Annotated in this window: 109 protein-coding genes and 2 tRNA genes (2 of these 111 cut by a window edge); 47 read left to right on the top strand and 64 right to left on the bottom strand. The window is 50.5% G+C overall.

Annotated features, from left to right (window positions below):
• The 13 genes from O59_RS16645 to O59_RS21145 form a co-directional block, all read right to left on the bottom strand.
• Nucleotides 1–1,230, bottom strand: partial view of a TonB-dependent hemoglobin/transferrin/lactoferrin family receptor gene (locus tag O59_RS16645; RefSeq protein WP_050977099.1) — the 5' portion only. The gene continues 1,104 nt to the left of window position 1, outside the view; the window shows 1,230 of its 2,334 coding nt (coding positions 1–1,230); its start codon is at nucleotides 1,228–1,230; its stop codon lies off the left edge, out of view.
• A 168-nt stretch (nucleotides 1,231–1,398) separates the two neighbouring features.
• Complete coding sequence (locus O59_RS16640) at nucleotides 1,399–1,923, bottom strand: EF-hand domain-containing protein (protein WP_007644694.1); 525 nt, start codon at nucleotides 1,921–1,923, stop codon at nucleotides 1,399–1,401.
• A gap of 37 nt (nucleotides 1,924–1,960) precedes the next feature.
• Nucleotides 1,961–2,779, bottom strand: coding sequence for a DUF4198 domain-containing protein (locus O59_RS16635; protein ID WP_007644693.1), 819 nt, complete (start codon nucleotides 2,777–2,779; stop codon nucleotides 1,961–1,963).
• Nucleotides 2,780–2,909: 130 nt separating this feature from the next.
• Complete coding sequence (locus O59_RS16630; RefSeq protein ID WP_007644692.1) at nucleotides 2,910–3,635, bottom strand: hypothetical protein; 726 nt, start codon at nucleotides 3,633–3,635, stop codon at nucleotides 2,910–2,912.
• Nucleotides 3,628–4,443 carry an FTR1 family protein gene (locus O59_RS16625; protein ID WP_007644691.1) on the bottom strand — a complete coding sequence of 272 codons (816 nt, stop codon included), beginning with the start codon at nucleotides 4,441–4,443 and terminating at the stop codon, nucleotides 3,628–3,630. The genes O59_RS16630 and O59_RS16625 overlap by 8 nt, the downstream gene beginning before the upstream one ends.
• Before the next feature lies 1 nt (nucleotide 4,444).
• On the bottom strand, nucleotides 4,445–4,756 hold the full coding sequence (locus tag O59_RS16620; protein WP_007644690.1) for a cupredoxin domain-containing protein: 312 nt from the start codon (nucleotides 4,754–4,756) through the stop codon (nucleotides 4,445–4,447).
• Nucleotides 4,757–4,901: 145 nt separating this feature from the next.
• Complete coding sequence (locus O59_RS16615) at nucleotides 4,902–6,314, bottom strand: HAMP domain-containing sensor histidine kinase (RefSeq protein ID WP_007644689.1); 1,413 nt, start codon at nucleotides 6,312–6,314, stop codon at nucleotides 4,902–4,904.
• The gene (locus O59_RS16610) at nucleotides 6,311–6,970 is read right to left on the bottom strand and encodes a response regulator (protein WP_007644688.1); all 660 of its coding nucleotides are present in this window, start codon (nucleotides 6,968–6,970) and stop codon (nucleotides 6,311–6,313) included. Before O59_RS16610 ends, O59_RS16615 begins: the two co-directional genes overlap by 4 nt.
• A gap of 37 nt (nucleotides 6,971–7,007) precedes the next feature.
• The gene (locus O59_RS16605; RefSeq protein ID WP_198284821.1) at nucleotides 7,008–7,679 is read right to left on the bottom strand and encodes a tetratricopeptide repeat protein; all 672 of its coding nucleotides are present in this window, start codon (nucleotides 7,677–7,679) and stop codon (nucleotides 7,008–7,010) included.
• 10 nt (nucleotides 7,680–7,689) lie between these two features.
• Nucleotides 7,690–8,556, bottom strand: a complete 867-nt coding sequence (locus O59_RS16600) for an SDR family oxidoreductase (RefSeq protein WP_007644686.1) — start codon at nucleotides 8,554–8,556, stop codon at nucleotides 7,690–7,692.
• 15 nt (nucleotides 8,557–8,571) lie between these two features.
• Nucleotides 8,572–9,243, bottom strand: coding sequence for a TenA family transcriptional regulator (locus tag O59_RS16595; RefSeq protein ID WP_007644685.1), 672 nt, complete (start codon nucleotides 9,241–9,243; stop codon nucleotides 8,572–8,574).
• The gene (locus tag O59_RS16590; RefSeq protein WP_007644684.1) at nucleotides 9,230–10,813 is read right to left on the bottom strand and encodes an AMP-binding protein; all 1,584 of its coding nucleotides are present in this window, start codon (nucleotides 10,811–10,813) and stop codon (nucleotides 9,230–9,232) included. The genes O59_RS16595 and O59_RS16590 overlap by 14 nt, the downstream gene beginning before the upstream one ends.
• Nucleotides 10,803–11,591 carry a thermostable hemolysin gene (locus O59_RS21145; protein WP_007644683.1) on the bottom strand — a complete coding sequence of 263 codons (789 nt, stop codon included), beginning with the start codon at nucleotides 11,589–11,591 and terminating at the stop codon, nucleotides 10,803–10,805. Before O59_RS21145 ends, O59_RS16590 begins: the two co-directional genes overlap by 11 nt.
• Nucleotides 11,592–11,776: 185 nt before the next feature.
• On the opposite strand from O59_RS21145, the gene O59_RS16580 reads away from it, so the two are divergent.
• The gene (locus O59_RS16580; protein WP_007644682.1) at nucleotides 11,777–12,121 is read left to right on the top strand and encodes a zinc ribbon domain-containing protein YjdM; all 345 of its coding nucleotides are present in this window, start codon (nucleotides 11,777–11,779) and stop codon (nucleotides 12,119–12,121) included.
• Between the two features lie 263 nt (nucleotides 12,122–12,384).
• Nucleotides 12,385–13,212 carry a hypothetical protein gene (locus O59_RS16575; protein WP_007644680.1) on the top strand — a complete coding sequence of 276 codons (828 nt, stop codon included), beginning with the start codon at nucleotides 12,385–12,387 and terminating at the stop codon, nucleotides 13,210–13,212.
• Nucleotides 13,213–13,299: 87 nt separating this feature from the next.
• Here the strand turns inward: O59_RS16575 and O59_RS16570 are convergent, their stop codons facing one another.
• From O59_RS16570 to mrcB, 8 genes are all read right to left on the bottom strand, one after another.
• Nucleotides 13,300–14,889, bottom strand: coding sequence for an ABC-F family ATPase (locus tag O59_RS16570; RefSeq protein WP_007644679.1), 1,590 nt, complete (start codon nucleotides 14,887–14,889; stop codon nucleotides 13,300–13,302).
• A 173-nt stretch (nucleotides 14,890–15,062) separates the two neighbouring features.
• The gene (locus O59_RS16565; RefSeq protein WP_007644678.1) at nucleotides 15,063–15,488 is read right to left on the bottom strand and encodes a hypothetical protein; all 426 of its coding nucleotides are present in this window, start codon (nucleotides 15,486–15,488) and stop codon (nucleotides 15,063–15,065) included.
• 12 nt (nucleotides 15,489–15,500) lie between these two features.
• Nucleotides 15,501–16,679, bottom strand: coding sequence for a porin (locus tag O59_RS16560; RefSeq protein ID WP_007644677.1), 1,179 nt, complete (start codon nucleotides 16,677–16,679; stop codon nucleotides 15,501–15,503).
• A 61-nt stretch (nucleotides 16,680–16,740) separates the two neighbouring features.
• On the bottom strand, nucleotides 16,741–18,351 hold the full coding sequence (locus O59_RS16555; RefSeq protein ID WP_007644676.1) for a methyl-accepting chemotaxis protein: 1,611 nt from the start codon (nucleotides 18,349–18,351) through the stop codon (nucleotides 16,741–16,743).
• A 196-nt stretch (nucleotides 18,352–18,547) separates the two neighbouring features.
• Nucleotides 18,548–18,907 carry a hypothetical protein gene (locus tag O59_RS16550; RefSeq protein ID WP_007644674.1) on the bottom strand — a complete coding sequence of 120 codons (360 nt, stop codon included), beginning with the start codon at nucleotides 18,905–18,907 and terminating at the stop codon, nucleotides 18,548–18,550.
• 17 nt (nucleotides 18,908–18,924) lie between these two features.
• A complete protein-coding gene (locus O59_RS16545) occupies nucleotides 18,925–19,473 on the bottom strand; it encodes an RNA polymerase sigma factor (protein WP_007644673.1) in 549 nt (182 codons plus the stop codon).
• Between the two features lie 6 nt (nucleotides 19,474–19,479).
• The gene (locus O59_RS16540; RefSeq protein WP_040393207.1) at nucleotides 19,480–20,241 is read right to left on the bottom strand and encodes a DUF6249 domain-containing protein; all 762 of its coding nucleotides are present in this window, start codon (nucleotides 20,239–20,241) and stop codon (nucleotides 19,480–19,482) included.
• 194 nt (nucleotides 20,242–20,435) lie between these two features.
• Nucleotides 20,436–22,784 (bottom strand): penicillin-binding protein 1B, encoded by a 2,349-nt coding sequence (gene mrcB / locus O59_RS16535; protein WP_007644669.1) that lies wholly within the window; start codon nucleotides 22,782–22,784, stop codon nucleotides 20,436–20,438.
• A gap of 227 nt (nucleotides 22,785–23,011) precedes the next feature.
• Between mrcB and O59_RS16530 the strand changes: the two genes are divergently transcribed.
• Nucleotides 23,012–24,013 carry an adenosine kinase gene (locus O59_RS16530; protein WP_007644667.1) on the top strand — a complete coding sequence of 334 codons (1,002 nt, stop codon included), beginning with the start codon at nucleotides 23,012–23,014 and terminating at the stop codon, nucleotides 24,011–24,013.
• A gap of 52 nt (nucleotides 24,014–24,065) precedes the next feature.
• Here O59_RS16530 and O59_RS21530 read toward each other — a convergent pair whose 3' ends face one another.
• The 8 genes from O59_RS21530 to hemA form a co-directional block, all read right to left on the bottom strand.
• Nucleotides 24,066–24,242, bottom strand: a complete 177-nt coding sequence (locus O59_RS21530; protein WP_007644662.1) for a PLDc N-terminal domain-containing protein — start codon at nucleotides 24,240–24,242, stop codon at nucleotides 24,066–24,068.
• Between the two features lie 46 nt (nucleotides 24,243–24,288).
• On the bottom strand, nucleotides 24,289–24,699 hold the full coding sequence (locus tag O59_RS16525) for a DUF1294 domain-containing protein (protein WP_007644656.1): 411 nt from the start codon (nucleotides 24,697–24,699) through the stop codon (nucleotides 24,289–24,291).
• 85 nt (nucleotides 24,700–24,784) lie between these two features.
• Nucleotides 24,785–25,345: a TIGR00645 family protein gene (locus O59_RS16520; RefSeq protein ID WP_007644655.1), complete on the bottom strand. Its 561-nt coding sequence runs from the start codon at nucleotides 25,343–25,345 to the stop codon at nucleotides 24,785–24,787.
• Nucleotides 25,346–25,461: 116 nt separating this feature from the next.
• Nucleotides 25,462–26,214, bottom strand: coding sequence for a molybdopterin-synthase adenylyltransferase MoeB (locus O59_RS16515; RefSeq protein WP_007644654.1), 753 nt, complete (start codon nucleotides 26,212–26,214; stop codon nucleotides 25,462–25,464).
• Nucleotides 26,215–26,217: 3 nt separating this feature from the next.
• On the bottom strand, nucleotides 26,218–27,075 hold the full coding sequence (prmC, locus tag O59_RS16510; RefSeq protein ID WP_007644653.1) for a peptide chain release factor N(5)-glutamine methyltransferase: 858 nt from the start codon (nucleotides 27,073–27,075) through the stop codon (nucleotides 26,218–26,220).
• A gap of 7 nt (nucleotides 27,076–27,082) precedes the next feature.
• Nucleotides 27,083–27,418 carry an antibiotic biosynthesis monooxygenase gene (locus O59_RS16505; RefSeq protein ID WP_040393250.1) on the bottom strand — a complete coding sequence of 112 codons (336 nt, stop codon included), beginning with the start codon at nucleotides 27,416–27,418 and terminating at the stop codon, nucleotides 27,083–27,085.
• Between the two features lie 5 nt (nucleotides 27,419–27,423).
• Nucleotides 27,424–28,506, bottom strand: coding sequence for a peptide chain release factor 1 (gene prfA, locus O59_RS16500; RefSeq protein WP_007644649.1), 1,083 nt, complete (start codon nucleotides 28,504–28,506; stop codon nucleotides 27,424–27,426).
• Nucleotides 28,506–29,831: a glutamyl-tRNA reductase gene (hemA, locus tag O59_RS16495; protein WP_007644647.1), complete on the bottom strand. Its 1,326-nt coding sequence runs from the start codon at nucleotides 29,829–29,831 to the stop codon at nucleotides 28,506–28,508. Before hemA ends, prfA begins: the two co-directional genes overlap by 1 nt.
• Before the next feature lie 153 nt (nucleotides 29,832–29,984).
• Between hemA and O59_RS16490 the strand changes: the two genes are divergently transcribed.
• From O59_RS16490 to O59_RS16430, 13 genes are all read left to right on the top strand, one after another.
• Nucleotides 29,985–30,521 carry a hypothetical protein gene (locus O59_RS16490; protein ID WP_007644645.1) on the top strand — a complete coding sequence of 179 codons (537 nt, stop codon included), beginning with the start codon at nucleotides 29,985–29,987 and terminating at the stop codon, nucleotides 30,519–30,521.
• Nucleotides 30,522–30,657: 136 nt separating this feature from the next.
• A complete protein-coding gene (locus O59_RS16485; RefSeq protein ID WP_007644643.1) occupies nucleotides 30,658–32,397 on the top strand; it encodes a tetratricopeptide repeat protein in 1,740 nt (579 codons plus the stop codon).
• Nucleotides 32,394–32,999: a lipoprotein insertase outer membrane protein LolB gene (gene lolB, locus O59_RS16480; RefSeq protein ID WP_007644642.1), complete on the top strand. Its 606-nt coding sequence runs from the start codon at nucleotides 32,394–32,396 to the stop codon at nucleotides 32,997–32,999. Before O59_RS16485 ends, lolB begins: the two co-directional genes overlap by 4 nt.
• Nucleotides 33,000–33,029: 30 nt before the next feature.
• The gene (gene ispE, locus O59_RS16475; protein ID WP_007644641.1) at nucleotides 33,030–33,875 is read left to right on the top strand and encodes a 4-(cytidine 5'-diphospho)-2-C-methyl-D-erythritol kinase; all 846 of its coding nucleotides are present in this window, start codon (nucleotides 33,030–33,032) and stop codon (nucleotides 33,873–33,875) included.
• Between the two features lie 11 nt (nucleotides 33,876–33,886).
• Nucleotides 33,887–33,961: transfer RNA gene (locus tag O59_RS16470), tRNA-Gln, on the top strand.
• A gap of 199 nt (nucleotides 33,962–34,160) precedes the next feature.
• Nucleotides 34,161–35,102 (top strand): ribose-phosphate pyrophosphokinase, encoded by a 942-nt coding sequence (locus O59_RS16465; protein ID WP_191966477.1) that lies wholly within the window; start codon nucleotides 34,161–34,163, stop codon nucleotides 35,100–35,102.
• Between the two features lie 111 nt (nucleotides 35,103–35,213).
• Complete coding sequence (locus O59_RS16460) at nucleotides 35,214–35,822, top strand: 50S ribosomal protein L25/general stress protein Ctc (RefSeq protein WP_007644639.1); 609 nt, start codon at nucleotides 35,214–35,216, stop codon at nucleotides 35,820–35,822.
• A gap of 135 nt (nucleotides 35,823–35,957) precedes the next feature.
• On the top strand, nucleotides 35,958–36,566 hold the full coding sequence (gene pth / locus O59_RS16455; RefSeq protein ID WP_007644638.1) for an aminoacyl-tRNA hydrolase: 609 nt from the start codon (nucleotides 35,958–35,960) through the stop codon (nucleotides 36,564–36,566).
• A gap of 99 nt (nucleotides 36,567–36,665) precedes the next feature.
• Complete coding sequence (gene ychF, locus O59_RS16450; protein ID WP_007644634.1) at nucleotides 36,666–37,757, top strand: redox-regulated ATPase YchF; 1,092 nt, start codon at nucleotides 36,666–36,668, stop codon at nucleotides 37,755–37,757.
• 195 nt (nucleotides 37,758–37,952) lie between these two features.
• The gene (locus O59_RS16445; RefSeq protein WP_007644632.1) at nucleotides 37,953–39,101 is read left to right on the top strand and encodes a GGDEF domain-containing protein; all 1,149 of its coding nucleotides are present in this window, start codon (nucleotides 37,953–37,955) and stop codon (nucleotides 39,099–39,101) included.
• 282 nt (nucleotides 39,102–39,383) lie between these two features.
• Nucleotides 39,384–39,725, top strand: a complete 342-nt coding sequence (locus O59_RS16440; RefSeq protein ID WP_007644627.1) for a type II toxin-antitoxin system RelE/ParE family toxin — start codon at nucleotides 39,384–39,386, stop codon at nucleotides 39,723–39,725.
• Nucleotides 39,718–40,005 (top strand): NadS family protein, encoded by a 288-nt coding sequence (gene nadS, locus O59_RS16435; protein WP_007644626.1) that lies wholly within the window; start codon nucleotides 39,718–39,720, stop codon nucleotides 40,003–40,005. The genes O59_RS16440 and nadS overlap by 8 nt, the downstream gene beginning before the upstream one ends.
• A gap of 21 nt (nucleotides 40,006–40,026) precedes the next feature.
• Entirely contained in the window at nucleotides 40,027–40,245 is a 219-nt protein-coding gene (locus O59_RS16430) for a PspC domain-containing protein (RefSeq protein ID WP_007644625.1), read from the top strand.
• An 82-nt stretch (nucleotides 40,246–40,327) separates the two neighbouring features.
• Here the strand turns inward: O59_RS16430 and orn are convergent, their stop codons facing one another.
• Complete coding sequence (gene orn / locus O59_RS16425) at nucleotides 40,328–40,873, bottom strand: oligoribonuclease (protein WP_040393243.1); 546 nt, start codon at nucleotides 40,871–40,873, stop codon at nucleotides 40,328–40,330.
• Nucleotides 40,874–40,973: 100 nt separating this feature from the next.
• Between orn and rsgA the strand changes: the two genes are divergently transcribed.
• From rsgA to O59_RS16405, 4 genes are all read left to right on the top strand, one after another.
• Nucleotides 40,974–41,993 carry a small ribosomal subunit biogenesis GTPase RsgA gene (gene rsgA, locus O59_RS16420; protein ID WP_007644623.1) on the top strand — a complete coding sequence of 340 codons (1,020 nt, stop codon included), beginning with the start codon at nucleotides 40,974–40,976 and terminating at the stop codon, nucleotides 41,991–41,993.
• A gap of 40 nt (nucleotides 41,994–42,033) precedes the next feature.
• Nucleotides 42,034–42,858, top strand: coding sequence for a sulfurtransferase (locus O59_RS16415; RefSeq protein WP_007644622.1), 825 nt, complete (start codon nucleotides 42,034–42,036; stop codon nucleotides 42,856–42,858).
• A gap of 177 nt (nucleotides 42,859–43,035) precedes the next feature.
• Entirely contained in the window at nucleotides 43,036–44,574 is a 1,539-nt protein-coding gene (locus tag O59_RS16410) for a response regulator (RefSeq protein WP_007644621.1), read from the top strand.
• 16 nt (nucleotides 44,575–44,590) lie between these two features.
• On the top strand, nucleotides 44,591–45,955 hold the full coding sequence (locus O59_RS16405) for a GAF domain-containing sensor histidine kinase (RefSeq protein ID WP_007644620.1): 1,365 nt from the start codon (nucleotides 44,591–44,593) through the stop codon (nucleotides 45,953–45,955).
• Nucleotides 45,956–45,960: 5 nt separating this feature from the next.
• On the opposite strand, the gene O59_RS16400 is transcribed toward O59_RS16405, so the two are convergent.
• Nucleotides 45,961–47,442, bottom strand: coding sequence for an FAD-binding oxidoreductase (locus O59_RS16400; protein WP_157152614.1), 1,482 nt, complete (start codon nucleotides 47,440–47,442; stop codon nucleotides 45,961–45,963).
• A gap of 207 nt (nucleotides 47,443–47,649) precedes the next feature.
• On the opposite strand from O59_RS16400, the gene O59_RS16395 reads away from it, so the two are divergent.
• From O59_RS16395 to O59_RS16375, 5 genes are read left to right on the top strand one after another with little or no spacing between them, the layout of a single operon-like run.
• A complete protein-coding gene (locus tag O59_RS16395) occupies nucleotides 47,650–48,849 on the top strand; it encodes a DnaT-like ssDNA-binding domain-containing protein (RefSeq protein WP_007644618.1) in 1,200 nt (399 codons plus the stop codon).
• Entirely contained in the window at nucleotides 48,761–49,438 is a 678-nt protein-coding gene (locus O59_RS16390) for a replication protein P (protein ID WP_050977096.1), read from the top strand. Before O59_RS16395 ends, O59_RS16390 begins: the two co-directional genes overlap by 89 nt.
• Nucleotides 49,439–49,473: 35 nt before the next feature.
• Nucleotides 49,474–50,274 (top strand): glucosaminidase domain-containing protein, encoded by an 801-nt coding sequence (locus tag O59_RS16385; protein WP_007644615.1) that lies wholly within the window; start codon nucleotides 49,474–49,476, stop codon nucleotides 50,272–50,274.
• Nucleotides 50,275–50,324: 50 nt separating this feature from the next.
• Nucleotides 50,325–50,897, top strand: a complete 573-nt coding sequence (locus tag O59_RS16380; protein ID WP_007644613.1) for an outer membrane beta-barrel protein — start codon at nucleotides 50,325–50,327, stop codon at nucleotides 50,895–50,897.
• On the top strand, nucleotides 50,887–52,179 hold the full coding sequence (locus O59_RS16375) for a hypothetical protein (protein WP_040393202.1): 1,293 nt from the start codon (nucleotides 50,887–50,889) through the stop codon (nucleotides 52,177–52,179). Before O59_RS16380 ends, O59_RS16375 begins: the two co-directional genes overlap by 11 nt.
• An 83-nt stretch (nucleotides 52,180–52,262) precedes the next feature.
• Here O59_RS16375 and O59_RS16370 read toward each other — a convergent pair whose 3' ends face one another.
• The 5 genes from O59_RS16370 to O59_RS16350 form a co-directional block, all read right to left on the bottom strand.
• Nucleotides 52,263–55,253 (bottom strand): hypothetical protein, encoded by a 2,991-nt coding sequence (locus O59_RS16370; protein ID WP_007644608.1) that lies wholly within the window; start codon nucleotides 55,251–55,253, stop codon nucleotides 52,263–52,265.
• Nucleotides 55,254–55,311: 58 nt separating this feature from the next.
• Entirely contained in the window at nucleotides 55,312–56,382 is a 1,071-nt protein-coding gene (locus O59_RS16365) for a polysaccharide deacetylase family protein (RefSeq protein ID WP_007644602.1), read from the bottom strand.
• A 13-nt stretch (nucleotides 56,383–56,395) separates the two neighbouring features.
• On the bottom strand, nucleotides 56,396–56,668 hold the full coding sequence (locus tag O59_RS16360) for a PilZ domain-containing protein (RefSeq protein WP_007644601.1): 273 nt from the start codon (nucleotides 56,666–56,668) through the stop codon (nucleotides 56,396–56,398).
• A 76-nt stretch (nucleotides 56,669–56,744) separates the two neighbouring features.
• Nucleotides 56,745–59,003, bottom strand: a complete 2,259-nt coding sequence (gene parC, locus O59_RS16355) for a DNA topoisomerase IV subunit A (RefSeq protein WP_007644600.1) — start codon at nucleotides 59,001–59,003, stop codon at nucleotides 56,745–56,747.
• 48 nt (nucleotides 59,004–59,051) lie between these two features.
• A complete protein-coding gene (locus O59_RS16350; protein ID WP_007644599.1) occupies nucleotides 59,052–59,555 on the bottom strand; it encodes an LEA type 2 family protein in 504 nt (167 codons plus the stop codon).
• 312 nt (nucleotides 59,556–59,867) lie between these two features.
• Here O59_RS16350 and O59_RS16345 point away from each other — a divergent pair, with 312 nt between their 5' ends.
• Nucleotides 59,868–60,239 carry a hypothetical protein gene (locus O59_RS16345; protein ID WP_007644597.1) on the top strand — a complete coding sequence of 124 codons (372 nt, stop codon included), beginning with the start codon at nucleotides 59,868–59,870 and terminating at the stop codon, nucleotides 60,237–60,239.
• A 22-nt stretch (nucleotides 60,240–60,261) separates the two neighbouring features.
• On the opposite strand, the gene O59_RS16340 is transcribed toward O59_RS16345, so the two are convergent.
• From O59_RS16340 to O59_RS16330, 3 genes are read right to left on the bottom strand one after another with little or no spacing between them, the layout of a single operon-like run.
• On the bottom strand, nucleotides 60,262–60,657 hold the full coding sequence (locus O59_RS16340; protein WP_007644596.1) for a DUF2750 domain-containing protein: 396 nt from the start codon (nucleotides 60,655–60,657) through the stop codon (nucleotides 60,262–60,264).
• A 19-nt stretch (nucleotides 60,658–60,676) separates the two neighbouring features.
• Nucleotides 60,677–61,432, bottom strand: coding sequence for a M48 family metallopeptidase (locus tag O59_RS16335; protein WP_007644595.1), 756 nt, complete (start codon nucleotides 61,430–61,432; stop codon nucleotides 60,677–60,679).
• A gap of 9 nt (nucleotides 61,433–61,441) precedes the next feature.
• Nucleotides 61,442–62,089 carry an MBL fold metallo-hydrolase gene (locus tag O59_RS16330; RefSeq protein ID WP_007644594.1) on the bottom strand — a complete coding sequence of 216 codons (648 nt, stop codon included), beginning with the start codon at nucleotides 62,087–62,089 and terminating at the stop codon, nucleotides 61,442–61,444.
• Nucleotides 62,090–62,293: 204 nt separating this feature from the next.
• Between O59_RS16330 and asd the strand changes: the two genes are divergently transcribed.
• On the top strand, nucleotides 62,294–63,148 hold the full coding sequence (gene asd / locus O59_RS16325; protein ID WP_007644593.1) for an archaetidylserine decarboxylase: 855 nt from the start codon (nucleotides 62,294–62,296) through the stop codon (nucleotides 63,146–63,148).
• Nucleotides 63,149–63,164: 16 nt separating this feature from the next.
• Here the strand turns inward: asd and yegD are convergent, their stop codons facing one another.
• Genes yegD through O59_RS16310 form a run of 3 tightly spaced genes read right to left on the bottom strand, consistent with a single transcriptional unit; the run spans nucleotide 63,165 to nucleotide 66,968 of the window.
• Entirely contained in the window at nucleotides 63,165–64,532 is a 1,368-nt protein-coding gene (gene yegD / locus O59_RS16320) for a molecular chaperone (protein WP_007644592.1), read from the bottom strand.
• Complete coding sequence (locus O59_RS16315; RefSeq protein WP_007644590.1) at nucleotides 64,532–66,022, bottom strand: carboxypeptidase M32; 1,491 nt, start codon at nucleotides 66,020–66,022, stop codon at nucleotides 64,532–64,534. The genes yegD and O59_RS16315 overlap by 1 nt, the downstream gene beginning before the upstream one ends.
• 46 nt (nucleotides 66,023–66,068) lie before the next feature.
• Nucleotides 66,069–66,968 (bottom strand): LysR family transcriptional regulator, encoded by a 900-nt coding sequence (locus O59_RS16310; RefSeq protein WP_040393200.1) that lies wholly within the window; start codon nucleotides 66,966–66,968, stop codon nucleotides 66,069–66,071.
• 114 nt (nucleotides 66,969–67,082) lie between these two features.
• Between O59_RS16310 and O59_RS16305 the strand changes: the two genes are divergently transcribed.
• Nucleotides 67,083–67,622, top strand: a complete 540-nt coding sequence (locus tag O59_RS16305) for a carboxymuconolactone decarboxylase family protein (RefSeq protein ID WP_007644583.1) — start codon at nucleotides 67,083–67,085, stop codon at nucleotides 67,620–67,622.
• A 54-nt stretch (nucleotides 67,623–67,676) separates the two neighbouring features.
• Nucleotides 67,677–68,300 carry a pyridoxamine 5'-phosphate oxidase family protein gene (locus O59_RS16300; protein ID WP_007644581.1) on the top strand — a complete coding sequence of 208 codons (624 nt, stop codon included), beginning with the start codon at nucleotides 67,677–67,679 and terminating at the stop codon, nucleotides 68,298–68,300.
• A gap of 31 nt (nucleotides 68,301–68,331) precedes the next feature.
• On the opposite strand, the gene O59_RS16295 is transcribed toward O59_RS16300, so the two are convergent.
• Both O59_RS16295 and aroA read right to left on the bottom strand, forming a co-directional pair.
• Complete coding sequence (locus tag O59_RS16295; protein ID WP_040393199.1) at nucleotides 68,332–68,763, bottom strand: thioesterase family protein; 432 nt, start codon at nucleotides 68,761–68,763, stop codon at nucleotides 68,332–68,334.
• Between the two features lie 11 nt (nucleotides 68,764–68,774).
• Nucleotides 68,775–70,061, bottom strand: coding sequence for a 3-phosphoshikimate 1-carboxyvinyltransferase (aroA, locus tag O59_RS16290; protein WP_007644578.1), 1,287 nt, complete (start codon nucleotides 70,059–70,061; stop codon nucleotides 68,775–68,777).
• A gap of 158 nt (nucleotides 70,062–70,219) precedes the next feature.
• Between aroA and O59_RS16285 the strand changes: the two genes are divergently transcribed.
• A tRNA-Met gene (locus O59_RS16285) sits at nucleotides 70,220–70,296 on the top strand.
• Nucleotides 70,297–70,397: 101 nt separating this feature from the next.
• Here the strand turns inward: O59_RS16285 and O59_RS16280 are convergent.
• Together O59_RS16280 and nudK are read right to left on the bottom strand one after the other, a co-directional pair.
• The gene (locus O59_RS16280) at nucleotides 70,398–70,742 is read right to left on the bottom strand and encodes a YajD family HNH nuclease (RefSeq protein ID WP_007644577.1); all 345 of its coding nucleotides are present in this window, start codon (nucleotides 70,740–70,742) and stop codon (nucleotides 70,398–70,400) included.
• Nucleotides 70,743–70,762: 20 nt separating this feature from the next.
• Nucleotides 70,763–71,344 (bottom strand): GDP-mannose pyrophosphatase NudK, encoded by a 582-nt coding sequence (gene nudK / locus O59_RS16275; RefSeq protein ID WP_007644576.1) that lies wholly within the window; start codon nucleotides 71,342–71,344, stop codon nucleotides 70,763–70,765.
• A 76-nt stretch (nucleotides 71,345–71,420) separates the two neighbouring features.
• Between nudK and O59_RS16270 the strand changes: the two genes are divergently transcribed.
• From O59_RS16270 to O59_RS16260, 3 genes are all read left to right on the top strand, one after another.
• Complete coding sequence (locus O59_RS16270) at nucleotides 71,421–71,999, top strand: hypothetical protein (protein WP_007644575.1); 579 nt, start codon at nucleotides 71,421–71,423, stop codon at nucleotides 71,997–71,999.
• A gap of 261 nt (nucleotides 72,000–72,260) precedes the next feature.
• Nucleotides 72,261–72,767 carry a thioesterase family protein gene (locus O59_RS16265; protein WP_007644574.1) on the top strand — a complete coding sequence of 169 codons (507 nt, stop codon included), beginning with the start codon at nucleotides 72,261–72,263 and terminating at the stop codon, nucleotides 72,765–72,767.
• A 269-nt stretch (nucleotides 72,768–73,036) separates the two neighbouring features.
• Complete coding sequence (locus O59_RS16260; RefSeq protein ID WP_007644573.1) at nucleotides 73,037–74,020, top strand: response regulator; 984 nt, start codon at nucleotides 73,037–73,039, stop codon at nucleotides 74,018–74,020.
• A gap of 23 nt (nucleotides 74,021–74,043) precedes the next feature.
• Here O59_RS16260 and O59_RS16255 read toward each other — a convergent pair whose 3' ends face one another.
• The 5 genes from O59_RS16255 to O59_RS16235 all read right to left on the bottom strand — a co-directional run bounded on the left by O59_RS16255 (nucleotide 74,044) and on the right by O59_RS16235 (nucleotide 81,271).
• The gene (locus O59_RS16255; RefSeq protein WP_007644572.1) at nucleotides 74,044–75,417 is read right to left on the bottom strand and encodes a sensor histidine kinase; all 1,374 of its coding nucleotides are present in this window, start codon (nucleotides 75,415–75,417) and stop codon (nucleotides 74,044–74,046) included.
• Between the two features lie 126 nt (nucleotides 75,418–75,543).
• A complete protein-coding gene (locus O59_RS16250; protein WP_007644571.1) occupies nucleotides 75,544–77,781 on the bottom strand; it encodes a S8 family serine peptidase in 2,238 nt (745 codons plus the stop codon).
• A 210-nt stretch (nucleotides 77,782–77,991) separates the two neighbouring features.
• Complete coding sequence (locus O59_RS16245) at nucleotides 77,992–78,330, bottom strand: hypothetical protein (protein WP_007644570.1); 339 nt, start codon at nucleotides 78,328–78,330, stop codon at nucleotides 77,992–77,994.
• A 258-nt stretch (nucleotides 78,331–78,588) separates the two neighbouring features.
• Nucleotides 78,589–79,026 (bottom strand): hypothetical protein, encoded by a 438-nt coding sequence (locus tag O59_RS16240; protein ID WP_157152613.1) that lies wholly within the window; start codon nucleotides 79,024–79,026, stop codon nucleotides 78,589–78,591.
• 28 nt (nucleotides 79,027–79,054) lie between these two features.
• A complete protein-coding gene (locus tag O59_RS16235; RefSeq protein ID WP_040393198.1) occupies nucleotides 79,055–81,271 on the bottom strand; it encodes a tetratricopeptide repeat protein in 2,217 nt (738 codons plus the stop codon).
• A 146-nt stretch (nucleotides 81,272–81,417) separates the two neighbouring features.
• Between O59_RS16235 and O59_RS16230 the strand changes: the two genes are divergently transcribed.
• Nucleotides 81,418–82,056 (top strand): Crp/Fnr family transcriptional regulator, encoded by a 639-nt coding sequence (locus O59_RS16230; protein ID WP_007644567.1) that lies wholly within the window; start codon nucleotides 81,418–81,420, stop codon nucleotides 82,054–82,056.
• Between the two features lie 87 nt (nucleotides 82,057–82,143).
• Here O59_RS16230 and trxC read toward each other — a convergent pair whose 3' ends face one another.
• The 4 genes from trxC to O59_RS16210 form a co-directional block, all read right to left on the bottom strand.
• Nucleotides 82,144–82,584: a thioredoxin TrxC gene (trxC, locus tag O59_RS16225; protein WP_040393197.1), complete on the bottom strand. Its 441-nt coding sequence runs from the start codon at nucleotides 82,582–82,584 to the stop codon at nucleotides 82,144–82,146.
• 211 nt (nucleotides 82,585–82,795) lie between these two features.
• Complete coding sequence (locus tag O59_RS16220; RefSeq protein ID WP_007644563.1) at nucleotides 82,796–84,247, bottom strand: efflux transporter outer membrane subunit; 1,452 nt, start codon at nucleotides 84,245–84,247, stop codon at nucleotides 82,796–82,798.
• Nucleotides 84,244–87,465 (bottom strand): efflux RND transporter permease subunit, encoded by a 3,222-nt coding sequence (locus tag O59_RS16215; RefSeq protein WP_081489725.1) that lies wholly within the window; start codon nucleotides 87,463–87,465, stop codon nucleotides 84,244–84,246. Before O59_RS16215 ends, O59_RS16220 begins: the two co-directional genes overlap by 4 nt.
• A gap of 168 nt (nucleotides 87,466–87,633) precedes the next feature.
• Nucleotides 87,634–88,803, bottom strand: coding sequence for an efflux RND transporter periplasmic adaptor subunit (locus O59_RS16210; protein WP_007644561.1), 1,170 nt, complete (start codon nucleotides 88,801–88,803; stop codon nucleotides 87,634–87,636).
• A 328-nt stretch (nucleotides 88,804–89,131) separates the two neighbouring features.
• On the opposite strand from O59_RS16210, the gene O59_RS16205 reads away from it, so the two are divergent.
• The gene (locus O59_RS16205; protein WP_007644559.1) at nucleotides 89,132–89,779 is read left to right on the top strand and encodes a TetR/AcrR family transcriptional regulator; all 648 of its coding nucleotides are present in this window, start codon (nucleotides 89,132–89,134) and stop codon (nucleotides 89,777–89,779) included.
• Between the two features lie 83 nt (nucleotides 89,780–89,862).
• On the opposite strand, the gene O59_RS16200 is transcribed toward O59_RS16205, so the two are convergent.
• Nucleotides 89,863–90,360 carry a peptidylprolyl isomerase gene (locus O59_RS16200; RefSeq protein WP_007644558.1) on the bottom strand — a complete coding sequence of 166 codons (498 nt, stop codon included), beginning with the start codon at nucleotides 90,358–90,360 and terminating at the stop codon, nucleotides 89,863–89,865.
• Nucleotides 90,361–90,512: 152 nt separating this feature from the next.
• Here O59_RS16200 and O59_RS16195 point away from each other — a divergent pair, with 152 nt between their 5' ends.
• The 5 genes from O59_RS16195 (at nucleotide 90,513) to O59_RS16175 (ending at nucleotide 95,790) form a co-directional block, all read left to right on the top strand.
• Nucleotides 90,513–91,271 carry a 4'-phosphopantetheinyl transferase superfamily protein gene (locus tag O59_RS16195; RefSeq protein ID WP_050977094.1) on the top strand — a complete coding sequence of 253 codons (759 nt, stop codon included), beginning with the start codon at nucleotides 90,513–90,515 and terminating at the stop codon, nucleotides 91,269–91,271.
• A gap of 65 nt (nucleotides 91,272–91,336) precedes the next feature.
• On the top strand, nucleotides 91,337–92,299 hold the full coding sequence (locus O59_RS16190; RefSeq protein WP_007644555.1) for a polyprenyl synthetase family protein: 963 nt from the start codon (nucleotides 91,337–91,339) through the stop codon (nucleotides 92,297–92,299).
• Nucleotides 92,300–92,465: 166 nt separating this feature from the next.
• A complete protein-coding gene (fabA, locus tag O59_RS16185; RefSeq protein WP_007644553.1) occupies nucleotides 92,466–92,990 on the top strand; it encodes a 3-hydroxyacyl-[acyl-carrier-protein] dehydratase FabA in 525 nt (174 codons plus the stop codon).
• Nucleotides 92,991–93,158: 168 nt separating this feature from the next.
• Nucleotides 93,159–94,370, top strand: a complete 1,212-nt coding sequence (fabB, locus tag O59_RS16180) for a beta-ketoacyl-ACP synthase I (protein ID WP_007644551.1) — start codon at nucleotides 93,159–93,161, stop codon at nucleotides 94,368–94,370.
• Between the two features lie 331 nt (nucleotides 94,371–94,701).
• The gene (locus O59_RS16175) at nucleotides 94,702–95,790 is read left to right on the top strand and encodes an acyltransferase (protein ID WP_007644546.1); all 1,089 of its coding nucleotides are present in this window, start codon (nucleotides 94,702–94,704) and stop codon (nucleotides 95,788–95,790) included.
• 25 nt (nucleotides 95,791–95,815) lie between these two features.
• On the opposite strand, the gene O59_RS16170 is transcribed toward O59_RS16175, so the two are convergent.
• On the bottom strand, nucleotides 95,816–96,784 hold the full coding sequence (locus O59_RS16170; RefSeq protein WP_007644545.1) for a sugar nucleotide-binding protein: 969 nt from the start codon (nucleotides 96,782–96,784) through the stop codon (nucleotides 95,816–95,818).
• Between the two features lie 46 nt (nucleotides 96,785–96,830).
• Here O59_RS16170 and O59_RS16165 point away from each other — a divergent pair, with 46 nt between their 5' ends.
• The 7 genes from O59_RS16165 to tatC are packed head-to-tail and all read left to right on the top strand — an operon-like array spanning nucleotide 96,831 to nucleotide 101,297.
• Nucleotides 96,831–98,102, top strand: a complete 1,272-nt coding sequence (locus O59_RS16165) for an FAD-dependent oxidoreductase (protein ID WP_007644544.1) — start codon at nucleotides 96,831–96,833, stop codon at nucleotides 98,100–98,102.
• A 48-nt stretch (nucleotides 98,103–98,150) separates the two neighbouring features.
• A complete protein-coding gene (locus O59_RS16160; RefSeq protein ID WP_007644543.1) occupies nucleotides 98,151–99,014 on the top strand; it encodes an aldo/keto reductase in 864 nt (287 codons plus the stop codon).
• A 3-nt stretch (nucleotides 99,015–99,017) separates the two neighbouring features.
• Complete coding sequence (gene hisI / locus O59_RS16155) at nucleotides 99,018–99,398, top strand: phosphoribosyl-AMP cyclohydrolase (protein WP_040393196.1); 381 nt, start codon at nucleotides 99,018–99,020, stop codon at nucleotides 99,396–99,398.
• A 30-nt stretch (nucleotides 99,399–99,428) separates the two neighbouring features.
• Nucleotides 99,429–99,767, top strand: coding sequence for a phosphoribosyl-ATP diphosphatase (locus O59_RS16150; RefSeq protein WP_007644541.1), 339 nt, complete (start codon nucleotides 99,429–99,431; stop codon nucleotides 99,765–99,767).
• A gap of 29 nt (nucleotides 99,768–99,796) precedes the next feature.
• Nucleotides 99,797–100,048 (top strand): twin-arginine translocase TatA/TatE family subunit, encoded by a 252-nt coding sequence (gene tatA / locus O59_RS16145; RefSeq protein WP_007644540.1) that lies wholly within the window; start codon nucleotides 99,797–99,799, stop codon nucleotides 100,046–100,048.
• A 2-nt stretch (nucleotides 100,049–100,050) separates the two neighbouring features.
• The gene (gene tatB / locus O59_RS16140) at nucleotides 100,051–100,536 is read left to right on the top strand and encodes a Sec-independent protein translocase protein TatB (RefSeq protein ID WP_007644539.1); all 486 of its coding nucleotides are present in this window, start codon (nucleotides 100,051–100,053) and stop codon (nucleotides 100,534–100,536) included.
• Complete coding sequence (gene tatC, locus O59_RS16135) at nucleotides 100,533–101,297, top strand: twin-arginine translocase subunit TatC (RefSeq protein ID WP_007644538.1); 765 nt, start codon at nucleotides 100,533–100,535, stop codon at nucleotides 101,295–101,297. Before tatB ends, tatC begins: the two co-directional genes overlap by 4 nt.
• Before the next feature lie 76 nt (nucleotides 101,298–101,373).
• Here the strand turns inward: tatC and O59_RS16130 are convergent, their stop codons facing one another.
• From O59_RS16130 to O59_RS16100, 7 genes are all read right to left on the bottom strand, one after another.
• Complete coding sequence (locus O59_RS16130) at nucleotides 101,374–101,586, bottom strand: DUF2061 domain-containing protein (protein WP_007644537.1); 213 nt, start codon at nucleotides 101,584–101,586, stop codon at nucleotides 101,374–101,376.
• A 140-nt stretch (nucleotides 101,587–101,726) separates the two neighbouring features.
• Complete coding sequence (locus O59_RS16125) at nucleotides 101,727–102,185, bottom strand: CYTH domain-containing protein (protein ID WP_040393192.1); 459 nt, start codon at nucleotides 102,183–102,185, stop codon at nucleotides 101,727–101,729.
• 370 nt (nucleotides 102,186–102,555) lie between these two features.
• On the bottom strand, nucleotides 102,556–105,549 hold the full coding sequence (locus tag O59_RS16120) for a TonB-dependent receptor (protein ID WP_007644535.1): 2,994 nt from the start codon (nucleotides 105,547–105,549) through the stop codon (nucleotides 102,556–102,558).
• A gap of 80 nt (nucleotides 105,550–105,629) precedes the next feature.
• Nucleotides 105,630–110,120, bottom strand: a complete 4,491-nt coding sequence (locus tag O59_RS16115; protein WP_081489724.1) for an alpha-1,6-glucosidase domain-containing protein — start codon at nucleotides 110,118–110,120, stop codon at nucleotides 105,630–105,632.
• A 390-nt stretch (nucleotides 110,121–110,510) separates the two neighbouring features.
• Nucleotides 110,511–112,430, bottom strand: coding sequence for a glycoside hydrolase family 13 protein (locus tag O59_RS16110; protein ID WP_232283103.1), 1,920 nt, complete (start codon nucleotides 112,428–112,430; stop codon nucleotides 110,511–110,513).
• Between the two features lie 127 nt (nucleotides 112,431–112,557).
• Nucleotides 112,558–114,072, bottom strand: a complete 1,515-nt coding sequence (locus O59_RS16105; RefSeq protein WP_040393188.1) for a tryptophan halogenase family protein — start codon at nucleotides 114,070–114,072, stop codon at nucleotides 112,558–112,560.
• 22 nt (nucleotides 114,073–114,094) lie between these two features.
• Nucleotides 114,095–115,343, bottom strand: the 3' portion of a protein-coding gene (locus O59_RS16100; protein ID WP_050977093.1) for an alpha-amylase family protein. Its footprint extends 662 nt past the window's final position; the window shows 1,249 of its 1,911 coding nt (coding positions 663–1,911); its start codon lies beyond the right edge, outside the window; the stop codon is at nucleotides 114,095–114,097.

Below are 115,343 nucleotides of genomic sequence, written 5' to 3'. Positions count from 1 at the left end.
TGAAGCCGTATTACTGGTGCCGATATAACGGGTATCGATGGAGGCATAATTCACATCGCGCACTTCTGCACCCAGGCCGTAGATTAATTCCTGTTCCAGTGCAGTGCCGGCGATATTTTTACTGAATTTAAACCGCGTGGTGTGAGCATCCTGCTCGTAGTAACGATCCTCCGAGCGATAACAGGGCGATACCCCTTGTGGGCAGGTAGTGGAATTAAACAGCATCAAGGTATAACCACTGTTGTAGCTGTTTTGATAATCGTAATTCCAATCAAACACATCAAACCAACGGGACTCGGTAAGCCATTGGTAATTCACGCCGATGCGATCGCGCTCGTTGTCGTCATCCGTAGTGCGCGTTAAATAACTCGCATCCACACGCGATAAATTATTGAGCTGTGAATTCGCACGATAGTGTTCAGCAACCATTCCTAACCGATGGGATGGGCTGGCATAAAAATACAATTTGACTAACGCGTTGGTGGATTCTGCATCGAGCGGGTCGGCAATTTCGCGCGCGCCACCGGTAATATTTTCAGCCTTGCCTTGCACTTCCAGTTCATGACTTTGACGCTGGGTGAGCACCAGTAAACTTTCCCAGGCACCGGTGCGATTGGCGAGTGTTGCGCTCAGTAACGCTTCATCAGAATCACTGGCATAGCCGGTTTTCAGGCTGAGAAAAGTGTCGTCGCCCTGCGCTGCCAAATAATCTGCCGGGTCTTTGGTGATAAACATAACCGCGCCCGACAAACCACCACTGCCGGCAGCGATTGAATCCGCACCCTTAATAATTTCTACCGATTTCAGTGCGTCTATATCCAACCCGCCGCGTGTGGAGCGAAAAAAATCGTAAGCTTGATAGCTTACCGGATCGAGGGTTTCACCCATGGACAAACCATCTACAGTCATGGCAACGCGATCGCCATCCAAACCGCGAATATTAAAACCATTAGCACCAAATCGACCTATGTCGCTCACACTCACGCCGGGAATATAGCGCACCAAATCATCCAGATCGGTCACTTGCTGATTGTCCAACGCCTCGCGGTTTACTAACTGACTGGATGGATGCGCTGATTCTTGCTCCGCTTGCGCCGTGACCACTACTTTGCCCAATTTCTTTTTTTGTGCGCCGGCCTGCACCGAATCGGCAGCTAACACCTGAGCAGATGCAAACGCGGCGCACGCCATAAATGCAGCGAGTAAATTACGGGGAAACAACTTTTTCATTTTGTCCTCATTAACCAATACAACATCGTTTTTTATATGCCGAAGCGCTTATGGCAATTCGGCACGCATATTTTTTTGGCTAACAAGGCACACTCTTTTATGAGTTTTTGATTTTTCTTTTTTTGGAGGTAAAAATTTTCAGGTGATCAGTGTTAAGTGAAAAATTATTTACGGTGTGGGCAATGGATCTTGCTCGTTGATGACACCATCCTTATTTAAATCCCAGCCGGCGAACATCCGTGTTCCTGAGACAGCAAATTCCTTCACCGTAAGATCTCCATCCTTGTCCTTATCCAACACCCCAAACCGCACATGGGCTTGTTTGAGTTGTTTGGTTCTATGCTCTTTTTGTTCCTCAGTCATACGCGCGACAAACTCCTGCACATACTCGACTTCATCAATGCGCTGATCCTGATTGCTATCCATAGCACGTAAATGTGCCGCGCGCGCCTGATCAAATTCGGCACGAGTTAAAACGCCGTCGCCGTTTTGATCGTAATCCTTGATAAAACTCTGGCGATGCCCGGCACTCGCGCCGTGACTGCGCTGATGCGGGGTAGCACTGTGCGCTTTTTTAGCTGCTGCCTTAAGTTCCGGGTTAGATTCTGATGTAGATTCTGGTTTAGGCGCCGATTGGCAGGCGGTTAATAGCAACAATGCCAGTGGCAGTACAAAATATTTTTTAGCCATCATAAAAATTTTCTCGTCATCAATATAAATGTTGGAAAAATTACAGCGCCGGTTGCACGGCAAAACTCAGGGTGTAGATGTAACCGTAATTAGGCGCCTCAGCTCCCTTGGGTGCGGGTGCACTTTTGCGCAGGTGCAGCAAATAAATACCGGCGTTATTGAGTTCAACACTGGCCTTGCCGCTGTGATCTGTAGTGGCGGTGTGTGCAGCTTGTTGCTGTTGAGCGGAATCCTGCGCGCTAAAAATACTGACAGGCTGATTCACCAGCGGTTTGCCATCCAGCAATACCGAAAATTCAAACGTCTCACCCGCATATAAATCATTGGGGTGAGTGATGGGTACCAACTCCAAACCTTTGTTATAGGGTTTCAGCGCGCTAGTGTCCGGAGCTTTTAAAGTCACATAGGTTTCCGCGAGGGTGACAGATTGATAGTGATCGAGCAGCTTGTGCCCTTTGGGCAAAACTTCTTTGGGGTCGCGGGTGTGTTTGCGTTCACCATTGAGTTCATACATGCGAAATACCGCCCCCAAACGTGTGCCGGTGGTGAAGCGGTAGGTGCCCTCCTCCTGCGCTTGATATTCCAGCACACTGCGACTGGTAAATTGCTCCACCCGCGCCGGAGCCACCCAAACACCAGCGGGTGTTAGCACCTGAAAATTGCCTTTATCAAAGGCGACATCGGAATGGAAAAAGGTTTCAGCAAACCCCGCATCCAGGCTGATCCAACCCTTGTACGCAGGTTCAAAGGCGGTGGGGGCGATGAACGGTGTGTGGGCATATACCGCCGAACAAAAACCGAGAACGAACATAAAAGAAAGGGAAAACGCGAGCAGGGTAAAACCTGATAAAGCTTTCATCGATGGCTCCTGTAAGACCCAGCTGCTGCCAGGGACAATGAATTAGGGAGCCAATCATACGCAAAGATGAGAACCATTATCAATACAAATGATAATAATTCTTGTTTGATAAGTTAAATCAACCGGGATACTAGAACTCGAACTCAAGCCCAAAGCGCAGGCTGGTGTCCGGTGTTTCTGCATCCAGACCAAACATCAGGCCCAGCTCCCAGCGCAGCTGCTTGCGACCACCCAATTTCTGGATGCCCATTAGCGCCGGACCGGCGGCCCAATCCTGATCATCCAGGTAAATTTCCACGGCGGGTTCCAGTGCGGCGGAATAGCGATAACGAAATTGGGCACGCAGTGCGGTTTCCGCTTCCTCTTCGATATCTGCGCCATATTCGTATTCGACTATAGCGTTGGCCGTGGCCACCCAGCGGCTGCCCAATTCTTTAGCCCAAAGTAAACCCACCGCCAGTTCGCGGCGATCAATATCCCGCGCACCACCCGCCTCCACCAAAAGCCCCCAATCCGCCCAGTACTCGCCCTGCTCGGTGATTTGCCATTTTAATTCCGCTTCATAACCGCGAATTTCTTCACCGTCGTGGCCGATGGATTCGCTGAGCAAATAAACTTCGGTAAAAATTTTATCGTTCCACGCATAACCCACGCCCACGCGATTTAACAAAATATTCTCGCCGCCCAGGTCGCGCAGGGTCGCGCCGTACTCCAGCTCGCGTTCGCCCTGTTCAACGTAGGGCTGGTAAACACGGGTGATATCGGCATAAACAGGTGCGATAAAAAAAAGCGCCGCACAGACAGCACTACCCAGCAGGGAATGTTTAATCCTTTTTTTAATAATTGTTTTAATCATGGTTTTGATCTCGCTTGCGCCATACACCACCCACCACTGCCTGCACTACCAAAAACAATCCTGCCAATAAAATCGGGGCAATCGCGGCGCCATAAAAAATAATTTGAATCGGTGTGGGCTGAGCGTCGTAACCCAGCAGTGCATACAACAGCTCCCCCAACCAACTTTGTTCGGCCACAATAAAACTGCTGTCCCACAGTGGCTCCGCTGAATCCAGCAAACCAATTTGCAATAATTGCTTGGCAATTTGCATGGATAAACCACCAGCCAATAAGGTAGCAATGACTAAAAAGGTGGGCAGAAAAAATTGGCGACGCATAAACACTAACAGGTAATAGGTGATAGCACCCAAACTCAAACCAATTCCCGTACCGATGATCGCGCCGATTAACGCGGAGGTGAGTGCATCGGGCTTATGGGTAAAACTGGATAAATAAATCCAGACTTCAGAGCCTTCACGCATTAGCGAACAACTCACAATAATCACAAATAATAGCGACAGGCTTAAGCGCTGCAACGTTGCTTGTTTGTACAACTGCGGCATCAACATTAGCGCAAGCAAAATAAAACTGAGTGCTACCACAGCATATAAACCGGCGTTAAGTATTTCCTGCCCAGTACCCTCCAGCGCGTCGGCAATCGCATAGGCATTGTGTGCAAGAAACCATGAACCCAGCACACCTATCAGCAACGCCCACAAACTCCACACCAGCCGCAATTCATATTGCCGACTGAGTGCGAGCAACAGGCTGAACATCAGCGCCGCCTCTAAAACTTCGCGCAATACTAACAACACGGCATCGACCATATTACTGCTCCACCCGAATCACACCCTGCGCGGTTTTGGGATTGAACTCACCAAAAAAAGGATAATCACCCGGCTTGAGCGGGCCGATAAAAATCGTCGCTTTGGCACCACCCATAATCACTTTTTCACGATTGAGTTCGTAACTTTCAAACTCTTCGGGTGTTGGATCCTGATTGATGACCAGTAATTTAATTTTGGTATTGGCGGGCACCACCAATTGCGAGGGATAAAATAAATGGCCGCGAATCTCAATCGTGAAGGTCGGCACTTCTGCCTGCAAAAAACTGCTTAGCAATAACAGTATAAAGCCCATCGAGAAGACTAAAAATTTAGACACGCGCTGAAAAATATACTTCCCGTCATACCCGCGAACGCGGGTATCCATAACAATCAAAGTCGTGGATTCCTGCTTTCGCAGGAATGACGAATGGGCTAAAACTTTTTTAACTAAACGCTTCTTAGTTATTTTTTTCATTGTGATTATCTCTACTAGCGCCATGCTCAATTTTTTTAATCGTTACCGGTGCAGAAATTGCCGCAAAGGTCACTATGGCTAACAGGCCCTGATCAAAACGCGATTGAGTGAGCGCAATCTGTGCATTATGCAACTCCACCACCTGCTGCACAATTGACAAGCCCAAACCGCAACCGGGCGTTTGTGAATTGTGGCGATCCCCACCCACCCGATAAAAACGATCAAATACCCGCGCCTGTTGTGCAGCAGGAATACCGGGGCCGTTATCCATCACCTCCAACACCACATCCTTGCCGCGCAGCCAACTGTTCACCACGATCAATCCGCCCACCGGGGTGTATTTAATGGCATTGCCAAGTAAATTATTGAGCAGTGATGCCAGTGCTGCACGATCGCCCAGCACCCAGCATTCATCGCCATTAAATTCAATCTGGTGATTTTTTTGCGCGAGCGCTGCACTGCAATCCACCACCGTTTGTTTTGCCAACAAAGTTAAATTCACCGGCTCAAAGCGCCCCATAAAATGATCTGGCGCAGTGCGGTTGAGCAGTAATATTTGCTCGACCAGATAACTCATGCGCTCAATACCCAACTGTAATTTCACCACCGATTCCGGTGCGGGATGCAATTCCCTGGCTAAATTTTCGCAGTGAATTTTGAGTGCGGCGAGCGGTGTACGTAATTCATGGGCTGCATCGCCAGAGAAACGTTTTTCACGCGCAAAGGAAGCATCCAGGCGGCGCAACAATTCATTGGCCGATTGTGCCAGCTGTAATAATTCTACCGGCATATCGCGCTGTTCAAGCGGATGTAAATCTGTCGCTTCGCGCTGACGCAATTCCCGCGCGAGCTTGGCAACGGGGCGCAACCCCACACCGGCCACCCACCAAATAATTAACGCAATTAATGGCAGCGCCAACACCATGGGGTAAACCGCTTGCAAAATCATGGATTCTGCCAGGCGATAACGCTGATCATCGCGTTCGGCCACAATGTACCAACTTTGTTTGTCGCTACTGGCGGTGACTAATAAATGCCAGCGGTAATTATTAAAATTAAAATAGCGAAAGCCCTCCTCCAGCGATACCAGAACTGTATCTGGCATGGCAGCCGAGCGCGCCAATAATGTTCCATTATTACTGACCCATTGAAATTCCAATGAGGACTCAACATCGCTGGCACGCGCCGGAAATTCAATGACGCCATCTGTACTGCGCGCTACCGCATGCAATGGCAAGGCATAATTTAATAAATCTACCTGTTGTAATAAACGTTGATTAAATAAACGTTCCGCTTCATCCATACTGCCGAGATAACCGCGTACCGCCGCCGCAAAATTTGCCAGTGTCACTATCGCCACCAACACAATGACCAAAAAACGGCGAATGGATTTCACGGCTTGGGCACCATGTAACCAATACCGCGAATGGTGCGAATAAAATCGGCAGGTAATTTTTTACGCAAATTATGAATGTGCACTTCAATCGCGTTACTCGCCACTTCATCGCCCCAGGAATACAATTTTGCTTCCAATCCCTCGCGGGTTTGAATTACACCGGCGCTTTCCATCAGCGCTTTTAACAGCATGTATTCGCGGCGCGATAAACTGAGCGGCACCCCATCCACACTCGCTTCATGCTGCGCAGTATTAACCGCGACAGAGGCAATGGTAATCACAGAGGAAGAGGCTGTGCCCAAACGCCGCTCCAGTACCCGCAAACGTGCGAGCAATTCATCGAGCGCAAAGGGTTTAGTGAGGTAATCGTCGGCGCCGGAATCCAGCCCTGCAACTTTGTCGGTGGTGGTATCGCGCGCGGTGAGAATTAATACCTGGGTGTGCAATTTCTTTTGTCGCACCCGTTTTAATACCTCCAGCCCGTCCATATCGGGTAGGCCCAAATCCAGCAGCAAAATATCCGGCGGCTCAGCAACTACCTGGGTGCACGCCGCTTTGCCATTGTCCAACCAATTAACGGCAAAGCCAGCGCGTTTTAATGCACTGACAATGCCGTCGGCGAGCAAACTGTCATCCTCTACCAGCAATATTTGCATTCAGCATTCCGTTAACGTAATTCGGTGGGGAACCCGATCATAAATGTTTTTTAGCCTTTGCCATGGCCGCTGTAATTTCACCTTTGCGCCCGGCATCGGCAGATTCGCGACCGGGGCGCGGCGCGGCTTGCAGTGCTTTTTCAAACGCTGCAATTGCCTGTTGATATTGTTTCTCTTCCAACAGGTAATCGCCGTAAAAGTAATTTGAGTCTATGCCATCCGGATTATAGCTCAAGCCTTTCAGCAGCATTTCTTTGGCTTTTTTACTATCGCCAAAACCCACCGGCCAACCGGGCACTTGATAGTAGAGTGAACCAAGGCTGGTATAGGCGGAACCCTGCATGGCATCCGGCTGCAATTTAATGGCCTGTTCAAATAATTTTTTAGCCTGCTTGACTTGATCCAGCGCGCCCAAACCGCCTTTTGCTCCAGCGTAGGTGGAGCGAATAATGCCTTCCCATATCAAATAAGGCGCCGATTTATTGGCGGCGGTTAATTGTTGTGCCTCACTCACCAGTGCGGCAAAGGCTTTTTCTTGCTGCGCCTCGGGGGTGGAATATTTGATCTCGGCCCAGCGGGTTTGCAATTGTTGTATATCACCGGCTTCATCGGCATAAGTGTTCATTGCCAAACCACTCATGGTTAAAAATGCCATGAATCCCAGCGTGACGCTTTTCAAGATTGTGTTGTGTATAAAATGAGTTTTCATAATCGCACCTTTAGGATAAACGGGTTGAAGTAGTTGCATTAGATTCTGCAGGAGGAGCAGATGATGCCTCCGATGCAGATGAGGATTGTGCATAACGGCGAATAACCGGTAATTGTTTGCGCAGCGCACCATCAATAAGGCGCGGAAAAATACTGTTGATACGCAAAAATAATCGCTCCGGCCAACCAATATTGCGATCGCGCATTCGTGTTGAAGACAACATTTTTTCCACCACCGAAGCAACCAATTCAGGTTCATCTTGCGCATTGCCCAACTCGCCATTCAGCGCACACACTGCTGCATTGTTAATGGTGGTATTAGTCGCGCGCGGAGCGAGGTAAGCCACTTGCACTGCACCATCGCTCAACTCGCGCCGCAGCGCTTCACTAAAACCACGCAATGCAAATTTACTTGCACAATAAACCGCAAAACCAGGGTAGCCCAGACCACCAAAACTGGAACCTATGGTGAGAATACGCCCACTGTGCTTGTGCAAAAACGGCAGCACCAAACGCGTCACTAAAATAGTGGCAGTGACATTGGTATTAATAACAGCTTCAATTTGCTCCGGCTCGTTGTTGGGCAAAAGCCCAAACAAACTAATGCCCGCACAATTAATTAAGATATCTACCGGCTGTGGCAAAGCAATTAATGCAGTGCGAATACTTTCCCGCCCGGCATGGGTTGCAATATCTGCCACCAGCGTAAAACCTTTATTCTTTTGTAAGTCTAATTCCCTCGCTAAAGCATTGAGTGTGGGCGCCGAGCGGCCAACTAAAATTAGTATCGCCCCTTGATGGGAGAGACGACGCGCAATAGCCTGACCAATGCCACCCGTAGCACCGGTGAGCAACACAATTTTTCCGCGCATAGTCATAATCTGCACTCCCCATTAGGCGGCTTGCGCCAACGGTTTTTGCTCAATAGAGCGAAAAATATTGCCGTATAGAGTGAAAAACATTTTTGCGGCGTGGACTATATCGTCCCTATCTTTTTGCTCAGTCAAGCCATTCATTAACTTTTCAAAAAACACCATGTGCTCCAAATCCAAACTGCCGTGTGAGCGCAAATACGAAAACGCTTTATTCGGCAAGCCCAAGTGTTGCTGGATAATATCCGCCGCTTGCGTCGCCAAATTAATACTGGTGCCTTCCAACACCAGCACCATGCCAAAAAATGCCATGGGGTTATTGCGCATTACCGTGTCGTAGGCGTAGGCCACCATTAATTCAGTGGCTGCCTTGGGGCAACCATGGCGCACCGTATCTTTATCCACACCGCAGGCAGCAAGGTCATTTAAAATCCATTCCTGATGCCCCAATTCTTCTTCAATATATTCAGCAATCGCTTCACGATAATTTTCTTTTTCAGCAGGCAAGCGACTACCCACCGCCATCAATAAAGGCACTGTATGCTTCACGTGATGGTAAGCCTCGGTCAGGAAGGCGATATATTCCTGCAGGCTAAATTGCCCCAAACCAATACAGCGCTGGATAATGGGCGCACTCAATAAATAATTACGCTCAACCGCCGTTTCTGCTTGTAACCGATCAAAAAAGTTCATGGATTGCTCCTGCAGTAGTGCTGCTTGTAGAGGGGTAAGAGGTAGAGAGCTGAGAGGAAGAAAGCTCAGAGGCAGTGGAATAAACCGTATCAATCAGTTCGGCATAAACAGCCTGAATCGCCGTGCGACGCAAACGTCCGTTGTCGGTTAACAGCTGATTAACGGGAGTAAAAGCTTCGCGAGCAATAATGAATTTTTTCACCTGTGCATAATCAGGTAAGGTTTGATTAATGCGCGCGATCTCGGCGAACAATTGATCGGTAGAGCTGGTAGGTGTAGGCATAATAATCGCGCTGCAAAATGGTTGGGCATCACCCACCACCATCACTTGTGTAATCGCAGGGCTCAGAGTCAGCTCAGCTTCAATCCACTCGGGAGAAATATTGCGCCCGAAACTGCTGATCAAACAATTTTTTTCGCGCCCGGTGATAAATAAAAATCCATCACTGTCGAGATAACCTAAATCACCAGTATTAACCCATTCATTATTTTCATGCTGGCTATTGAGATAACCACTAAACCCATTGCCACGAGTAAAAATTACACCGTTTTCAATACGCACTTGCACATGGCTGAGCGGTTTCCCCACACTGCCAATTTTATTTTCCAGCGGAGAATTTAAACTTACCACCGACGCACATTCAGAGAGGCCGTAACCTTCATACACCGGAATACTGCGAGCGCGCGCCTGGGCAATTAAACTCGCCGAGGTTTTTGCGCCGCCCACCGCCACAAAGTGTAGCGAGTCTGGCAAGCTAAAACCCTGTAGGCTGGCAGCAACCAAACCCTGCAGGATTTGCGGTAACAAAATCAAACTACTGGGCTCATATTCGTGGAGTTTTTGCAGCAGTGTTGGCAGCGATAGCTGTGAGCTGCCCGTAAGCCCTAGCTGCACACCGGGCACCGCAATAATTCGCTTACCCAAATACAGTGGCACATACACACCGGCAATATTTTCTAACAAGGTGCTAAGCGGTAATAAATTCAAATGACAATTTAATTTTTTATCTGCATCGGGCGCTGCATAAATACGCTCTGCCAAGGCAAGGGTGACATTCTCCAATGCGGCAGTTGAAAGACATACACCTTTGGGTGAGCCGGTAGTACCAGAGGTAAAGGTAATTTTGGCAATATCTGCAATGGCAGTGGTGCTATATCCATTTTTCAGAGAATGTTGGGAGGCCAAACTATCGAGAAAGATATTGGCGAGTGGTGAATGTCTTCTGTCGTTCACTTCAGCTACCGGTGTTATATCACCACACACCAGCAAGCCGGATAATTGCGCATCGGTTATTACATGCTGCAGTTGTGTCGCCGAAAAAAAGCGCGGTAGCGGCACCAGGGTGATATTCGCTTGCCAGGCGGCAAGGTCAGCCACAATCCACTCAATGGAATTTTCGCCCCACAAACCGGCGCGACCAATATTTTGCGCGACCAACCAATCTGCCAACTGATTAATTTGCGTCGCTAGCTGCGCATAAGTCAGTTGAACATTGTGGCCGGTTAAGGCAATTTTTTCTGGAGTGGCGCCAGCATAATGATAAATCGCGGCGAGAATTTTATTCATCATTCTGCTCCAGTGAAGTGCTCAGCTCGATTGAACTTTTCGTCGCACAACTTTCATTTGCTAATAGAAACTGTGTGCAAAGTTTTTCAATCGGACGACTGATGGCGGCAACGGTCGCGCGGTACATCGGGTTTTTGCGCGCGGCCATCATCGCCGGGCGATTATCACCAAACATCACTTGCGGCTGATTATTGTAGTAAGTGCCCCAACTGGCGCCACCATCGGGCAACACACTCGGATCCGCATCGGCCAATACCATGGGCGAATAGCGCAAACGCGCGAGTAGCGCTTTTACTTCGCGGGTGCCGGTAAACAATACATAGTGATAACCCAAACGCTCCAGTACCTCACCAATCACAATAAACAGCAACAAACTGCTGCCCTTCCAGGTGGAAACCAGGTTGCCAACCTCCACGATTTGCTCGCGCGCTACCGGCACGCCGAGTTTATGGCTAATCACCTGCTCGATAGGCGCCGCCAAATACTGCTCCGCAAACAACTTGCCATTGCTTGCCGGTGCCAAGCCCACCGCCGCCGAATATTCACCACCACAACGCAGGCTGATGAGATTGGGCAGGAAGTGAGTAACCTCGGCGCCATGTACTGCCGAAAAACGCGCATGAATATAAGCCTCCACCGCTGCACGCTCAGGCGAAGCAAGGGTTTGTATACCAAAGCGGGGAATTCTGATTTGCGGCAAGCGCGGCATATGCCACTGACTGGTGCTGTGTTCAACCAAGCTATCGCTATTTATTGGCAGACCAAGAGTCATGTCTTTCATTACTGCACCCTGAAGGTTGGAAACCGGAAGTTCTTAGGGTGCAGACTAGGGAAGGAAACTTAAGGGAAAATTAAGAAAATCCAATTTGGATCAAATCGAATAATGGGGCGGCACTGCGCTGCAGGTTATAATCCGCGCCCTGTTAAATTCTATTTCTGTTAGCGATCACCCAACGAGACCCATTTATGAGCCAGCTCCCCCCCTGCCCCAAATGCAATTCCGAATACACCTATGAGGATGGCGGCCTGTTAATTTGCCCGGAGTGCGCGCACGAGTGGTCGAAAGAGGCGGTAGCAGCGGGCGTAGCTGAAGAAACCTTGATCGTGCGCGATGCCAATGGCAATCAACTGCACGATGGCGATTACGTGACCGTCATTAAGGATTTGAAAATCAAAGGGTCGTCGTCGGTGGTAAAAGTCGGCACCAAGGTAAAAATTAATCGCCTGGTGGAGGGTGATCACGACATCGACTGCAAAATCGACGGCATTGGCGCAATGATGTTGAAATCGGCCTTCGTAAAAAAGGCGTAGGCGTGAAGAAAGCCTAACCACTGGAAAAATGAAGATAAATAAAGCCCGCGTATGTTGCGGGCTTACTTGCACGCGCGGCGGTACGCTTTTTTGAAATACCCTGCTTTAGTCCAATCACAAAAAATCCCACAACTTCACTGAATACACATTTTGATCTTGGAGTAGTTGTCTTTATTTGATAGTTTTCCGCTCGCACCGGGTTACTAACGCAGCACGGGCATTCACATTCTGGATACACAAATTTGATAAAGGACAACTACCCAATGAAAGCACTTGGTTTTTCTCTTGGAGCACTTTTACTGTCGGCGGCGAGCCTCTCCCAGGCAGTGACTTTAAAATACGAACTGACCGACATCCACTCAGGCAATGGCAGTATTCAATTCCCCAATATGAACTTCAATAATGCCACTTCGGCCATTATTACCGTGGAAAAAAACATGGGCCAACCACCGGAGGTAACTCGGGTTGACCTGCGTTTTGCCAACCTCAAAGGAATTTCAGCAACCCAGTTTTCAACGGGGGAATGGGGTCGCTTTGAAGCTTATGTGCCCAATGCCTGGGTGTACCGCGAAGTCAAACTGCAGCTTGAGCCTACCCCATTCGAACCAAACAACCCCATGCACATTTCCGGTTTTGTCTCCGACAAGTCTTCTTTTATCGGCACACCAATGCAGGATGAGTGGAGCAACCATTTGTTTATGGTTCACGGCACCCTGACTGACATTACCCCCAATAAAATAGCCGACACAGTGACTACCAAGGTTAATGGTAAAAATCTAACCCTAACCTTAAAAAGCCGTTTGGGTGTTGCACCGCAAAATTCTGCCCCGGCTTTTGCTCCGGAAGGATTTATCCTGGATATCAACTGGTATGGAAAAGGTCAAAAAACCGTGTATTTACCTGCACCGACCTATGGCCCGGACCGCGATTTTTTCACCGCGATTAGCCTGAATATTCTCGGAACTGAAAATACTGATCCTAGTAGCTGGATGCTGGAGATCGGCTTTCAGGATCCCCACGGAGGGCAAATGGTGGCACCTTCTGCAAACCTGATGGACGTGTTGAATCAGGCTTATCCACCCCAGCCTTAATCGCTTTTCAAACCGTTTATAAGAACCAAAAAAATCCCGCATCCAGTGATGAATGCGGGATTTTTTTATGGCTGAGCTGAAGGGCGTTTACATTGTGTAAATGCCCTGACTGCGCAGGTAATCCTCGTAGTTGCCGTGGAAATCGATCAGGCCGCTCGGTTGCATATCGATAATACGGGTCGCAAGTGAGGATACAAATTCGCGGTCATGGCTGACAAAAATCAGGGTGCCGGGGTAGTTTTCCAGTGCGAGGTTTAATGCCTCGATGGATTCCATATCCAGGTGGTTGGTGGGTTCGTCCATCAACAAGACGTTGGGGTTCACCAGGCTGAGCTTGCCAAACAGCATGCGGCCTTTTTCACCACCGGATAATACTTTGACGTTTTTCTTCACGTCGTCGTTGGAGAACAACATGCGGCCGAGTGCGCCGCGCACTAATTGCTCGTCACCTTTGGTCCACTGCTTCATCCAGTCGAACAGGTTGGTGTCGTAAGAAAAATCGGCGGCGTGATCCTGTGCAAAATAACCAATCTCGGCTTGTTCAGCCCACTTCACCGTGCCCGCGTCGGGTTGTAAATCGCCATACAAACAGCGCAGCAAGGTGGTTTTACCGGCGCCGTTGGGGCCGATAATCGCGATGCGCTCACCGGCTTCCACTTGCAAACTCAAATCGGTAAACAGCGGGCGGTCGTAAGCTTTGCTCACCGCTTCCAAGGTCACCGCCTGACGGTGCAACTTTTTGTTTTGGGTAAATTTGATGTAGGGGCTGACCCGGCTGGAGGGTTTGATGTCGTCCAACTGGATCTTGTCGATTTGTTTGGCGCGCGAGGTGGCCTGTTTGGCTTTTGAGGCGTTGGCCGAGAAGCGGCTCACAAAGGTTTGCAGCTCGGCTATTTGTGCTTTTTTCTTGGCGTTTTCGTTCAACAACTTTTCGCGCGCCTGGGTGGACGCCATCATGTAGTCGTCGTAGTTACCGGGGTATACCCGCAGCTCGCCGTAGTCTAAGTCCGCCATGTGGGTGCACACCGAGTTCAAAAAGTGACGGTCGTGCGAAATGATAATAATGGTGCTATTGCGCTGGGTGAGCATGCCTTCCAACCAGCGAATGGTATTGATATCGAGGTTGTTGGTCGGCTCATCGAGCAAGAGCACATCGGGATCAGCAAACAATGCTTGCGCCAATAACACCCGCAGTTTCCAGCCTGGTGCCACCGCGCTCATGGGGCCAAAATGTTGTTCGATAGGAATATCCAGGCCGAGCAGCAATTCACCGGCGCGGGACTCGGCTGTGTAACCGTCCATTTCGGCAAAAGCCACCTCCAATTCCGCCACGCGCATGCCGTCGTCTTCACTCATTTCCGGCAGGGCGTAAATGCGGTCACGTTCAGCTTTTACCGCCCAGAGTTCGGTGTGGCCCATGATCACCGTATCCACCACCGAGAATTCCTCATAGGCGAATTGATCCTGTTTCAATTTACCCAAACGCACGTTGGGTTCCAGCATCACTTGACCACCGGAGGGGTCCAAGTCGCCACCCAAAATTTTCATAAAGGTGGATTTACCGCAGCCATTGGCGCCGATCAGGCCATAGCGGTTGCTGTTGTTAAATTTGACCGAAACATTTTCAAAAAGCGGTTTGGCACCAAATTGCATGGTGATATTGGCGGTGGAGATCAAGGTAATTTCTCTGCGACTGTGCGACTAAATAGGAGTAACTAGGGATAAGTGGGTAAAAAAGGCGCGCATTTTAGCCTAGTTGGGACAGCAACAGGGATTTAGTGACGAAATTAGTGGATAAAAAAAGCCCGCAGGTTGCGGGCTCTGTAGCGGGAATAGTTGAATTGAGGCGTTTAGGGCACTTTGAACACCACTTTTACTGAGGCATCCACCACGCTGGCATCCACATAACCAATCATGTTGGTATTGGCGGCTACCAAGGCTTTTACCCCGGCATCATCACCACCGTCTTTGGGCGGAGTGCCCTTGCCGGTAAATACCAACTGCGACCAATAGGCTTTGTATTGACTGGCATTTTTTTTACAGACCGTCTCATTGAATTTTTCCCGCACCGCTGAACCTTCGTTCTGGTTAATGGGCACGGCTTGCGCACCACCGGGAAAACTTTTGGTTTTACCCAGAAACAGGCGGGCAATCTCATCTTCCGACATGCTGGCAATAGCTGATGAGGGGTGAACGATAACCGCGACTTCTGCCACACAAAGTGCAGGCAGTGACAAGGCCGCAACCGCGATAAGAGAACCTAACCATTTTTTCATGTTGATCGCCCCCTAGAATACGGTTTGCACAGCAACGGAATAGACTTTTTGGTCGCCACGCACCTTATCGTCTACATCGTCAATCTGTAATTTAAGTGCAACACCCGAGGCGATATCCCAACGAGTTCCCAATGAAATTACATCGCGCTCATCCGCTTGCGCAGCGGCAATCGCATTGAGTGTGCCAATCAATTGTGCCGTTTGTTGTGCAACAGGAATTCCCTCCACTAAATTCACCGCTTCGTCTTTGGATTGTGCGGCCGTTACATGGAATAACCAGTCGCCCGTGCGCACTCCCACCATCACATACTCGCGAATGTTTTTGGCGAGCATGGAATTTTCCGGCTCAAACTCCACATGCTCTGCTGCTGCCACAAAACGCCCGGTGTCGATAGTGAAACCAATTTGCGCAAAGGTGGCCTTTTCCTCCTCCACTAATATGCGCGGGCCGACAAAACTGAAGGACGCAGGAATGCTGCCGATAAACTGCCCCAAGGTTAAGCCAGGCATCAGGGCCGCACCGGTCACATCCACACTTAAATCCGCTTCGTGGTACGCCGCGCGCAAATTCCACCAATCTTTACCCAACGTTGCCGCGATCCCCATTTGATTGCGGGTTTGGGCATCGCTGGTTACACCATCAAAATTAAATTCGTCATCAAAACTGCCAAAATACACTTGCACGCTGGTATCAAAAATTCCCAGTGTTTGGGTGGCATAGAGGTCGATGCCATCCACATTATTGAACGGTAAGTAATACACTTCTTGCGGCGGTGTTATCCACCCATAGCTGTAACCTACGTCAAGAAAATCGGAGTAAATATAAAATGGGGTGCGCAACCGGCCGGCGCGGAGTTTAATACTGTCGGTTGCCTGCCAAGTTAAATAGGCCCACTCCGCATTCACTTCGTAGCTGTCATTTTTGCGCGCGATTAATTGCGCTGTGGCTGACACTTTTTCATTGACTTGCCCCGTAACTTGCAACCCCAGCAAGCTGCGATCGAAGGTGAGGTCTTCCTCGTAGCGACCGTAATTGCCGCCAGAGTCAAAGTCGTCATCGACCATACCGCCGCCCACGGATAAAAAGCCGGAAAAATTAAGTTCCGCCGCCTGACTGAAAGGCACTGCCGCTGCGAATAATATGGCGAGCGCGAGTGTATTTTTTTTACGAGCCGAGCTGTGTTTTCTCATTGATTGTCCACTCCTGATGTTAAGCACTTCCTGTGCCCCGGTTCCTTGAAAAACTAATCGGTTAAACGCGAAATTGACTGGCAACCTTATGCAGTTCATGGCTGATGTGATCTATATCGCGGCTCACTTCATCCAGCTCATTAGTGCTGGTAGTGACCAGTTGGGTATTGTGATAAATACCATTCACATGCTCGGAAACCTGCGCAAAGGTAACTGTTTGCTCCTGAGTCGCGGCGGCAATTTTTTCGTTGATGCTGCTGATAATGTCCACATTATTTAAAATAGAATTCAACACTTCCCCCGAGGCAGTGGTTGCCTCCACACCGCGATTAGCGCGCACCACACTGCCCTGCATGGCAGTCACTGCACTGGCCGATACTGCACGCAGCTCGCCAATCACTTTATGAATTTCTTCGGTCGCCTGGCGTGTGCGCACCGCCAGCCCGCGCACTTCATCGGCCACTACCGCAAAGCCGCGCCCGTGCTCGCCAGCGCGCGCCGCTTCAATCGCCGCATTGAGTGCGAGCAAATTGGTTTGATCGGCAACGTTTTGAATCGTATTTAATAATTTCCCCACATCAGCCGAAAACTCTTCAAAGCGATTCACCACATTTGCTGCACTGCGCACCTCCTCTGCCAAGGTGCTAATAGTCGCCACGTTGGTCGCCAGGGTTTCTTTGCCGCGCGCTGCCGCCGAGCTGGCATCCTGCGCTTGCGCTGACGCATTGCCTGCAAACTCGGCAATTTCATTGACGGTTTGTAAGAGATCGTCAATCGAGGAGCGCATCGCCGCAATCGCGCCAGCCTGATCATTAATGCGCACTAAATTTTGGCTGCTGGAATTGGTGAGCCGCGAAGCGACTTGCGCGAGCGCACCCACATCGTTACTGACATTGCCAAATGCACCGTGTAGCTTTTCTACAAATGCATTGAAATATTTCACCAAATACAAAATTTCATCGTGCCCGGCGTAATGGATACGCTTGGTTAAATCGCCCTCGCCTGATGACATTTCTTTTAACGACACGGTCACTTCATTGATGCTGGACGTGATTGAACGGCTGATAAACAAACTGATAATTACCAACGCAATCACCGCGCAAATTGCAATCAGCAGTGCGATATGCGCAGCGTTTTGTGAAGCGGAAACTGTTTCGCTAATGGATTCATTGAAGCGTTTGGCCGTTTCACTTTTCATGGTGGCCAGTGAGTCGCGCAGCTTTTGCAAACGCTCGGCGTTGGCGGCGGCCTCCACACCTACTTTTTCAAAATCCACGGTGTTATTGATAAAACTTTGTGCGATACGTGTTGCGGTGGTGTACCAGGCTTCCAATTGCGCATCAATCCCCTTCACCTGCGCGGAAAGGTCACTGCTAAGGCTGGATAATTGCGCAAGATTTTTACGGATTTCTTCATAGTGCGCCGCAGTTTCTTGCAACACCTGCGCATCACCGGTGGTTACCGAACTATTAATTTGTTGTTCCATCAGCAACAGCGAACCGAGATTAATAGTGGTTAATTCAAGTGTGGGATAAATACGTTGTTCTACATCCGCCAAACGGCTGCTATTGGCGCGCTCAACCCACATGGAATAAACCTGACTAACAACAAACCCAAGCAGCGCGATACTGACTAAGAGCATCAGCTTTTTGGCAATGGTCAAGCGAAGCATCGGTGCTACCTCAGAACACAGTAATTGCTTTTGGGTATAGCAGCAGCCCAGACAATGCGCAAAAAAACGCCGCCACATATCGGGAAGGGAGCCAAACTAATTTATTTTTTAGTGTGTTTAATGCTTTAAAAAAAATGCCTAATCACTAATGGCGATTAGGCATTTTTAAAATCAGATATATACACAGGCATTAAATTCAGGCGTCGCTATTCAACAACCAGGCGACAGGTGCAACTACCAGCGCGATAAATACCGCCAGCGCAAGCGTGATAAGGCTGCTCACATCCAACAATAAAAACCAGGCGTAAACCGGCTGAACCAAGTCGCGCCAGGGAAGATGGCGGAGCACCAGAAACGCAATCAAGGCAACAGGCAACGCGATAATGGTTTTTTCCAACCAGGGGTTAAGTGTTTTCTGCACGGGCAGCGCCGCCATTAACTGCGCAGTAAAACCATTGTCGTCAATATAATCGGCGCGCAATTGCTGACGCAGAAAATCATCAAAACGATCCGCCTGCAGGCTATTGCTATTTATCATGTCATTGTCATTCATCATCAACCTCACGTGGCTGGTTAGTGCGGCAGCGCATCCTGCCAGGATGCCAGCAGGGTTTGCAGTTTGGTTTTGCCGCGCGCTATGTGGGTTTTTACCGTACCGAGTGGAACACCCATGATACTCGCCGCCTCCTCGTGGGAAAAGCCGTCTTCGTAACAGAGGCGCAGTGCCAATTGCTGCCCGGCGCTCAAGGTTTGCATGGCTGCCTCCACGTCTCTTTGGGCATGAAACTGTTTAACACTGCACTGTTCTGCTTCGATCTCTTCGTTCCCGTCGAGTTCACACCATTCAATTTTTTTGGCGCGCCAGCGGTTGGCCGCGATATTAAAGGCGATGCGATACAGCCAAGTGGAGAACTTGGCTTCCGCGCGGAACGCACCGAGCGCAGCATAGGCCTTCATAAAGGTCTCTTGCGCCAAGTCATCGGCGAGGTGGGTATCGCCGTTGCACAAGCGCCGCGCCCAAATACGCAGTGCCGACTGGTAGCGCAGGACCAGCTGCGCAAAGGCATGCTGGTCCCGGCGGCTTACCACCCGCGCAATTAATTCCTGATCGGAAAGGGACATTGCCGCTTAGTCCTGCTGCTCAACCTGTGGTGCAAGCGGCTGCCCGGCTTTGGGCTGGTTGAGGTACCAAATCAGCACTTGGGATATGCCCAGCGCAATCCAGATAAAACCAATTGCGCCTATATCAATACCGGCGAGGATAGTCAGGAAAATCGCCCAGCCAGCACCGAGGCAAATATTGCGGATGCCCTTGCTGCGATTGCTATTGTCGTCGGCACCCTTAGGTTCGTCGCCGCGCAGCAACTCCACCGGAATATCGCGCCCGGCGGCGAGCAACTTGTCGATATTGGAATTGATGCTCTGCTGACGCACCGCTCTGGCGCGATAACGCTGCACAATCAATAAGGCGACCAGGAAAATCGGCCCGCCGAAAATAAAAATCACCGCCAGAATCGGGATCAACATTGCCAGCTCAAACGCGCCTTTGTAATTTGCTTCGTCATCATGACCTTCACCAAAGGCATGTTTGAGGCCCATTTCAAATTCGCGCTCCCAATCGCCGTGACGATGGTGATCTGGAGGTTCGTGAGCAGGAGATGCAATCGGCGCAGGTGCGGCGATGGGGGCAGGTTGTGCATCTGGCGCACCGGCGCTTGAGGCAGGTGCAATTGCATCTGCGGCACCAGTGTCGGCCGATTCAATCGGCACCGGGGTGCCTTCCAATTCCGCAGCCTGGGCTGAAATGGCGTGCGCCAACGGCAAACAGCCGACAAGCGCCAGACCAAGTGCACCCAATAGGTGACGGGAGAAGCGTGGAAGTAATGTCATGGGAAAACCTCTCAGGAAAAATCCGGGCAGGATGGTGATTATTGCCCCCAACTCACCAACTAAGACACAGTCTAGCGAGCGTCGGATTCACCTGAGTGATTTATTTTTGGAGCGCGGTTTGGGGGGAACCCTTTAGGCTGCTCTTTATTGATCTGTCTATTCAACTCATTGTTAAATAATTGAATAACAGCGGCTTAGTTGACCAGCCGCTGCCAGAAGTTTTTCACCGGATTATTGCTGTTAGGTAGCAAGCAATCCGCCGATTGCTGCGGGCGGGCGTCATCCCGCAGCGGCAACCACAGGGCACCAATACAACCTTCCGCACTGAGCTTGCCGGTGGCGCCATCCAACCAATCGAAACTGACGCCGGGTGGCGGTTCTTGCGGCAGGCTCTGGCTGGGCAGCTGCTTCATAAACTCAGCCCACACTTGCAGGGCGCCGCCCGTACCACTGAGCGGGGTTGCACTATTATCATCGCGCCCCAGCCAGACTACCGCCAGATGCTCGCCACTGTAACCGGCAAACCAGCTGTCGCGCTGATCGTTGGTAGTACCGGTTTTACCTGCCACTTCAAGGCTAGCAGGCAACTGGTTGTAGGCGCTGCGCCCGGTGCCCTCGCGCATGGTGCGCTGCATAGCGTATTGCAATTGGAAACTGGTCTCGGCAGCAAAACGCTGCTCCAATTCCAATGGGTAACGTTTTAATGGCTTGCCGTCGGCCGCCAATACTTCGCGAATCGCATTGAGCGGGGTATAGACGCCATCAGCCGCCAGGGTGTGGTATATACCGGCCACTTCCAGCGGCGACATTTCAATCGAGCCCAGCAACATGGCGGGCAGCGCGGGCACCTTACCTTCATAACCTGCGCGCTTTACCACATCCGCAACCGTATCCAGCCCCAGCGTCATGCCCAAACGGGCGGTTGCCTGGTTGTAGGAAAATGCCAGCGCTTTATAAAAGGGGATATCGCCGTGATCTTTTTTGTCGGCATTTTGGGGCGCCCACCACTTGCCACCGGATTTGTAACTCACCGGTGCATCACTGACTGTCGTGGCCAAATTGTATTTGTGCGGTTGCTCCAGCGCCGCGAGAAACACAAAGGGTTTCATCAGGGAACCGATTTGGCGTTTGGCGTCCAGCGCGCGGTTAAACCCGGTAAAGCGCGGATCGCGATCCCCCAGGAGCGCCAGAATCTCGCCGCCGCCCACCGAGGTCACCACCATGCTGGCCTGTACGCCCTTGGTGTTGAAGCGTTTTTCCAAGTCCGGCAGACGGGTCGTCATAGCGCGCTCGGCTTGACGCTGCACCATCGGCGATAAGCTGGTAAAAATACGCAAACCTTCGCTGCGCAAATCCGCCTCGTTGTAATCCTCATTCAATTGACGTTTCACCAACTCCATAAACGCCGGATAGGTGGTGCTGCGCGATTCCCCTTCGGCGACTATGCCTAATGGTGCTGCCTGCGCGCGCTTGAGTTGCTGCTCGTCAATCAGCCCCTCCTCTTTCATTACACCCAGCACCACATTGCGCCGCGCTTTGGCGCGCTCGGGGTTGCGCCAGGGGTTGTAATAGGAGGCACCTTTCACCAAGCCCACCAAGAGTGCGAGTTCATGAACCTCCAACTCACGCAACGGTTGGCGGAAATAATGCTGCGCCCCCAGGGCAAAACCGTTAATCGAACGCGCGCCGCTCTGACCTAAAAACACTTCGTTGATGTAGGTCTCCAGAATTTCGGATTTGCTGTAATGCACTTCCAGCAAGACCGCCATAATCGCTTCGGGAATTTTACGCCGCAGCAAACTCTGCTCATTGGTGAGGTAGAAGTTTTTCACCAACTGCTGGGTGATGGTACTGCCGCCCTGCACTACACCACCGCTCGATGCATTTACCCAGGCCGCGCGCAAAATCGCCAAGGGTGATACACCGTGGTGGTCGAGAAAATGTTTGTCCTCCACGGCCAACAAGGTTTCGCCGAGCAGCGGCGGCAAATCTGCCAGACGCACCAACAAGCGATCCTCTTTATCGGCGGGATAAAAACCGCCAATTTCTTCCGGCTCCAACCGTACCAGCGGCAAATCTGCGCCCGCCAAATCAATCAAACCCTGCACACTGCCATTGGCGACGCGCAACATAAATTTATGCGCCGGCTCTTTTTTATCCCAGAAATCAAAACCGCGACTGTGAATGTGATAAGTCACTTCGCTGCTAGTCGCGCTGACTTTTTTCACCACCTGCCCCGGCGCATTAATACTGCCTTCAAAGCGATAACCCAGCGCGCGCAGCTCCTGTTCAAACAGTGCAGGGGTCAGTGACTGGCCAACGTACAACTCCAGCGGCCGCGCATAAACACGCGCCGGCAGTGACCATTTTTTACCTTCAAATTTTGCGCGCACCACCGAATCCAAATACAGCGTCCAAATGCCCAACAACGCTACCAACAGCAGCGTGGCGTAAAGAATCCAGATGCGTACCAGCGCCCAGCCAGTGCGTGGTGCGCGAGGGGTGGATTTGGTGCGACGGTTATTAGTGCGACGTTTGGTCATGGAGAAATCTTAATGGTGATAAAGGCAGAATGGTGTTTGCAGTAGCAGCAAAGAGTGGGCGCAAGTTTACCCGCCACACCCAGTGATTGCGAGGAGCAATAATGCAAAGTGCTGCACAGCGAGCGGTTGTGCTTTATCGACCAAGGCGAATTTTGCATAATGCGGCCCACTGTGGCGCTCAGGGCTACTTTCTCCCGCAATATTCTCCCGCAAAAGGTTAACTGCGTATGAACAAGCACTATCACATCTACGGCATAGGCGCGGCACTGGTCGATACCGAAATTACCCTCACCGATGCTGACCTCACACGTATGGCCGTTGCCAAAGGAGTGATGACGCTGGTAGATGAAGCGCGCCAAAACACACTTATGGATTATTTGAGCGATCACTTGGTTGCATCACATCGCGCCAGCGGTGGCTCGGCGGCCAATACCATCATCGCCGCCAGTTATTTTGGCTGTAATAATTTTTATTCGTGCAAAGTCGCCAATGATGAAAACGGCGCGTTCTATCTGGACGATATTCAGGCCGCCGGTGTGGCAACCCCGGCACACATCACACCGCCAGCCGGTATTACTGGCAAATGCTTGGTGATGATTACCCCCGATGCCGAGCGCACCATGAATACCTTTCTCGGTATTAGCGAAACACTCTCGGTGAATGAACTGGATGTGGGTGCAGTTGCAGAATCCCACTACGTTTACATTGAAGGCTATTTGGTGAGTTCCACCACTGGTCGCGCGGCGGCGATTGAATTGCGCAAACAGGCCGAAGCCAACCACACCAAAACGGCATTGAGTTTGTCTGACCCGGCAATGGTGCAATTTTTTTACGACGGTTTGGTGGAAATGATTGGCGAGGGTGTGGATTTAATTTTCTGCAACCGCGACGAAGCCATCGGCTTTACCAAAACACACTCGCTTGAAGAAGCTTGTATTGGGCTGAAAAAATATTGCAAACAATTTGCGATTACCTGCGGTGCAGACGGTGCGCTGGTTTTTGATGGCAATGAATTGATTCAGGTTGCGGGCGCTGCCGCGACACCAGTAGATACCAACGGCGCTGGCGATATGTTTGCCGGTGCGTTTTTGTATGCCATCAACCAGGGCAAAGATTTTAAAACCGCAGCAGAGTTTGCCAATATTGCCGCCGCCAAAGTGGTGTCACAATTTGGCCCGCGCTTGAAACCAGAGCAATATGCAGAATTAAAAGAAGGTTTTTTTAACTAAGGGACATTGCAGGATGGGCAGAGCCAAAGCAATGCCCATCCTATTCTTCAGATTATTTTGGACCAAACAAAAACCACAAAATAAACCCGAGCAGTGGCAACAACAATAACACCACAATCCAGATCACTTTATTTCCCGTGCTTGCACTGCTTTGTGTTGTTTTTACAATGGCGTAAACAACACAAATCAACAAAACAAGACCTAATAACCCACCGACTTCAACGTTCATAACCCAACTCCTATTGCGTGAATTTATCGCGAAACGCTGACAGCACTTAACTAAACAATGATACCAGCCACTTGCCGTCCATAAACAACCAATCAAACCATAACACCTGGTGAGACAGCACTATCAACCAAAATAGCGACAAAAAGGATATTTTTTTGGTTTTGTGGCGAAATTGTTGCTGTGCCACAAACGCACCAGGCCAACCACCCACCAATGCACACAAATGTAAACTCGCTTCGGGAACACGCCATTCATTGCGCTGCGCGCGGCGTTTGTCGGTCCAGTAAAAGTAATAAGCGAGCAGACTGACAGATACTATCACTAACAGTGGCACCACCGTTTTGTGGCGGAGCAACAGGTCAGTTACACCTGCAACAGGCAGAGCAGCCAATACAATACAAAGCGCCCAGGGAATAGACTTTTTTGCGGACTTATGCCGAGTGGATTTGGCGATCATAGAGGCACAAGGTTTGAGGAAGGAAAAGCAGGCAACTCATTGCCAGTAACCGTGGGCAGCTTTCACCGCCCACGCGAACCGTTAATTAATGTCCATTTTTATTGGCAGAGCTCACACGCTGCATCAACAAATCGGTGTAAGCAATACCAATTGCTGAAGCAATAAATGCCATGTGAATAATGGTCTGCCACATCACACCTTCTTCAGTAAATTTCGCATCGGGCATACCAATGTTGCCAGCCTCAATAAAGGTTTTTAACAAGTGGATGGAGGAGATGCCGATAATCGCCATAGCCAACTTTACTTTTAATACCGTGGCATTAACGTGACTTAACCACTCGGGTTGATCCGGGTGCCCATCCAAACGCAGGCGCGACACAAACGTTTCATACCCCCCCACAATTACCATCACCAACAGGTTAGAAATCATCACCACATCGATCAAGCCCAAAACAATCAACATAATGGCTTGTTCGTTGAGTGAGTTAATATCCATCACCAAATGCGCCAGCTCTTTCAGAAACAAAAATACGTAGGCGCATTGGGCGATAATCAAACCCAGATACAGGGGTAGCTGCAACCAACGCGAACCAAAAATGAGGGCAGGAAAAAAACCGGTTTTGTATACGGGAGGAACGTCGTTCATTGTTACACCTTTAAGGTCGATAGATAGAAAGTTGAATAAAAAATGCGAGAAAAATTTGTTAGCGCCAATATAGAGGCGCGATGATAAAAAACAAGCTTTTTACACAGCACTGGGCTTTAGGCCGACGCACACTGGCTGCATACCGGGCAATTGTGATCTTTCGGCAACTTCAATTCGCGCCACTGGCTATGGCGTGCATCCAGCAGCAGCAAACGCCCAGCAAGACTGGAGCCAAAGCCACAAATTAATTTGATGGTTTCCAATGCCTGCATCGAACCGATAATCCCTACCAGCGGGGCGAGCACGCCGTTTGCTGCACAAGTTAGATCATCGCTATCTTCTTCATATAAACAGCGATAACAGGGGCTGGTTTCAGCGCGTGCATCAAACACCGCGACCTGCCCTTCCAACCGAATTGCGGCGCCCGATACCAATGGTACTTTTGCAGCAACACAGGCGGCGTTAATCGCAAAACGGGTTTGGAAGTTATCGGTGCAATCCACCACCACCGTTGCCAATTTAACCTGTGCAACAAGCTCATCGGTAGCGAGCAATTTTTCGATGGTTTCAATTTTTACGCCGGGGTTTAGTTCGCGTAAGGTCTGCGCCGCCGAGGCCGCTTTGTTCATACCGATACGCGCCGTAGTATGCACAATTTGACGTTGCAGATTGGTTAAATCCACCGCATCAAAATCCACCAGTGTTAAGTGGCCAACACCGGCCGCCGCTAAATACATCGCGACCGGCGAACCCAAACCACCCAAGCCAATAATTAATACTCGCGCGGCTAATAACTTGTCCTGCCCATCGAGATCGACATCGGGCAGCATTATCTGGCGTGAGTAGCGCAGCAGTTGTTCGTCATTCATGGTTTACTCCTGACCTTTCCTGCCCAGTGTGATACGTTCGTTGCCGCCCAAATCGCGCCGGGTTTCCACCTGCACAAACCCACGCTGGCGAAATAATTCCCGGACTGCGTGTGCTTGATCGTAACCATGTTCCAGCAACAACCACCCCTGCAAATTTAGATAATCCCAAGCCTGCTGAATAATCAGTTCGATATCCGCCAAGCCATGGTTAGCGGCAATTAATGCCGAGCGCGGTTCAAAACGCACATCACCCTGCGCTAAATGCGGATCTTGCGGATCAATATACGGCGGGTTGCTGACAATCACATCAAATGCTTGTGCGCCAACGTTTTCAAACCAATCACTCTGCGCGATGGCAACATGGGTAAAACCCAAGGCCGCGCGATTGTATTCCGCGAGTGCAACGGCATCCGCCGAAAAATCCACCCCCAACAAATTCCAGTGCGGTTTTTCACTGGCGATGGCTAACACAATTGCGCCAGTGCCTGTGCCTAAATCCAAACCGCGACGTGTTTGCTGCGGCGCATCCTGCGCAAATAAATCCAACACCGTTTCTACTAACAACTCGGTGTCCGGGCGCGGAATCAAGGTGGAATTATTCACGGCGAGTGGCAGCGACCAGAATTCGCGCATGCCGATAATATGTGCAATCGGCTCGCCGGATTTACGGCGCGTGAAAAATTGCAAAAACTCTTCTTCCTGTTCGGGCGATAAGGTTTTTTCCGGCCAGGTAAAAAGGTAAGTGCGATTTTTTTGCAGGATATGACAGAGGATTAATTCAATATCCAAGCGCGCCGAATCACTGAGGGATTCAAGTTCATAGGCGCGCTGTAAACATTGTGCAACGGTGATGTTGCTCATAGGGGAGTCACGCAGGCCGGTGCTTTAATGAATCAGTCGGATGCGCAAATGTACCATCGCCATAAGCGCGCAATACCTGCGCGATCACAACTTGATAACCATTTAACCAATTGGCCTGTGCAGCCTTGGCTTCCAGATGTTTCGGGTGCTGCATCAGTTCATGCAAGCCGTCCATTGTTTCCCAATAATACACATTGGAGACGCGCCCGGTTTCAGGATTTTCCCAGGCTTCTTCCCCAATATAACCCTGGGTATTTTTGGCGACCTCAGCGATGCTTTTATCCAATTCATAAAACGCATCATCGAATTGCTTTTTATCAAAAATGAACGTTGCCGAATACATAATCATTAATCCGCAATCGCCGCTAATTGATCGGCTTGATATTCATTTGCCAGCGGCCCGACCACCGGATCGAGATCGCCCTGCATAATCGCATCCAACGAATAAAGCGTGAGGTTAATGCGATGATCAGTCACGCGCCCTTGCGGATAGTTGTAAGTGCGAATACGTTCGGAGCGATCACCGGAGCCGACCAGATTGCGGCGCTCATCGGAGAGTGATTTATGCGCAGCATCTTCCTGCATGGTTTTTAATTTGGTGGCGAGCAAACTCATCGCACGCGCGCGGTTTTTATGCTGCGAGCGTTCATCCTGACACTCAATAACCAGGCCAGTCGGCAAATGCACAATCCGAATTGCCGAGTCGGTTTTATTAACGTGCTGACCACCGGCACCGGACGCACGGAAGGTATCAATACGCAAATCGGCTTTGTTGATATTGATCTCTTCCATTTCATCCGCTTCCGGCATCACTGCCACAGTGCAAGCGGAGGTATGGATACGACCTTGGGATTCAGTTTCCGGCACGCGTTGTACCCGGTGTGCGCCCGATTCAAATTTTAATTTTGAATACACGCCCTGCCCGCTTACCAGCGTAATAATTTCTTTAAAGCCGCCGTGTTCACCTTCGTTCTGGCTGAGCACTTCCACTCGCCAGCCTTGCGTTTCAGCATAGCGCGAATACATACGGAATAAATCGCCAGAGAAAATTGCCGCTTCATCACCACCAGTGCCAGCGCGAATTTCCAGATAACAATTTTTTTCGTCATTCGGATCTTTGGGCAGCAGCAGTTTTTGCAATTCCAGCTGCATCGGCTCAAGTTGCGCTTCGCAATCTTTTAACTCTTCCTCGGCCATTTCTTTCATATCGTCATCGCCGTCCACCAGCAGGTGTTTGGCTTCTTCGATATTGGCAAGCAGATTTAAATAATTTTGATAGCCTTGCACCACCGGCTCTAACTCGGCGTACTCTTTGGAGAGATCGCGGAATCGGTTTTGGTTATTGATGATGTCCGCTTCCGACAACATGGCACTGACTTCTTCGTAGCGCTCTTTAAGGCGATCCAGTTTTTCTAAAATAGACGCTTTCATTATGGCTCACTTGCATCGCTGCTTTTGTCGGCAGCGGGGTTAACAGATTCTTCAGACGCGTTTGGGAATTCAGAGTCTAACGACAAGTCAAACAACTCGTGCGCCACCTGCAATACATGGTGACGCGAACTGGCACTCGCCTCTTTTAATACGGTGGTGGGCGAGTGAATTAATTTGTTGGTGAGGTTGCGTGCAAATTGCTGCAGCACCTGCTCGGCATTGGCACCACCCTGCAAACTGCGCAGCGCTTTTTGCAACTCCATATCGCGCAGCTGCTCCGCTTTTTGGCGATAGGCTTTTACAGTTCCTACCGCTGTGAGCGCGCGCTGGTGACGCAAAAATTGCTCCACTCCCTCGCTGATAATATCTTCCGCTTGATCAGCAGCGGCAACGCGGGATTTTTTGTTTTCATCAATCACCGCGTGCAAATCATCCACGGTGTAAAGGTACACATCGTCGAGCTCACCGACCTGTTCTTCAATATCGCGCGGTACGGCGATGTCGAGCATAAACATCGGTTTGTGTTTGCGCTTTTTCAGGGCAGATTCCACCGCCCCCTTGCCTAATAAGGGCAATTGGCTGGCAGTGGAGGAGATGACGATATCCGCACGCTGCAAATGTTCGGGGATATCCGCCAGCAAAATCGCCTCGCCGTTAAACTCCCGCGCAAGGCGCTGGGCGCGATCCAAGGTACGGTTGGCGACAATAATATGCTTGATACCCTGCTCCACCAAATGACGCGCCACCAATTCGATGGTTTCACCCGCGCCGATCAGCAGCGCTGTGTCCTGCTTTAAATTAGAGAAAATCTGCTGCGCCAGACTCACTGCGGCGTAAGCCACTGACACCGGGTTTTCACCAATCGCGGTTTCGGTACGCACCCGCTTGGCGATATTAAAAACCTGTTGGAAGGTCGCATGTAATTCCGCGCCGAGGGTGCCTGCTTCTTTCGCCACCGCAAAAGCTGACTTCATTTGGCCCAAAATTTGCGGTTCACCCAGCACTAGCGAATCCAGACCACCGGCCACTTTCATCATATGGCGCACCGCGTTGTGATCCTCATAGCAGTAGTAGCTATTCGCCAGGTCGGCCGCTTCTATCGCGGTATGGGCGACCAACCACTGCTGAATCGCCTGGGCGTCACTCTCACTGGTGGCATAAATCTCCGTGCGATTGCAGGTAGAGAGGATCGCCACTTCGGTTAAACCCGCCTGCGCACAGGCCTCCTGCAGTGCGGACTGCAGGTTTTCCGGCGCAAAGGCAACCCGCTCGCGCAGGGCAAGAGGTGCAGTGGTATGGTTTATGCCAAAGGCTAACAGGGTCATCGAAGGCGCTAGTTGTGATTTAGGGCGGTATTGTCGGGTTCGCAGCTTGGCGTGACAAGAGGCAAGCGGATAATCCCGTCATAAACACTGGCTATTTTTTGCAGGAAGATCACAAGACACACCCTATACTGAAATGCACTCAAAGGATTCTTTATGCGCCATCACCCCTACCCAACCATTATCGACATTGAAGCCTCCGGCTTTGGCTCCCGCAGTTACCCTATTGAAATCGGGGTAATCAAGGCCAATGGCGAGCGCTACTGTGCGCTAATAAAACCGCAGGATGAGTGGCAGCACTGGTCAAGCGACGCAGAGGCAATGCATGGCATCAGTCGCGATGTGCTCTGCAGGCGCGGCAAACCAGTGCGACAGGTATGCACGGAGCTGAACCAGTTTCTGGGTGAGATAACGGCCTACAGCGATGCATGGACCCACGATAGCGCCTGGCTTAACTGCCTGTTTTTTGCGGCGCGCATCCAGCCTCTCTTCCACCTCAGCCCGATAGAAATGATTGCCAGCGAAGCCCAACTGCTGATTTGGGATGCCACCAAAAAGAAGCTGGCAAAAGAACATGGGGCGCGCCGCCACCGCGCGAGCGTGGATGCACACCTGATCCAACAAACCTATTTGCGTACCCGCACCCGCCTGCAAGCTGAACCACAACTCGCGCTACGCGGCGGATTGCTCTGAGCCTCCGCCGACACACCGAATACCCCCACTTAACGATTAATGACAACTGTCCCCTTTTTATAAGCCAGTCGCCCGTTTATCATGTCCAGCCGCGCCCCCATTTACGGCGCACTTTCACTCCCGCTACTGGTCGAACATGATCAAACACCGCCCGCTGATACTGTCGAGCATGACCCTCTACTGGGTATTGAGTGGCTGCAGCCTGCCCGCCAGTCGCACCGTTGCCGCCGTAGATCAGACACCTGAGCCAACCGCGCCGGCAGCGGAGGTGCGCGTTCAGATCCCAGCCCGCCCCTTCCCAACCGAAACACTTTATTCACTGCTCACGGCTGAAATTGCCGGTAGTCGGGCGCAATATGATCTGGCACTGGGCAACTATGTGCAGCAGGCGCGTGAAACCCGTGACCCGCAAGTGGCGGAGCGCGCCACACTGATCGCGCGCTACCTGAACGATTATTCCACCGCATTGGAAATGGCCAAGCTGTGGACGAATGCCGCCCCCCACAACCAGGATGCACTGGCCAACGCGTCACTGGCACACCTGCAACTCGGGCAATTACGTGAAGCTTTTGAGTTTTCACGCCGCCTGCTGGATGAAGGTGGAGAGCCACTGTTTCAAAATATCGCCGCCAGCGCTGCCAGTGTTGACGATGCGGCCCGGACGAAATTGCTGGAGGATTTTGCGCACGAATTGGAGCAGCACCCGGAAGATGAGCAACTGCTGGTCGGCACCGGGATATTGCTACAACAAAGCGGCGACTATGACGCGGCAATGCAACAGGTTCACAAAACCCTGAAGCTGCACCCGCGCAGTATCCCGGCGGCTATTTTGGAAGCGAACCTGCTGCACCAACTCAAGCGCGATCAGGAAGCGATTGCCAAAATGGCAAGCCTGCTGGAGTTCTACCCGGAAAATACCAGCCTGCGCCAACAATACGCGCGTATCCTGACCCACCATGATATGACTCTGGCGCAGGAACAGTTTGCGATCCTCAGCCAGCAATTGCCGGGCAATGGCGATATGTTGCTCTCCCTGGGCATTATTGCCCTGGAGCGCCGCGATCTGGATACCGCGCGCGCCAGCTTCGAGGAATTACTAGATCGCGATCAACATATAGCTGCCGCCCACTATTATTTAGGGCGGATGGCGGAAGCGCGCAACGACCTGCAAGAGGCGATCATCCACTACCTGCAAGTAAATAGCGGCAATGATTTCCTCTCGGCCACCCTGCAGTTGCTAGATATTTTTGTCCGACTGGAGGATTTCCTCAGCGCCGAGCAGCACATGAATCGCGTGCGCTTGCGCTTTCCCGATCAAAGTGAAGCTCTCTATGTATTGCACGGCCAAACACTCATCAAACACAACTATTTGACCCAAGCCGAGCAAGTACTTAGCGACGGACTGACCAGTTTCCCCAGCAGCACGCGCCTGCTGTTTGCTCGCGCCATGCTCAACAACGAGCGCCAACGCCTGCCTGCCACCGAGCGCGACTTGCGCCAGATCCTCAAACAAGACAGCGACAACGTGGCCGCACTTAACTCGCTCGGCTACATACTCGCGGACCGCACCCAGCGCTACAGTGAAGCCTATGAGCTGCTGGAAAAAGCATTGCGCCTGAAACCGGATGATGCCGCGATTATCGACTCCATGGGCTGGCTCTACTATCGCACCGGCAAATACCCGGAAGCGCTGAGTCACCTGCGCCAAGCTTATGAGGCATCGCCCAATGCTGAGATTGGCGCGCACCTGGGCGAAGTGCTGTGGGTGATAGGCGAGACAGAAGAAGCGCGCCGCGTCTGGCGCGAAGCACAACAGCTGGAGCCAGACAACGCCACCATCCGCGAAACACTCAACCGCCTGAAGGCCGATTTATGATGCAACGCTGTTTTATCTGCCTGCTGCTATTAGTGACCATCAGCGGCTGCGCCCAGCGCGGCACATTTGCACCACCGCCGGATCTGGTCGCCCACCAGCAGCAATTACAGCGCATCACCCACTGGGAATTGAACGGCAAGCTGGGTATTCGCACCCCGGACGAAAGCGGCAGCGCCTCGCTCAAATGGGCCCAACAACTCGCTGATTACCAAATTAACCTCAGTGGCCCACTCGGCCAAAAGCGGATGATTATTACCGGCACACCCGGTAAGGTGCGCCTCGAACAAACCGGCAGCGACACACTGGAAGCTAAAAGTGCCGAGTCGCTTATTAAAGAAGCGGCGGGCTGGACACTACCAGTAGCGCAACTCACCTACTGGGTTCGCGGTGTTCCCGCCCCCAAACAACGCATCACCCACTTGCAACAAAATGAGTCCGGGCTGATCGCGCAACTCCGGCAGGGCGGCTGGTCCATCACCTATAACAACTACAAAAACTACAACCACCGCGACCAAGCCTTTTCCCTGCCCGGCAAAATCACTGCAGAACATGACGATGTCCGCCTGATTCTGGTAATTCGCGATTGGCAGCTGGGCAACTAAGCCGCCCATAAATGCCATTGGATTTGATTTATGAGTAGCTTGACGCTGTTATCCCCCGCCAAACTCAACTTGTTTTTGCATATCACCGGCCGCCGCGCCGATGGTTATCACAACCTGCAAACGCTGTTTCAATTGCTCGATTACGGCGATGAAATGACCTTTAACACCCGCAGCGATGGCCAAATCACCCTCTCGCCCGAGTTGCCTGGTGTCGCCTTCGAGCAAAATTTAATTATCAAAGCCGTGCGTAAACTCGAAGCCTATAAAAGCGCAGCGGCCGGTGTAGATATCCAATTGCAAAAACGCCTGCCCATGGGCGGCGGTATTGGCGGTGGTAGCAGTAATGCAGCCACAACTCTTGTCGCCCTCAATCATTTATGGAATTGCGGACTCACCAAAAACCAGCTGCAAACAATCGGTTTACAACTCGGTGCCGATGTTCCCGTTTTTATCAATGCGCAAACCGCATGGGCCGAAGGGGTTGGCGAAGCACTTGAGCCTATTAAAATGCAGCCAAAATGGTTTTTGGTTGTGCAACCTGACTGCCATGTATCCACTGCAGAAATTTTTTTACATAAAGATTTGACAAGAGATACGTCGGCCATTAAAGTGGCGGCCTTCCTTGAGCGGGGCGGTAAAAATGACTGCGAAGCCCTAGTGAGAAAGCTCTACCAGCAGGTAGATAAAGCACTCATTTGGCTACAGAAATTTGATCGTAACGCGAGAATGACGGGAACCGGAGCATGCGTTTTTGCAAGCTTTGAGTCGGCAGAAAAAGCACAGCAAGTGCAGGCATTATTGCCCAGTGATCTGCCCGGTTTTGTAGCACAAGGTGTAAATCAATCGCCACTCTACAAACTGCTTCCGCCAAACTAATCAAGTACAACAGGGGCGTCGCCAAGTGGTAAGGCAGCGGGTTTTGATCCCGCCATTCGTAGGTTCGAGTCCTTCCGCCCCTGCCATCTATTTATCATCATGATCATTCAAAAACTTCTCCTTTTATCCAGTCGAAATTGCCAATTTGGCCAGGATTTCCTAGGGTAAAAAACTCTGTTTTGCGCAGAAAGACTTTTTACTGACAGACTTTTTATAGACAGAAAGTATCGGCTCTGGCATTCAAGCACCAACAATCACCCCAGCAATCACCAAAAGGTATCTGACGTGACTGACTTAATGGTCTTTACCGGCAACGCAAACCCTGACCTCGCCAAAAAAATTGTTGATCACCTGGGCATGCCGCTTGGTAATGTTTCCGTGTCGCAATTTTCCGATGGTGAAATTGCGGTGGAGCTGCACGATAACGTGCGTGGTCGCGATGTATTTGTGGTTCAACCCACCTGCGCGCCCACTAACGACAACCTGATGGAATTGATTGTAATGGTGGACGCATTGCGTCGCGCCTCCGCTGGCCGCATCACCGCTGTGGTTCCCTACTTCGGTTATGCCCGCCAGGATCGCCGCGTACGTTCCGCGCGCGTGCCTATCACCGCCAAAGTAGTGGCTGACATGATGGTGGGTGTAGGTGTTGACCGTGTGCTTACCGTTGACCTGCACGCCGAACAAATCCAGGGCTTCTTTGATGTTCCTGTTGATAACGTCTACGGCTCACCCGTATTGCTGGAAGATATAGAAGCACAAAAATTTGAAGACCTGATTGTGGTATCCCCTGACATCGGCGGCGTAGTACGCGCCCGTGCGGTAGCCAAACAATTGGGCATTGATCTGGCGATTATCGATAAACGTCGCCCGCGCGCCAACGTCGCCGAAGTTATGCATATTATCGGTGAAGTCGATGGCCGCACCTGCCTGTTGGTAGACGACATTATCGACACCGCCGGCACCCTGTGCAGCGCCGCCAAAGCACTGAAAGCCCAAGGCGCCAAAAAAGTGGTGGCCTACTGTACTCACCCGGTGCTATCGGGCAAGGCGATTGAAAACCTGAACAATTCCGAGCTGGATCAGTTGGTCGTTGCCGACTCCATCCCGCTCAGCGAAGCGGCTAAAAACTGCCCGCGCATTCGCAGCTTGACCCTGTCAAGAATGCTCGCCGAAGCGGTGCGCCGCTTGAGCAATGAAGAATCCCTGAGTGCCATGTTTCGCTAATACTTAGCAGACACGGCACCTGGTAAACCACCGCACAACACAATGTTATGCGGTTACTGAAACCCGGTAGATTCTGGTCGCGGATCTACACGGAAAATTGAGGACGTAATCATGTCTGAAGACTTTAAATTAGATGCAACAGCCCGTAACGATTTGGGGAAAGGTGCGAGCCGCCGCCTGCGTCGTTTGGCAAAACAAGTTCCTGCGGTAATTTACGGCGGTAACGTAGCGCCAATCAGCGTTTCAGTTTCTGAAAACGAATTGATGAAGCACTTGGAACACGAAGCATTTTACTCGCACATCATCAGCCTGAATGTTGATGGTGCTGCGCAAGATGTGATCCTGAAAGATGTACAGCGTCACCCATCCAAGCCAGTGGTTCTGCACCTGGACTTCCTGCGCATTGACAAGTCAACCAAGGTACACACTCACGTACCTCTGCACTTCATCAATGAAGCTGGTTCTAAAGGCGTGAAAATCCAAGGCGGCAAAGTGGTTCACAACCTTACCCAATTGGACATCATCTGCTTCCCACACCAGTTGCCAGAGTTTATTGAAGTAGACTTGGCTGATGCTGAAGTTGGTACCATCATCCATATTTCTGACCTGAAACTGCCTGCTGGCGTTGTTTCTGCTGACCTGCAAAAAGGCGCAGACCACAACCTGGCTGTTGCAACCATTCAGAAGCCGAAAGGTGGTGCAGAAGGCGAAGAAGCGTAATTGCTTTTTTACCGCTGCTGAAAAGGGCTGGATCTTCGGATCCGGCCTTTTTTTTGCCTGCCATTACAGCGACAATGCGCGCCGCATAGTTCCTAAACGCCGCTGGCGAATCCCATTTAAAATCAAGGTTCAACCATGACCAACGAGATTCAATTAATTGTCGGCCTCGGCAACCCGGGCAGCGAATACGACCGCACTCGCCACAATGCAGGGCAGGATTTTGTGATCGAATTGGCCCGTAAACTCGGCGCCACACTCAATACCGACAGTAAATATTTTGGCCTGACAGCACGCGTCAACTACCAAGGGCGCGATTTGCGCTTATTGATTCCCACCACTTACATGAACCGCAGCGGGCAGGCAGTGGGGACACTGGCGAATTTTTTCAAAATAGAACCGGCTGCCATTCTGGTAGCACACGACGAACTGGATCTCGCACCCGGCGTAGCGCGTTTTAAACAGGGTGGTGGCCACGGTGGTCACAACGGCCTGCGCGATATCATCGCCGCACTCGGCAACAACCCCAATTTTCCGCGTCTTCGTCTGGGTATTGGCCACCCCGGCGTTGCCGCGCAAGTTGCTAACTTTGTACTCAAACGCGCCCCAGCCGCCGAGCAGGAACTGACTGATGAAGCGATCAACCGCGCAATCCACTGCCTGCCCGATGCCCTCAAGGGGGATTGGAATACGGCGATGAAAAACCTGCATACCGATCCTAAAAAAAGCGAGCCTCAAAAAACCTGACCTGTCTATAGCGGGCGCGAGCCTATATAATCGCGCAACTTTCTTACCATGCTTTTTGCGGCTCCTTTTTCTTTCTTATATTTATAGTGGACACACACCATGGGTTTTAACTGCGGCATAGTCGGCCTGCCCAACGTCGGCAAATCAACACTCTTTAATGCATTGACCAATGCCGGTATCAGCGCGGAAAACTTTCCCTTCTGCACCATCGAACCCAACGCCGGTATCGTAGTAGTGCCCGATCCTCGCCAGGACAAACTCGCTGAAATCGTGAAACCCGAGCGCATTGTTCCCACTACCATGGAATTTATCGATATCGCCGGGATTGTCGCGGGCGCATCCAAAGGTGAAGGCCTGGGCAATAAATTCCTCGCTAACATCCGCGAGACCGATGCCATCGCCCACGTCGTGCGCTGCTTTGATGACGACAACGTGATTCACGTAGCCAACGGCGTAAACCCGGCTGCGGATATTGAAGTTATCAATACTGAACTCGCACTCGCCGACCTCGAAGCCGTGGATAAAGCCATCAATCGCTACGCCAAATCGGCCAAAGGCGGTGACAAACACGCCATGGCGATCAAAGCGCTGTTGGAAAAAGTACAGCCACATTTGAACGAAGCCAAACCGCTGCGCTCCTTCCCGCTCGACAAAGAAGAAGTGGCGATGCTGAAAGAGATCAACCTGCTCACCCTCAAGCCAACTATGTATATCGCCAACGTGGCGGAAAATGGTTTTGAAAATAATCCGCATTTGGATGTGGTGCGCAAAATCGCGGAAGAAGAAAAATCCGTGGTAGTGCCGATTTGCAACAAACTGGAAGCCGATATCGCAGAACTGGAAGGCGACGACAAAAAAGAATTCCTCGCCGAAATGGGCATGGAAGAGCCAGGCCTGAACCGCGTAATTCGCGCTGGCTACCAGTTACTCGGACTGCAAACTTACTTCACCGCCGGGGTAAAAGAAGTGCGCGCCTGGACCATTCCTATCGGCGCCACCGCCCCCCAAGCCGCAGGTGTAATTCACACCGACTTTGAAAAAGGTTTTATCCGCGCCGAAACCATCGCTTACGAAGACTTTGTTCAGTACAAAGGCGAACAGGGCGCAAAAAACGCCGGCAAGTCACGCAAAGAAGGCAAGGAATACGTAGTAAAAGACGGTGACGTACTGCACTTTTTGTTTAACGTCTAATTCCGTCCAATATTTGCACCCACAAAACGCCGCCCCACAACCATCGGGCGGCGTTTTTTTATGCGCAACACTGGCTATGACATAGCCATTGGGTATCAGCGCAAGTGGGTACATGATTGGAGAGTATAAGAAAGATGATTTAGGCGAAGTATAATAACCCTCACCTCACAGTCCTCACGAATAGCAGGGCACATCATGGCACTGCTCGACACGGTCAATGTCATCGGCTCGACCATCTATTTTGTGTTTGTGATATTACTGGCATGGTTGAGCACGATTCCGCGCACCAGCCCCGGCGCTGGTTGCTGGGCTATTGCCATTTTATTTGGCATGAGCGCTCGCCTCAGCCTTCTATTACTTCCGCAACTACTGCCAGCAGAAAATATCGATCACATTTATGCATTTTTTATTTTGCTGGAAAAATGTTTTTTATTAGTTGGCGCATTTCAATTTCTAAACCTTCGCCATTTAATGCGCCCTTATTTGTTGTTTATTGCGTGCGGATTTTTGTGGCTAACCATCACTTTTTTAGCAGAATCAAACCGGATTTTATTTTCGCTAGGCTTTGGCATTATTAACGCTGCCGCATTATTTTTACTCGCCTATATTTGTTATCGCGAGCGCGACAATATTCCACACCGCATTATGCACATCACCAGTATTATTTGTTTACTGCTGGGTATTCACTGGCTCACATACCCCCTGTTACGCTTTACCGACTTCTGGCAAGTACCTGGTTTTTTATGGGGCACCACACTGGTACTACTGGAATACCTATGTTTAATTTCAGCGGTATTACTGCAATTTCAAAAACGCTTATTGGAGGCAGAGCGCAACGCGCTGGAACTCGCGTATCACGATCCACTCACCGGCTTGAACAACCAGCGCTACATGACCACCCTGTTTGAACAAGCATTAGTTCTCGCCCTCCGCCCGCATCAAATGCTCGCGGTTTTTTACATTGATCTGGATAACTTCAAACCGATTAACGACAGCGCCGGTCATCACGTCGGCGACGAAGTATTAAAAGTTATCGCCAAACGTTTAGTCGAACACACCCGCAGCACCGATATTTGCGCCCGCGTGGGCGGCGACGAATTTGTGGTTATCGCCACTCAATTGGAAACCGAAGAGCAAGTCAAACAAGTCGCCAACAAAATCCTCCAACAATGCTGCACGCCAGTGGAAATCAATAAAAACCACTACCACCTGGGCGCCAGCATCGGCATCAGCATCTACCCCCAACACGGCAATGACCTGGCTCAACTATTACAAAATGCCGACGACGCCATGTACCAAGTGAAAAAAAATGGCAAAAGTGGGTTTCAGGTTTTTGGAGCGTGAACTTTGCAACGACAACCGCCCCCTATCACCCAGAGAAAACACCACCCCGCCACCTTTCGCCTCATGCGATAACACATTGATTAAACTAAGTTTTCCACCATTTATGGCGATATAGAAATCTAGAAAAAACACTCTCTTTTTCTAGATGAGCACATAGCCTAAAATGATCAAACTACCAACAGATCGAATATCAACATTCAGTAGACACCCCCCTCAAACAGAACGAAATCAATCAAAAACACGGATTGATTGCTATAATCCAATGGATTAGGATGACCATTAATGCAAACCATCGTTGAACTCCCTGAATTTATTCGTGCATCGGAAGGACTATTTTCTGATGAGGAAAAGCGAAGCCTTATAAATTACCTCGCTGTACACCCACAATCAGGTGATTTAATCAGAGGCACAGGGGGTATCAGGAAACTCCGCTGGGCAATTCAAGGCAAAGGAAAAAGTGGTGGTGCAAGAGTGATTTACTACTATCACAACGAAACCATACCACTATTTCTGCTGACGGCTTTTGGTAAAAATGAAAAAGCCAATATATCGCCAGCAGAACGTAATGATTTAGCAAAGCTGACCAACCTATTACAAAAGCATTACGGTGATAAAAATGAGTAACGCATTTTCCAGTATCAAACAGGGTCTTGAAGAGGCTTTAGAATTTTCAAAAGGTAACGCGAGCAAAGCAGTTATCCATGAATTTACCGCTATCGATGTAAAAGACCTGCGCGCAAAAGTGGGCATGTCGCAAAATGAATTTGCATCTGCTTTTGGAATTAGCGTAGCGACGTTACGCCACTGGGAAAGAGGGGATCGCACACCGCAAGGGCCAGCGCTGGTTTTATTGAATGTGGTGGCGAAAGAACCGCAGGCGGTATTGCGAGCACTGCAATCTTAATTGTTAAATAAGAGGGATTTTATGAACAAACAACTCACAAAATCAAATAACAGAGTTATCTCCGGCGTATGCGGTGGTATTGGTGAATTTCTCGATTGGCCAGCCAGTAAAGTCCGCTGGCTATGGGCGTTACTCTCTCTTTTCACTGGCGGTACGCTGATACTTGCCTACATTATCTGTGTATTTGTTTTTCCAAACCCACCCAAGGGGTTTGATTTGAATGATTTTCGCAAGCAGTAATTCTTGCGATATTTACAGGGAGCAACCCTAAAAACTAAAGGCGCCAACCGGCGCCTTTAGTTTTTTTATCTCTCACTACACATCAATCCATCCTAAAAAACGTAGCCCGATAATGCTGCAGCTCCGCAATCGAATCCTTAATATCATCCAACGCCAAATGCGCGCCGGATTTTTTTACGCCGGCAATCACATCCGGCCGCCAGCGGCGGGCTAATTCTTTTACGGTGCTGACATCCAGATTTCGGTAGTGGAAATAATCTTCCAACTTGGGCATGCCGCGCACTAAAAAGCGGCGGTCCTGGCAGATGGAGTTGCCGCAGATGGGGGATTTGCCTTTGGGAACCCATTGCTCCAGAAATTTAATGGTTTCCGCTTCGGCTTGTTCAATGCTGATTTGGCTTTCGCGCACGCGTTGGGCCAGGCCGGATTTGCCGTGTTGGTTGGTGTTCCATTCATCCATGCTTAACATAATGCTGTCAGGCTGATGGATGGCGAATACGGGGCCTTCGGCGAGGATGTTGAGATCGGCGTCGGTGACGATGGTGGCGATTTCGATAATCACGTCGGTATCCGGGTTGAGGCCGGTCATTTCCAGATCGATCCAGATCAGGTTGTTTTCATTCAGCATGGGTTTTTCCTCGGTAAATAGGGCACAATTGCCGCGCAGCTTAAAGTAATAAATCAGTCTAGCCAAACATCACCCACCTCACAGGCAAGTTCACCAACGCATGACCAAACGCAAATTGACTCGCCGCCAGCAATGGCGCATCGACAAAATCCAGGACGAACGCACCGCCCGCGTGGCGAAACGCGACAAAGTCACCGATGAACAAATGCACGAGAGCGATTTGGGGCCTGAGCAGCTGGGTTTGATCATCACCCACTACGGCACCCAAGTGGTGGTAGAGGCGACTGAAGGTGAACAAGCGGGGCAGCACCAGCGCTGCCATTTCCGCAGTAACCTCGGCTCTTTAGTGACCGGCGACAGAGTGGTATGGCGCACCGGTAACCCTATGGGTGTGGTGGTGGCGGTAATGCCGCGAGATTCCGCACTGCAACGCCCCGACCCGCACGGCGATATGAAAACCGTGGCCGCCAATATCGATCGCATCATGATTGTGGTCGCCCCCTACCCCGAACCTCACGCCAATTTGATTGACCGCTATCTGGTCGCCGCCAATGCCATCGATATAGAACCGGTATTGGTGATCAATAAAACTGACCGTATTGATGACACCACGCGCGAAAAAGTCGCCTATCTGGAAACCACTTATCGCCAACTGGGTTACACGGTATTGATGGTGTCCACCAAAACCGAAACCGGGCTGGATGAGTTGCGCGAATACCTGGCGCATTACACCAGCGTGTTTGTGGGGCAATCGGGCGTGGGTAAATCCTCGCTGGTTAATGCCTTGCTGCCGGAATCGAACTTACGGGTGGGCGGTTTGTCCGAAAGACAACAGGGAACTCACACGACTACCAGCGCCACGCTGATCCATTTCCCCGGTGGCGGCCATTTGATCGATTCCCCCGGTATTCGCGAATTTGGGTTATGGCACATGGAGGAAGCCGAGGTGCTGGAGGGGTTTGTCGAGTTCAAACCCTTTATTGGCCACTGTAAATTCCGCGATTGCTCCCATCGCCATGAACCCGGTTGCGCGATCTTGGCGGCGCTGGAAGCTGGCACAATCAGTGCAACCCGTATGGATTCATACCGTTATATTTTGCGAACGCTCAACGAAAACTAATCGGCAATTACTTATACATTTATAAAAAAGGATCAAATCCATGGCCCTGCCCTTTGTGATTGAACCCACGCAACTGGCGGCACTGCTTGCGCAGCCCACCAGTAAATTGTTGGTGATTGATATGTGCGCTGAGCAGACTTATCTGCAAGGGCATATCGATGGCGCTGTGCATGTACCGCCGCAAAAAATTGTCTGTGGCACTGCACCAGTACCGGGCAAAATCGGCACCGCCGAGCAACTCAATCGCCTGTTTTCGTTTTTGGGTTTAACCCCCGAAACCCACGTTGTTGTGTATGACGACGAAGGCGGCGGCTGGGCCGGACGGATGATCTGGACGCTTGATGCCATCGGCCACAAAAACTATTCCTACCTGAATGGCGGCCTGCACGCTTGGCTGGCGTCCGGGCAATCACTTACCACGGAAATGCCCGTCGTCACCCCCAGCACCGTGAATGTGAAAATCGACCCACGTGTTGTGATTGAGCTGACCGATGTCCTGGGCGAAATGGATCGTGCGGACTTTGTGGTGTGGGACGCACGCAGCCCGGCAGAGTATTCAGGCGAGCGCATGACCGCGCAGAAAAATGGCCATATCCCCGGGGCGATTAACTGCGAGTGGACAAATTTGATGGATCGCAATAATGCGCTGCGCATCCGTACCGATGCGCGCGAATATTTGGCATCGCTTGGTTTAACAGCGGATAAACGAATTATCACCCATTGCCAAAGCCATCACCGCTCCGGCTTTACCTATTTGGTGGGCAAGGCGCTAGGGCTGAATATCCGCGCTTACCACGGCTCCTGGGCTGAGTGGGGCAACCACCCGACTACGCCGGCAGTGCAATCCCGAGCAGTTGCCGTTTAAAAAATCACCCGCCCCTTTTTAAGGGGCGGGTTAGCACCCTCCTCCCGAAACATCCCCCCCCCCCCTCTTAATGCTGTGCTACTTTTGTTTAAAGCGAAAACAATTCGTTCATCCTCAGTGATAGCGCGATGAGTTGTTAACGTAAACATAAGAAACGCTAATCAGCAGGATAGGGCCATGAAGTTTCTGAAACCCGCAAGTGCGCAATCCCCCGCCAAAAGCGCCGCAGGCAGCCCCTGGAAAGTCGCGATTATTGACGACGAGGAGCAGATTCACGCGGTCACCCAATTGGTGCTGAAAAATACCCGTATCGATGACCTGCCACTGCAGTTCCTCAACGCTTACAGCGCCGAAGAAGGCCTGCGTTTGTTTCAGGATCACCCGGACATCGCCCTGGCATTTATCGATGTAATTATGGAGAGCGACGATGCCGGTTTGCAGTTAATCCACAAAATTCGCAACGAGCTGGGCAACCACAGTACCCGCATCGTATTGCGCACCGGCCAGCCCGGCACCGCACCCGAAGAAACCGTGATCCGCACCTATGACATCAACGACTACAAAAGCAAAACCGAACTCACCGACACCAAATTAAAAACCTGCGTCTATTCCTCTATTCGCTCCTACCGCGACATCATCACCATCGAAACCAGCAAGCGCGGCATGCAAAAAGTTATCGCCGCGTCTGACTCAGTATTGCGCAGCCAAACGCTTTATCAATTTGGCAATGCGATTTTGAATCACACCATTCAATTGCTGAACATTAAAACGGCAGAGATGTATTTAGTCAGTCAGCATGTGGATTTATTTGGCGATGCCGAAATGATCCTGCTGGCCGCCACTGGTGATGAGGTGAAACTCGATACTCACTGGAGCGCGGACATCATGCCCGCCGATGTAAAAAAAATGATTGAGCAGACGCTGGCAGAAAAAAAATCCTACAGCGACGACACGCGGTTTATCGGCTACTACCACACCAATAGCAGTACCGAGAGCGTGCTCTACACACGTTTTCATGAAGCCCACGACGCCTTGCAAGATGAAATTCTCACGCTCTTTGCCGCCAACATCACTTTAATTTTTCAAAACCTGCACAACCGCGAACATATTCAGGAAACCCAAAAAGAATTGCTGCTGGTGCTGGGCGATGCGATAGAGCAACGCTCCAAAGAAACCGGCTCCCATGTACGTCGCGTGGCGCTGATGTGCGAACTGATTGCGCTGAAATTAGGCCAGAGCAGCGAGTACGCAGAAATGCTGAAATACGCTTCGCCGCTGCACGATATTGGCAAGATCGGCATTCCCGAAACCATTTTGCACAAACCGGGCAAGCTCGATGAAGCCGAGTGGGAAGTGATGAAAACTCACGCACAAATTGGTTATGAGCTGTTAAAAAATTCCACCCGCACTATTGCCAAAATGGGCGCACGTATTGCACTGAGCCATCACGAACACTGGGATGGCAATGGCTACCCCGGCGGTTTACAAGGTGAAGCGATTCCACTGGAGGGGCGCATTGTGGCGATTATTGATGTGATAGACGCCCTCGGCTCCGAGCGCGCTTACAAAAAGCCCTGGCAGGAAAACGACATCATTCAATACATTCGCGAGCGCCGCGGCAAACAATTTGATCCGGCCATTGTTGACGCCGCGCTGGAATTGTTTGAGCACTTCCGAGTGATTCGCCAGAACTTTCCCGATCACCTGCAACACTGAATGGCGCAAATTGACTATGGCTAGAAATCTCTACGAAACATTACTCGATGTATCCAAGTCATCAATGATTGATGCCGGTGATATGCAAAGTGCCGGATTATTAATTCTCACCGCCGCCATTCACGGGCTAGGTATTAATCGCGCAGGAATCTGGTTACTCACCGGCGACAAACAAGCTATTTGCGGCAAGATGTTAATTGACGGCGACGACTGCAAATTGGATACAGATTTGTGCCTTGCACGGTGCGACTTTCCCAATTATTTCGCCAGTTTGGACAGCGAGCGCGCCGTAGTCGCCAACGATGCGCAAAACGACCCCAGCACCTGCGAATTCCGCAGCAGCTATTTAATTCCCCACGGCATCACCTCCATGCTCGATGCGCCGATTCGCCATCGCGGCAATATGCTCGGCATTATTTGCTGTGAACATCAGGGTGAAGCGCGCCAGTGGACCAACGAAGAAATCGCCTTTGTCAGCGCCCTGGCCGATACCTATGGGCGCGCGGTAAGTGCGGCGCAGCGCAATGAATACGAACAAAAACTGCAGGAGATTAACGATCAACTCGAACAAAAAATTAATGAGCGCACCGAGGGCTTACAAACGGCGCTGCGCAATTTACATCACACCCAAGCCAAATTAATTGAAAGCGAAAAACTTGCCTCACTTGGGCGCATGGTATCCAGCCTCGCCCACGAAATTAATACGCCGCTGGGCATTGCGGTTACATCGTCCAGCCATTGCGCCAGTGAATTAAAACGCGTACAGCAGTTATATCGCGATGAGCAATTAAACGAAGCCGAGTTCGCCCAATTTTTACAAACTATCGACGACGGCCTGCAATTAATTAATCACAACCTCAGCCGCGCCGCCGGGCTGGTGCGCGACTTCAAATTATCCGGCGCCATTCACATCGCCGATGAGCGCGAAGAGTTTGACCTGCGCAGCTGTATTGAACTTTCACTCAAAGGTTTACAGCCGCTGCTGCGCAAAGAGCAGATTAGTTGCGAGCTGGCGCCGGGCGCTGCACTGCCACTCAACAGCTACCCCGGCGCTATCGCCCAAATTATTACCAACCTGATTACCAACTCCATTCACCACGCATTTGCCCACACCGAGCACAAACAGATTCGCATCGCGCTGGAACAATACGCAGACAAAGTAGCCATTCACTACCACGACAATGGCAGCGGCATTCCAAACGACATTCGCGATAAAATTTTTGAACCCTTTTTCACCACCGCACGCCGCACCGGCGGCTCAGGGTTGGGGCTGTCGATTGTGTACAACCTGATTACGCAGAAATTGGGTGGGGAAATTGTTATAGATGAGGATCAAAGCGAGGGGGCCAAGTTTAGTATTGAAATCCCCGCTGCAAGATAATTAATCTATTGTTTAACGAGCACATTATCATTTTCCACATAGACTTTTTCCCAAAGCTGGTTACGAAAACGATACTGGGGGTCAACTGCTTTTTTTAGTGCGAAAAATTCCTGCGAACGTGGATAGGCGGCCATAAACTGGGCAGGAGTTTCATAGACTTGATAAGGCAAGTAATAAGCACCACCTAGTTCAATCGCTGCATCATTCATTGCGCGCGTCCACAGCTCAACCACCTTCTGTGCTTCGCTACTAGTTTCCTGGCGATAATAAACTACAAAAGCAAATACTTCAGTTTTTGCCCAGGCTAATAATGTACCTGGGTCTTGATGAGCGTGACGCACGGAAACATTAATGATCGTCGCATCATAGGTCTGAAAAATAGCGCGCATTTTCGGCACAAATTCATCAAATTTTTCTACCGGGACAAAATATTCTCGCAATGCATAAGTAGTCGTTATACGGTTTGCTGGCTCCAATTCACGGACATCGTAACTTGCCTCATAATTACGCCAAACCACTGGGGATGATGTGTAGATGAAGGGATCAATGACATGCTCGCGCAACCAAAGCCCAATATCATAGTCGGCAATCCAATCAATCACCTTTGGCCCCCAATAATATTGGGTATCGCGCGGAATTAAACGTGCATCTTCGGTTAAGGGCAGCTGGGTGTTGTACCAAGTCACAGAGCGCAGTTTTTCGTAAGCAGGGGGGTAAATATCAGCATTGGTAAATACCGCACTGGTATCGTCGCGAATGTGTTCAAAAAAGAACTGCTTGTATTCGCTTACGGGCATAGACAGATCGCGGCGCGCCACTTTTTGATTTTCTTCTAGTTGCAAAGTTGCTTCGACAATGACGCCTATACCACCGTAACCGCCAATTGCCGCAAAGAACAACTCTGAATTTTCACTGGGGCTGGCAGTTTTCAATTCGCCATTGGCTAAAATCAATTTAATACTTTCAACCGATTTCACTAGCGGACCTTCCCCCACATAGCGCCCATGAACATTGACACTGAGTGAACCTCCAACCGTAAAGTTGGCGTAGGTTTGCATAATTTTGAGCGATAAATTGTACGGATCAATGTAGTCCTGAATATCGCGCCAGCGAATACCAGCCTGCACTGTGATTTGTTTTTTATTTTTATCGAATGCCAGCACTTGCTTAAATTGTCGCATATCAATATGCAGGCTATCGGGATATGCCACTTGCCCGCCCTGACTGTAGCGTCCACCACCGATAGACACTGGCCCTGATGTTTGGGTAATGGCTGTAATAATTTCCTCAGTGGTAGTGGGTGCAATTACCTGTGCTACCCGCACGGGGTTTAGCTGCGTTACGTTGTCGATCCAAAGATTGTCGTACTGCGAATTGTTTTGAGTCTCATCAGCAGAAAGCATCCACATTACGATGACAAGAACACAGCCTAAGAGCAGACAAACTAGCAACCATTTTGACAGGGGGCGTGCAAACATAGATTGCATGAATAATTCCTTGAATATTATGGGGCAAGTACCTTCGTGCAATGAAGCATGAGCGACGGCAATAAGCTTGGGAGTGTAGATGCCAAAGTCATAACAGAACAAGCGCTCAGGAATCTACCACCAAGAGCCGTAACGCTGGCATCTCCCCCCCCATACGCCTACAATTCCCCCCTTTGCCCAACACTGGTCGCATGCACCCCGAGCACTATGAGTTCATCGCTATTACCGGAACGCCCCCTGCTGATTTCCCCGTCCCTGGCCGCCACTATCGGGCTGGAGGAGGCGTGTATGTTGTCGATTCTGGGCGATATGGCGACCTACTTGCCGCTGCACCCGGCCAATAATCGCCAGTGGCTGGATATAGACGAAAGTTGGGTGAGTCGACTCATGCCCTTCTGGACTGACTTTGATGTACAGCGCATCAGCCGCAGCTTGAAAGACAAAGGCATTATCCTGCTCGCCTCCGCGCCCTATGTGGACAGCCGCCGCCTGACGCTGGCGTTTGATGATGCTGGCACCGCGCCTTTCACCCAACCCGCGCCCGCTATCGCCCCGATTGCAGCCATGGCCCCGGTGATCAATAGCGGTGCGACGCTGATATCGCCCAACTGGCAACCGGATCAGGAATTGCTGCGTCAAATTGCCCAGTACAATATCCCGCTCGATTTTGTGCGATTGCAGGTGCCCGAGTTTGTGACCTACTGGCGCGAGCGCGGTGAGACCAATCACTCTTGGGGCGCCAAGTTTTTAAAAGATTTGCTGCACAAATGGCGCAATTACGAGACCCAAATCGCCCGCCAGCAGCGGGAAGAACAGGAGCGCAACAGTCGCGACCGCGATACCGAGTTCCTCCAGCGCGATCTGGAAACCGCTATGCACAGCCAATGGCGCCCGAGTAAGGATGCGCTGGAAGTGCTGGTCAAACACGCCAACATCAGCCTCGCGTTTGTGGAGGATTCCATCCCCGAGTTTGTGGTTTATTGGCAGGAGCGCGGCGATGTAGGGCGCACCTGGAACAGCAAGTTTATCCAGCATGTGAAACGCCAGTGGCAGCGCTACCACTCGGCGCTGGAACACGATACCGAACCCAAGCGTATTCCCGAGAACTGGAACCCCAGTAAAGATGTCTATGACGTGTTAAAACTGGCCAATATCGATTTGAAATTTGCGCAGCAGCAGGTGGCAGAGTTTGTTTTATTTTGGCGCGACAGCAATCAGGTCTACGCCAGCTGGAACACCAAATTTTTGCAACACGTGAAATACCACTGGGCCAAACAACACGCCCTGGCAACCGTTAATTCGCAGCAGGTTAATCCAAATGCAGGACAGCAATTCGCTAATCAACCAGGTCGCACACGAGATAGCAGCCTCGCACAACAGCTCAACGACCGCAGCTGGGCAAGCTGACCGGCGCAGTGAGCAGGCGACACCGACGGATGCGCATATCGATGCGATCAATCAGGTATTTGCCCTGTTTCGCATCAACTATCACAACCAGTATTACGCGGCCTTTAAAGACAATGAACTGCTCAATCAGGCGCGCCGCCTGTGGCTTAATTCACTCGCGCAGTTTGCGCCGGAAACTATTTTGCGCGGCGCACGCCGGGTGATTGAGGAGTCGGAATACCTGCCCACCCTCAACCGCATGATTCGCGCCTGCCAGGGCGACCCGGAAAAGTTTGGCCTGCTCGACGCCCATGCCGCCTATGTGGAAGCTTGCCGCGCGCCCAGCCCGAAAGCCGCGCACAACTGGAGCCACGCGGCGGTGTATCACGCCGGTTGCGCTAGCGATTGGTATTTTTTGATGACCAATGCCGAGAAAGTCGCGTTCCCGATTTTTGAACGCCACTATTTAAAATTGTGTGAGCGCGTGATGAATGGCGCCGAGCTGCCTGCACCCAATGTGCAGCTGCTGCCTGAAACCATAGAGACGCCACTCAGCAAAGAGGAAAACCTCAAGCGCATGGAAGACCTGCGCAAACAGCTCGACTTATAACCCTCTTTTTCTGTTCACTTTTGGTAGCCCCCGCTATGAATAAACATGCTTCACAATGGTTGCTAGGTTTTGCGTTTGCAGCCTTTCCACTGATCACCCTATTCCTGGTTTTGGTACTGGCCAGTGTTTCACCGCAACAATTTTTTACAGCAATGGATGACGATGAGCTAACCAGCAATACTCTGTTACCCGACTTTGCCGCCATTGAACAAACACCTGAGCGCAAAGCCCAGTTTTTAGACATGCTGCGCCCGTTGATCGATGAAAAAAATGCCAAATTATTAAAATCGCGCGAGCGTTTACTAAAAATCAAAAATGAATGGGATACAAAACAAACGGTCACTGGTGTAAATAAACGCAACCTGGAAAAGCTGCGTGAGAAATTCCACGTGACCTACAAAACCTACCCGGAAGATGCGCGCGCCATAGAAATTCTGCTGTTGCGCGTGGACGTGATTCCACCGGCCATGGTGCTGGCACAAGCGGCGGTGGAGTCCGGCTGGGGCACCTCACGGTTTGCCGAGGAAGCACACAATTTGTTTGGTCACTGGTGCTACACCCCGGGCTGCGGCTTGGTGCCAAGCCGTCGCGCCGCCAACGCCAAACACGAAGTTAAGAAATTTAACAATGTTGAAGAGTCGCTTACGGCATACTTCAACAACATTAATACCCACAACGCCTATCGCCCATGGCGTCAGCTGCGCGCACAGTTGCGCCACGACGAAGCGCAGTTTACCGGCAGCACCATGGTGGCGGAGCTGGGCAAATATTCCAGCCGTGGCCCGGCTTATATTCACGAATTGCGCACCGTAATACGCGCCAACAACCTGGAATAAAGACGATACCCAAATAACAAACACCAACTTTCACCCAGCAAGGATTACTTATGTGCAAACGATTGGTTACTTCACTCTGCGCCCTGGCACTGGCCAGCAGTGCCGGCGCGTATGCCCAAGGGCAAACACCGGATGGATTGCCCCTGGCCTACCATCTCTCCGGTCAGGCGACCTACACCAAAATCAAAGCCTCGGGTGAAAGCTTTTCACCCAGCCTGTTTCAATTTCGCGCCGATGTTGAAGTCACCAACGGCATGCTCGATGGTATTGGTTTACAAGGTATGTTTGGCGTGCCAATGAGCAATGATGAAAAAAATGACATGACGCTGGATATTAAACAGCAGAGCGCCGCTTACATCACCCTGAGCAACCCCGACTACGAGCCTGGTGATTTACGTGTAGTAATTCTGTTGGGTTATGCCGCTACCGAATTGGAAACACACTTGCCGAGCCTTGGCGATAAACAACAAGATACTTTCAGCGGTTTTAGCTACGGTTTTTCGCTGCAGGATCGCGTAGTGGAAGGCAAAAATTATTATTGGGCGCTCGATTGCGCCCGCTACTTTAAAGACGACAACCTGAGCATTGATGGCTGCGGCCTGGGAGTTTCCTATGCGTTCTAAAGGATTACATTATTCATGTGCACTGCTATTAAGTGTGGGTGCGCTGGGCATAAGCGGCTGTGGCGGCGGTGATGGCGACAGCGCACGTATCGCCCAAACCGTGGATGCCAGTAAAAATGGTGTTACCAGTATCGAATTGGAAGACAACGACGGTTACGCGCATTTCAAAGGCACGCTGCAATTAAACCTGATTGGTCGCAATAGTGAAAACGTCGCCACCAACCTCAACACCCAAGCGACCTGGAAACTCAGCGACAAAACCTTGGGTAGTATCAAAAATGGTTTGTTTACTGCCTCGGGTAAATCCGGTGAGCTGATTGCAACGGTGGAATATGCGGGGCTGAGCAAGACCCAAAATATTATTGTCTCCGACGCCAACCTGGTGAGCATTAGCGTTACTCCCGCCAGCAGCTCTGTCGATGAATGTAAAAATGCCAGCTTCACCGCCAGTGCATTATTTGATAATGGTTTAACACTGGAATATCCATTGACCTGGGCAGTCACCGAGGGCGGCACTCTCGCACAGTTTAGCGATACCACCAAAGGTGAGCTAAGCACTAAAAATAGTGGCGCGGTGAGCATTGTGGCACGCGGTGAAAATAACAACGGGGAACTCATCAGCTCCACACCGCTCAGTTTTCCCATCAACGATACCTTAGTGAGTTTGGCGCTGGTATCTGACAAAGAACTGGAAATGCGTGAAGGCGAATCCGCCACTGTCACCATCACTGGCACTTACACTAATAACAGCACTGCCGTTATTACCAGTAACAGTACGTTGGCCGCCGATCCAAGTGCGTCATTGACCATTGATGGCGCAAAAATTACTGCCAAAAACGGTAGCTATGCCGGAACAGACCTCACCCTCACGGGCGCTTGCGGCGGTGAAAGGGATGAACTGGCGCTGGTCATTCTGAAAAAACAACTCAAGTCAGTTGAGATCAAAAACAGCAATGGTGGCACCGAAAATCTCTCCGTCACTGAAGGCAGCAATCTGGAATTGAATATCACCGCCACCTTTGCCGATGACACCACCGATAGCAATTATGATTACAACTTGACTTGGTCGATTGTGGATTCCAAATCCGATGATTATGAAGATGACCTGATCACGCTGGATCAAACCGGAAAATTATCGGTAAGCTCTGAATTGGATCTTGCCCTTAATCAACAACTCAACCTGGTAGTCCGTGCGGAAGTTCGCGATGAGGATGACCGAATTGCAACCAATGCCCAAGGCCAGCAATTGGTGGATGAAATTAATATTGTTGTGCGACCATAATTGGTTGCACTCACCCAGCCCAATAAAAAAACGCGCCAAAAACGGCGCGTTTTTTATTGGATATTGCGCTGCATTAGGCTTGGCTAAGGCAGTGTGATATCAAAAGGCACAAATAATTCTTCGCTCTCACTGGTGTATTCAATTTCAAAACGCGCAGGCAGCTCACTAATATCCAACGTGAGCTGTGGATCGCCAAATATAGAAGAATATTGCGCGGGTTGACTGATAAGCGCATTGGCATGATTGAACGCTTTTAACCCTATCACCTCTTCGTAACTGCCCTGCACCGCAAAAACCAAACGCCCGCTTTTCCATTCAATTAATTCCACGCTGGATTTAGGGCCACTCCAAATCGGTCCCAACACAAAAGGCAGAGTTGCCGTTTGTAAGCGTTTGGGTTGATAAAAACGCAGCTCACCCTGTACCTGACGAATATTGTCGACGTGTACGTCGGCCGCCTTGAGCGAAAAATCAGACCTCAACCAAGGTGTTTTTTCATCCGGCTGGTACACACCATTACTGGTTATGCCGCCCTGCCGCTCAAAATATAAAGGCACTGATTTATTTACCGGGAAAATTTTTCCATCGGCATCGGCCAACTGTTTGATAAATAATTGCGCCACACCGATTTGCCCATACAGTGGCAATGCAAGGTCCGTGTAAGCCGCACCTTCAACCGATAAACCAAAACTGTTACTGCTGCGCACATCGTTAATGGCCAACTCCACCGGCGCAGCTGTGGCACGCGCTTTCGGTGGATAAAAAGGGAACTCATCAATTTGTGGCGCCTGTGCCAACAGCAATTGCTCAAAACCTTTATCGCCAAAGGGCGGCGGAAATTCCTTGTCCATAAAAAATGCTTTAGCGGGCGGTGTTAGTTGGTTTAATTCAAATTCATAACGCTGGTTTTCTATGGCGCTGGCAACAATCACCTCCGCCTTGGCAACGGTGCCTTTGAAATCCAGACTGGCGGATTTACCCGACCCAAAAAATATACCGCTACGCATCCCACTGCTTGATGAGAGCGGTTTGTTTGCCGCGTTTAATGCATTCACTTGTAACAACTGTTGGGTGTTGCCGCTGGTTTCAAAACTGAGTGCACTGGCGCCCGCTGTTTTGAATCGAACACGAGTGCCGTACAAATCGATCGACTTTCCGGCTAGCGGCGCATCAATAATTTTTGTCTCTACCGCTATGGGTAAGTGGTAATCGATATAACCTTTAATGCGTGCCACTTGCGCAAAGTTCACCCCCGCGGCTAATTCAATTATTTTCTCGCCAATTAATGCACGGCCCGGCACCAATTTGCCATCTTCAAACCGGCTCGTGGCGTAACTATTAGTAATTGCCTCAGGGGCACGCTGATCGGTTTCTCCACAACCCGGTGCGGACAATAAAGAATTGCCCTGTTGATCCACCACATCCGTAATCACCAGAAATGCAGGACTGCTTTCATTGCCAAGGTTGGGCAAGTCATAAGCCTTTACACCCAACTTAATCTGTATGCGCTGATTTTTTAGTGCCAGGGATTCAACACCCAACCCAAAGGGGCCAGTTGTGGTTTTATATATTCCATCCATGAAATCATCTTTTGGCACAAACGATGTGAGCTGTTCGCGGCGCGCGGGAGCAAACGCCGCCGGATTTTCATCAATCACATCCTGCTGTGCAACCGTAGGCTGATCCATCCCGACGGAAAAACTAAAGAGTGAGCGAAACCAGATAGCGACTTCATCTTTTATATGTTGATCAAAACGAATTGATGCCTGCAATTGTTTAGTACTGCGGTTCAATTGCAAACGATCATAAATGGCGACAACCTCCGGCCAATCCTGTGCGATTTTTTTGCGTGTTTCATCAAGCCGGGTTTGTAACGCGGTATGAGTGTTATTAATAAACTCAGCGTCGCCACTGATTAAGCTTAGGCTTAGCGTCATACCTTGGGCCACAACATCAGGTTCGACATCAACATACACTTCGCTCACTGCTTCCATTTCAGCAGCCAGTTTTCCCAAGCTGTATTGCACCATACCCGACTTATCAGTCTGCCAACGCGCAGGAGAAAAAATAACAAGGGAGAATAATTTTCCACCCAAGGAGTTTTGCCATTGCGCAAGATCCACCGCCGCCCCTGCGGCATTTTTTAAGCGCAGTGCAATACGTTTTACCGCCTCTGGCGAACCGATTAATAACTGACCTTGAATAAACTGCGCAAGCATGGGCTCACCTTTAGCACAGGTGGTTTTATCCAGTGGCGCAAACCAAATGCCATCAGCATCTTGTTTGTCTATGCCGTATTGCTCATCGAGCCAGTGGGATATTTTGTTCGGTGAAAAATTACCGCGCGCGATAACGGCAACTTCCATCTTATCCGCAACAAAAGCAGCCGCATAAAGTTGCGTGGCCTGTTGTTGGATATGAATGCCCGAACGCTCCATGCTGCTCCACATATCGGCATCCACGCCGGGAAGGTTTTGCAATTGTCCTGCCTCCGCCAGTGAAGGATCGAGTGTGCGCATCAGTTCAATATCTACACGCGCAAGGGCGAGCAATTGCGGGTCGGCCAGTGCCGCCAGCAAGGTTTTTTCTTCTTTACTGACGGCGGAAAATAACCAGCGATTTAAATAACCCTGCTGCCAAACAATCGCCGCGCTGACCACTACAACCAACAAACAGGCCACAAGGCCGATTATCAATTTACGAAATTTTAGTTTAGGCAGTGTGGCTGAAACGGCTGACTGAGTTGCAGCTGGATGATCAGAGGAATCCGAATGGGCAACACTGGATTCTGAGTCGGTAGTGTTGGAAATTGATGGCGATTCAGTAGCCGGAGGGGGTGGCTCAACCGCAGTTTCGTCGACGATTGTTAACACCGCCCCCGCAGTGGCAAATGCATTTTGCCATTGGGTTGCGCGTGTCAGATTATCAACCCGTTTAATAACACGCTCTGTGCCGCTAAATAATAATTGCTCAATACGCGCTGGTGGTTGTTTTAACAGCAGTGCCAGTTTTGCGATAACATCCGCGCGAACAGCACCCTCGGCTAATTCGCCACGAAAGACTAATTTGTACATATCAGATCCTTAATAATTCACACACTTTGAAGTTATTGTTATATTTTTTTGGCGAGCGTTAATCGCGATAAGTCCAATTGCCCTGCTTGTCGGTTACCAACCATTGCTGGGTGTACCAGTAAAACCGCCCTTTTTCGCCCGTGTACGCCGTGCAGTTATAGCGGGTGCGCCCCGAAGGTAAAGGTTTGTTCGGTTGCACCCACACTTTGTTGTCGATCACCTCAGTAACAATTGCCCCCTGGCCGGAGGCAAAACAATTTATTTTTTTCAGCAGACTGGCATCGGCCAGCGTTAACACCAACCAAGGTTTTTCACCTTGGCGCACAATTAAATTGTCAGCTTTCTTTTTGTTATCTGCATAAAATTCCACCTGGGAAACAGGCATAGGCTTGGCATTCACCTTGAGAATAAAATCATCCAAATCACTAAAGCTGCCGCCAAACGGAAACCGCGGCACCGCCTGTAAATCGCCCTCACTATACAGCGCACCTGACTGCTGCCCAAACGCGATATAGCCTAATTTTTTCGCGATGCGCTGTACCTCGGTATCGTATTCACCAAAGGGGTAAGCCAGAATCATCGGCGCCGAGCCAATTTCCGTTTTTATTGTTTGCTGGGCATTATTAATTTCTTGTGTGATACGTTCACGCCATTGTGCAGCGGACTCACCACTTTCACGTCGGGGTAAATGTGTATGGCTGCTACTGTGGTTGGCGATAGTCGCACCCGCCTGTGCCATTTCGCGCAATTGGTCCCAGGTTACAAATACCTTACCTGTGCCCACCGCATCGGTGTTGACAAAAAAAGTAAACGGCCAGCCGCGTTTTTGTAAGCGAGGAAAAGCCGACTCATAAACTGATACATAGGAGTCATCAAAACTGATCGCCACCGTTTTATCGGGTAGCGGTTCGCCTTTGCGCAGTTTTTCGGTCAGCTCTAACAGCGGCACTACCGCAAAATTATTTTTCTCCAAATAATCCATCTGCGCTTCAAAGGCCGCGGGGCTAATGCTGGTGGACTTGGGTGTTTTATCGCTGATGTGGTGATACAGAAGCACCACGGCTGCTGATGCCGGTAACGCCAGTGAAGTCATTGCAGCCAGGAAGAATATACGAATTAAATAAGCCATTGTTTAAACCGGATTAGTCCTCTTGTACAAAACGCAAACCAACCCCGGCGGGTTCTACGCGCACCACCTCCATTTCCAATACCGGTGCATCATCCATCAAGCCCTGCACCTGACCGGTGAGGCGCGTGCCAATCGGCGGAATCTGCTCGGGCTCCAACACTAAAAAAACGCCACCATCCGAAATGTCGCGGGTTTTTACCTGTAGCTCGCCAATCGATTCATGTTGAATTTTAATGCGACAGCTAAACGCAGTGCGCACGTATCGACGTTGATCTTTATCGCTCATAACTATTCCTGCATTATTGTTTTACCGTTTTTTCCAGACAAAAATAAAGGCGGAATACCGCCTTTATTTGCTCACTTTATTTATCTGTCACTTCGGCCTTATCCACTTTTTGGAAACCGCGCGGCAACTTATTACCACGACGTCCCCGCTCACCTTTGTAATGCTCAAGGTCAGCCGCTTTCAAGGTGATAAAACGTTTACCCGAATGCAGCGTTAACAATTGCCCCGGATGAATGACTGCCAGCGCCACCACAAATTCTTCGCGGCTTTGCACTTTTGCCGAGGGAATATTCATGATTTTATTGCCCTTGCCTTTGGCGAGTTCCGGCAATTCGGTCACCGGGAATACCAACAGACGGCCATCATTGCTTACCGCCGCCAACTGCACCTGTTCGGGTGAATTAATTAATTGCGGTGGTAAAACTTGTGCGCCTTCCGGCAAGGTCAGCAGTGCTTTACCTGCTTTATTTTTACTGGTGAGATCTTCCAATTTGGCAACGAAACCATAACCAGCATCCGATGCAATCAGCACACGCTGACTGTCGGCGCCCATTAAAGCCCCCTCAAAAGTCGCCCCACTGGGTGGGCTGATGCGACCGCTCAGTGGTTCGCCCTGACCGCGCGCGGAAGGCAAATTGTGCGCGGGCACCGAATAACTGCGACCAGTAGAATCAATTAAAATCACCTGCTGGTTACTCTTACCCTGTACCGCAAATTTAAAACTGTCGCCCGCTTTATAACTCAAACCAGTTGGATCTATATCGTGGCCCTTGGCAGCACGAATCCAACCTTTATCCGAAATCACTACAGTAACAGGGTCGACACTGAGCAATTCGGTTTCGCTCAAGGCTTGCGCTTCGGCGCGCGCTACAATCGGTGAGCGACGTTCATCGCCAAACGCCTCGGCAATTTGCAGCAGTTCTTTGCGCACCAGATTTTTTAATTTCACGGCAGATTCAAGAATTTTTTGCAGACCATCACGTTCTTTTTCCAGCGCGGTTTTTTCTTCCAGAATTTTCATTTCTTCCAAACGCGCCAATTGGCGCAATTTGGTTTCCAGAATATATTCCGCTTGCATTTCAATTAAATTGAAACGCTCCATCAATACCGGCTTGGGGTTGTCCTCTTCGCGAATAATACGAATCACTTCATCGACATTGAGAAACACCACCATCAAGGCGGCCAAACGCAGCAAGCGCTCTTCCACTTTCTCCAAGCGATATTGCAAACGGCGGCGAGTCGTAACCGTTCTGAAACTGAGCCATTCACTCAAAATTTTGGTAAGCGATTTCACCGCCGGGCGGCCATCGATACCAATCATGTTCATATTGACGCGATAGGTGCGTTCAAGCTCAGTGGTGGCAAATAAATGCTGCATCACCTGCTCCAGATCAACACGATTGGAGCGCGGAATAATCACTAAGCGGGTGGGATTTTCATGGTCGGATTCATCGCGTAAATCGGCGACCATGGGCAACTTTTTCGCCTGCATTTGCGCAGCGATTTGCTCCAGGATTTTTGCCCCACTCACCTGGTGTGGCAGCGCAGTGATAATGATATCGCCCGACTCTTCATCTTTTTGCCAGACCGCGCGCATGCGCACACTGCCGCGCCCGGTTTCGTACATTTTGATCAGCTCTTCGCGCGGAGAAATAATTTCCGCTTCGGTGGGCATATCGGGGCCGAGAATGTGCTGGCACAAATCGTTGACCGTCGCCTGTGGATTGTCGAGCAAGTGCACACAGGCATTAACCACTTCGCGCAAATTGTGCGGCGGAATATCCGTCGCCATACCCACCGCAATACCGGTAGTGCCGTTCAATAACACATTGGGCACGCGCGCGGGTAATACGATAGGTTCTTCAAGTGTTCCGTCAAAGTTGGGCTGCCAATCCACCGTGCCCTGCCCCAACTCTTCCAGCAAGACTTCGCTGTATTTGGTGAGGCGCGATTCGGTATAACGCATCGCGGCGAAAGATTTGGGGTCGTCAGGTGAACCCCAGTTGCCCTGACCATCCACCAGCGTATAGCGATAGGAAAATGGCTGCGCCATTAATACCATCGCTTCATAGGATGCTGAATCACCGTGCGGGTGGAATTTACCGATCACATCACCCACGGTGCGCGCGGACTTTTTATATTTGGCGCTGGCTTTTAAACCCAGTTCACTCATCGCATACACAATGCGGCGCTGTACCGGTTTAAGACCGTCGCCAATATGTGGCAGAGCGCGGTCGAGAATTACATACATGGAATAATCGAGATAGGCTTTCTCGGTGTAATCTTTCAGCGCGATGCGTTCATCGGCTTCGGGCAATACAATTTCGTCAGTCATTGAAGATCCTGAAAATACAAAATTCAGTGAAAATACGTTCGCTAAAAATTAGCGCTTTTTGGCCGCAAGCGGGATCGAGCCTTTTTCATTTACCCGCAGCGCGGGCAGCCAGGCGCTAAAATCCAGCTTGGCGGAAAAATTATAATCAACATTCTCTTTCATGCCATTGCGACCAAAGTGCTCAATCAAACGCACCAGCTGCAATACATTGGCTGTCACCACAACTTTTATTGGTGTTTCCTGATAGGCGGTGAGGGTTGGCAACTCGTTGCTCACACCACTCAATACGTCAAAATTTTCGATGCCCACGGTATAGGACATACCGCGCAGTGATAAGTCGCGGTCATTGGGGTTAGTCACTAACAAATTCACTTCTATCGGCTGCAACAAACCTTGCGCGGGCAGCAACTGCAAGCCGGCCACCTTGACTGTCGGCTGCTCCAATTTGGGCTTGATGGCGGCACAACTTGCCAATAACAAACATAAAGCGATAAAAAAAATATTTACTAGCGACTTGGCCCGCAGTACACCAAGGTTGGGGGATGAAATCATTGCACGCTCCGTTTAGCTACCTAAGGTTTAACTGAACTATCTTTACGTTATCTTTAACTGAATTATCTTCAACCGAATACCGCTTGAGTGGGTAAACAGAAAAACAAAAATGTGAAAGACCGCACTCGGCGATTAACAACGCTGTGGTCTAATCCACGCGCTTTTTACAGTCTATTTGTCTTTGGCTTTGTCACAGCGGATAGTTACACTAGGTGTTTTTACAACCTTGTCAGGATACTGGAGTGCTTGTTTCACTCTGCCCGACCACGATGGTCAGCCTATTCGTCAATAACGTATAACTGACTTTATCTTATGCAGCAGCCACCACACAAACGTTTGATTGATCCAGACGAGTTATTCGCCAGCCGCGAAATTCGTTTTCAGGATCGACGCGAGTCGCAGTATCCGCTGCTGATGCGACTCTGCGCGGATTTTAATTTTTCGGTACTGCAACTACAGCGCAAACTATTTAGCCACTTGAGTCGCAAAACAGTGCCGGGCGCACTGGAATTTGTTTTGGCGACCCGCGATGAGTCAACCAATTTTTGGTATAGCCTCAGCCCCGGTGTTGCCGATTTAAAAGCGCTGAACGATTACGCTAAACACTACGAGGTAGATATTTTGCACCTGCAATTGTTTGGCGAAGAGACCGACCAGAATCAAGTAGGGGATGCTTATTATTAAGCGCACCGGTCAGCGGTAACGCTTAGTCACTCATTTCCTGTTCAAACTCTTCCAGCAAGTCCAGCGGCTCCAGTTCCTCGCCTTCCAGCTCATCGTTCCAGTTGATGCCCACCAGCAATACATCTTCATGCATACCGGGCAGCCAATCCTCCAGGAACTCTTCCAGGTCCACAGCAACCGGCTGGTAATCTTTCCAATCGTCCTGGCAGTGGGCGCGGGCAAAACTCTCCTGCGACCAGAAGGGCATCACATCTACGTCTTCATGTGCTTCCGAGCCACTGAGCGCCCAGCCTTCTGGCCCTTGCAGCCCCCAGACACAGCCCAGCTCCATGGCTTCCACGATAAAACGATCCAGGTTTTCAGCGGGATCATCACTCAGGGGTTCGATGGTGCTTTCAATAGAGGGAATGTCATTCATCACTAAATACCTTTGGAGTTTATAAACTGAGCCGCGCACCGTTCGCTTTTAACCAGGCGCGATCGGCCGCAAAAGATGGACAAACACTGGCAACCAGAGCCCAAAAATCGCGGCTGTGGTTTTGGTGGCGCAGATGACAGACTTCGTGTGCGACAAGATAATCGACTATGTGTTCGGGTGCCAGCAGTATATTCCAGTTGTATTGGATGGCGCCGCGACTGGTGCAGTGGCCCCATTTTGAGCGTGTCGCCTTCACCGTCACCGCGCTGCACACCAGCCCCATTTGCCCCGTTAATTGCGCCGTTTTTGCGGTGAGAATGTGCAGCGCTTGCTGTTGATACCAGCGCATTAACAACTGCTGGATTTGCTGGGCATCTGGCAGGCGCGAACGGGTTGATAAAAGTACATGCAAGTGCTGATCGACACGGCGGATAGCCGCAGTGGCACCGCGCCCAAGCACCAGCGTCAAACGCTCATCCATAAACACCACTTCGGTACCTTGGGTGTAGACCGGTGCAACTGGCGGCGCAACGGACTCTAACCGCTGGGTCTGTTCAGCGATTTTTTGCTGCACCCAGCGCGCTTTCTGCTGCAAAAAATCGAGCAATAGTGCTTCAGGCACAGCTACCGGTGCGCGAATCACCACCTCCGCGCGGCGGATTTCAATGCTGATACTGCGCCGCTTCGCCGAGCGCGCAATACTAAAGTCAAAGCCCGGGTTCCAGTTGGAATCAACGCCCGCCTTGGATTTTTTGAGATCGGCAAACAGCGACATAAGGTTACATCAACCGTAGTTTTTATCGGCGACAAAGGGATTGCTCAGTCGCTCATGACCAAAAGTGGACATGGGGCCGTGGCCCGGAATAAAACGCACCGCGTCACCCAAGGGCAATACGCGGGTGCGAATGGCACTGATCAAATCGGCGTGATTACCGCGCGGGAAATCGGTGCGACCGATGGAGCCTTTAAATAACACATCACCCACCAGCGCCAATTGGGCCGCGCGATTATAAAAAATCACGTGGCCGGGAGTGTGGCCGGGGCAGTGCAATACCTCCAGCTCGGCATTGCCGACCCTTACTTTATCGCCGTGATTCAGCAGTTGATTCGGGGTAAAGCCCGCCACCGGTTTGAAACCCATCATTTGCGCCTGCTGGGGCAATAGATCAATCCAAAACAGATCATCCGCGTGCGGGCCAATAACGGGCAGTTGCAATTCTGCGATCAACGCGGCGGTGCCACCAATATGATCCATATGACCGTGGGTGAGTAGAATCTGGCGCAGGTTTACGCCCTTTTCGGCTACGACAGCGAGGATGCGCTCAATATCGCCGCCAGGATCGACCACGGCGGCATCGAGCGTTTCATCACACCACAGCAGGGTGCAATTTTGTTGATAGTGAGTGACGGGAATAATCTGGAATTGCAGCACGGAACACCTCGTAAACACAGAGGCCGCCACCATACCACAGCGGCGCATGCGAGATATCCCCTCTACCCTCGCAATAGTCGCCGCCTCCAGTTGAGTTTGTTAAACTGCGCCGGCACTGATTACCACCCCAAGTGAATTACACTAGCCCCAGCCCTTTACCCTCTGAAACGGTCGACAAGACCTGCGCAGGAACAATAACAACACATGAATCCAAAACTGTTTATCGGCCTTCAATATCTGGTTCCCCAACACGCCCTGTCGCGCGCGGCCGGTTGGCTGGCCAATAATGAAACACCCTTTATTAAAAACACCTTTATCAAATGGTTTGTAAAACGCTACAACGTGGATATGAGCCTCGCGGCGCAAGAAAACCCTCTGGAGTACAAACACTTCAATGATTTTTTCACCCGTGCCCTAAAACCTGATGCGCGCCCCATCGATGCCAGCAGCAATGGCATTGTCTGCCCCGCCGATGGCGCCATTAGTCAATTGGGTAAAATCGTGAATGGCCGTATTTTCCAAGCCAAAGGCCAGGACTACAGCACCGTGGAATTACTCGGCGGCGACGAACAACTCGCCGCCGAATTTAACGAGGGTGAATTTGCCACTGTGTATTTATCGCCACGGGATTACCACCGCGTACACATGCCCTACGGCGGCAAACTGCGCAGCATGATCAGTGTTCCGGGCGAATTATTTTCGGTGAATACCGTCACCGCCGAAAACGTGCCGCGCCTGTTCTCGCGCAATGAACGGACAGTGGCAATTTTTGATACCGATATAGGCCCCATGGCCGTCGTGCTAGTCGGCGCCATGATTGTGGCTGGCATAGAAACCGTATGGGACGGCGCTGTCGCCCCCTTCGCCAGCCGCGAAATCGCCACCTCCCTCTACCCCTACCAAAATATCCAGCTGGAAAAAGGCGCCGAAATGGGCCGCTTTAAACTCGGCTCCACCGCCGTCATTCTCTTCGCCAAAGACAAAATGCAGTGGGATGCAAAGTACCAAGCGGGCACACCGACCAAAATGGGTGAGTTGATGGGGGTTAAAAACACCTGATTAATCACCCCGGCACCTAGGTGAATATGCGCTCCGCCCATACCCCCAAACCCGCTGCCACACTGCCAAAGTGATCACCATCGACAATCGCTATATCGTCGCCAAATAATTCGCGCACCACTTGGCGAATGAGCGGCGATTTGGCGCTGCCGCCAGTGATATAAACGATGTGCGGTTGCACACCCGCCTGCCGCGTTGATTCACTGATCAGCGCGGCGATTTTTTGCAACAGCTGTTCGCTGACGTCGGCGTAATCCTGCGCGCTGCACTGCGGCGCCAAGCCTTCCTCGATAAAACCCAATGGAAAACTGTGATGCGCTTGTGCCGAAAGTGCAATTTTACCCAGCTCTGCCTGGCGCACCACGGCAAAATTATGTTTGCCTTCGCGCATTTTTATAAAGCGCACAAGCAATTCCGGCTCATGGGTTTCGCGGGTTAATCGCTCCAATAAAAAACCGGTTTTGGCATCGTAAAAATCAGTTTGTGCGCCTATATCGTTAATAGCCATCGCATTCACAAACGGCATGAGCGGCATGGGTAAGCCAGTTTTTAATGGCGACAACATACCAAAATGGGGCATCAATATTTTTTGCGCGAGCTGGATATCAAAATCGTTACCGCCGATACGCTCACCGGTGTGACCGAGAAAATCCTGCGCCCGATCCAGTTGCTGAATATGCTGCGGGCCCATCAGCACCATTGAGCAGTCGGTAGTACCACCGCCCACATCGACTACCAATACCGTTTTGTTTTCGGTTAAGCGTGTTTCAAAATCAAAACCGGCGGCGAGCGGTTCAAACAAAAATTCTATATCGCGAAAGCCAATACGTTTTGCTGCCGCCGCCAAAATCGTTTGCGCTTGAGCATTACTTTCCTGCGCATTAATACCTTGAAAGTTAACCGGACGACCAATCACCACTTGGGTGATATTGTTTTGCAGCTGCTGCTCAGCGCGGTTTTTAACGTTGAGCATCATGGCAGCAACTACATCTTCAAAAAAATCCACTGACTGCTGGCGCAAACCACTTGCACCTAAAAACGATTTAGGCGATTTAATAAAATAACCTTCACCTGGCGCAGAAATATAATGGTCTATCGCCTCCGCGCCAAAAAAGATTCCCTCGCGCGCATGATCAAGATCATGTTCCATTTTTCCTGCGCGCGCCTGACTTAACAGCGCCGCCCGGCTCTTGGCATAAGCGCGCTTATCCGCATCATCGCTCAATTGCGTTGCCACCAACTCGGCGATGAACGAACGCTCCAAGGCGTAGAGGGTAGAAGGTACAAACGCGTCATTACCGTAGAGCGGGATTAATTGCGCTTGCCCTTCATTGATAAATGACATAGCGCAATTGGACGTACCGTAATCAAAACCAACAAACATTACTCACCCGTTAAATAGCGACGCTCGAGGTGCGCCTTAAAATAGCTGGCATTCAGCGGCTCGCCGGTTGCAGCAATCATTAATTCATCGGTCGAGCGCAAACTCGCTTGCGACCAAATATTCACGCTCAACCAAGCGAACAGTTCGTCTAAATCGCCGGCGGCAATCTTACTACGCAATTGTGGAATCATACGCTCTGCCGCAGCGAATTCCTGCGCCGCATACATAGCTCCCAAGGTGTATGAGGGGAAATAACCAAAAGCGCCGCCCGCCCAATGAATATCCTGCATACAACCGTTGCGATAATTTCCTTGCGTGGACAGGCCTAAATAAGCCTGCATTTTTTCGTCCCACAAGGCAGGAATATCATCCACTTCGATATGCCTTTCAATCAGCGCACGCTCCAATTCATAACGCAAAATTACATGGGCGGGATAGGTCAGCTCATCGGCATCCACGCGAATAAAATCGCGCTTAACCCGAGTATTGAGTGCGTAAATATTGTGTGTACTCAACGCCGCATCTTGCGTGCGCGCCAAAAATTCTGCCGCCATAGGTGCGAGCAATTGCGCAAATTCCGCTGAGCGCGCCAATTGCATTTCAAAAAATAAACTTTGCGACTCGTGCACGCCCATCGAACGCGCCTCACCTACCGGCAAGCCCGCCCACGCTGCGGGCAAGTTTTGTTCATAGCGCGCGTGACCGGTTTCGTGGATTACGCCAAACAGCGCTTTCATAAAATCGCTTTCGTCGTAGCGGGTAGTAATGCGTACATCCGTCGGCACGCCGCCACAAAATGGATGAGCACTTACATCCAGGCGGCCGTGATTAAAATCAAAGCCAAGCAGCCTCATTGCCGCCAGCCCCAATTCTTTTTGTTGCGCGATGGGAAACGGCCCTTGCGGGACGATAACTTTTTGTGTTGCCTGCAGCGCTTCCGCGCGCACAATAAAATCCGGCAACCAGGTTTTTACCTCGCCAAACAATACATCCAGCGTTGCACTGTTCATGCCCGGTTCGTAGATATCCAACATGGCATCATAGCTACTCAACCCCGCTGCCGCCGCGCGAATAGCCGCCTCCTCCCGCGCCAATTCCACCACCTTGGCAAGATTGGTTTTAAACCCCGTCCAATCGTTATTGGTGCGCTGTTCGCGCCATGCGTGCTCACATTCGGAATTGGCCAGCGATTGCGCCATCACCAATTTTTCCGGCAACAACGTCGCTTGTTGCCAGCGGCGCTTAATAGCAGCGAGACTTGTTTTTTCGGCGGGCGATAAACTTTCATTTTCCGCCGTCGCAATCCAGTCGCCTAATTGCGGCGCCGTTGTCAGTTGATGAATTAACACCGACAGCTCGGCCATGGCTGCACCGCGGGCATCGTTACCGCCGGCAGGCATCATCGCTGCCTGATCCCAGTGGCTGATAGAAGCGAGGTGTTCAAAGTGGGAAATTTTGACAAAGTGTTGCTGCAGCTGTTGATACGACATAGGAACTCTCATTCACATTGACTGGCGCGCAGAAGCGCCATGTTGATCAATTCAAGGATTTATTCGCACGCAATTGCTCAGCCATCAAATCAATAAAGCTGCGAATTTTGGTGGAAGTATAACGCCCCTCACGATGCACAATATGAATTGGCACAGGAGCGGTTTCGTATTCACTCAATAAAATTTTCAATTTGCCGGAATCAATTTCGGGGGCAACCTGATAGGACATCAAGCGGGCAATTCCCAAACCACGAACCGCCGCTTCAATCGCTGAATCATTACTGGAGACGCTCAAGCGCGGTTTGATGCGCACAACCCAAGGCGTTTTATCCTGCATAAAACGCCACTCAACATTCGCACCGAGACTGGTAGCTACGATGATCGAGTGCCCCGTCAGCGCATCCGGATTTTCAGGTACCCCCTGACGGGCAAGGTAATCTGGAGACGCACAAAGCACACGGCGCACACGACCCACGCGCAGCGCATTAAAACTGGAATCGCCCAGTTCACCAATGCGCAGTGCAACATCCACGCCCTCTTCCAATAGATTCACTACGCGATCAACGAACAGTGCCGACACTTCAGCCGCTGGGTAGCGCTGCAAATAATCGACTATCGCCGGCATAACATAGATCCGCCCGAACAATACCGGCGCGGTCACGGTTAAATGTCCACGCGGCTCGCTATTAACGCCGATGGCCGCCTCGTCCGCCTCATCGGCTGCCGCAATTACGCGCCGGGCATCATCCAGATAACGCTGCCCGGCATCGGTTGCACGCACATAACGTGTGGTGCGATTTAGTAGCCTGACCCCAAGGCGAGCCTCCAAATCAGCTACCGCCCGTGTGACAACCGGAGGTGATATTCCCAACCGCCGCGCCGCTGCCGCAAAACCCTCACATTCGGCAACCGCCACATAGATCTGCATTTCAGTAAGTCTATCCACGGATTATTCCTTTTTTGGAAACAATCAATTAATAAACGTGAGTATTCTTTACACTGCTAGTGGTTGGCAATATGAACTTCCACCCATTGCTATTTATCTCAACAGGAACACACCATGAGCCGCATCAACACAGTAACCGACCTCACCGCATCCGACGAACAGACCGCGCTGTTTAAAGCGATTCAGCAAAAAATTGGCATGGTGCCGAATTTTCTGCGCGTACTTGCCAATTCCCCCGCTGCGCTGCGCGCCTTCCTTGGCTTACATGGAATTGCCAGTGAAGGCAGCCTGGATTTACTAACCCGCGAGCGCATCGCACTGGCGATCGCACAACAAAATGCGTGCGACTACTGTTTATCTGCGCATTCAGCGATTGGAAACCACGCGGGCTTAAATCCAGCGGAAATAGATGCAAATCGCAAGGGCACCAGTCAGGACACCAAAGCCGCTGTGGCAGTAAAACTGGCGCGCTCGCTGCTTGAACACAAGGGCGAGATTACGACTGCAGAACTGCTCGAAGCGCGCAATGCAGGTTATTCAGACGCAGACATAGTAGAAATTATTACCCATGTGGGAATGAATTTATTGACGAACATTTTAGGCAAAGCCAGCCGCGTGGAAATTGATTTCCCGAAAGTGACAGCTAACAGCTAAACCGGCGCACCTATGCAAATGATGCTGGCAGGAAATTTTTAACGAGGTAGTTATATGTCGCGTGCATTTTCTGATATCACTTTCACACCCAGCGTCAAAGCCGCTCAAGAGTTTTATGGCAGCCGGGAGGGAAATCGCAATTTCGAATTGGCGAACGAGCAGCGCAACAGATTAACGGAAACCGAAATTCAATTTATTCGGGCACGCGACAGTTTTTATCAGGCAACCGTGGGCGAAAATGGCTGGCCTTATGTGCAGCATCGCGGCGGCCCTGTTGGCTTTTTAAAAGTGTTGGATACAAGCACAATTGGTTTTGCTGATTTTCGTGGCAACCGGCAGTATCTCAGCGTGGGCAATATTAGCGCCGATGAGCGAATCAGCCTGATACTGATGGACTACCCACGACAGCGCCGGTTAAAACTCTGGGGGCGTGCACGTATTGTGCATGAGGCTGAACAACCAGAGATTCTTGCTGCCGTAGAAGATCCCGCTTATCGCGCCCGCATTGAACGCGCGATTGTAATCAGCATCGAGGCGTTTGATTGGAACTGTCCGCAGCATATTACGCCGCGTTTTTCTGCAGATGAAATACGGGCCTATATCGACCCCATCATCGCCGAGAACGAAAATTTAAAACTCCAATTACAAATGCTGCTGAAAGACCAAGCCCCCCGTTAGCCTGCAATTGAAAAAGGAAATATAGCTATGACTAAATCTCGTCCACCCTAGCCTCCGCTTCCACCGCAGAGAATAACCCTGTGATCACCTCGGGTACAAATGGGCGACCGCGCTCATTGAGTGAGGTGCCAGTAATTTTGGCGGAGAGCATTAATTTATTGTCGCGCTTACGATAGATATTTTGCAAAAAATCAAACCGCACCCGCGATGACAGTTCAACATTTACCGTGACATAAAATTCATCGCCACTCACCAGCGGCAATTTGTAATCCAACTCGGCGCGCACTACTACCAAGTGAATTTTCTGGCGCGTCAGCTCGGCAAAATCCACACCTTTGGCAAGCAAGTATTCGTGGCGGGCATGCTCCAAATAATTTTGGTACACGCTGTTGTTCACTATGCCCTGCATATCGCATTCGTAGTCGCGCACTTTGAAATCGAGCGTAAATAATTCCTTATCCATCACCATTGCCCTTATTTAACGACCGATGCAAATACATCGAAATAAGTCGGGAAAGTTTTGGCGGTACATTTGGGGTCGTTAATGCGCACTGGCACGCCGCCAAAGGTCGCGAGCGAAAAGCACATCGCCATACGGTGATCGTCATAAGTATCAATCGCCGCATTCGGGATTAAATTTTTCACCGGCGTAATACGCAGCCAATCGTCGCCCTCTTCCACAATCGCCCCCAACTTGCGCAATTCAGTCGCCATCGCCGAAATACGATCGGTTTCTTTCACGCGCCAGCTGGCGATATTGGTCAAACGCGAGGGGCCATCGCAAAACAACGCAACTACTGCAAGGGTCATGGCTGCATCGGGAATATGATTGAAATCGCGATCAAAAGCTTTAAGCGGCAGCGAGGGTGCCGAAGCCTCAATCCAGTTCTCGCCTTTGGTGATGGTCACACCGATTGCTTCCAGTGCATCGGCAAACGCTACATCGCCCTGAATGCTGTTAGCGCCTACGCCCTGCACCCGCAACGGGCCGCCGCCAAGAGCGCCAGCGGCAAGGAAGTAAGACGCCGAGGACGCATCACCCTCCACAAACACTGTGCCGGGGCTGGTATAACCAGTCGCCGCTGGGACCGTAAAACGCTCCCAACCATCGCGCTGCACAGTTACACCGAATTGCGCCATCAGTTTGAGGGTGATTTCAATGTAAGGCTTGGAAATCAGCTCACTCACCAACTCGATGTGAGTTTCTTTGCCGGTCATGGGCAGCGCCATGAGCAATGCGGTAAGAAATTGACTGGAGACATCGCCGCGAATTTTGATACTGCCGCTGGCAGCGATTTGCGCCGGCTTGATCAACAGTGGAGGAAAACCTTCCTGCCCCAGATAAGTAATGTCCGCGCCGATTTGACGCAGCGCATCCACCAAATCGCCAATCGGGCGCTCGTGCATACGCGCCACACCGTGCAACTTATAAGTACCACCACTCAACGCCAGCGCTGCGGTCAGCGGGCGAAATGCCGTACCGGCGTTGCCGAGGAATAAATCCGCCTCTTTATTAGGAAAACTGCCGCCGGTACCTACCACACGGTAATCCATCTCGCCAGTTTTGGTCACACTCACACCCAGCGCCGCCAAGGCTTCCAACATCCGGTCGGTATCGTCAGACTTCAGCAGATCACGAATATCCGTCTCGCCCTGCGCCAATGCCGCCAGCAGCAGCGTGCGATTGGAGATACTCTTGGAGCCGGGCAAATGCACAACGCCCTGGGCGCGGGTAACGGGAGCGAGATCGAGAAATTCCATCGTGAACCTATTTATCGGTGGGTTTGCGGGATGAGTTAGGCAAGCAATAAAACAAAGCGCGCATGATACCCCCATCCGCCGCCGCTGGCATTATCACAAAGGTGATTTTTGGGGTTGACAGCACGCCCTTCAGTCGCCAAAATGCGCGCCTCATTTATGGCTAGATAGCTCAGCCGGTTAGAGCACAGCACTCATAATGCTGGGGTCGGCGGTTCAAGTCCGCCTCTAGCTACCATATTTGATAAAGCCAGCTTGGTGAAAACCTCGCTGGCTTTTTTATTGGATTGAATTTGGTCAAGTGTTAATACGGCGCACACTTACAGAAGAAGAGTTTCGCTAATCCTCCTTCTTCCCCATCAAATCCTTCAAATTCGCAAAAGGGTTGTGCGTGGCGGGTTGGATTTTCTTTTCGGTGGTTGCGCCATAGAGTACGTATTCGTGGAACTTGGTATGTTCGTGGTCGTGGCAGTAGATGCAGAGTAATTCCCAGTTGCTGCCGTCGGCGGGGTTGTTGTCGTGGTTGTGATCGCGGTGATGGACGGTGAGTTCGCGCAGGTTGGAATAAGTGAACTCACGTGCGCAGCGGCCGCAGACCCAAGGGTACATTTTTAAGGCGCGATCCCTATAGCCCTGCTCTTGTTTTATATAGGTCGTGGTGCGGCCAAGTTTGTCGGTGGTCATGTGTGCGCCTGCTGATGGAGTTATGAGCAAAGGTTATGTAATTTGGCGTATTGCAGGAGCATGATAGTTTTTCCGTCCATGATCTCGCCCGATTTAATCATCGCGTAAGCAGCATCAAACTTGAGCTCAAGTACTTCAATATTTTCTTGCTCATGCTCCAAGCCACCACCTTCGGACACTTTCATATTTTCGCTATATTCCGCGATAAAAAAATGTACGATTTCTGTAACTGACCCAGGCGACATATAGGCTTGAAATATTTTTGTTACCTTTTCGATTTTATAGCCGGTCTCTTCTTCTGCTTCCTTTTTAATACAATCTTCAGCATTGTGTTGATCGAGTAAACCGGCGCAGGTTTCAATCAACATGCCGTCGCTATTGCCATTCACGTAAGTCGGCAGACGAAACTGGCGCGTCAGAATTACTGTGCCTTTGTCGGTATTGTATAAAAGAATGGTTGAACCATTACCTCTGTCGTAGGCCTCACGCTCTTGTTTACTCCACTCACCATTGGGTTTTTGATATTCAAACGAATATTTGTTCAAGGTGTACCAATTATCGGAAAGCAGGGTTTTAGTGAGGTTTTTGATCTTTGCGGGCATGCTTTTCTCTCATTCATGGAATAGAATCGGCCAACGGATTTTGGCAACACTATAATCGAAAGCTCAAGGAGGAACTATGCAGAAACTGTTAATCATTTCTACCGCACTCGCGGCGTTAAGCCTGCCCACACTAGCCCTCGCCAATGACTGCGGTCAGTGGCAATCCAAATTAAAATCCACCCAGCGCAAACTTAATAATGGTGGTAATCAAAGTCAGGTCAGGCAGTGGGCCAAGGAGCGGGATTATTATGCGGAAACGCTGGATAGATGTAATAAAAAAGCGGGGACACATCGCTGGATTGAAACGGCGAACAATCCCTCAACCTCCCGCCACACGCCTACGCGCGGTAAACGCGAGAAGCCGCGTGCGCTAAATACTGAAAATCCACAGCTGCAACAAATTATTGCGACCTGCAATTATTGGATCGACCAGTACAACACCAATGCCAGCGACACCAATTACACCTACCAAACCACGGCATGCCGCCACGCAGACCAGATGATGGCAGAGGCCGACTCGCCGCCCACAAAACACAACACCTTCGCGCCGACACGTTCACTCAAGGAATGCGTAAAACCTGACAATCGCATTGATGAAGATGTAAAACGCTGTATGCAGGGGCAAATGGAGCCGCAGTGGCGTGTGAACCGATGAAAGCAAACGCATATCAGACTCGCTGGCGCTCTGCTTTTCACAAATTAAAAGTGATTTAAACGCCAAACAAATACTGTGCACCTAAAAATTTATGCTACTGCGTAAAAATATCGCACAGAAGATGATTTAGGCGACATAAATTTTATTTAGCTTTTTGCTGGGACACAAACGGTGGTGTCTTGTTTGGCGCTTCATTACTCTAGGTCAGCAAATGAACAATTCATTTGCATAACCGACCTTTAAACGAATGAGGATTCAATCATGCAAACTACTAATTCTTCTGTTGCTTTCCGTGCTGACGACGTTCTTAACAGCTTTCCAACTGCCAAAGCCTGGCCAATTGCGCCGCAAACTTACTATCAAAAATTTGAAACGTCGCTCAAGCATTCCAATGCAACACAGAACGTGTATTTCTCCAACTTTTTTGAATGGCAAGGTGCAGTGAGAGAGCGCTGGTTCTTTGAGTGCATCTCTAACGATATGCTGCAAGATCAAGGCGTATTTATTACCAAACGCGCGCACAATGAGTACCTGAAAGAGGCCTTCCCCTTCCAGACAGTCACCTGCTCACTCAATGCGTTTAACATTCAAAAATGTTCGTTCTACTTGCTGTTCAGCTTTTATATTAACGATGAACTGGCATCACGTGGCTATCAGCAAATCGTATTTGCCGACAAGGAAAAACGCATTGCACGCCTGCCCGACCAAATCATCCGCAAGATCAAAAAGTTTGAGCGCACGGATATCGATTTGGACGATTTGAAGTAAACCGCACAACGCTTTAACCAGCGACAACCCGGCATAACAAAATGAAAAGGGTGCACTTATAACTACGCTGATAGACCACATCCAACGTCTTGGCTGCTATAACTGTAGCCAGGACGTTGCTTTTATCGCGGATTAGCCACAGCAGATCGCGGGATTAATCCCACGAGCGGCTGTATAAAAGCAGATCTTTTGTATATATTTAAGTCAGGCGCCCAACAATAACCCTCAACCGCCACCATCAACGCATTCGCCGATAACAGGACACCACCTTGAAATCCAAGATACCGCTGTTTTTTTATCCTGCACAAATCGTGTTTATTGACGACAATCCGGATTTTCTTGCCTCGCTGGATATGGTTTTTTCCAACGAGTACAACCTGAAGCTGTTTGATAATGCCCTATCCGCCCTCGAGTACATTAATGCCCCCAAGCCGGCAACCCGTTCAAGCCACAACAAAAACGCCCCTGAGCTTGCGGGCGACTCCGACAAGTGGGTCAAAAAGGTACTCAATCATTCCCACTTAAAACAGCGCAACAATGAGCGCGACATGGAAATCTCCGTGGTGGTTGCCGACTTCTCCATGCCGTCACTGAATGGCATTGAGTTTTGCAAAAAAATAAATAATCCGGCCATCAAAAAAATACTTTTAACCGGCCATGCCACACCCAGCGACGCAGTCACCGCATTTAACGAAAATATTATTCATTACTACATTAAAAAAAGTGATGAGAACATGCTGGAACAGCTGACCAACGCCATCAACAAATTACAAAATGCCTACTTTCAGGATTTAACCAGCCACATTAAAAATGAAGCAGTAGATGTAAACACACCGTTTTTTGCCGACGCAGAATTGGCCGATTATTTTCAAAAGGTATGCAGCGAATTGGATGTCAAAGAATATTTTTACCTGTCCAATCCCTCGCGCTTTACCTTGCAAACACGCGATGGCAGTGAATCACTCTGCTTGATTTACACCGAAGAGGATATTGCCGAGCACTTGAAAATTCTGGAAGAAGAGGATGCACCCAGCGATTTGATCCAGCGCATTGCCTCTCGTGACTTCATTCCCCTGTTCAACTCAGAGGATGGCTTTTACGAACCGGAAAGTTTTAATCACAGCGTGAATATTTATCCCGCACAGAAAGTAACAGGCAAAACCAATTATTACTGCGCCGTTATTCCGCAACATGAAATATGCACCGCACAACCGCACATCAGCCCTGTCGCCAACCGGGGCAAGTTGCACTAACACTTGCCCTGGCGCTACGGCGCTTACTTTTTAAATGACAAGGTAAAGCGGGTGTATTCGCCCAGTTTGGATTCGCAGGTAATATTGCCGCCAAAAGATTCCATCACCTTGCGGCAAAATGTCAACCCTACACCCGAGTTGTTGCTGCGGTCTTTGGTAGTAAAAAAGCGATCAAAAATGTGCGGCAGAATTTTTTCATCTATGCCAACACCATTATCCAAAAACTCCAGCCGATTACCCGACTGATCTGCAATAATAGTAATATTAATGCTGCCGCGCTCTTTGCCGCGCAATGCATCCAGCGAATTTTTAATCAGGTTGATCAATACAAAGGTGAGAAATTCGTTAGAGGCCAACACCACAAAATCGGCCTTAACATCGACGTTAACGATCTTTTCTGCATCGTTTTTATAAGGCACCCGGCTCACCGCCAACTCCACGCATTCCTTCATGGAAAAATGTTTAAAATCCTTTTCATTTAAATAATGGGCGGTGGTTAACGCCATGAGCATGTCGATGGCGTGATTAGCCTGCACCACCTCGCGCTCGAGAATTTTGGCAGTGCGCCCCAAATGTGCCAGCGTTTGTTCGCTGATTGACTGCTTCAACAATCCCTCTTCGCGCGCGAGGTTATACCCGGCAATCAGTTCCGGTAGATACTCGGTCAATACCCGCGCCTGTAATTTTAACGACGCCAGCGGCGTGCGCATTTCATGGGCGATACTCGCCACCAGCATGCGCGAATCATCCATCGCGTGGTAGCGCACAGTGGCCAGCGCAATCAAGCCCAGACCTACCGCGATAAACACCACACCGGGTGGGTAAAATTCAAAACCGTAGTTGCATAAATAATCCACCGCCGAGAGCGAGAAAATCAGCAGCGCTACACTGCAATATTGCAGCTTGGTTTTCTCACCGGCTTGCACCAGTTTTTGTTTTTGATAGGCGAGATACAGCCCGTAAACCACCACCGTACTGGTCTGCAACACATGCAGTATGTGCAAAATGCCAGCCTTAGGATAAAAGCCCCAAAAATAATGGTAGTTGCCATTAATGACCAGATCCGTGGTGACATGAGTTGCAGCGAGAAAAATAGAAAAGATATAAGAGGCATAGACTTTGCGTTTATGGTTTTGCTGCCCCGTCAACTCCACCAGAAAATGAAACAAACTGGTCGGCAAAAATAAAATCAGCAACCAACCCAAATCGATCAGGTTTTGCGCCAGCTTTTCGTTTTCTACCTGAAACAAAATCGCCCATACAAACTGCCAGAAAAACGTAGTGATACACAGAATCAAAAACGCAGCCGTCACTCGGTTCAAGCCTTTGGAGTGCGCCACATAAAGGCCGAAGAATAAAAATAGAAACGCCACTATGGCGGGTAATATCGAATACATGGGTTGTCAGCTGCATGAAGATTGAAGCTGAATTCTGCGTGCTTGGCACCGCTTTGTCATCTGTTAATAAGCAAAAAAACCTGATGCCATACTGGCATCAGGTTTTAATCGCGTCGGAGCCTGTACTTAAGGCAGAGTAAGCACCAAGCGCTTCACGCTAATCGCCTTGCTCGCTGAGCCGGTAAAGCTTTCACCGTAGGAGAGGCTCGTAGTGCTAACGCTTATGCTGGTGGAAGTAATGGCATAGCTAGGTGCTTTTACCGTCCAGCTCAGGTTTTTGGTGGCACCGTCAGCAATGCTGCCCGCACTTTGGGTTTGTGCGCCGGCTACCAGCGAGAATCCCGCCGGTAAATTGATTTTGACGTTTACATTGTGCGCGTCCAAATCGCCGGTATTTTTCACCGCCACTGTGTAGGTGAAGTTGGTGCCGGTAAGTACACTCGCCGGCGCAGTGATGCTGTTGGAAAAAGCCGGGCCGGTAGCGGCGACAAAATTTTCCTCGGTCGCCAGCGAGAAGGGCTCGCTGCTCGCGCCATCAAAAGAGCTGCTGTAGGCATATACCTTGACTACAGCCGATTGAGTCGCTGTGGCTGCTATCTGATGCACGTTGTCGCGCACGCTGGTGTCTGAATCCAACTGGCTATTGCTTGGTTCTGAATAAAGTTTCAAATCCAAATCCGACAGCGCGCGGAAACTGGTTGGCGTAGCGGCGTTGTTGTAATCCACATCACGCTCCCACACCAGCGTTGCCTTATCGCCGTTATACATTGTGCCCTTGTAGAGCTTGAAGCTACCGGATTGCCCTTTGGGTTTGACCGAGTTAGCAAAAAAGTCGTTGCGATGGAAGTGAGCGTGCGCCAAATCCAGATAGCCCCAACCGTAGGTTTTATTCCACTCTTTACCGGTTTTTGGACCGTCATCGGCAGTGGATTGGGTGTCGCTATCCTCCCAGGAATCGGCGGTATTGATCAGCACCGCTTTAATGGAGCGCGGATCCCAGTTACCGGCATCAGTCAATAAGAGTGTCGCTGCGCCGACTTTGGGCGCCGCTGAGCTTGTGCCGCCCAGGTCGGAATAACCACCGGATGCGTTGCAGGTACGGGTTTGATTGCCCGGCGCAGACAGGTCAGGTTTTTTGCGGTTATCCACGGTTGGCCCACGGCTGCTGGAGGCGGTAATCACATCATCAGCGCGCGACACTGTATTGTTGTCCGCCATGTTTGCCACGGTGAGGCCGTTGTAGTTGGTGGCCGGCACGGTCATGGTGTTGGTGCCAAAACCTTGATTGCCCGCTGACTTGGCCCAGTTGGTGGCGTAATCAAACACCACACCATCCACAAAACGCGAGAGCGGATGCCAATCACTGCCGGTCGCATCGCCATTACCCCAGGAGTAGTTAATCACTTCTGGATCATCGCCCGCCGAGCGCAGCATCCAATCCGCACCGGCCATAGTGGTCGCTTCATCGCCGGCATTCTCCACCAGGATAGAATCCAACCCAAAGGCCAAGCCGCGACGGGTGGCATCGGTGCCTGCATACATACAGGCCACGCCGGTACCGTGATTGCCATTGCCCGCAAAATTTTCATAGAAGGTGTGAGTGTTCAGGCCGGTATGGGTTTCCAGCACACCATCATCGATCACACCCACATCCCAGATGCCGCCATCGAAACCGGTATTCCACCAGGTATCTGCACCGAGCGATGCCGCCTGATTATCCAATTCGGCTTTGCCGGGTGTGTTGTAGATAACCTCGGCTACACCTTGCAGTGCGCCAAGTTCCTTTAAAGCTGAAGCCGGGATAACAGCGCTGATGGCATTAGTTGTCACCAGTTTTTCCTGCACCTTGGCACCCAAGCGGGTGATGGCATCCAACTGCGATTCCTGCACACGGGTTACCGCCAGCTCCGATTCGCGTGCAATTTCCTGACGCACTTTGCGCATCAGGCTTTCACGCTGTTCATTGAGCGCGCGGATTTCTTTTTTATCGGCATCGGTAATGTACTGGGCCAACAACTTGCTGTGTTCGACTTCCTTGTCTTTGCTGGCCAGTGTTTCCTTGGTGAGATAGCGATCGTAAATAGCCCGTACTCGCGCCGCCAAACCATCGATATCGCGCTCGTATTGCGCATTTAATTTACGGGCGATAGCGCGCTGGGGTTGCTCGCCAAAAATGATGATCACCGGCAGCGACGCCTGTTCTGCAGCCATACGCTCCAAAACAGGGTCGATACGCACCACGGTGTCAATACGGGGAACTTCGGTTTTTTTATCCGTATCTGCCAGAACTCCGCCAGCAGAACAGGAGATTGCAATCAAGATTGCATGAGTGAGTGGTTTAACAATAGCGTGAGACTTTTTCATGATGAGATCCTTCCAGATTAATAACCAAAATTTGGCACTAGGTGCCGCTCCTTTTATGCCCAGTCGCGCAACCTTTGCACTTGGACAATAGAGCCATTGTGGCCTTAACCCTGGGGGATCTCCGTATCAAAATCCGCTGGTTTTTTGTGATTTATTCACCTAAAACAATCGTTTTTCGTCATGCCCGCCAACGCGGGCATCCATAACAAATTATTTCAAAGAGGGAGCAATGCGCGCCGCCAACAAAATCAGCCCCGCAAAAATCGCCAATAACAGCCACTGGGAGCGGCCATGGGTTTGATCGTTCTGGATAAAATCCTGCAGCCCTGCGGGAGCGGCAGATTGCGCCGCAGCCAGCTCACCCACCGGCACTTCCGGCACCGACGCCACCAGAACGGTGCCCGCCGCACAGTCACGCCCGCCAGCAGGTTCCTGCACAGCAGTATCACAGCCGGGCTTAACTGCCGGAATTACACTGGAAAATACGGGTACAGAGAGGGGGATTAACAGAAAAATAACAAATAAGAGGAAGAGATGAATCCGGTTCATTTGCAAGACTCCTTTGCAAGATAAGCACTTTTGCCGCAAACGTAACCGGGCGCCCTGCCAACCGGCATAACCCGACCGTCCCTGACCGACAAAACCGCTGTTCCGCTCGCCTATCCCTGCAGACGCCCTGCTACAAAAGCCACCATACCCGAACGAGAGGATGAAAACTGTGACAAATTGTTAGAGAGGATTGTGATTTATTCACATAAAAAGCGACTGTAGGAAGTCGCTTTTTGGTGATATGCCATAACCTGACATTTACTTTCTGCGAACTATAATTTCAGGGTCAAGTTCTTTTCCATTAACAATCACGCCATAGTTAAACTTCAATTGACCATTTTTTCGATACTCCTCAACGAATTCACTTTGTAGAAAAATCTCAACCGGCACTTCAATTTTTACTACGCCCGCTCGGGACGGGTTACTTATTTTACGATTGGGGCTCTTCTTGTTTTTGAAGGTCACTATAAACTCATCAGGCCCGGCAAATAGAATTTTTTGTCCTGGCTCCACAACAATTTCCTTGGCTGCTACAAAAGGAATACCTTGTTTATCAACACCTATACCAACAACCGCAGTATTGGTTCCCTTCATAGGATAAACGGTATGATGACTTGTAATTTCTGAGCTGACAGCTGAACAACCTACAAAAATAACAACGCCGCATAGTGCAAATAATTTTACCAAAATACGCATATTAAACCTCCCGGTTTATGAAATGTAGTTAATGAATCCGATCAAATAAATCACTAAATCTTGGCTCCTTTAATACCGAAAAGTCAGGATTAGCGAGTAACAATTTATCTGAATAGCCAGCATCAAGCAATTTCTTAGCATACCGTCTAACATCCTCTTCCTCACTAGTAGCAATAGCAACTCTCAAACTTACCGACAGCGAATCAATGCTAGTTGCATCTAATTTATTGGCAGAAAAAATAACTTCTTTGGCTTGTGAAATATCACCCAAATATGCCAAGGCTATTGCCTTATATCTATAGTTCTTAGCGATATTAGGATTAATCGCTATATCTTCATCAGCATGCTGAATAGCACTATTGAAATAAAAATCAGCCTTTTCATTTTTGTCAGGCAAGAACTTATAGGCATCCGCCACGTAAACCATCCATTGACAATTCATCGGTTCAAGACGCAAAGCTTCTTCATACATTTGTAATGCCTTGTGAAAGTTTCCAGATAAATAATGAACGCTTCCCATATTTGCAAAAATTGCACTATCAGGCTCAATTAATGCAGCCGCCTCAAGATATCTAATCGCGATAGAAAACTCCCCTTTGAATAGGTACATTGCTGCTATATTATTTAAAACAGAAAGATTTTCTGGAACTATCTGAATGATTTTTTTATATATATTTATGGCTTCATCATAACGACCATTTCTGAACAAAAAATATCCATATCCATCGTATGCAATCCAATCTTTAGGATTTTCTTTTATGATCTCGACATGTATTTTCTCTGCAATAGATTTATTGCCAATAGCGTCATAGGCGCCAGCCAATTCAATCGCTACATCAACATTACGACCATCAATCTTTGTTGCTTTTTCCAAATATTCTATCGCTTTAGAAAGCTGTGCAGTTTCAGCATATATCCTACCAATAGCTTTATATGCTTTTAGAGACGTCTCATCCTGTGCGAGCGCAAGCAAGCAAAAGCGCTCCGCTTCGTTTAGCCATATAGCAGATTTAACCAAATCATATTTCTGCCTATATGCATCACATAAGCCAGCATTTGCCAACGAAAACATATTGTCGTGAACTAATGCTTGATTAAAATTCTGAATTGCAGTGTCAAAGTTTGCCAAAGAAGAAGGTTTTTTAAGGTATTCCAACCCCTGCAAATAATAATCATAAGCCGTTACATCCCCCGTCAACCTCAAAGGTGCAGGCCGAAAGTTTTGCAAGCCAAATTCATCCGCCAAATACCGCGCAATCTCCCCCACCAACCTATCCTGCAAAATAAAAATATCCTGATAAGTGCCGTCCAATTTTCCACCGGCGATTTGCACATTATCTTTGCGGCGAAATAAACGGTAGGCGATGCGGAGATTATCGCCGAGCCGCTGTACGCTGCCCTCCAAACGAATGGGAGCGCGAACACCTTCTTTGGAATCTACAATATAAACATCGCGCATATCCGCTAATTGCGAGCGCACCGCTTCGGTTATCCCAGCGGAGAAATAATCGGCATCGGCCTTTTCATTCATTAAATTTTGGAAGTCGGCGATCTCCACATAGTTGGCGGCATAACCCGGCACCAACCAGCGCGGAACAAAATAAAAACCGGCGGCGATAAACGCGAGCAAACAAGCGGTTAATGGGTAGCGATAGGCGATAATTTTTTTATTGAGGCCGCGCAGAAAATAATGCAGGTGATCGCGCCAATTAATGCCCGCAGGTTTGATAAGGTAAACACGGATTTTTTGTTCGATATTTTTTAACGCCTGCACCCCCAGGCGTTTGGCAGGCGCCGAAAGGCTGTAACGGATTTCATCGTACACAGCTTGCGAAATGCAAATACCGTCGGCAACGGCGAGGGGCTCCAAGCGGGCGGCGATATTTACTGTGTCACCAAAAACCGCATTGTCGCGCAGTGCAACTTCACCTTTGTGCAAGCCGATACGGGTTTGCAGGCGCGGTAATTTTTTGTCGCGCAGTGTATTAAAGGTTTGCAGGTGTTGTTGAATGGCAATGGCGGCAGCTGTCGCACTGGCAGCGGTGTCAAAACGCGCAAAAATCGCATCGCCAATACATTCCACTAATTGGCCGCCCTGGGCTTCAATATGGGAGAGTAATATATTGCGATATTCGCCCAGCATGTCTATCGCCATGGCCTCATTGCGCCCCATAAGGCGCGAATAGCCGACGATATCCGTGAACATGAGAGTCTGTTCACAATGGCGTGAATCTGCAGCAGCCATAGGCCGATAGCTCTCCGTGCGACAATAGGGGAAATTTAAAACGGAATTATGATCCTTGCCCAGCAAAAATGGGCATAAGTAGTAGCGATTATTGTGTGTTTTGATGACAATAACAATTCATTTTCTTTACTGGGAACTAGACCACCATGTTGCAGAGCGTCCGTTTATTCGCCGCCGTTCCAGCGCACTATCTTGCGCAGCTGGAAAAACACAGTGTATTGCGCAAGTACCCTAAAAATACCGTATTGGTTACCGAGGGGGATGAGTCGAGCCATTTGTACGTAATTCGCAAAGGTACGGTGAGCGCCTACTTGACCAATGATGAAGGGCGCCAGGTAAATTTAAATTACATGCAGGATGGCGATTACTTTGGAGAGTTGTCGCTACTGGACGGCCAACCACGCTCGGCCTCGGTAATCACCCTGAGCGATTGTGAAGTGTTGATGCTGCCCAAAGCCAGCGTGCATGAGCTGATGCGCGAGTACCCCGACTTCGCATTAATGATGCTTACCGAACTGACCCGCCGCGTGCGCGAACTGACCGATAGCGTAAAAGATTTAGCCTTGCTGGATGTGTATGGACGCGTGAGCAGCACGCTGGAAAAATTATCGGATGAGGACAAACGTATCCACAACCCGAAAGTGACCCATCAGGACATAGCGAATATGGTGGGTTCGTCGCGTGAAATGGTGAGCCGGATTATGAAACAATTATTGATTGGCGGTTACATAGAGCAGTGCACGGGATATATCGAAATTAAAAAAAATCTGCCGCGTTATTGGTAATTTTTTTAGCTGTTTGATTCCCCTGAAAACACAAAGGCCAGCACCAATAGCTGGCCTTTTTTATTGCGCGACATTCATAGTGCCAAATCAATTGAACGCCCCCACCTGCACCAACCAGGCTTTTAATTGCTGCATGGACATAGCGCCAGACACGCGCTGCACTTCTTTACCACCTTTAAATAAAATCAGCGTTGGAATACTGCGAATTCCCCAGCGCTGGGCAATAGAGGGAACCGCTTCAGTATTTAATTTTGCGCAGCGCAAATAGGGTTCGGATTGCGCCGCCAACTGCTCAAACACCGGCGCAAAACTTTGGCAGGGGCCGCACCAGGGCGCCCAGCAATCCACTAACACCGGGATATCATTTTTCTCCAAGGTGTTGGCAACATTGCCCGGATTTAATTCCAGCGGCTTGCCCACAAAAAGGGGGCGTTTGCATTTGCCGCAATTGGGTTTGTCGGTGAGTCGTTCGGAAGGCAAACGGTTAGTGGCAAAACAATGGGGGCAATTAATTTGAACCGGGCTCATAAAATATCCATAGGTTAATAAAGCACACAAACAAAAGATGGGCACTAACAAACAGGCTTCAAGTGCACACTCAAACGAACACCAAAGCGCACAACCAAGTAAAAACAGTATAACCCTTTCAATAAAAAAGCCCATGACCGCAAGGGGGCAGTCACAGGCAAAAAGGAAAACCATTCAGGGATTGCAACAATAACTACTGGCGATAAATAAACTAATTGCGTGTAGCCAGCGCCGATTGCTGGGCAAATTCCCAACCACCACCAAGGGATTTATACACCGCAATCAAATTTAACAGCACCTGCATATCGCTCTGCGCCAATTGTGCACTGAGGGTTAACTGCGACCGCTCCGCATCCAACACCGTCAGAAAATCGCTGCTCCCCACTTCAAAACGCTTGCGGGCAAATACCGCTGCTTGATTGCTCGCCTGCAAGGCATGCTGCAAGCTGGTACGGCGCTCTTCTTCGCGGGTAAAGTTTTGCAGTGCATTATCGGTTTCCGCTAATGCGGTAAGCACCTGCCGCTCAAACTCGGCGATACGCGCCTGGGTGCGGGCATCAGCCGCATCGATTTGCGCATCTACCCTGCCCAGATTGAACGCAGCCCATTCAATGCGCGGCGAGAATAAAAAGGTATCGGTATTGCTATTGCCCACGCGCGTCCAATCGCTGGACAAATAACCCAAGCCACCAGTGAACGTGACGCTCGGATACAAATCCGCCACGCGAATATTGTATTCCGCTACTGCACCCGCCAGCGCTTGTTCGGCGCGGCGGATATCGGGCCGACGTTTTAATAGATCTGTCGGGTTACCCACCGCAAAGGAGGCAGGAATCTGCGGTAGCGATTTCACCAGCGCCAAGGCCGTTTTTAATTCCGCCGACGGCTTCCCGGTTAAAACACCAATACGATTCAAGGCAATATTAATTTCCGCATTCAACGCAGGAATACTGGCGCGGGTTAATTCCAGCTGCGCCTCGGCACGCGCCACATCCAGTTGATCGCCGCGCCCCACTTCAGAAAAACGTTGGGCAAGTTCCAAAGTTTCCTGTTGGTTGAGCACATTGCGCAGCGCGACATCCAACAAATATTGATTGCCACGCAAGCTGATATAGGCACCGGCAACTTCCGCCGCAATGCTAACCTGCGCCGCGTGTAAATCAGCTTCGCGTGCGGCGAGCTGTGCTTTGGATAATTTCACACCGTTGCGGACACGACCGAAAATATCCAGCTCCCAGCTTGCATCAAAACCGGCCTGATAGGTCTCACTGATACGTGAATCCACATCGCCCACAATATCTGCACTCTGCTTTTGACGCGTGCCACTCACACTGGCTTCAATTGTGGGATAGCGATCCAACTTGCTGTTGCGCAGCAACGCGCGGGATTCCGCCAGCGATGCCTGCGCAATACGGATGGAATGATTTTGTTGCAGCGAATTGGCAATTAATTGATTCAACTGCTCATCATTTAATTGCGCCCACCATGCCGCAACCGGCTGCTGCTCACTGGCCGACGCAGGCAATACAAATGCTGCCGGCGCCGGCTGAATCTGTGCGAGCTGCGCAGACTGCTCAACCGATTTAAAACTGTGACAGGCGCTGATCATGGCGGGCAACACAGCGACAACAAAACCTTTTATAAAAACTGATGAAATATTCATGATTGCAACTCCTTATGGTTTGCAACGGCAGGCGTATCGGTATGCACTGGTGCGGGTGAAAACTCTTCTTTCCCCTCAACTTTATAACTGCGTTTACCTTCCAGCTTGCGCAACAGCACATAGAACATCGGCGTAAAAAACAGACCAAAGAAAGTCACGCCCAACATGCCGGAGAAAACGGCTATACCCATCACACTGCGCATTTCGGCACCGGCGCCAGTGGAGAACACCATCGGTAATACACCCATAATAAACGCGAAAGAGGTCATTAATATCGGGCGTAGCCGCATACGGCTGGCGGTAATGGCCGCCTCATAGGTTGCCATGCCGCGCTGCTCTAATTCGCGCGCAAACTCCACAATCAAAATGGCGTTTTTGCTGGCGAGACCGGCGAGTACAAACAAACTAATTTGGGTGAAGATATTGTTGTCGCCGTTGGTAATCCACACACCAAAAAGTGCAGACAAAATGGAGAGCGGAACAATAGTCACCACTACCAGTGGCAATGCCAAACTTTCATACTGTGCGGCCAGCACCAGGAACACCAACAACAGACACAGCGGCAAAATATAAATCGCAGTATTGCCTGCCAGTACTTCTTGATAAGTTAAATCAGTCCATTCATACACAATGCCACTGGGCAACACTTCATCGAGAATTTCATCAATCGCATCCTGCGCTTGACCACTGGAATAGCCAGGCGCGGCGTTACCGTTAATATCCGCTGCTAAATAGCCGTTGTAGTGCGCGGCACTTTCAGGACCGTAACTTTCTTCCATGGTCAACACCGAACCCAAGGGCACCATATCGCCTTGCACATTACGCACTTTTAAATTCAGTGCATCCGCCGGGGTATTGCGATACTCCGCATCTGCCTGGGCGATAACCTGATAGGTGCGACCAAATTGATTGAAATCATTGACATAAAGCGAACCCAAATAGATTTGCATAGTGTCAAAAATTTCTTTCACATTCAGGCCGAGCTGTTTGGCTTTGGTGCGATCCACATCGGCATACAATTGCGGCACATTGATTTTGTAGTTGGAAAACACACTGGCTAATTCCGGGCGCTGCATGGCTTTTTGTTGCACTTGCGCCACAACTTCTGCCAGCTTTTCGTAACCCAAACCAGCGCGGTCCTCAATTTGCAATTTAAACCCGCCCGTGGTTCCCAAACCGCGCACTGGCGGAGGCGGGAATACCGCAATAAAGGCCTCTTCGATACCGGCAAATTTCATTTGCAGCTTTTGCGAAATAGCCGCGGCCGATAAATCTGCACCATTGCGCTCATCAAATGCATCCAGCGTTAAAAACACAATGCCGGCACTGGAGCTATTGGTGAAACCATTAATACTCAAGCCTGGAAATTGCACTGCACTTTCCACACCGGCTTCGGCCAAACCAATTTCACCCATTTCACGGATGACTTGCTCAGTGCGCGCCAGAGTGGCGCCATCGGGCAGCTGGGCGAAAGCGATTAAATATTGTTTATCCTGCGCGGGCACAAATCCTTTGGGAATAATATTAAAACCGACCGCCGTCACCGCCAGCAGCACCGCATAAACGCCTACAGCCATTGCTTTGCGGCCTAATAATTTCCCAACTTTGGTTGAGTAATCACCGGAGGCGCGATTAAAACTGCGATTAAACCAACCAAAAAAGCGACCAAAGAGTTTATCCATAATGCGCGTCAGGCGATCTTTGGGTGCATCGTGACTTTTTAACAAAATCGCCGCTAATGCCGGACTTAATGTCAGCGAGTTAATGGCAGAGATCACGGTAGAGATTGCAATAGTTAACGCAAATTGTTGATAGAACTGTCCGGTCAAACCACTCACAAAGGCGATAGGCACAAACACGGCAACCAGGGTCAATGAAATTGCAATAATCGGCCCGCTCACTTCCTGCATGGCTTTATAAGTAGCCGCAAGCGGCGTTAAGCCTTCTTCAATATTTCGCTCCACGTTTTCCACTACCACGATAGCATCGTCCACCACGATACCAATCGCCAACACCAAACCGAACAGCGACAAGGTGTTAATCGAAAAACCAAAGGCCCACATCAACGAAAAGGTACCGATGATTGAAACAGGAACCGCCAGCAGCGGAATAATGGATGCGCGCCAAGTTTGCAAAAATAAAATTACTACCACCACGACTAATGCCAGCGCTTCGAGCAAGGTTTTGATTACCGCGCTGATGGAGCTTTTTACAAAAATAGTAGGGTCGTAAACGACTTTATATTCCACCCCCGCCGGAAAACGCTCGGATAATTGCGCCATGGTTGAGCGCACCGCATCGGAAATTTGAATGGCATTAGCACCGGGCGATTGGAAAATAGGAATTGCCACCGCCGGTTGGTTATCCAACATGGCATTCAAACTAAATTCTGACGCACCCATTTCAATGCGCGCCACATCTTTCAAGCGAGTAATTTCGCCAGTAGCGCCCGCGCGGATAATAATTTCGCCAAATTCTTCCGGGTTATCCAAACGCCCCTTGGCATTGATGGGCAATTGCACATCCACCAAATCAGTAACCGGCGCGCCGCCAATCATACCGGCCGCGACTTGCACGTTTTGTTCGCGAATCGCGTTAACAACATCATTCGCAGTGAGATTTTTTTCGGCGATGGTTTCCGGATTCAACCAAATACGCATAGCGTAATCGCCCGAACCAAACAATCGCACCTGGCCTACACCGGTCACTTTGGCGAGCTCATCTTTAATATTCATGAGTGCATAGTTGCGCAAATAAAGTTCGTCGTAACTTTTATCCGGCGAAATTAAATGCACCACCATGGTTAAATCGGGCGAGCTTTTTACCACGGTAACGCCGCGCTGGCGGGTGACATCCGGCAAACGTGGTAGCGCTTGGGAAACACGGTTTTGCACCATCTGCTGCGCAAGGTCAACATCGGTGCCGATTTTAAAAGTGACGGTCAAGGTCAAGCGACCATCGGTAGTGGCCTGTGAAAACATGTACAACATATTTTCAGTGCCCGCCAATTGCTCTTCCAAGGGCGTAGCAACCGTTTCAGCAATGACCTTCGGGTTAGCGCCAGGGTAGGACGCACTCACCACCACCGAAGGTGGCGATACATCCGGGTATTCCGATATAGGCAATTGAAACATGGCGAGTAAACCGGCGATAAAAATCAACAGTGAAATCACGCCGGCAAAAATGGGACGATCCACAAAAAATTTGGATATGTTCATGGTGAGCCTGCCTGCAAATGGGCCAAAAAATAAATTTGAAAATAGCTGCGAAAATAAATCTAACGCGAGAGAAAATAGTGAATTAACTGATGAGCTTGGAGAGCACCGGTGCCGAACACCGATGCAACTCATTACAAAAACAATTGGGATTAAATGCGCGTGTTGCTATTAATGACTGGATGCCACCGCTGCCGTAGTACCCGCTTGTGTCACACTCGGATTGACTACACTATTCGGTCGCACATGGGACAGGCCATTCACAATCACCTTATCGCCCGCAGCAACACCGGCCACTATGACGCGCTGCCCCTGGTGATGCTCACCCAAGGTGATTTCTTTGTAGGTGGCGGTATTATTTTCATCCACCACCAACACAAACTTTTTACTTTGATTGGTGCCAATTGCACGCTCGGGCACTAACAACGCCTGAATTTTTTCCGCCGAACCCAAACGCACATTGGCAAACATACCTGCGGTTAACGCGCCATCTTTATTATCAAAAATAGCGCGGGCGCGAATGGTGCCGCTGTTGGTATCCAGGCGATTATCAAAGGCGGAAATATTGCCGTTGTAGGTGACACTGCTATCGCTGGCGAGCGTTAACTCTACTGGCATGTCCTGCGTATTTTTGGTGTTGCGCACGAACTGGATATAAGTGGCTTCATCCACATTAAATTCGGCGTAGAGTTTGTCGTTAGCTACAATTTGCGTGAGCAGTGGTGCGTTGGCTCCCGCCTCTACCACATTGCCCACCGTTAATTCCGCACGACCAACACGACCGCTAATCGGCGCACTAATGTGGGCGTATTCCAAATCCAGCTTTGCTTGGCTTAAGGCCGCCTCCGCTTGTTTTACATCGGCTTGCGCAACTTGATGGGTACTGAACGCGGAGTCGTAAATACTTTGCGACACCAGCTTGGCAGCGATTAATTGTTGGGCGCGATTCAATTCATCCTGTGCGAGTTTGGCTCGGGACTGGGCCGTGGCTAATTGCGCCTGGGCGCGCTGCACCGATGCCTGATGGGGGCGCGGATCAATGACAAACAGTGGCTGGCCTTTTTTCACTTGCTGGCCTTCAGTAAACAGTACTTGCTGGATGGTGCCGCTCACCAAGGGCTTGATGGCCGCACTTTCAACCGGCGCTAAACGGCCGGAGAAACTGGCCCAGGTGCGGATCTCTTGCGGTTCCAAAATCACTACATCTACCGCTGGCGCAGGTGGTACGGCCGCAGCTGCCGAGGCCTCCACACCAGTGACATGATAAAAACCAACGATACCTGTGAGTATGGCCAATGCGCTGAGGGTTAAAAACTTGCGGGGGAAAATTGTGCTACTCATGATAGTCTCCTGTTGCTCCTGAGCAAATCAATGCCAAGCTAAAACTCCCTGGACACAAAATCGGCGGGGTTAAACCGGTCATTTCGCAAAACTATACATACCGGTAGGTATGGAGGTCAACATTTTTTTAATTTTGTTGATTATTCCCGCCCCAATGGCAGGCAGCAAAATTGATAAAAGTGAGAAAAATCAAGGGCTTTAGCCTATAAAGCGAAGATGAGCGCGGTAACACAACTGGCATACTGCCCTGTTGTGGCGCAAGCTTGTGATTGAAAAACATACCGGCCGGTATCATAATAACCATAACGTTTGTACGAGAATCCAGCTTATGAGCACTACAGATACCCGCACTTTGCTACTGGAAACCGCGCTGAACCTGATCTGGAACAGCAACTACAACTCTGTGGGCGTGAATGAAATTTGCAAACAAGCGGGCGTGACCAAGGGTAGCTTCTATCACCACTTTGAATCCAAGGCGGAGCTATTTTGTGAGGCAACCTCCCACCATTGGGATCAAATCCGCCAGGATTTGGACTGTATTCTCTCGCCCATTAATTCGCCGCTGGAACAGCTGGAGAACTGGCTGCAATTTATTTACATCAACAAGGTAGGCGAAGATAAAGACAACGTTCCCGGTTGTGCGCTGTTTAGCGCAGGTATGCAGACTGGTTGTGGCGACACGCGCATTACCGACACCTTGCAACTCATGACCGAACGCGGTGCGAAATACAATCAAGCGCTGGTGCGCAGCTTAAAAAATGGCAATTATTTACTGGAATCGCCGGAGCAGGACATAGAACAAATTGCGCGCCTGATGCAGCAGTATGTGCAAGGCGCAATTAGCCACGCGCAAGTGACACGCAATATCGATAATGTAAAACAGGATTTGCCGCAGGGCATTTACCGTTTGATTGGCTTGAAACCGGAATATTGGTACAGCGCCAAACCCACCTGGCCCTGCACCCAAGCAGCCTAACATTTACGGCGGCACCACCAACAAATCTGCATAAAAAAGCCCGCAACCAGTGCGGGCTTTTTTATGCGCAACGCGCGAAAAAATTAGTCGTGGTGATGACCGCCAACGCCATGCGCATGGCCATGCGCCAGCTCTTCTGCGGTTGCATCGCGCACCTCAACCACTTCCAATTCGAAGTCGAGATTTTTGCCGGCAAGTGGGTGATTGCTGTCGATATCGACATTGAATTTACCCACTTTTAACACCACGGCATCCCAGGGACCGTGCTGGGTATTTACCGCGACTTTCATGCCGGGTTTGATTTTGTTTTTGATTTTTTCGTAGCCCAGCAAATGTTTGATGGGAATGCGTTGGGTCGCGTTTTCCTGACGCACACCATACCCCTGTTCGGGAGTCAGATTTACGGTGACTTTATCGCCTGCTTGTTTGCCTTCCAATGCGGTTTCTAATGCCGCCAGCAAGCCACTGTGACCGTGCAGATAAAGGGTTGGGTCTGACTCGTAAGAAGTTTCGAGCAGCTCACCGCCCGTTTCGCTCAGGCGATAGTGAAAGCTGACAACTTTGTCGGCACTGATTTGCATAACAACTCCAAAAGATTGGCTGTAAATAGCGGAAATGGGTCGAGGGGTTTTGAGGGCGCGAATTAGAGCACAAAAGCGGGCGCAGGCACAATTTAGCAGGCGCAGTGCAAGTCGCGTATCATCTCGCCACTACCCAAGTCCGACAGCGAACCATGCGCAAACCAAATTCCCCGTTGCCATCCCCAGTATTTTCCATCCCCATATCCTTGGGTGAAGAACAGGTACACCTGTGGCTGCTGGATTTGCGTCGAATAGACGAACATCACCTCGCTCTCGCCCACAGCATTATGAGCACAGCAGAGCACACGCGGGCGCAGACATTTAAGCGCGGCAAAGATAATTATCTCGCCAGTCGCTGGCTGCTGCGCAGCTGCCTTGCGCGTTACACCGGCATGCCCGCAGGTGATATAACTTTTGCACACACCGACAAGGGCAAACCCTTTATCCCGCAAAGCGATATTCAATTCAGCCTGAGCCATAGCGGCCATTGGGCAGTGCTTGCTATCGCCCGGGGCATGCAAGTAGGTATCGACCTGGAGGCTGGCCAGCGTCAGCGTTCGATCCTGAATATCGCCGAGCGCTACTATCATCCATTGGAATATGCGCAACTCAGGGCACTGCCGGCAGAACCACAGGCGGATTATTTTTATCGCCTCTGGACGCTGAAAGAAGCGTTTTTCAAAGCGCTGGGCACCGGCATTTCAGCCGGGCTGGAAAAGATTCAATTTGCACTGCACAGCACTGCCGACCAACCCGCTATTGATGCCCGTATTGACCCGCAGCTTTCCCATAGCACCTGGCAATTTGAGCAGTGGCAATTAGCCGAAGGCGAGCTTGTTGCGCTCGCCTATGCTGCGCCACAGGTCGCGCCATGCCTTTGGTTTGATGCACTGGCGCCAGCTTTTCCTTGACTCTGCATCGCCCGCTGCTAGCATTGCCGCCACTATTTTCCCTCTCTGATAAATAAGAAAAGCCCATGTTGCCATTTCATCAGGCCGTCAAAGACGACTTCAGCGCAGTTAACCAACTGATCATCGATAAACTCCACTCCGATGTTGGCCTGGTCGAGAATATTGGCCATTACCTGGTTGAAGCAGGCGGCAAGCGCCTGCGCCCCCTGCTGGTGCTGCTCACCGCCAATGCACTGGGTTATAAGGGTAAGGATCACTTGTCGCTTGCGGCAATTATCGAATTTATCCACACCGCTACCTTGCTGCACGACGATGTGGTGGATATGTCCAACCTGCGCCGCGGGCGCCCCACCGCCAATGCCGAATGGGGCAACGCACCCAGCGTATTGGTGGGTGATTTCCTCTATTCGCGCGCCTTTCAGATGATGGTGGCGATTGGAAATATGGATGTGATGGCGATCCTCAGCGATACCACCAATATCATCGCCGAGGGTGAAGTGCAGCAGTTGGTTAACGCCAAAGACCCCAATGTGAACGAGGAAAACTACTTCCGCGTGATCGACAAAAAAACTGCCATTTTGTTTGCTGCCGCCTGCGAAGTGGCCGCCGCCCATTGCGGTGGTAGCGCGGCACAACGCGAAGCCGTACGCCTTTATGGCCGCCATGTGGGTGTTGCCTTCCAATTGGTAGATGACGCACTGGACTACACCGGTGATGCCGCCACTCTGGGTAAAAATGTGGGTGATGACCTGGCCGAAGGCAAACCCACCCTGCCCCTGATTTACGCCATGCGCACCGGTACCGCGGCGCAAGCCGAATTGATCGCCACCGCGATTCGCAACGGCGATGCCAGCCAACTGCCAGCCATTTTGGAAATCGTACAGGCAACCGGTGGCATGACTTACACACTGGATGCTGCCAAAGCGCAAGTTCAGGCCGCCATCGCACAACTGCAACACCTGCCGAACAACATCTATACCCAGGCGATGAAGGAACTGGCTGAGTTCTCTCTGGCACGCAGTTTTTAAGCCCATTCACGGCGAGCGCTACCCAAAGAAACAAATTCATGGGCAGTGCGCGGTGCACGAGCAACGGCTGCCCGTCTAACTGGACAACTGAGCCACAGCGGTTAGAATGGCGCACTTTTGCGCGACGGCTCCGCCCTCGCCATCATTAACAACCTGAGTAATTTCAATGACCACCTTTGAACCACAAAGCTCCTACAGCCGTGAAGAACTGTTGAAATGCGGCGACGGCCTGCTGTTTGGCCCAGGCAACGCTCAATTGCCCAAACCTAATATGCTGATGCTGGATCGCATTGTTCATATCAGCCACACCGGCGGTGAATTTGGCAAAGGCGAAATTGTGGCCGAATTGGATATCTCCCCCGACTTGTGGTTCTTTGACTGCCACTTCCCCGGCGACCCGGTAATGCCCGGCTGTTTGGGGCTGGATGCTATGTGGCAATTGGTGGGATTCTTCCTCGGCTGGAAAGGCAACCAGGGTCGCGGTCGCGCACTGGGTTGCGGCGAACTGAAATTCACCGGCCAAATCCTGCCCACCGCCAAGAAAGTGACCTACCATATCAACTTGAAGCGTGTGATCGAGCGCAAGCTGATTATGGGGATCGCTGATGGCCGCGTATCCTGCGATGGCAAAGACATCTATTTTGCAAACGATTTGCGTGTTGGCCTGTTCCAGAACACCGACAGCTTCTAATCAGCCGACTCATCTGCGTGACTGTTACAAACCGCACAACAAAAACAAGCCATAAAACAAGGAGTGAGCAGCGAGCCCCCTGTGGCATACTGACACTCCGCTTAACCCGCCAGACTCTGTGAAAACCTGCTGTTCAGGCGCTGTAGCTAAATACAAAAGAGGTAGCCTATGAAACGCGTTGTTGTTACCGGTATGGGAATTGTGTCCTGCCTGGGCAATGATAAAAATGCCGTGTTGGATGCATTACGCGCTGGCCGTTCCGGTATCAAATTCCAGGAAGCATATAAAGAGAAAGGCTTCCGCAGCCATGTTGCAGGCTCTATCGACATCAACCTTGCCGAGTTAATCGACCGTAAAGTACTGCGCTTTATGGGTGATGCCGCCGCCTATGCATTCCTCTCCATGGAACAAGCCATTGCCGATTCTGGCCTGAGCGAAGACCAGGTTTCCAATGAGCGCACCGGCATTATCATGGGCTCTGGCGGTGCGTCCTCCAAAAATCTGGTTGAAGCGGCTGACATCCTGCGCGAAAAAGGCCTGAAACGTGTTGGCCCTTACCGTGTTACCCAAACCATGGGCAGCACCACCTCGGCATGTTTGGCCACTCCTTTTAAAATCAAAGGCGTTAACTACTCGATCTCCTCCGCTTGTGCCACCAGTGCACACTGCGTGGGTAATGCGGTTGAATTGATTCAGCTCGGCAAACAAGATGTGGTATTTGCCGGTGGTGGCGAAGAAGAGCATTGGACGCTGACCGCACTGTTTGATGCCATGGGCGCCCTGTCCACCAAATACAATGAAACCCCGGAGCAAGCCTCACGCGCCTACGATGCTGAGCGCGACGGTTTTGTGATCGCCGGTGGTGGTGGCTGTTTAGTGCTGGAAGAATACGAACACGCCAAAGCGCGCGGCGCCAAAATCTACGCCGAAGTAGTCGGCTACGGCGCCACATCCGATGGCTACGATATGGTAGCTCCGTCTGGTGAAGGCGCTGTGCGCTGCATGAAACAGGCTCTAGCCACTGTGAATGGCAGCATCGACTACATCAATTCTCACGGCACCTCTACACCAGTGGGTGATTTGGCCGAACTGAAAGCCATCAAAGAAACTTTTGGCGACAAAATCCCGGCAATCAGCTCCACCAAATCCCTGACTGGCCACAGCCTGGGCGCTACCGGCGTTCAGGAAGCGATTTATAGCTTGCTGATGATGGAAAATGATTTCATCTGCGCTTCAGCCAATATCACCACCCTCGACCCCGAAGCTGTGGGCATGCCCATAGTGCTCAAGCGTCAGGACGGCGTAAAACTGGATCGGGTTATGTCCAATAGCTTTGGTTTTGGTGGTACTAACGCGACTCTGGTTTTTCAAAGAATCTAAAGGGGCAGCGCGTTTAACAGTTCAGCGACCACCCACAAGGCAATAAAAAACGCGAGCGGCTGACAAGGCCCCTCGCGTTTTTATTGCACTGCATTACAGCATCATCCCCATCAAAACGCCTAGTTGGATACCAGTCCCTGGCGCCACAAGCCACCCCCGAAAATTTACTGGCGCCAAACCTCGCTCTTTATCGCTTAAATCTGCATGGCATGCCACTTGCGTTATTTAAGCGGCCCAGTTGGCATAACCCTGCCCTGCCTCCTTCTCGCCCGCTGGTTTCCCGCATCACTGCGTGCGCAAACAGTCAACAAACTGCATAGGGATTGCCGCTATGAATTATTTTATCCAAGCCGCCCGACAACAAGGCTTTTCCGTCCCGCTTCATGCGCTGCGCGGTGTGGCGGCGGTAATAGTATTGCTCGGCCACCTGTATGGACGAGCTGCCGAAGCCTTTCCTGCGGTGCAATTCATGCCACTGTTTAACGGCAGCGCGGCCGTCACCTTCTTTTTTGTCCTGAGCGGCCTAGTGGTGGGTGCATCGCTCGCCAAAAACGGCCTGAGCCAAGCCTCGGTATCGCTGTATTTTCATCGGCGCTTTTTTCGCATTATGCCGCTGATGTTTTGTACGGTTACTGTGGGCGGTTTGTATTTGTTATTTATCGATCCCTATTTGCGCTATTCGCTTAACCCCAAAGAGTTTGGTGAGTTCTCGCTGCTCAAGTTTGTCGCTGGCTATGTGGGCTATTCACTCAAGGCCAATCCACCCATTTGGTCGATTTATGTGGAGATAATCGCCTCGCTGCTGATCCCCTTAATGCTGCTGTTTGGCAACAAGGCGAGCCATATTGCCCTGGCACTTACCGCGTGTATTTTGATCTCGCTAATTCCTCTTAATTTCAAACACCATTGGAATTTTTACATTTTTAGCTTCTACGCCGGCTTGAGTGTTTTGCTCTGGGGAAGATGGTTAAAGGATCTATTCATGTCATTTGCAACGCCCTTATTTTGGGTGCTGTTGACGATATTGGTGGCGGGGTTTTATCTGGCAAGGCCACTGACCGGCGCTGGTTACGGAGATTTATGGATTGTCTATTGGGAGACGCTGTGCATCGCACCGGTCATTGGGGTTATCTACTATGCGCCCGAGCGCTTTGCATTTTTACAGGCGCGGCTGTTCCGCTATTTGGGGGATGTGTCCTACAGCCTTTATCTCACCCATTCGATTTTGTTAGTGGTACTACTCAATCTGGTAATCGGGTTCATGGGCACTACAAGCATGGCCGTTGTGGTCTATTGCGTGCTCGCTATCTGCAGCTGTTTTTTGGTGGCGCAAATCTCCTATCGCACCATAGAAATGGGAGGTATTCGACTGGGTGAACGCTTGCGCAGGCCACCAAAACCGGCAATGGAGTTGCTGTAGCTGGCTGAATCGAATGGGGCGCAGGTTATGGGGTGAGCTTTATCTGCTCGCGGTTGTGCAACCACTGTTTGACCAAGGGCAGCAAACTTGGGCGCCAGGAGCGGGCCTGAATACCAAAGTTGTCGCGCGCATGGCGGCAACCCAATATCGCACTGAGTGGTTCCGTTTCTGGTTCAGCATCTACCAGCGTCAGGCTGGGCTCAGCGGTGAGCAATTGCTGCTGGATTAACAGCTGCAGAACTTGGTCGGCAAACTCATCTTCGGTACAGGCATCACCACTGCAATAATGCATTACGCCCCAATTCTCTGCACCGCAGCTAATTTGTTTTGCCATGGCAACAGCAACGCGAGCGGCATCCGAAAGCGCCGTGGGTGCGCCGCGCAAGCGACGGTTAACACTGACTGACGCTCCCGCTAAAAATGCGCTGAGCAAACGCGTTAAATGATTGTCGCCATAGGCACCTATCACCCAGCTTAAACGCAACACAACAAAACGCTGCAACTCCGCCGCAATTGCTTGTTCCGCTTCGACAAACGCCGCGCCCGTTTCATTTTTGGGCGCCGGTGCATCTTTTTCACTGTGAGTCCCCTTCGGGTCCGCACCAAACACGCTGTAACTGGAGAAGTGAATCAGGGGGATATTCCCCTGTTTACACGCACGCGCCAACTGCCGCGCGGTTTCTATCAGGGGCATCTGGCCGCCGGGATAATAGGCCTCTTCCCAGCCGCGACAATTAATCACCAAGTCCGGCTGCTCGCGTGCAAAATAAGCTGCTACTGCCGCTTCATCTGACCAGTCCAATGCATTGCCCGCGGGCATCAGCAACTTGAAAGGCTCGCGCTCAAGCTCGTGCTCTAACGCCTTACCTAGGGGGGAATTTACATCCGTTAACAACAAGGTGAATGACATGGTGATCCACATACCCGTAAAATTTTTACGCATATTAGCAGCACAAGCGCCGGGCGCGGCAAGGGTAATTCGCGCTTGAAACACTTATACTGCGCCGCCTGACCGTTCAGCTACCGGAAATTCACTGCCGATGAGCATACCCCCGCACGAGATTCATCTGGACATCGCCATTATCGGCGGCGGTGTCGCAGGCCTATGGCTGGCCAATCGCACCAAAAGCGCGGGGTTTAGTGTCGCCCTGTTTGAATCCAACGCGCTGGGCAGCGACCAAACCCTCGCCTCGCAGGGCATGATCCATGGCGGTATGAAATACACCTTGGCGGGCACCCTAACCGGAGCGTCAGAAGCCATTGCCGATATGCCCAAGCACTGGCGCGCCTGCTTGTGCGGCGAAGGCGATGTCGATTTGCGTCATACCCGCATTCTCAGCGATCACTTTTTTATGTGGTCGGGTGATGATTTGGGCAGCAAAATCACCAGTTTTTTTGCCAGTAAGATTACCCGCGGCAGAGTCGATGCTGTCCACCCGGATCGTCGCCCGCCCCTGCTACGCCACAAGGATTTTGCCGGTAGCCTCTATCGTCTGGAAGACCTGGTGATTGATACTCCCAGTCTGGTCGCGAATCTGGCAAATAACATAGACGGCTGCTGTTACCAGATCGATTGGCAACAGGCACAACTGCAGCGAGACAGCAGCGGCAAGATCCATTTGAAAATCGCCGCTACTGCTGGCGAGCTATGCATTTATGCACAGCGTTTTATCTTCACCGCAGGCAAAGGCAATGCGCAATTACTGGCCGAACTGGGGCTGGAACAGCCCGCCATGCAGCTGCGCCCGCTGCAACAGGTGATGGTAAAACACCAACACCCGTTCGACTTTTACGGCCACTGTTTAGGGCGCGAGGCCACTCCGCGCCTGACTATTTCCAGCCATCGCCTGCCCGATGGTGCCTCTGTGTGGTACCTGGGCGGCAGCCTCGCGGAAAAAGGCGCAAGCATGACGCCGGAGGCACTGGTAGAACTGGCCCAACAGGAATTACAGGAATTGATCCCCTGGGTAAACATGGAAGGCGCCGAGTGGGCTTGCCTGCCCATCGACCGGGCAGAACCGCGACAACCTGACTTTGCCCGCCCCGACAACGCCTTTGTGGCACCGGCTACTGGCGCTAACAACCTGCTGGTGGGCTGGCCGACCAAACTGACCCTGGCCCCCAACCTGGCGAACCAAGTGTTGGCACTGCTCACTGGCAACCGCATCACCCCCACCCATCCACAAGTGTCAGTGCGGGATTGGTTACCCTTGGCACCACTGGCCAAAACACCCTGGGAGCATGCATTTCCCCCGGCGCTCAGCGCGGAGGATTCACTCGCCCTGCGCTTTCGCGAGCCGGACGATGAATAGTTACCAACCAACTTGGACAAGCTCCCAATTGCAAGAGGATTTACCCGTATGATGCCGCGCAAGCGCCTCGGCCGAACGGACATAGAGGTCAGCACCATGGGCTTGGGCACCGTTAAATTCGGCCGCAACCAGAGTCTCAAGTACCCGACACCCTTTGATTTGCCCAGCGATGAACAAGTCCGGCGCCTGATCGACTGTGCCCACTCCATGGGCGTAAACCTGATCGATACCGCCCCCGCCTATGGTTATAGCGAAGAGCGTATTGGCGATGCACTGCGCAAATCGCGCAAGGACTGGGTGATCTCCACCAAAGTGGGCGAAGAGTTCACTCCCGACAAGTTTTCCGATCAGGGGCACTCGCGCTTTGACTTCAGCGCTACGCACACGCGCATGAGCGTGGAGCGCTCGTTGCGTCGCTTACGCACGGATTATCTGGATCTGGTACTGATCCACTCGGATGGCAATGACCTTAACATCCTGCAACAAACCGAGGTACTCCCCACCCTGCAGCAACTCAAGCAGGAGGGCTGGATTCGCGCCTTTGGCATTTCCAGTAAAACCCTGGAAGGCGGGTTGCTCGCCGCTGAAATCTGCGATGCGGTGATGGTGACTTACAACGCCAGCCAACAGGACGAGGCGCCGGTAATCGCAAAATCTGCGCAACATGGTGCGGCCGTGCTCCTGAAAAAGGTTCTCGCCAGCGGCCATATCTGCCATGATGCGCCCGCACCGGGTGCAGTTGTACACAAGGTTAAGGCTGAAATAGACCCAATTCAGCAAGCACTGGATTTTGCCTATGCAGCGCAAGGTGTCACCAGTGCGATTATTGGCACCCTTAATGAACACCACTTGCGCGATAATTTGTTCAAAGCGATACGCGCGCAAGATTCAGCAGTAAGCACAAACGAGTAAACTATGAGTAATTGGTTAGACGCTGTGAACTGGAATAGCGATGGATTGGTTCCTGCGATTGCCCAGGATGCACAAACCGGTCGTATTTTGATGATGGCCTGGATGAACCGCGAGTCGCTGCAGCTTTCGGCTGAGCGGGGCGAGGCGGTTTATTGGTCGCGCTCACGCGGCAAACTCTGGCACAAAGGCGAAACCTCTGGTCATATCCAAAAGCTGCATGAAATCCGCCTGGATTGCGATGAAGATGTAATAGTGCTGCAAGTGGAACAACTGGGCGGCATTGCTTGCCATACCGGACGGGAATCGTGCTTTTACCGGATTCTGAAAGATGGCACTTGGCAGACTGTTGACCCGGTTATCAAAGATCCGGCAGAGATTTACTAACCGCACCCGGCAAACCCGATAGAGAAAGTTATGAACAACGATATTCTCAAGCAACTGACGGACATTCTGGAAGCGCGCAAAAATAACGCCGACGCAGAGTCATCCTACGTTGCCAGCCTGCATCAAAAAGGCCTGAACAAAATTCTGGAAAAGGTCGGCGAGGAATGCACCGAAACGATTCTAGCCGCGAAAGACGCACAGACCAGTGGCGACAATAGCGACCTCATCTATGAAACCGCTGACCTCTGGTTTCACAGTCTGGTTATGCTCTCCCATCTGGGCGAGAACGCAGATTCTGTTTTAAACGAACTGGCGCGCCGTTTTAATATGTCCGGTCACGACGAAAAGGCCGCGCGCGCCAACACCTAATCACACCTTCATTTAACTGGGGAATCATCATGGGTATTAGTGGAATCAGTATTTGGCAACTGCTTATTGTTCTGGCAATTGTGGTTATGTTGTTTGGCACCAAACGTTTGCGCAGTTTGGGCAGCGATCTGGGCAGCATGATCAAGGGCTTCAAAAGCTCTATGAGTAGTGAAGAGGCCGCCAAAAAAGACGAAGAGGAAGCCCAGAAAAATCTGGAGCAAAAAACCGTAGCGAATAGCACCAGTGCGGAAAAAACCGAACAAAACAACACCAAGGTTTAATTGTGTTTGATATAGGTTTTACCGAGCTTGTTGTATGTTTGGTGGTTGCACTGGTGGTAATAGGGCCAGAGCAACTGCCCGGCACTGTGCGCACTGTTGGCCTGTGGATTGGCCGACTCAAACGCAGCCTACGCGAAACCCGCAGCGAAATTGAGCGGCAAATCGGCGCGGATGACATTCGCCGCCAGTTGCACAATGAAGAGATTCTGCAAAACATTGAAGCCACGCGCCGGCAGTTTCAAAACTCTATCGACGAATCGGCCAACGCCATCCAATCCAGCTTGAATGAGGCGGATAAGGTTGACGAGCAAGCGCGCCGTGAACGCAGCGGCCAGTACGGCCCACCCGATGAGCTACCGGATCACGCCCACACGGCTGAAGCGGTAACTAATACGCCATCGGCAGTAGTGGAAGCCAAAACTACGCCCGCAACCGACATAGCCACCAAGCCTGCCAGTGCTGCGGGCACAGATCCTAAATCCGTATGAATCCATCCTTGAACGACAAAGAACAGCCGCTGGTGCAGCACCTGATTGAACTGCGCACCCGCTTGCTGCATGTGGTTTATTTTTTACTGGCCGTGTTTGTGTGCCTGTTTCCCTTCGCGACAGATATCTACGGGATTGTCTCTGCCCCTTTGATTGCTGTTTTGCCCGAAGGCAGCAATATGATTGCGACCGATGTTATCTCGCCCTTTTTAACACCGCTGAAACTCACCTTTTATTTGGCACTGCTATTGGCGGTGCCCTTTATTCTGTATCAAGTGTGGGCGTTTATTGCACCGGGGCTGTACCAGCACGAGAAACAATTGGCTGCACCGCTGTTGGTCTCCAGCGTGCTGTTATTTTTTACCGGTATGGCGTTTGCGTACTTTCTGGTCTTGCCCATGCTGTTCAACTTCACCATGGGTATCCAGCTGGAAGGCGTGAGCGCCATGACTGACATCACCAAATATCTGGATTTGGTGCTGCATATGTTTTTTGCGTTTGGTTTCGCCTTTGAGATACCCGTCGCGACTGTGTTGCTTATTCATGCCGGAGTCGTGACGCCAGAAGGCCTTGCCGAGAAGCGACGCTATATCATTGTCGGCTGTTTTGTCGTGGGAATGTTGCTCACCCCACCGGATGTTTTCTCCCAGGCCATGCTGGCCATCCCTATGTGGATGCTATTTGAGGCGGGATTATTCTTTGGCCGCCAAATCAAGAAACGCAGTCAAGCACGTGAAGCAGCGGACAATCCGCCAGACTAAACCCCATTTCCAATCAGGGCGCGCAAAGGCCAAACGCGCGACCCTGAGTCACTTCCAGCTGTAACGCACCAACCATTTACATCACCCGTTGGGCCATGGCTTCGGCAATAACAGCTTTGTGCTCGGCAAACTTTTTCCACCCCAATTCATGAAAGTAGAAGGCAACAGTGTTGATCGCCGGCTCTACAAGCGCCATGGTGCCGCCAATCAATACACTGCCGGTGAGGGCGTAGCCAACTGAAAAAGCGACGGTAAAGTGAACGGCGGCGAATGTTGCTGTCTTGGCCATGGTAGATTCCTCGTAAGCTAGTAGGCGGGCGCCTGTCTCAATCGCCCATGAAGCTATACTAGGCAAACCATAACCATTAACAAAGAAAATTGATTTTAACCAACCGATAGCAACTGACTATTTAAAGAGTGCACCGAGGTTTACCATTGCTTAAACGGTAACCGCACCAAATTCGAATTGAAGTAGCGTAGGTCTGCAGTTACCTCTTCACCTACCCACTCAGGTTTAGTAAACGATGTGTTCTCTGAGGGCAACTCTATCTCTGCCACCACCAAGCCCTGATTCTCGCCGACGAATTCATCGACCTCCCACACAAAACCCGCATAGGTAATTTTGCGACGATATTTTTCAATCAAGGGTTGCTCGCACATGAGCAGCAACTCGCGTGCATCTGCCAGCGGAATCTCATATTCAAACTCCGCCCGGCTCATACCTTGTGTTACACCTTTAATCGTGAGAAATGCCTGCTCGCCAGCGATACGCACCCGCACCGTGCGCGCTTTATCACTAGAGAGATATCCCTGGCTGTAAAACACGGCGGGAGCCTCACGCCAGGCATCACCCACTACTAAAAACTTGCGTTCAATTTCAATTGCCATAGGGTTTGCCTGCAGATGTGAAAGGGACACACATACTAACACCGGGCAGTGAGTGGTAAAAAATGAGAGGAATAACGGATAGCGGGAATAAAAAAATGGCGCAGTCTTGCGACTGCGCCGAATCATCAACAGCGACGATATACAACAAAAAAGATGGAGATCAATGTCATTGCCAGAACCCAAAGTCACCAACAGCAATACTCTGGTAAATCATTGCAATGAGGCCATCCTAGGGGTTATCGCCGCAGCGCTCAATGGACTACATACGTATTCATGCGCCACTGCAGGCTACATACGTATGTAGTCATTTTTTATGCAAAAAAAAGCCGCACATTTTCATGTGCGGCCGATACGTTTTCACCGTCAGATGTTAGAAGGTGTAGTTAGCCCCCATGTAGAAGGTGCGACCAAACCATTGCAGGGTACGCGTCAACTCCTCGTCAAACATGTAGCTGCGGTTAGGTTCGTTGGTGAGGTTGCTGATGGAGAACACCAGATCCAAACCATTATCAAACTTATAAGCCGCTTGATAATCCAGCAGCGTTTCCGGTGCATAGATAATCGGTTGCAGGTTAATGTTGCGTGTCTCGCCCACAAACGAATCCTGGAAGGTGGTGGATAAACGGGTTTCAAAGCCGCCGTAGCTGTAGAACAGGGTGAAGTTGGCGGATTTCTCTACCAAGCCAGGGAATGGCAAAGTAGCGCCGGTATTTACACCCTCTACCGGGTTGGCCACGGAGATCTCCGAGTCGGTCAGCGAGTAACTTGCACTCACCCCCAGCCCTTGCCAGAGGTCAGGCAGGAAGTTGAAGGTTTGGGTATAAGACACTTCCAGACCGCGAATGAAGCCGCCGTCCAGGTTGTTGATAGAGGTGGAGTAGTCACCGTTTTCCACTTCAACTTCAGTATCCAAACCGCCAATATTCACTACCCAGGTATCCGGCACATCGAATCCTGCTGCACGGAAATCAAAGTTTTCGTAAGTAATATCCTGAATGAATGATTTGATTTCACGGTGATACACGGCCACCACAAAGGCACCGTTGGTATCCGGCATGTAGTATTCGTAGGACAAGTCAACCTGATCGGCGATGAAAGGTGTCAGGAATGGCGACGTATTACTACCGTAGTTGAACACCGGAGTAGTCTCGTTTTCTACCGTAACCGAACCTTCGGAATCCGGGGCAGCCAAGCGATTGATCGGTGGACGGGAAAGTACACGCGCCAATGCCAGACGCAGCTGGTTATCTTCAGCCACGCTGTAATTCAGGTTGAGCGATGGCAGGTTGTGGCTGTATTCGGTGCCGAGTGTTTGGTAGGCATAGTCCGTTTCCGAGGTGCCTATCTCGTCAAAAATCTCCACTGCACCAGCATCAACATTACCGTTTACGTTCACCAGGGCAACGCTGGTCTGTTCCGTGCGTACATGGCGCAAACCTATGTTACCCACCAAGTCGCGATCAAACAGCGTCGTTTCCAAATTGGTCTGCAGATAAATTGCATCCACATTTTCATCGATGTCCGAGCGTTGTTTCATCGACCAATCACGACCTTCTGTCCAACGCGCTTTGGGGTCGATAGAACGCGGGGAATAGACCTTGCCATTTTGGCCGAGCACTTCTACACCATCGTCCAAAACCAGCCCTTGGCTCACCGCTTCCTGGATAATCTTGTCGCCATCGATTGCGAGGAATGATGGGAAATGGGAGAAGTCACCTTTCCAATTCACTACATCCGAATTGCCGGTGTTGATTTCCAAGGGGAAATCGCGGTCGTATTGCGCGAGATCACCATAAACAAACACTTGGCGACGGTCGGTATGATTGCGCTCTGAACGGCGCACACCAGCTTCTACCGACTTGATTAACGGCAGCTCCACTTCGTATTTAACATCCAGGCGAACCGCACTGATCTTGTCATCGTTGATGCGCGGGTAGCGCTCGTAGTTGGTCATGCGCAGAGTACTGACGCCATCGGCACCGTAAGACGCATAATCACGGCTCAAGCTAACACTGGGTACATTGATGCCATCGAGCAAGTAGGTCATTGACTGATCCGGGTCGCGCTCAAAAGTCGCGCCGCCGGGAACCGGGTTTTCAATGGGGCGATAGAGGTGCGCACGCACTACCCCGTCCGCTTGAACGCCAGAGGCATCCGAGTGCGACAGGTCAAGCGCAACAGTCAACGCATCCTGTTGCCATTCAAGGTTCAAACCGCCGGAGAGCAATTCGTTCGTTTGGGTAACGTCGTTGCTATTGACCTGCAAATTCAAAGAGTCTGGCGCAGCGTCGTCCACCGCGAATTCACCACCAATCACCGCCTGGTTTTCCCACAGCACCAGGCTGTTTGTCAGTGCGTTGCGCAGCGGCTGGATACGGAAGCCCCGCGAGTAGCTGTCGGACTCAAATTTGGAATAGAACACATCCGACTGGATCGACAAGTTGTCGGTAGGTTCAAACTGGATTGCCGCCACGTAACCATCGCGAGTCTCTTCACCACCGGTTTGGAATAATTCAAAACCTTCAGCCATAAACACTTCTGATGGACGATTGGCGGTGGGTACTGCATTGAAATTTTCATCCACAATCGTGGTATCCAATCCCTTTTCATCAACTAAAGAATAGGGGTTGGCTTCGTAGTTGTACTGTTCAAAACGGGTTGCGGAACGCGGCTGCACCAAACGGGCGTAGCCCAGTGCCACACCGAGTTTGTCATCAAACAGTTTTTTCTGGAACGAGAGCGACAGACGCTGGCCGTAAGGCTCTGCGCCGTAAATATCGTCAGCCTGATCGTTGTAGCTGCCGCGCACACCCACAACGACTTTTTGATCTTCCGTCATTTCCAGAGGATTGGCGGTTTTCAATTCGACCGAACCGGCGACACCACCCTCAATCAGTGATGCCTTGGGCGACATATAGACTTCTACCGATTGGATCAGCTCTGAGGGGAACTGGCTGAATTCCATGGCGCGGGTACCGTTGGGCGATACCTGCTCGCGGCCATTCAGGGTGGAGAAGACAAAACCTTCACCCATACCGCGCACCTGAATGGTACCGGCCTGACCGCCCGAGCGAGTCACGGTAATACCGGGTACACGGCCAAGGGCATCGGCGATGGACACATCGGGCAGACCACCGAGGTCAGCGGCAGAAATCGCCTGCACCACAGTGTCGGCGTTACGTTTGGTTTCAATACTGTTCTGGATGGAGCGGGCATAACCCGTCACCATCACTTCTTCAACCAGCGAGGGGTTTTGTGGCCCGGCATCGGCGTCAGTTTCCTGAGCCAGCAACGCGGGAGACAGGGACGCCATTGCCAATGCAGAAACAACAGCAGCCAGCGGCTTTAAAGTAAATGTTTTCATGTGCTTTATCTCAGCTCGTTATCTGTTTTTACTATCGCTTAACACTCCCCCACCAAGGGGGGAGCGATAGCTGGCTCGATTTAGTTGACGGCATCCACGCGAATAGTCAGTGCGTTTGGATTGGTGGTATCGAGCGTGAAGCGATAATCCCCGGCGGTGGTAATGGACAGGCCTATGTTGTCATTGGAACCCTGAGTTACCTCGCTCGGCTCACCCAGGACAACAGCGGAACCACCAAGGTTGGGGTTGCTCCAGTTTGCCTCGGCCACTTTAAACTCGTAGGAACCCACGGCCAGGGTGAGGGTTTTGGTGTACAGCCCCTTACTGGCATAGATCATCTGGTTAATGCTGTTGGCGTCACCCCAACCCGCCGCCGAGACAGTGCCGCGCAGGTAAATTGGAGTAGCGGCAAACAGATCTTCACGGTACACCTTCACTACCGGTGCATCAGGGTTGCGCGCATCCACTTCAAAGCGATAGTTGCCCGCTTCAGCAATGTCCAGCATCAGGTTGTCGTTGCTGCCTTGCGCCAGAACAACACCCTCACCCAGCATCACTGGCGTTGCGGAACCGAGGTTTACCGTGCTCCAGTCCGCCGAAGCGACTTTAAACATGTAATCCTGACCCGCCACCATGGGCACACTCAGGGCATAAACGCTGTTACCTTCATGAACAAGTTGATTGCCGCTATTGGTATTTTCCCAGCCCGACGCCGTTACAGTGCCGCGCAGATAAATAGCGGTAGCGCCATACACATCCGGATTCTCCACCTTCAAGGTTGGTGCGGTGGTGCTTGCAGAGGCATCCAGCACGAAGCGATAAGTGCCTGCGGCAGGGATGTTGATACGGATATTGTCGTTGCTGCCTTGGGTGAGGGTAATGGTGTCACCAATTTCCATCACTTCATTGGAGCCCAGGTTTGGCAAGCTCCAGCCAGCTTCTGCCACTTTGAAGTTAACTTCGGTACCCGCAACCACCGTCAACAGCAAGGAGTAGATACCCTCGCCTTCATAGGTGAAGCGGTTAGCGGCGGTAGTATTGGCCCAGCCAGAGGCAGAGATATCACCGCGCACATACACAGCCGTATCGCCGTAAGGCACAGCCACGCTCGATCCGAGAGTTGCTGTTGCCGACAGCCCCATACCCTGCGCACCGGCTTGCGCTTTCACAAACACGGCAGTGGTGTAGGCAGGCACAGTGAATACACCGTCTTCACCATCAGCCGCAAAGCTGGCAGTTTTTACTATGGCATCTACTGAATTTTGCTGGGATTGATGCAAGGCAAAGCCCGCCGCCGTTTTCACTTTGGGTGACTGGGTCATGCCAGTGGCGTTGATCACCACCACAATCGCATCTACCGCTGAATCCAGGTCGGCGCGCGGTGTTGATTCCGTACCGGCAACAATGCCTGCACCATCATCAATACTCATCACAATCAAACCAGACACCTGAGTCTTGCCACCATCGTGGAAACCAACACGGTCCATTACCTGCTCGGCCGTTTGCAGGCTGAACAGCGGGCTGCCGCTGGCAATACTCATAAACTCAGTGAACACCGAGGAAGCCTGCTCAATATGGCTTGCTTCAGGTTTGGTTTGGGCATTGGCAAACAGACCGGCAACATACTCGTCGGTAATACCATCGCGCAGCTCTGGTGGCAGACCTACACCCCAGTTGTTGCTTTGTTTGGTGAAGTCCACCTTGTTAAACCAATCGCCAGCGTTGTAGCTGTTGGGCGACATAGACTTGGAGCGCAGCAACTCGGTACCCATTTGGATGAAAGGGACACCTTGGCTCAATACCGGTACCGACAGGGTTAAGCTGCTCACACGGGTACGGTTGGCAATAGACATATCGGTTGGCACGGCGCCCGGACGATGCATCCAGTCCCACAGGGTTTCGTTGTCGTGTTTCTCTACATAGTTGATAGCTTGTTGTGGGTCAGTACCATAGGCACCCACAGTAGAGGCAGTGATTACTGCGCCGGATTTGGTTTTCAGTTTGAAATCTTTCAGGTTGCCCGCCAAACCAGCGCGGATAGCATCCAGATTGTCGCCCTTCACCAAGGCCATTTGCTGCAGCGGGTTGCGGATACGGTCATTGAAAGTACCCATTTCAGTGTCGTTCAACGCTTCCTGGGTTGCACGCACGGCAATGCGGTCACCTGAGGTGCCACCACCGGGAGTCCAGGCTTCGGCGTAGAAATAGGTATCTGGATCAACGGCTTTGGTAGCTTCATAGGCATCCACCAGTACTGACTTGGGCATATAACCGGATTGGTCAAAACGGAAGCCATCCACCTTGTAATGCTCAGCCCATTGCGCAACAGAGTCAGCAACAAACTTGCCCATCATGCGGTGTTCAGTTGCAGTGTCGGGGCCGGCACCAGTGCCAGTTTCCACAACCGCAGTAGCCGGATTCACACGGTAGTAATAACCCGGAACTACTTTATCGAATACAGAGTTAGCGGCTTCAATACCGGAAGACACTGTATGCGGGTAGACCACATCCATTACCACACGCAGCCCCATTTCATGCAGCGCCATGTTCATCGCACGCATTTCTTTGATACGCGTGAAACCTTCAGGGTCAGTTGAGTAAGTACCTTCTGGTGCGTTGAAATGCTGAGGGTCATAACCCCAGTTAAAGCCATCCAAATCAGCGATAGCCGCAATTAAGGTGCGTGCCGCCGAGGTTTGTGGATCGTAGTTTTCCAACACTTGGCGCACAGTAGAGTTATTAGGCACTGAGCCGTCACACACACTGACTGCATCGCGGTTTGATACCCGCTGGCAGAGTTCAAGGATGTAGCTGTCCAGATTTACCTGGCCCTCAAAATCCTCTTTCATGTTAGAGCTGTCATTGCTGGGCAGCAGGTGAACATGGGTCAGCCCCGCGTCCGCCAGTGAACGCAAGTGTTGTACGGGCAAGGAGTTCTCGGTAAATGCCAGGTACTTACCGCGATAGCTCGCTGAGGTGCTGGCATCATCAATACTGAAGTCGCGAACGTGCGCTTCGTAAATTGCCATATTTTCCGGCGCCACCACTTCTGGAATTGAATGGCCTTCCCAGCCAGCGGGCTTGGTATCGGCATCATCCAGGTTCACAAACTGTGAGTGACGACCATTGGTAGACAGGGAAATAGAATAGGGGTCAGTCACCTCAAGGCGACGCACCGCCTTCTGCAGGGGGTGATAGGCGGTGACACGATAGCGGTAGAATTTGCGATCCAACTCAGTAGCAGTGCCAGTTACACTCCACACACCAGTTTCGGCATTGAAGGTCATAGGCATAGTGGCAGATACACGCAGTGGGTCACCAGAGAACACACGCAGCTCAACGTTTTGTGCAGTTGGCGCCCATACCGATGCCGTTACACCATTGGCGTAGCTAACACCCAAAGTGGCATCTGCAGCATTGTCGGCATAAAGAGCATCCAGTACATGAGGGACTTGCACGCGAGTGCCACGGCCACGCTCAATGGTCACTGTCTGTTCGTTTTCGCCTTCCTCGACAGAATCAAAACGACCCACAACCAGCAGCTCATCTTTTAGCGCCGACTTGATACTATCGAGGCTGATCTCCGCAGGTAAGTCGTAGGCAATGTAGTCGGACATATGGGGAACTAATGCTTTTTCCTCATCCGTCATCGCACGCCCTGCACCTAACACGGCAAAACGCTCTCCGCCAACAACAGCACCGGCATCATCGCCAGTCATACCACCCGCAGCAGAGCGGTATAGCTCAACTGATTTACCGGCAGCAAACGAGCGGCTCCAAATAATGGTATGCGGGCTAATCCAATGCGCTTCCACATCGCTAATTGCCAACATTGGGCGCTCAAGGCTGCACACATCGTTGATACAAATGGGCACATTACTGACGCGGCTATTGCGCATATTGTCTGTATTAACAATCACCCAAGCCATGCGATCGTAATCGCCGCCATCACGCTTAATATTGAGCGACAAGTCAGCAGTTTGATTGGGGGTATTCGGCGTTTTAACAATGAAATTACCGCAAGTACCTGCTGCACTCACGGGAATTACAAAATAAGCACCATAGTATGGATCGTGGCGAACGCCCGCTTCGCCTTCATTCTTACTCGCAATCCCCGGGCCGTTTGGCCAGGTAGTTGGAATTGCATAAGTAGTGTTGCTGCCATCAGTGACTGAATCAGCCCAGCCGTTACCGCAGGACTGCCATAGGTGTAAGTTATATTTGGCAAACGCTGCATTTTTCTCGTCAGCAGTACCTTCAACGTTAACGAAAATAACCGCTTCATTCGGGCCCGCTAATTTTTCAGGAACCGGGAAGTCAGGCACCACGCATTCCGCACCGGAACGAATAGTTCCCTCAGGGCAAGCGGGTAATTCAAAGGGCGGGCGCGGATCACCGCATACACCGTTATCGAGTAATACTTGCGGGTCGCGGCACGTCGGCAATTCCGCCGCATTATTGTCTGTACCGCTGCCACCACCGCCACACGAGCTAAGTGTGAATACGCCGAGCAAAAGAGCCGCTAGCCCCAGTGCTTTCCGCGCGGATTCATTTCGCGAATTGAACTTCATTTGGTATCCCCCGTTTAATTATTTTTTACAAATGTTGCGAACTTAAAAATCGATAATTTGGGCAAGACTGACTGGCAAAAAAACCACGGCCAGAGGTATATGAAAAAATGGTTTTTTATATTTATATCGCCAACAGAAAAAACACTGCTGGGTGTTATTAATCAGTCTATGAGCGAGAAATTTAATTCGCAAACTACATACGTATGCAAAAAATGAGGAATAAAAAAACGCAAATTGCATACGTATGCAAAAGCAAAAAACATGAAGAAAAGTAACACTTTGTGCGGGGCTCGACACTTGAGCATGGGGGTCTATCACAGCGCACCACCGCTGTGCACCAAGGCAACAGGGTGGCGAGCCATCGTAAATAGATTAATCAAAACAATGTTATTAAAAATAAATTGCCACTGATTCCAGTGGGGCTAATGTTAACGGTTTCGTTAAATCCACCTTCTTGCCACTAATAACATCTACTCCATTTTTGCGCCCTTGCAACAGGCGCCCAAAGCGGTTTAAGTCCAACGCAGAGGCCGTTTTATTTTTATTGATAACCACCATGACCTGCTCCTGTTCCTGCCCCTTCTCATAGCGGCGGAAATATACATAGTGACCATTTTCAGGAATGTAATGCGTGAGTGTTCCCTCTGCGATGGCGCGACTGGATTTACGCCAAGTAAGCAAGGTGCGCAAATAGTTTTGCACCTCGCGCTGATCCGCACTCAAACCTTGGGCACTAAAACCATTCACCTTGTCACCCGCCCAACCGCCGGGGAAATCAGCGCGCAACAAACCATCGTTACGCACGAGCGGGCTTTTGGTTAACACTTCAGTGCCGTAATAAAACTGGGGGATACCGCGTGTAGTTGCCGTGAACAATAACGATGTTTTTAATAATTGCAGATTTTCATGCAACAGCGAATAAATACGCGACATATCGTGATTATCCGGAAACAGCATTAACTTCATCGGGTCGGCATAGACAAAATCATTGGCGATCATTTCATAGAGCTTGATCAGCCCACTGCTAGCAGTTTCTTCCGCGTTTAACACTTCCGGCATTAAATACACCACCGGAAAATCCATTAATGTTGGCAAATGGGAGACATAACCGTCGCGATTAACCACTCCCTTTTGCCAGTAAGCCAAAATATGCGGATTGGAATTCATCTCCTCACCGACGATATTTAAATGGGGGTATTCATCCAATAAGGCCTTACTCCAACGCGCCAAAAATTCTTTGTCGGAATAAGCGTAAGTATCTTCGCGGACACCACTCAGATCGGCGTATTCAATCCACCAAATGGTATTTTGAATTAAATAGCGCGCGAGCAACGGATTGCGCTGGTTCATATCTGGCATGGATTCCACAAACCAACCATCGGTAAAGTGTTTGATATCCTCCGGCGCCGCATGAATATCCAGTACGGTGGTGTGTTGGTTGTTGGTGGGCACAAAGCCGGATTGAAAATTCAACCAATCCGCAGCAGGTAAATCCTGCATCCACCAGTGGCCGCTGCCAATATGGTTCAACACTATATCCTGAATAAAACCCACTCCTTTTTTACGGGCGGCCGCTACCAGGTTTTTATAATCCTCATTGGAACCCATACGCGGGTCCATCTGGTAAAGATTGGTAGGTGAATAACCATGGTAAGAATATTCCGCTTGGTTATTCTCAATCATCGGCGTCGGCCAAATCATGGTAAAACCCATACGCGCGATATAATCCAGATTGTTTTGAATCCCTTTCATATCACCACCGTGACGCCCAATCGGGCTGGTGCGATCCGCAACTTCCACCATCGATGAATGATTGTCGTTAGCGGGATTACCATTGGCAAAACGATCCGGGGTAATTAAATAAATAACATCTTTCGCAGAAAAACTATCACGCAGCGCAGAGTCAGTACGACGTTTTTGCAGTTCATAGGGAACCCGCAATTGCACACCAGATTTATCGCTAAACTGCAGCTCCAACTTGCCCGGCTTTGCATTAGTTGCGATATGCAGATTGATAAACAGATAATTTTTATTCGTGGTTCGCTCGACAGTTTTTAGTGTTACGCCAGAATAATTCACACTGGGATGTAACTCGGCAATTGCCTCTCCATGCACCATAATTTGTAATTCAGGATTATGCATCCCTACCCACCAATGCATGGGCTCTATATGTTTGAGATGATAGTTAGCGGGATTAGCATTGGCTAAACTGCTAATGGCAATACCGAAGCACAACAAAATAAAAAGAAAGGGAAAAATAAAAACAAAACGAACGGGAACAAACATAGACGATACAGTGGACTGACTCATAAAGACATCCTGGTGGTTGATTGGTTATTGTTATGCACGTGCGCGACGCAGAATACTTAACCAACCAATCACCACCAATCCACTACATACGTATTCAGGAAGAGGCTTTACAATTATTAAAACGAGCTTACATAACCTGTTGCTTCGCAACCAAATCATTCAATTGTTCGCGGTGCGAACTAAAGTTTAATGCACAGCGGCTAATAAAATTCTCAATATTTTCCATTTTATATTTATGAGCAACTTCATTGCCGACTGAAAGCTGATCCTGTGTTGGAAATAAGCCATACCCGGCAAGCAAACAATGCCATGAAGCAGATGGGTAATAACAACCAATTTTCTGTCGCTCAATTTCCTGAGTTAAATTCCCACCACCAACCCATACCTGTAGCAGTTCACGCAAGGAATCTGAAAGCGAATTGTTATTAGCATTGTCGCGCCAATATTGGGTGTCCATGCGTGAGTTCACCCGATAGTGACACACAATGTAGTCGCGCACTGCTTCAAAACGTTGGTTAATAGAACGATTAAAGTTCGCCTGCTCACGATCGGTAAAATCCCCCAACTCAATAGCTTCCGCAAACCCCAAGACTGTTTCCTGCACCAAATGCAATGCCGTTGCCTCCAGCGGCTCAATAAACCCTTGAGACAAGCCAACTGCCAAGCAGTTTTTAGCCCAATGATGCTGCAAACGCCCCACTTTCATTTTTAAATGTCGTACTGGGACATCTTTATCTAGCAAGTTCAATTTTTGTCGTAGTTCGGTCTCAGCCATATCAGCTGATAAATAATTCGAGCTGTAGACATAACCATTCCCAATACGATTAACAAGAGGAATATTCCACATCCAGCCGGCGTTTAATGCAGTAGCGGTGGTCTGTGGGGTTATATCCATAGCAGCAGCGGTAGGCATAACAACTGCCGAATCATTAAATAAATTACTAGAAAAGTTAATAAAAGGTACTTTTAACGCTTGTTGAATTAGCACACCAGCAAAACCGGAACAATCGATAAATAAATCCGCAGCGAGAGGCTGCTGATTCTCTGTCAACAAATGGCTTATATATCCTTGTGCATCCAGTTTTACTTCCGTTATTCGTGCATCTATGTGCGCCACTCCCAACTTCGCCGCGTGTTGTTTTAAAAACAACCCTACCAGCGAAGAGTCAAAATGATAACCATAGCCTAGCTGGAAAGGAAAATGGTGCGCAGGTTTTGGCCCTAACTGGTGTTTGGCAAGATAGGTCGCCAGGAAAAATTTATCCGGGTGAGCATAAACATCAGCGCCCTTGCGTCGCACAAAACAATTATAAAAAAAGGCAGGTGCCGAATAATCATCCGGCTGCGCAGGAAAAGGATGAAAGTAATTTTCAAACCCTGGTTTGGTTGACCAGTTGCAAAAGCGGATACCGGTCTTATAAGTTGCATTACAGGCTGGCATCCACTCTGCTTCGGCAATCTCCATATAATCAAAAAATGATTTTAACTGTGGTGTTGACCCTTCACCCACGCCAATAATACCGATATCACTAGACTCAACTAGCGCAATTTCTACGGAATATTTAGCCCAGCGCTTGGCAAGAATATTGGCAGCCATCCAACCGGCAGTACCACCACCCAAAATTACAATTTTTTTGATCATAAATTTCACATCAAAGAATGTATTAGTTTTTTGTTACAACTTCCAAAACCAACGAATCGTAAGCTGCCAATTCAAGTTCAACAGTGGCAACGTCTTCATTCACTGTTAGCGTTGAAAATTGTGAGCCGTGGGCCAGCTTGGCTGACAATTCATAGGCAGTTTCATTCAGCGCCCAGTCTTTTATGGTAGCGGCAGGTAATAATAATTTTACCAGTCCACTTTGTTCGCCTGAAAAATTGCTTATCACAATCCATTTCTGTGTTTGGGTTGCACGGGTAAATGCAAATAATTTATTGGTATAACCGCCTGCTGCTGAAATATTGTGGCTGTGTAACTCGCGATACTCCCCTTCGGCTACGGCGCTGTGATGCGATAAATTTAATAACTCACGATAAAATTCCCGCAGCGTTTTTTCGCTCGCAGTAGATTGCCCACCATCAAACTTCCCGCCATTCATATAGCGTTGATGTGCTGGCACACCGGCATAATCAAAAATCGTAGTACGCGACGGGTCGCCAAAACCGGAATCCAGCTCGCCAGCCTCACCTACTTCCTGCGCGAAATACAACATGGTCGGCGAGCGACTAATCAGCGTGGATACCACCATCGCCGGCTTGGCTTTTTCGGCGCTGCCCGCAAACTCGGGGCTGGCAATACGCTGTTCATCGTGGTTTTCCAAAAAGTGCAGCATGTGTTCTTCAATATCGCTCATGCCCGCTTGCACCTGCGCAATAACGTCGGTGCCGCTTTTACCTTGCATTACCGCTTTTAAGCCGTCATACATTTCCACTTTGTCATAGAGGTAATCCATTTTTCCCATGCGAATATAATTGCGATACTCGGCCGGGTTATACACTTCAGCCAACAAAAATGCCTGGGGATTTTTTTGTTTAATCGCGGAATTTAAATAACTCCAGAATTCGACTGGCACCATTTCGGCCATGTCGTAACGAAAACCATCTACCCCTTTTGCCAACCAATATTCCGCAATTTGGCGGAACTTAATCCATGAATCCGGCACATCCTTACCCTGCCAAAATTGGGCGTGGGCGAGTAAATCTTTTTGCGCATAGTCTGCGGGTAATTCAGGAAAATCTTTGGTGCCATCGGGGCGCACACCGTAATTGATTTTTACGGTTTCATACCAGTCATCAAATTTTGGTTGCGCCAAGCGCGAACCATTGCCGGTCCACTTCGCCGGTTTCTCATCAAACTGGCCATCACTTAGGGGATGTGCATCGCCACCCAGCGGCTGATAATTGCCTAGCGCT

The sequence above is a fragment of the Cellvibrio sp. BR genome, assembly GCF_000263355.1.
In the GTDB taxonomy this organism is placed as follows: domain Bacteria; phylum Pseudomonadota; class Gammaproteobacteria; order Pseudomonadales; family Cellvibrionaceae; genus Cellvibrio.
Note: the sequence above shows the minus strand (reverse complement) of the source record. Positions and strands in the feature narration are given on the sequence as shown.

Excerpts from the sequence above, each read along its gene's own strand:
- O59_RS16430 (WP_007644625.1), top strand. The coding sequence starts at position 40,027 with ATGAACAAACAACTCACAAAATCAAATAACAGAGTTATCTCCGGCGTA.
- mrcB (WP_007644669.1), bottom strand. The coding sequence starts at position 22,784 with ATGACCAAACGTCGCACTAATAACCGTCGCACCAAATCCACCCCTCGC.
- O59_RS16545 (WP_007644673.1), bottom strand. The coding sequence starts at position 19,473 with ATGTCCCTTTCCGATCAGGAATTAATTGCGCGGGTGGTAAGCCGCCGG.
- O59_RS16555 (WP_007644676.1), bottom strand. The coding sequence starts at position 18,351 with ATGCTTCGCTTGACCATTGCCAAAAAGCTGATGCTCTTAGTCAGTATC.
- O59_RS16250 (WP_007644571.1), bottom strand. The coding sequence starts at position 77,781 with ATGAAAAAGTCTCACGCTATTGTTAAACCACTCACTCATGCAATCTTG.
- prfA (WP_007644649.1), bottom strand. The coding sequence starts at position 28,506 with ATGAAAGCGTCTATTTTAGAAAAACTGGATCGCCTTAAAGAGCGCTAC.
- O59_RS16550 (WP_007644674.1), bottom strand. The coding sequence starts at position 18,907 with ATGATGAATGACAATGACATGATAAATAGCAATAGCCTGCAGGCGGAT.
- yegD (WP_007644592.1), bottom strand. The coding sequence starts at position 64,532 with ATGTTTGTTGGTTTTGATTACGGTACGTCCAATTGCGCTATGTCATTT.
- O59_RS16460 (WP_007644639.1), top strand. The coding sequence starts at position 35,214 with ATGTCTGAAGACTTTAAATTAGATGCAACAGCCCGTAACGATTTGGGG.
- O59_RS16360 (WP_007644601.1), bottom strand. The coding sequence starts at position 56,668 with ATGAGCGATAAAGATCAACGTCGATACGTGCGCACTGCGTTTAGCTGT.
- O59_RS16340 (WP_007644596.1), bottom strand. The coding sequence starts at position 60,657 with ATGAATGACATTCCCTCTATTGAAAGCACCATCGAACCCCTGAGTGAT.
- O59_RS16345 (WP_007644597.1), top strand. The coding sequence starts at position 59,868 with ATGCAGCAGCCACCACACAAACGTTTGATTGATCCAGACGAGTTATTC.
- asd (WP_007644593.1), top strand. The coding sequence starts at position 62,294 with ATGAATCCAAAACTGTTTATCGGCCTTCAATATCTGGTTCCCCAACAC.
- O59_RS16605 (WP_198284821.1), bottom strand. The coding sequence starts at position 7,679 with ATGAAAACTCATTTTATACACAACACAATCTTGAAAAGCGTCACGCTG.
- trxC (WP_040393197.1), bottom strand. The coding sequence starts at position 82,584 with ATGAGCCCGGTTCAAATTAATTGCCCCCATTGTTTTGCCACTAACCGT.
- O59_RS16580 (WP_007644682.1), top strand. The coding sequence starts at position 11,777 with ATGAGCCAGCTCCCCCCCTGCCCCAAATGCAATTCCGAATACACCTAT.
- hisI (WP_040393196.1), top strand. The coding sequence starts at position 99,018 with ATGAGTAATTGGTTAGACGCTGTGAACTGGAATAGCGATGGATTGGTT.
- O59_RS16305 (WP_007644583.1), top strand. The coding sequence starts at position 67,083 with ATGAGCCGCATCAACACAGTAACCGACCTCACCGCATCCGACGAACAG.
- O59_RS16125 (WP_040393192.1), bottom strand. The coding sequence starts at position 102,185 with ATGGCAATTGAAATTGAACGCAAGTTTTTAGTAGTGGGTGATGCCTGG.
- hemA (WP_007644647.1), bottom strand. The coding sequence starts at position 29,831 with ATGACCCTGTTAGCCTTTGGCATAAACCATACCACTGCACCTCTTGCC.
- O59_RS16365 (WP_007644602.1), bottom strand. The coding sequence starts at position 56,382 with ATGGCTTATTTAATTCGTATATTCTTCCTGGCTGCAATGACTTCACTG.
- O59_RS16440 (WP_007644627.1), top strand. The coding sequence starts at position 39,384 with ATGCAAACCATCGTTGAACTCCCTGAATTTATTCGTGCATCGGAAGGA.
- O59_RS16410 (WP_007644621.1), top strand. The coding sequence starts at position 43,036 with ATGAAGTTTCTGAAACCCGCAAGTGCGCAATCCCCCGCCAAAAGCGCC.
- O59_RS16105 (WP_040393188.1), bottom strand. The coding sequence starts at position 114,072 with ATGATCAAAAAAATTGTAATTTTGGGTGGTGGTACTGCCGGTTGGATG.
- O59_RS16255 (WP_007644572.1), bottom strand. The coding sequence starts at position 75,417 with ATGTATTCGATATTACCCGCCATAGTGGCGTTTCTATTTTTATTCTTC.
- O59_RS16270 (WP_007644575.1), top strand. The coding sequence starts at position 71,421 with ATGCAGAAACTGTTAATCATTTCTACCGCACTCGCGGCGTTAAGCCTG.
- nadS (WP_007644626.1), top strand. The coding sequence starts at position 39,718 with ATGAGTAACGCATTTTCCAGTATCAAACAGGGTCTTGAAGAGGCTTTA.
- O59_RS16160 (WP_007644543.1), top strand. The coding sequence starts at position 98,151 with ATGATGCCGCGCAAGCGCCTCGGCCGAACGGACATAGAGGTCAGCACC.
- O59_RS16115 (WP_081489724.1), bottom strand. The coding sequence starts at position 110,120 with ATGAAGTTCAATTCGCGAAATGAATCCGCGCGGAAAGCACTGGGGCTA.
- O59_RS16195 (WP_050977094.1), top strand. The coding sequence starts at position 90,513 with ATGCGCAAACCAAATTCCCCGTTGCCATCCCCAGTATTTTCCATCCCC.
- O59_RS16415 (WP_007644622.1), top strand. The coding sequence starts at position 42,034 with ATGGCCCTGCCCTTTGTGATTGAACCCACGCAACTGGCGGCACTGCTT.
- O59_RS16390 (WP_050977096.1), top strand. The coding sequence starts at position 48,761 with ATGCAGGACAGCAATTCGCTAATCAACCAGGTCGCACACGAGATAGCA.
- O59_RS16565 (WP_007644678.1), bottom strand. The coding sequence starts at position 15,488 with ATGAAAAAATGGTTAGGTTCTCTTATCGCGGTTGCGGCCTTGTCACTG.
- O59_RS16525 (WP_007644656.1), bottom strand. The coding sequence starts at position 24,699 with ATGATCGCCAAATCCACTCGGCATAAGTCCGCAAAAAAGTCTATTCCC.
- O59_RS16540 (WP_040393207.1), bottom strand. The coding sequence starts at position 20,241 with ATGACATTACTTCCACGCTTCTCCCGTCACCTATTGGGTGCACTTGGT.
- O59_RS16150 (WP_007644541.1), top strand. The coding sequence starts at position 99,429 with ATGAACAACGATATTCTCAAGCAACTGACGGACATTCTGGAAGCGCGC.
- O59_RS16240 (WP_157152613.1), bottom strand. The coding sequence starts at position 79,026 with ATGCGTATTTTGGTAAAATTATTTGCACTATGCGGCGTTGTTATTTTT.
- fabA (WP_007644553.1), top strand. The coding sequence starts at position 92,466 with ATGACCACCTTTGAACCACAAAGCTCCTACAGCCGTGAAGAACTGTTG.
- O59_RS16630 (WP_007644692.1), bottom strand. The coding sequence starts at position 3,635 with ATGATTAAAACAATTATTAAAAAAAGGATTAAACATTCCCTGCTGGGT.
- nudK (WP_007644576.1), bottom strand. The coding sequence starts at position 71,344 with ATGCCCGCAAAGATCAAAAACCTCACTAAAACCCTGCTTTCCGATAAT.
- prmC (WP_007644653.1), bottom strand. The coding sequence starts at position 27,075 with ATGAGCAACATCACCGTTGCACAATGTTTACAGCGCGCCTATGAACTT.
- O59_RS16620 (WP_007644690.1), bottom strand. The coding sequence starts at position 4,756 with ATGGGCTTTATACTGTTATTGCTAAGCAGTTTTTTGCAGGCAGAAGTG.
- O59_RS16315 (WP_007644590.1), bottom strand. The coding sequence starts at position 66,022 with ATGTCGTATCAACAGCTGCAGCAACACTTTGTCAAAATTTCCCACTTT.
- tatA (WP_007644540.1), top strand. The coding sequence starts at position 99,797 with ATGGGTATTAGTGGAATCAGTATTTGGCAACTGCTTATTGTTCTGGCA.
- O59_RS16395 (WP_007644618.1), top strand. The coding sequence starts at position 47,650 with ATGAGTTCATCGCTATTACCGGAACGCCCCCTGCTGATTTCCCCGTCC.
- O59_RS16600 (WP_007644686.1), bottom strand. The coding sequence starts at position 8,556 with ATGACTATGCGCGGAAAAATTGTGTTGCTCACCGGTGCTACGGGTGGC.
- O59_RS21145 (WP_007644683.1), bottom strand. The coding sequence starts at position 11,591 with ATGAAAGACATGACTCTTGGTCTGCCAATAAATAGCGATAGCTTGGTT.
- O59_RS16370 (WP_007644608.1), bottom strand. The coding sequence starts at position 55,253 with ATGTACAAATTAGTCTTTCGTGGCGAATTAGCCGAGGGTGCTGTTCGC.
- O59_RS16210 (WP_007644561.1), bottom strand. The coding sequence starts at position 88,803 with ATGAGTAGCACAATTTTCCCCCGCAAGTTTTTAACCCTCAGCGCATTG.
- O59_RS16590 (WP_007644684.1), bottom strand. The coding sequence starts at position 10,813 with ATGATGAATAAAATTCTCGCCGCGATTTATCATTATGCTGGCGCCACT.
- O59_RS16165 (WP_007644544.1), top strand. The coding sequence starts at position 96,831 with ATGAGCATACCCCCGCACGAGATTCATCTGGACATCGCCATTATCGGC.
- O59_RS16575 (WP_007644680.1), top strand. The coding sequence starts at position 12,385 with ATGAAAGCACTTGGTTTTTCTCTTGGAGCACTTTTACTGTCGGCGGCG.
- lolB (WP_007644642.1), top strand. The coding sequence starts at position 32,394 with ATGATGCAACGCTGTTTTATCTGCCTGCTGCTATTAGTGACCATCAGC.
- O59_RS16635 (WP_007644693.1), bottom strand. The coding sequence starts at position 2,779 with ATGAAAGCTTTATCAGGTTTTACCCTGCTCGCGTTTTCCCTTTCTTTT.
- O59_RS16245 (WP_007644570.1), bottom strand. The coding sequence starts at position 78,330 with ATGAACCGGATTCATCTCTTCCTCTTATTTGTTATTTTTCTGTTAATC.
- O59_RS16400 (WP_157152614.1), bottom strand. The coding sequence starts at position 47,442 with ATGCAATCTATGTTTGCACGCCCCCTGTCAAAATGGTTGCTAGTTTGT.
- O59_RS16265 (WP_007644574.1), top strand. The coding sequence starts at position 72,261 with ATGCAAACTACTAATTCTTCTGTTGCTTTCCGTGCTGACGACGTTCTT.
- O59_RS16300 (WP_007644581.1), top strand. The coding sequence starts at position 67,677 with ATGTCGCGTGCATTTTCTGATATCACTTTCACACCCAGCGTCAAAGCC.
- O59_RS16175 (WP_007644546.1), top strand. The coding sequence starts at position 94,702 with ATGAATTATTTTATCCAAGCCGCCCGACAACAAGGCTTTTCCGTCCCG.
- O59_RS16120 (WP_007644535.1), bottom strand. The coding sequence starts at position 105,549 with ATGAAAACATTTACTTTAAAGCCGCTGGCTGCTGTTGTTTCTGCATTG.
- O59_RS16560 (WP_007644677.1), bottom strand. The coding sequence starts at position 16,679 with ATGAGAAAACACAGCTCGGCTCGTAAAAAAAATACACTCGCGCTCGCC.
- O59_RS16405 (WP_007644620.1), top strand. The coding sequence starts at position 44,591 with ATGGCTAGAAATCTCTACGAAACATTACTCGATGTATCCAAGTCATCA.
- tatC (WP_007644538.1), top strand. The coding sequence starts at position 100,533 with ATGAATCCATCCTTGAACGACAAAGAACAGCCGCTGGTGCAGCACCTG.
- O59_RS16215 (WP_081489725.1), bottom strand. The coding sequence starts at position 87,465 with ATGAACATATCCAAATTTTTTGTGGATCGTCCCATTTTTGCCGGCGTG.
- O59_RS16350 (WP_007644599.1), bottom strand. The coding sequence starts at position 59,555 with ATGATTTCATCCCCCAACCTTGGTGTACTGCGGGCCAAGTCGCTAGTA.
- O59_RS16625 (WP_007644691.1), bottom strand. The coding sequence starts at position 4,443 with ATGGTCGATGCCGTGTTGTTAGTATTGCGCGAAGTTTTAGAGGCGGCG.
- O59_RS16295 (WP_040393199.1), bottom strand. The coding sequence starts at position 68,763 with ATGGATAAGGAATTATTTACGCTCGATTTCAAAGTGCGCGACTACGAA.
- O59_RS16200 (WP_007644558.1), bottom strand. The coding sequence starts at position 90,360 with ATGCAAATCAGTGCCGACAAAGTTGTCAGCTTTCACTATCGCCTGAGC.
- O59_RS16610 (WP_007644688.1), bottom strand. The coding sequence starts at position 6,970 with ATGCAAATATTGCTGGTAGAGGATGACAGTTTGCTCGCCGACGGCATT.
- O59_RS16130 (WP_007644537.1), bottom strand. The coding sequence starts at position 101,586 with ATGGCCAAGACAGCAACATTCGCCGCCGTTCACTTTACCGTCGCTTTT.
- O59_RS16640 (WP_007644694.1), bottom strand. The coding sequence starts at position 1,923 with ATGATGGCTAAAAAATATTTTGTACTGCCACTGGCATTGTTGCTATTA.
- O59_RS16485 (WP_007644643.1), top strand. The coding sequence starts at position 30,658 with ATGATCAAACACCGCCCGCTGATACTGTCGAGCATGACCCTCTACTGG.
- parC (WP_007644600.1), bottom strand. The coding sequence starts at position 59,003 with ATGACTGACGAAATTGTATTGCCCGAAGCCGATGAACGCATCGCGCTG.
- orn (WP_040393243.1), bottom strand. The coding sequence starts at position 40,873 with ATGCTGAATGAAAACAACCTGATCTGGATCGATCTGGAAATGACCGGC.
- O59_RS16110 (WP_232283103.1), bottom strand. The coding sequence starts at position 112,430 with ATGAGTCAGTCCACTGTATCGTCTATGTTTGTTCCCGTTCGTTTTGTT.
- O59_RS16220 (WP_007644563.1), bottom strand. The coding sequence starts at position 84,247 with ATGAATATTTCATCAGTTTTTATAAAAGGTTTTGTTGTCGCTGTGTTG.
- rsgA (WP_007644623.1), top strand. The coding sequence starts at position 40,974 with ATGACCAAACGCAAATTGACTCGCCGCCAGCAATGGCGCATCGACAAA.
- O59_RS16335 (WP_007644595.1), bottom strand. The coding sequence starts at position 61,432 with ATGTCGCTGTTTGCCGATCTCAAAAAATCCAAGGCGGGCGTTGATTCC.
- O59_RS16205 (WP_007644559.1), top strand. The coding sequence starts at position 89,132 with ATGAGCACTACAGATACCCGCACTTTGCTACTGGAAACCGCGCTGAAC.
- O59_RS16445 (WP_007644632.1), top strand. The coding sequence starts at position 37,953 with ATGGCACTGCTCGACACGGTCAATGTCATCGGCTCGACCATCTATTTT.
- fabB (WP_007644551.1), top strand. The coding sequence starts at position 93,159 with ATGAAACGCGTTGTTGTTACCGGTATGGGAATTGTGTCCTGCCTGGGC.
- O59_RS16530 (WP_007644667.1), top strand. The coding sequence starts at position 23,012 with ATGAACAAGCACTATCACATCTACGGCATAGGCGCGGCACTGGTCGAT.
- O59_RS16520 (WP_007644655.1), bottom strand. The coding sequence starts at position 25,345 with ATGAACGACGTTCCTCCCGTATACAAAACCGGTTTTTTTCCTGCCCTC.
- pth (WP_007644638.1), top strand. The coding sequence starts at position 35,958 with ATGACCAACGAGATTCAATTAATTGTCGGCCTCGGCAACCCGGGCAGC.
- O59_RS16230 (WP_007644567.1), top strand. The coding sequence starts at position 81,418 with ATGTTGCAGAGCGTCCGTTTATTCGCCGCCGTTCCAGCGCACTATCTT.
- O59_RS16235 (WP_040393198.1), bottom strand. The coding sequence starts at position 81,271 with ATGGCTGCTGCAGATTCACGCCATTGTGAACAGACTCTCATGTTCACG.
- O59_RS16190 (WP_007644555.1), top strand. The coding sequence starts at position 91,337 with ATGTTGCCATTTCATCAGGCCGTCAAAGACGACTTCAGCGCAGTTAAC.
- ispE (WP_007644641.1), top strand. The coding sequence starts at position 33,030 with ATGAGTAGCTTGACGCTGTTATCCCCCGCCAAACTCAACTTGTTTTTG.
- O59_RS16280 (WP_007644577.1), bottom strand. The coding sequence starts at position 70,742 with ATGACCACCGACAAACTTGGCCGCACCACGACCTATATAAAACAAGAG.
- O59_RS21530 (WP_007644662.1), bottom strand. The coding sequence starts at position 24,242 with ATGAACGTTGAAGTCGGTGGGTTATTAGGTCTTGTTTTGTTGATTTGT.
- O59_RS16380 (WP_007644613.1), top strand. The coding sequence starts at position 50,325 with ATGTGCAAACGATTGGTTACTTCACTCTGCGCCCTGGCACTGGCCAGC.
- O59_RS16385 (WP_007644615.1), top strand. The coding sequence starts at position 49,474 with ATGAATAAACATGCTTCACAATGGTTGCTAGGTTTTGCGTTTGCAGCC.
- O59_RS16490 (WP_007644645.1), top strand. The coding sequence starts at position 29,985 with ATGCGCCATCACCCCTACCCAACCATTATCGACATTGAAGCCTCCGGC.
- aroA (WP_007644578.1), bottom strand. The coding sequence starts at position 70,061 with ATGGAATTTCTCGATCTCGCTCCCGTTACCCGCGCCCAGGGCGTTGTG.
- ychF (WP_007644634.1), top strand. The coding sequence starts at position 36,666 with ATGGGTTTTAACTGCGGCATAGTCGGCCTGCCCAACGTCGGCAAATCA.
- O59_RS16595 (WP_007644685.1), bottom strand. The coding sequence starts at position 9,243 with ATGAACTTTTTTGATCGGTTACAAGCAGAAACGGCGGTTGAGCGTAAT.
- O59_RS16505 (WP_040393250.1), bottom strand. The coding sequence starts at position 27,418 with ATGTATTCGGCAACGTTCATTTTTGATAAAAAGCAATTCGATGATGCG.
- O59_RS16375 (WP_040393202.1), top strand. The coding sequence starts at position 50,887 with ATGCGTTCTAAAGGATTACATTATTCATGTGCACTGCTATTAAGTGTG.
- O59_RS16515 (WP_007644654.1), bottom strand. The coding sequence starts at position 26,214 with ATGAATGACGAACAACTGCTGCGCTACTCACGCCAGATAATGCTGCCC.